This is a genomic window from Streptomyces sp. NPDC054047 (assembly GCF_055585065.1).
On record NZ_JBVJKV010000019.1, the window covers coordinates 1 to 110,926 of the forward strand.

Below are 110,926 nucleotides of genomic sequence, written 5' to 3' on the forward strand. Positions count from 1 at the left end.
CGGAGCCCATCAGGACAACGGCACCGACCTCGAAGGAGCACACCATGACCTGCCCCAACCCCCAGTGCGACAACGGCCTGGTCCCCAACCCGTACGCCGAAGACCCCGAGGACCTCACACTCTGCCCGGACGAGAACCCCGGCTACGACCCCCGCGACGGCTACGACTACGAGGCGACCCAAGGCTGACAGCCGCCCAGGACCCCGGCTCAGGTCGGGGTCCGAAGCCAAACCATCGACCGCCTGTCCCGACTCGCCGGAAGCTTACGGAGCCATGATCACTCGCCCCATGGCAGCTCCCGCCCAAAGCCGCTCCACCGACCTACATAGTCATCTGTGACGAAAGGGCGCATTCTGTACGTATGGCTCGGGTCTGCTTGGGACGGGAGACCACCATGAAGGTCAAGGTCGAGATGGAAGACGTCACGATCTCTCTGGGCAACAAGGGCATCCTGCTCAAGATCTCGGACAACAACGGCAAGCACGTCGGGGACCTCCGCATCGGCAGGGCGACCGTCGAGTGGATGCAGGGTAGAACGCGGGACGGCAACGGTAAGAAGGTCCGTGTCGATCGCTTGATCGAGCTGCTGAAAGAGCAGTAACTAGATCAGGCGTGCGTGCCAGGTTGGCAAAGGGCGCCCTGTTCCCTGACATCAGCGGCTGACACCACCGCGGGTGGAGTTGGGAGTTACACAGCTCTCAGACCTCGTGGCTCATACAAGTCGAGCCACTCGTGTGTGTAGAGGCCGACCATATCTGCGAGGTCAGACGGCGAGTACGCGTGGTCAACGTGGTGAACTCGAATGATCTCTTGGATCAAAGATGGATTCTCGTGAGGAATCTGAACTGGCTCATCTTTCGTCCATCCCTTCTGCGAAAGTTGCACACGAAGGGATGTGTGCTGCCGATCTGTGATGACTTCAAGATCACGGGCCCGCCGGATCAATGCTCCCATAGACGTGCGCCAAACGGGCTTCAGTCGTGCGGCGATGGTTAGATTCATCCCCCGCAACTGTGACTTGATTTCCCGAGATGGCATGAGAAACTCGGCGGCAAACCTGTCGGCTTCTTCCTCTTGGCCCGGTTCGGGAACATCGTGCATCACTAGATGCCCAAGTTCGTGAGCGAGGGAAAATCGAAGATTGCAGGCAGGTAGAAGCGTGTTTAGTACGAAGAATGGGCTTTCGCCAGGCGGCCAAACGCTGATTGCGTTGATCTTGGCCGAACTAAACTCCTTGGCCACAACGACACCGCCAGCGGCCTCGATCCACTCAGTCAGGTTCTGGACCGGTCCGATGGGAATTCTCCAGGCGGCACGGACCGCGCGTGCAATCTCTTCAGGGCTGCCGTAGTCCTCGACGAGCATCGAAGGAATGGTGAGAGCGAAATCCAGATCGAGAGCAGAGGCTAGGCGCTTCGCTCGAATTCGATGAAAGTTCACGAACGCCTGAATCTGCTTGAGTGTCTTCTGGGGAAGACTTTGTTGCTTGCGGTGGTAGAAGCTGGACGACCCGAATCCGTATACCGGCTCTCGCCACGTCAGTACGTCCACCGGGTAGTCCAGCGCCGAAGCGATACTCTTCGCCCGCTCCTCGCTCATCTCACGATTTGCTTGCTCAATCTTTGAGATGAGCGAGGAGGTAACCCCCACCTTCGTCGCCAGCTCACCCATAGTCATCCCACGAGATTCACGAGCTAGTGTCACCATGGCAGGGTTGTACGGCATTATTCCATCTCCGCCTGAGGTTCGGTTTTGGGCTTGCGTGAACGCACACCAGGCTTGGGCGCACCCGAATCGGGGGTAGGCAGCATGGTTACTCCTGCCAAGCCACCGGTGGCTTCGCCGTGCAGGTCAATCTCCCACACGTTTTCACCGTTCAAGGGACAGACTACAGCCAGCTTCTTGAGTTCGGTCCCAAGGGTGTCAAGGAGATATCCGGCGACCACGGTTGTCGCATTGAGGCCCAGGTCCAACTCCTGCTTCGCCAAGCGCCTTTGCTGCAATGTCATGATCTGACTGACCTTGAGGGTCTTGCTCCTGAACTTCTTGAAGCGGACAACCAGTCTGCCGCCAAAGGTCAGGGCCAAGAACCCAGGGTGGGAATTGAAGGTGACGCCCTGTATGTCTTCGAATTCCTTTTGGATTCGAGCCACAAGGAGGTCGTACATGACATTGGCGCGGGAAGTCGTGCGGTACTGAGGAGCCTTGCTTACGAGAGCGGGTTCCAGTTCCTGCCAGTCTTCCCACGCACCTTCGAAGCTCGCGCGGAGCGCGGGCAGATGCGGGTGGAGCAACGTCCGGGCCTCAGCCTCGGTGATCAGCTCAAGCGGCATGCAGGACAGCATGGCGGCTTAATTTTGATCTGTCAATCTGGACAGAGATGTGGACATGACCTTGATGGGGGCATGTTCCCACGGGGGTCTGACACCGGGCCGAGATGGCAGCAAGGCCAGCAGACTGCGATCGCCAAGAGGCGTCTCATGTCGAACGGTTTCACTGCTGTACAGCACGAAGTACCGCAACGTCAGTAACCGACCTCGCGCGTCATGGGCGTTCGTGGGCTGGACGACGACCGGAATGGCCTAAGTTGACCGCTCCACATAGAGCTACGGATCAGAAGGTTGCAGGTTCGAATCCTGCCGAGTGCACAGCAGTCCAGAGGCCCCGTGGAGAGATCCACGGGGCCTCTGGCGTATGCCTACGTGGTGGAAAAGGCGTGACTGGAGACGGCGGTGTACGCCGCTTCGGCTCGTCGGCCTGCGGGGGTCTGGGCGGGGGCATGGTCGAGGAAGTCCCCGGTGGTGCCGGTGAAGGTGATGACGCCTTCGGCGAGGACGGTGACATGGTCGGCCTCTTCGGCGAGGTCGGCGACGTCGTGGGTGGACATCAGTACCTGTACCTCGTCGGTGGCGAGGCGGAGGATCAGATCACGGAAGACGCGGCGCTGGGTGGGGTCCATACCGGCGGTGGGCTCGTCGAGGAGCAGAACGCGGGCGTCATGGACGAGGGCGGAGGCCACGCCGACACGCCGCAGCTGACCGCCGGAGAGCTGTTTGGTCTTCATGTCGGCGCGTTCCTTCATCTGTACCCGGTCCAGGGCGGTGGCTGCGGCATCCCAGGCAGCTGTGCGGTTCATGCCTTTGAGCCAGCCCGTGTAGGCGACTTGTTCGCGGGCAGTGAGGCCTGTCATCGCGGTGATGCTTTGGGGCATCCAGGCGACCTTGGTGCGGTACTCCCGGGTCGTCGAGGCCAGCCGACCCAGGCGTACCGCGCCGGTGGTGGGCTGGTTGACGCCGGCCGCGAGCTTGAGCAGCGTGGATTTTCCGGCGCCGTTGGGGCCGAGCAGGACGGTGAAGCCGTGCGGGGTCGTGTAGGTGAGCTCGTCGAGGATGCGGGGTTTGCTGCGGCCGTAGGAGTAGGACACGGCATGGAGTTCAACGGGCATGGGCGGGACGGCCTTTCATATGGTGCGGCGGATGCGGGCCTGGGCGATGAGGCCGCCGAGGAAGACGATCAGGCAGACGATGAGGGCGGGGAGATCCCCCGGGGCGTGCAGGGTCACGGCCCACGGCCAGGGGCGGTGGTAGTCGGAGTGGCCCAGGAACATGATGGTGAACACCCATCCGACCGGTGCCACTGCGGCGGCCTTGGGGTGTACGGCTTCGGCGAGCAGCATGAGGCCGGTGAGGAAGGCGGTGTTACGTCCGACCGTGGTGGCCTCGTCGGAACCTGCTGCGGCGCCAATGGCCAGTGCCGCCACTGCCACGACGGATACGCACGTCAGGACCGCGAGCATGTCCAGGCGGCGGAGGTTTCGGGTGGCCACCACTTCGGCCTCGTCCAGACGCTGGGCGAGGCAGTGGGCGAGAGTGGAGGTGACCAGGAGGGGGATGAGCTGCATGAGGAAGACCTGGTTGGCGCCGGCGGTCAGCATGCCGGGCAGCTCAATGGCCCGATCGTGCGCGAGGGCGACGATGAGGACGCACGCCGCAGTGCCGGGCAGAAGCACGGGGAGCAGGCGGCGGGCCTTGATCCACCAGATCACGACGTGGTCCCCGGGCCGGCGAGGCGGCAGGCCTTGGCCTGCTCTTTGTGGAACCAGGCGGCCTGCTGCTCGGCGGGCAGCTTCAGGGCGTCGTCGGCGCGTTGCGTGACCTTGTTCAGGACCTGGCGGGGGTTTTGGAACGTCCCGCCGTACTCGCCTCTGCGCCATGCCAGATAAGGCCGGTCCGCGTCGATGACCGCAGCGGCCCACAGCATGGCTGCGTCGTGGTTGACGACGTAGTCGGCCGAGGGCGCGGACTCGAAGGACGAGGGGAACGCACAGGGGAACGTGACGCTGTTGCGCAGGACGGCGTACCGGACGGCGGTCATGTCATCCCCGGCCTGCCCGGCCTGTCGGGAGAGCGGGAGCCACCAGGTGGTGCTCGACGAGGCCTTGCGGTCTCGGCCGTTGAGGAGGCTGTCGGACACGGTGGCGGGCATGCGAACGTCGACTCCTGCGGCACGGAGCTTGGCCGTCGACGTCACGATCTGCCGGCGTACCTGGCCGAGTTTCTCCACTGCGCCGCCGGTCTCGGCCATGCACACCCGCGGTGCGCTGCCGGTGCAGCGCGCTGCGGCGTGCTGGGAGGTCACGGGACCGTCCGCGATGGCCCAACCCCCGGCGGCATCGGCGCAAACGGCCATGAGCGCCGCGGCTGCCGCTGCGGCGCCGCCGCGTATCGCCCAGCGGCCTTGGCCTGCCGTGCGAATCCACCAGACGCCGACCGCCGCCGCCAGCGCGGCGATGAAGAGGAAGGGGACGAAGAGCGTGGCGGCACCGTATTCCTCGCCGAACCCGAGGGAGGTGTCCGGCTGGCCCGAGACGTGCCTGGGCCACGTCGGGGCGTCGTACTTCACGGTCTCGACGATCACGTAGAACACGGCGACGGCAGACAAGGGAGCACTGATCGTGCGGGGGGTGAGATGCCCGAGGGCACAGCCGATCACCGCGTACGCGCACACGATGCCCATGGCCATGAACAGCGGCGACAGAGCGGCCGGTGTCGGTATGAGCCGGGTTTCGACCAGGCGCATCACCACCGGCAGCAGGAGTACCAGCCAGCCGGCGGCGACCACGGGGGCCAGCGTGTGAGCGGCCACGCGATAGCGGGACCGGCCGGGGGCGAGTTGCCACACCCCGTCCCGCTTCAACCGCCCGCCTTCCCACACGGCGAGCCCGAGAGTGATGGCGTAGGCGAAGGCGTAGAAGTACGACAGCGCTACTTCGACCTGCTCGGGTGCCCAGAGCGGGCCGTCGATGACTTCCTGGTAGGAGTCTTCGAAGTGCAGGGCGTAGAAGTAGTAGAAGCCGATGATCCCGAGCCAGATCGGCGCGGTCCACACGGCTGGGGTGGTGCGCAGTCGGGTGCGAAGGTTCAAGGAAACGAGGCCGCTCTGTGAAGAAATGGGGGAAGCCGGGAAGCGCGTGGGCGCTTCCCGGCTCTGCTTCATGCCACTTCAGCCGTGACTAGTCTGCCTTCGAGGTGTCGACGTAGACCTTCGCCACCTTCAGGGAGGTCCGGCTGTGCTCGGAGTCGTTGTGCTTGGGGATGGTGAAGTAGCGGTTGTCGCCGTTGGAGACGTGCGTGTCCCATTCACCCCTTGAGGTCTTGCCCGAGCCCTCGAAGCAGTTCGTGAAGCGCTTCGAGCCCAGGCTCTTGTCCAGGCCGAACGGAATGGCCTGGTGCAGCTGGACGTGCAGGGACCTGCCCGCTGCGCCGCTCAGGGTGCAGGTGGTGAACTTGATCTCGGTGTAGTCGTTGTCAGACCAGTGACTGGATTCGTGGCTGCTGGGGAGCCAGCCCCCGATGCTGCTGGTGAAGTTCCGGGCTTGGACCTCACCGCTGTCGGAAGAGGGCAGTTCGAACAGGCCCTCCTCGTCGAGGCTGACGGTGCTCGCGTCGTCGGTGATGTCGACGCTGTCACCGGCAGGGACGGTGTCGTCGGCGGTGGCGGCCGAGGTGAGCAGCGTGGTCGCCGCGAGGGCGCTCACGAGAACCGCGGAGGTGCGGGCGAGCACACGGAGTCTGGGCATAGCGGTCGTCATGGTGTTGGAAGTCCCCCCAGGTGATGGCCTCGGGCACGGTGGAGCTCTCACTCGGCGTGGTGATGATCCTGTGCCCGTTCGGTGAAGATCACTCAACCAGGAGGTGCCATCACCCGCTGTGATGGAGGCCATACTTCCGCCTCAGCTGCGATCTATGGCTGATACAGGTTTGTAAAAACGACTCGAAATGCCTGGTCGTGGGCGGTGCGGGGGACAACGTCCGTGCCTGCCGCCCCGTTCCGGAGCCGCCGCGGTGCGTCTGCGCGGAGCTTCGAGACGGCACGGAGCCCGCAAGTGAACGCCCTCGTCGCCTCGCGGCGGCCGCCGGGTGAACGAGCCGAGCGGGAGAAGGCGATGGGGGAGGCTGCGCGAGACTGTCCCCATGGAGTGGCGTATCGCGGGGCTGAGCTGGGCGGACAGTGAGCGGCCCGGGCTCGTGTGGGAGCGGGGGGACGTCAGTTCGCTGGTTGTGGGGCGGCGGGTCGGGTTTCGGGCCGTGGGGCGGCGGGAGTGCGTGGGGGCGCGGGGGAATGCCTGTCCTGTGGGCGCCGTCGTGCCGGGGCGGGGGACTCAGGCCCGGTGTGCCGAGTGTGCGCGGCTCGACCGGGCGCATTCCGTGGCCGCCGACACCATCGCGGACGATCCCCGCACCTATCGCGTCTACCTCGCGTGGTTCGGCGTCGGGATGGTCAAGGTCGGGATCACCCGGGAGGAGCGGGGAGCCGCGCGGCTGCTGGAGCAGGGGGCCGTCGCCTTCGCCTGGCTGGGGCGCGGGCCCCTGATGGCCGCGCGGCGGGCCGAGGAGCTGCTGCGGGTCGCCCTCGGGGTGCCGGACCGGATCTCGTACGCGAAGAAGCGGGCCGTCCGGGCCACCTTGCCGGGGGTGGACGAGCGGCGGCGTGAGCTGGAGCGGATGCATGGTTTCGCCCTCGCGCTGGAGGGGTGGCCCGAGTCGCTGGAGCGGGTGGCCCTGGGGGTGCGCGGGGAGCCCGGGGAGCCCGGGGAGTGCGGTGTGGTGGATCACGGGGCGGCCTTCGGGGTGGAGCGGCTTGCGGGGCTCGGCGGGCTCGCCGTCACCGAGCTCGTCGACGGGGGAGTGGTGCTGGGGAGCCTCGTCGCCGTCGCCGGGCCCGATGTCTATCTCGATGACGGTGGGCGTCTCGTCGTGCTCGACAGCCGTCTGCTGCGGGGGTGGCGGCTCGAAGGGGCGCGGGGGGCGGAGCATACGAATGTTCCCGTGCGGGAGGTTCCCGCTGTTCAGGGCGGGCTTTTCTGAGCCCTGGGGCGCCGAAGCTGACCGGATGGTCAAGTCTGGCTGCCCGTACGGCAATGAAGGCGGGGAGAGGGTGGACAGGCGGGTGGGGCGCGGCCGAGTCTGGGGCCATGAGTGATCAGCCCGTCGCACCTGTACCTCCCTTCGAACCGCCCTACTACACCGTCGTGTTCACCTCCGTGCTGGCCGATACCGGTGGCGCATCCGGTGGCGCATCCGGTGGCGCGTCCGGTGCCGACTCCGATTCCGGTGGCGAGACCGGCGCCGACGCCGGATACGACGAGACCGGCGCCCGCATGGACGAGCTCGTCGCCTCCGTGCCCGGCTTCCTCGGCGTCGAATCCGCGCGGACGCCCGGCGGGCTCGGCATCACCGTCGGCTACTTCCGCGACGAGGAAGCGATCAAGCGGTGGCGCGCCGACGCCGAGCACCGCACGGCACAGAAGCGCGGGCGCGACGAGTGGTACGAGAAGTACGTCGTCCATGTCGCCAAGGTGGAGCGGAGCTACGGTTTTGAGCGGGCATGAGGGCGGCGGGGCCGCCGAGCACGATGGCGAGGCCACCGAGCACGATGGCGGGGCCGCCCAGCACGACGGCGAGGCCCAGGCCGTCCGCGACTTCTGGGAGCGGCTCGGGCTGCCCGGCCTCATCGACGTACACACGCACTTCATGCCCGAGCGCGTGCTGGCCAAGGTGTGGGACTACTTCGATGCCGCCGGACCGCTGACCGGCGTGCGGTGGCCCATCGTCTACCGGCACGAGGAGGAGCAACGCCTCGCCCTGCTCCGTGAGTTCGGGGTCCTCGCCTTCACGTCGATGATCTATCCGCACAAGGCCGGCATGGCGCAGTGGCTCAATGGGTGGGCCGTCGATTTCGCCCGCCGGACCGAAGACTGTCTGCAGACGGCCACCTTCTTTCCCGAGCCGGGAGCCGAGGCGTATGTGCGGGACGCCGTCGACGCCGGTGCGCGGATCTTCAAGTCCCATGTGCAGGTGGGGGGTTACGACCCGAACGACCCCGCGCTCGTCCCCGTCTGGGGGCTGCTCGCCGAGGCCGGTGTCCCCGTCGTCGTGCACTGCGGGTCGGGGCCCGCGCCGGGCAAGCACACCGGGCCCGAGCCGATCGGGCGGCTGCTCGCGCGCCATCCCCGGCTGCGGCTCGTCGTGGCGCACATGGGGATGCCGGAGTACGTCGACTTCCTCGACCTCGCCGAGCGGTACGGCGAGGTCAGGCTGGACACGACCCTGGCGTTCACCGACTTCTGCGAGCAGCTCTCGCCGTTCCCGCGCGCCGAGCTGCCGCGGCTCGCCGATCTGGGTGACCGGATTCTGCTGGGCTCGGACTTCCCCAACACCCCGCACACGTACGCTCATCAGCTGCACGCCCTGGAGCGGCTCGGTCTGGGGGACGACTGGCTGCGCGCGGTCTGTCACGGGAACGCGGCCCGGCTTTTTGGACTGCCGGGCGGCGGCAGCGCCTAGCGCGAGGGCGTTTCTCAGGGAATTCACAGGTTCTGGCAAGAGCACTCTCAGGGCCGCGGCGCAGGCTGTGTGCCATGACTACGACCTCGCCCCAGGGGCGTACAGAACTGCTCAGGGCGGACGGGAGCCCCGTCCGCGTGCTCGTCGTCGACGACGAGGTGTCGCTGACGGAGCTGCTCTCCATGGCCCTGCGCTACGAGGGCTGGCAGATCCGCAGCGCGGGCGACGGTGCCGGCGCGGTGCGCACCGCCCGCGCCTTCCGGCCCGACGCCGTGGTGCTCGACATGATGCTGCCGGACATGGACGGCCTCGCCGTGCTCGGCCGGCTGCGGCGCGAGCTGCCCGACGTGCCGGTGCTGTTCCTCACGGCCAAGGACGCCGTGGAGGACCGGATCGCCGGGCTCACCGCCGGGGGCGACGACTACGTCACCAAACCCTTCAGCCTGGAGGAGGTCGTGGCGCGGCTTCGCGGGCTCATCCGCCGGGCCGGGGCATCCGACCGGCGCAGCGAGTCCGTGCTCGCCGTCGGGGATCTCACCCTCGACGAGGACAGCCACGAGGTGACGCGGGGCGGGGACTCCATCCACCTCACCGCCACCGAGTTCGAGCTGCTTCGCTATCTGATGCGCAATCCGCGCCGCGTGCTCAGCAAGGCGCAGATTCTCGACCGCGTGTGGAACTACGACTTCGGGGGCCAGGCCAACGTCGTCGAGCTCTACATCTCGTATCTGCGCAGGAAGATAGACGCCGGCCGTGAGCCGATGATCCACACGCGGCGCGGTGCCGGGTATCTGATCAAGCCCGCGCCGTCGACCGAGGCGGCTGCGGCTTCATGAGGCTCGGGCGGCAGCCGCGGCAGCCGCGGTCGCCGCGGTCGCTGCGGACGCGGCTCGTCGTCTCGGCGGTGGCTTTGATCGCCGTCGTCTGCGCGGTGATCGGCACGGTGACGACCATCGCGCTGAGCTCGCACCTGTACGACCAGCTGGACACCTCGCTCGGCACGGTCGCGATGCGGGCGAAGGGTCCGCAGCCCAAGCCGGGGGACGAGGGTCCCGGCGTCCCGTCCGCGGATCAGGGCGATCCGCTGCGGTTCGTCTCCAAGGGTCCGCAGGAGGTCGGCACCATCGGTGCCGTCGTCGAGGACGACGGCTCGGTCGGCCAGGCCCTCGTCAGCAACGAGCCGGACAGCGGAACCTTCGAGCCCGGGACCGATCAGCTCGACGCGGCGCAGTCCGCCGCGCTCGCCTCCGTGCCGCGCGACGGGCATCCGCACGACGTCGACATCCCCGGCCTCGGCGGATACCGCGTGGAGTACGCGACCGGGCCGGCCGGCGACTTCCTCGTCGGCATCCCCACCGCCAAGGTGCGGAACACCCTGGAGACGTTGGTCATCGTCGAGGTCAGCGTCACCGCCGCGGGTCTGGTGGCCGCCTCGCTCGCCGGTGCGGCCATGGTCGGCGTCGCGCTGCGCCCGCTGCGCCGGGTCGCGGCGACCGCCACCCGCGTCTCCGAACTCCCCCTGCACAGCGGCGAGGTGACGCTGTACGAACGCGTCCCCGACACGGAGCCGAACACCGAGGTCGGGCAGGTGGGCGCCGCGCTCAACCGCATGCTCGACCACGTGCACTCCGCGCTGCACGCGCGCCAGGAGAGCGAGACGCGGGTACGCCAGTTCGTCGCGGACGCCAGCCACGAGCTGCGTACGCCGCTGGCCTCGATCCGCGGCTACGCCGAACTGACGCGCCGGGGGCGGGAGTCGACGGGTCCCGACACGCGGCACGCGCTCGGGCGGATCGAGTCCGAGGCTCAACGGATGACGGGCCTCGTGGAGGACCTGCTGCTGCTCGCCCGCCTGGACGAGGGGCGTGACGGCGGGCGTGCGGGAGGGGGTGGGCCCGGTGCCCGACAGGCGCTCTCGTATCAGAGCACTGATCTCTCACCGCTGGTCGTGGACACCGTGAGCGACGCGCGGGCCGCGGGCCCCGGGCACTTCTGGGCCCTGGAGCTGCCGGACGAGCCCGCGCTCGTCCTCGCCGACGCGGCCCGCCTCCAGCAGGTCGTCGTCAACCTCCTCGCCAACGCGCGCACGCACACGCCACCGGGCACGAAGGTCACCGCACGCGTGCGGCGGGCCGGGCCCGGCGTCCGCCTGGAGGTCGAGGACGACGGCCCCGGCATCGCCCCCGCCCTCCTCCCCCACGTCTTCGAACGGTTCGCCCGCGGCGACGCGTCCCGCTCCCGCAACGCCGGGTCCACCGGGCTCGGCCTCGCCCTCGTACAGGCCATAGTCGCGGCCCACGGCGGTCGTGTGACGGTGGACAGCGTGCCGGGACGGACGGTGTTCACGGTGCTGCTGCCCGCCGTGTCGGACGAGGTGTCTGACGCCGTGTCGGACGCGGTGTCGGACGCGGTGTCGGACGAGGTGTCGCCCCAGGTCAGCGGCGCCGGACGGGACTCACAGGCGGGCCACAGGCTCACCACACAGGCCTGACAGACCACTTGGCGAATGTCGGTGTCATGCAAACCGACTCTTCTCCGGGCGGCGCTTGCTCGGTCCCTCTGCCGGCGCGGGCCCACCTCCCCGCCGGATGGCGCGATGTGCCCGTCCTGGACATCGTGATCCCCGTCTACAACGAGGAGAAGGATCTGGGGCCGTGCGTGCTGCGCCTGCACGACCACCTCGTCCGCACCTTCCCCTATCCCTTCCGGATCACGATCGCGGACAACGCGTCCACGGACCGCACCCCCGAGGTGGCGGCGCGGCTCGCGGCGTCGAGCGAAGAGGTCCGCTACACGCGCCTGGAACAGAAGGGGCGCGGGCGTGCCCTGCGCGCCGTGTGGTCCGCGTCGGACGCCCCCGTCCTCGCCTACATGGACGTGGACCTGTCCACCGACCTCAACGCGCTGCTCCCGCTGGTCGCGCCGCTGATCTCCGGCCACTCGGACCTGGCGATCGGCTCCCGGCTCGCGCGCAGCTCGCGGGTGGTGCGCGGCCCCAAGCGTGAATTCATCTCGCGCGGCTACAACCTCATCCTGCGCAGCTCCCTGCACGCCCGCTTCTCCGACGCCCAGTGCGGGTTCAAGGCGATCAGGGGTGACGTGGCGGGGGTGCTGCTTCCGCTGGTCGAGGACACCGGGTGGTTCTTCGACACCGAGATGCTGGTGCTCGCCGAGCGCGCGGGCCTGCGCATCCACGAGGTGCCGGTCGACTGGGTCGACGACCCGAACTCCACGGTCCACCTGGTCAAGACGGCCACCGACGACCTCAAGGGGGTGTGGCGGGTCGGGCGCGCCCTCGCGGTCGGCGCGCTCCCGCTGGACCGCCTCGCGCGCCCCTTCGGGGATGACCCGCGCGACCGGCAGCTGACCGGAGTGCCGGGCGGTCTGGCCCGCCAGCTGGTCGGCTTCTGCGTGGTCGGCGCGCTCTCCACGCTCCTTTATCTGCTCCTGTACTCCGGCTTCCGTACGTTCTCGGGGTCGCAGGTGGCCAACGCGCTCGCCCTCCTGGTGTCGGCGGTCGCCAACACGGCCGCCAACCGCCGCCTCACCTTCGGGGTGCGCGGCCGCGACCGCGCGATGCGCCACCAGGCGCAGGGCCTGGTGGTCTTCGCCATCGGCCTCGCCCTGACCAGCGGCTCGCTGGCCGCCCTGGACGCGGCGTCGGGCGACGCATCGCACGGCACGGAAGTGGCGGTCCTGATAGCCGCCAACCTCGCGGCGACGGTGCTGCGGTTCCTGCTGCTGCGGGCCTGGGTCTTCCCGGACCGCCGCTCCGACGCGGCGCCGCAGCCCGGCGACGCCCCGTCCTCGTACGAGCTCACCTACGCACACGACCCGAGGAACGCACGATGACGACGACTTCCCATCCGCCCGCGCCCCTGCACGCGGCGCCGGGCGAGCGCGCCCACCGGGGCCCGCGCGCCCTGCCAGCGCGGCTCTGGCGCGGCCGTCCCGACGACCCGCGCTGGGCGCGCCCCGCCTTCCTGGGCCTGCTGCTCGCGACCGCGGTCCTCTACTTCTGGAACCTCAGCGCGTCCGGCTACGCCAACTCCTTCTACTCCGCGGCCGTCCAGGCGGGCAGCCAGAGCTGGAAGGCGATGTTCTTCGGCTCGCTCGACGCGGGCAACGCGATCACCGTCGACAAGCCCCCGGCCGCGCTCTGGCCTATGGCCCTGTCCGTACGCCTCTTCGGGCTCAACTCCTGGGCGGTCCTTGCCCCGCAGGTACTCATGGGCGTCGCGACGGTCGGTGTCCTGTACGCCGCCGTGCGCCGCCGCTTCAGCCCGGCGGCCGGGCTCATCGCGGGGGCGGTGCTCGCGCTCACGCCGGTCGCCGCGCTGATGTTCCGGTTCAACAACCCGGACGCGGTGCTCGCGCTCCTGATGACCGTCACCGTGTACTGCGTGCTGCGCGCCCTGGAGAAGGGCAGCACCAAGTGGCTGGTGTGGGCGGGCGTCGCGGTCGGCGTCGCCTTCCTGGCCAAGACGCTCCAGGCGTTCCTGATCCTGCCGCCGCTCGCGGTCCTGTACGCGGTGTGCGCACCCGTGCGGCTGCGCAGGCGCTTCGGCCAGCTCGCCCTCTCCGGGCTCGCGATGATCGTGGCCGGCGGCTGGTGGGTGGCGATCGTGGAGCTGTGGCCCGCGTCCTCGCGCCCGTACATCGGCGGATCGCAGAACAACTCCTTCCTGGAGCTGACCTTCGGCTACAACGGCCTCGGCCGCATCAACGGCGAGGAGACCGGCAGCGTCGGTGGCGGCGGTGGCGGCGGTGGCGGTGGCCAGTGGGGCGAGACCGGGCTCGGGCGGATGTTCAACTCCGAGGTCGGCGGCCAGATCTCCTGGCTGATCCCGGCCGCGCTGATCCTGCTCGTCGGCGGCATCGTCCTCACCTGGAAGGCCCGCAGGACCGACACCGTGCGCTCGGCGTTCGTGGCGTGGGGCAGTGCGCTCCTGATGACGGCGGCCGTCTTCAGCTTCATGGCGGGGATCTTCCACCAGTACTACACGATCGCCCTCGCCCCCTACATCGCGGCGCTGATCGGCATGGGCGCCACGGTCCTGTGGGAGGAGCGCGCCAAGTGGTGGGCGGGGGCCCTGCTCGGCGTGAGCGTCGCGGGCACGGCCTGGTGGGGGTACACCCTGCTCGGCCGGACCCCGGACTACGTGCCGTGGCTGCGCTGGGCGGTGCTGGTCGGCGGCCTCGTGGGCGCGGTGGGCCTGCTGCTCGCGGCCCGGCTCGGGCGCCAACTCGCCGTCGCGGCAGTGGGGCTGAGCTTCGCGGCGTCCCTGGCGGGCCCGGTCGCGTACACCCTCTCCACCGTGAACAGCGCGCACACCGGGTCGATCGTGACCGCGGGGCCCGCTTCCGCGGGCGGGATGGGCGGCGGCCCTGGCGGTGGCGGTCCCGGCGGGGGCGGCGGCCGTGGCGGGGGCGGCGGGATGCAGCCGCCCGGCCAGAACGGGCAGAACGGGCAGAACGGCCAGAACGGCCAGGCGCAGCAGGGTCAGAACGGCCAGCAGGGCGGCAACGCCATGCAGCCCCCGGCCGGCGGCCAGAACGGCGGCGGCACGGGCCGTCCTCCGGGCCAGAACGGCAAGCAGGGCACCAACTCCCAGGGCAAGCAGCAGGGCGCCATGCCCGGCGGCGGCACCGCCGAGCGCGGCGGCATGGGCGGAGGCGGCGGCATGGGCGGCCTCCTCGACGGCGCCCAGGTCAGCGCCAAGGCGAAGAAGCTCCTGGAGGCGAATGCCGGGGACTACACCTGGTCGGCGGCGGCCATCGGCTCGCAGAACGCGGCCAGCTACCAACTCGCGACCGGCGACCCGGTGATGGCCATCGGCGGCTTCAACGGCAGCGACCCGTCCCCGACCCTCGCCCAGTTCAAGCAGTACGTCGAGGACGGAAGGATCCACTACTTCATCTCGGGCGGTGGCATGGGAGGCGGCATGGGCGGCGACAGCGGCACCTCCTCCAAGATCACGTCCTGGGTGGAGGACACGTTCGAGAAGGTCACGGTCGGCAGCGCGACCTTCTACGACCTGACCCGGCCGAAGAGCTGACGTAACCCAAAAGCTCACAGCCCGTACGTCTTCGGGTTCGGGGCCGGCCGCAGCCTGCGGTCGGTCCCGTCGTGCTGTCCGCGGGGCAAATGTCCGCGGGGAAACCGTCTTGTACGCCGTACGGGACATGCCTTACGGTGTACGTCGCTGACCACACGTACACCGTATAAGCAGAAGGAGAGGGAGGCATGACGGCAACGACGACCGCCGAGACCCCCAGCACCCCCCAAGGGCACCCCCAGCGCTGGCTGATCCTGGGCGTCATCTGCCTCGCCCAGCTCACCGTCCTGTTGGACAACACCGTCCTGAACGTCGCCATCCCCTCCCTCACCGAGGAACTGGACGCGTCCACGGCCGACATCCAGTGGATGATCAACGCCTACTCGCTCGTCCAGTCCGGCCTCCTGCTCACCGCGGGCAGCGCGTCCGACCGCTACGGCCGCAAGAAGATGCTGACCGCGGGCCTCGCCCTCTTCGGCGTCGGTTCGCTGGTGGCGGGCCTTGCCCAGTCCTCCGCGCAGCTCATCGCGGCGCGCGCCGGCATGGGCATCGGCGGTGCGCTCCTGATCACCACCACGCTCGCCGTGGTCGTGCAGATCTTCGACGACAGCGAGCGGATGAAGGCGATCGGCCTCTGGTCGACCGTCAACTCCCTCGGCTTCGCGCTCGGCCCGCTGATGGGCGGGGTCATGCTCAACCACTTCTGGTGGGGCGCGATCTTCCTGATCAATATCCCCGTGGTGCTCGTCGCGCTCGCCGCGGTGATCAAGCTGGTCCCCGAGTCCAAGAACCCGCAGGGCGACCGCCCCGACCTGCTCGGCGCGCTGCTCTCCACCATCGGCATGGCCTCGGTCGTGTACGCGATCATCTCCGGCCCCGAACACGGCTGGACGTCGACGCAGGTCCTGGTGGCCGCCGCGGTGGGCGTGGCCGTCCTCGGCGTCTTCGTCGTCTGGGAGCTGCGCATCCCGTACCCCATGCTGGACATGCACTTCTTCCGCAACCAGCGCTTCATCGGCGCCGTCGCGGGCGCCATCCTGGTCGCCTTCGGCATGGGCGGTTCGCTGTTCCTGCTGACCCAGCACCTCCAATTCGTCCTCGGATACGAGCCGTTGGAGGCGGGCCTGCGCACGGCGCCGCTCGCGGTCACCGTCGTCGCGCTCAACCTCACCGGCCTGGGCGCACGCCTCCTGAAGAAGACCAGCACCCCCGCGACGATCGCGATCGGCATGACCCTGCTCTCCGCGGGCCTCGCCGCGATCGCCGTGCTCGGCGGCGACAACTACGCGGGGATGCTGACCGGCCTCATCGTGATGGGCGCGGGCATCGCGCTCGCCATGCCCGCCATGGCCAACGCGATCATGAGCGCGATCCCGCCGGAGAAGGCCGGTGTGGGCGCGGGCGTCAACGGCACGCTCGCTGAGTTCGGCAACGGTCTGGGCGTCGCCGTGCTCGGCGCTGTCCTGAACTCACGCTTCGCCTCGCTCGTGACCGTCTCCGCGGTCTCGCTGCCCGCGGCGCTTGCCGCGGCGGGGTCGGACGCCGAACGCACGAGGATCGCCGACGCGTTCTCCTCGGGTCTTCAGACCAGTCAGCTGGTGGGCGCGGTGGCCGTGCTCCTCGGTGGCCTGCTGGCGGCCGCGTTGCTGAAGCGGGCCGAGAGGGCAGACTCTGCGAAGGCGGGCGCGGCCACGGCGTCCGCATAGCATCGACGGGTGGGCGACGGACTGGCCGATTCCGGTCTGCCGTCCGCCTCGCAGGACTCGTAGGACCGGTACCGGTACCGGTACCGGTACAACAGCTCAGGACCAGGAAGGTGCGCCATGGCGAAGGCAGCCGACCGCGCGAAGCGCCCCGCGCGGACCAGCGTCTGGCTGGAGGGCAAGGCCCCCCGGAACGGCGCGGGCAGCCGCAGGAGTGACCAGCCTTCCGGCCTCGACCGGGACCGCATCACCGAGGCCACGGTCCGCCTCCTGGACGAGGAGGGCCTCGCCAAGTTCTCCATGCGGCGCCTGGCGGCGGACCTGAACGTCACGGCGATGTCCGTGTACTGGTACGTCGACACCAAGGACGACCTCCTCGAACTCGCCCTGGACGCGGCCGCCGGGGAGATGGTCCTGCCCGACCCGGAGTCGATCACGCCCGAGCGGTGGCGCGAGACGATGCGCGAACTGGCCGAGGAGTACCGGGGGTTGCTGGTCCGGCACGCCTGGGTGTCGCCGCTCGTCGGCAACTTCCTCAACATCGGCCCGAACTGGATCAAATTCGCGCTGACCGTGCAGGAAGTGGTGCGCAAGACCGGCCTGCCCACGGAGAAGCAGGCCGGCGCGATCGCCGCGGTCTTCCAGTTCGTGTACGGATTCGGCACGGTCCAGGGCCACTACATCGCGCGCTGTACGGCGGCGGGGCTCACTCCCGGGGAGTACTTCAAGGAGGCGATGGGCGCGGTCAGCGCGCATCCCGGCCTGGAGGAGACCCTGCACAGCTCCGCCGACATGATGGAGGCGCGGGGCGGGTCCACGGTCGAGGAGATGTGGGAGCTGGACTTCAAGGTGGCGCTGGACCTGCTGGTGGCGGGCATCGAGGCCACGCTGTGACGGGCCCCTGGGCCTTGGGCGCCGACTAGGCCTTCGCTGCCGGGAAACCTCCGGTGGCGACCGGGCCCCACCGCTCCGGGGTGATCCGGATGATGGACTTGCCCTGCTTCACCATCGCCTCGCGGTACTCGTCCCAGTCGGGGTGCTCACCGGAGATGTTCCGGAAGTACTCGACGAGGGGCTCGACCGACTCCGGGGAGTCGATGACCTCGGCCGTGCCGTCGATCTGGACCCAGGGACCGTTCCACTCGTCGCTGAGCACGATGACGCTGACCTTCGCGTTCCGCTTGGCGTTCCGCGTCTTGGCCCGCTCGGGGTAGGTGGACACCACGATCCGTCCGGCGTCGTCGACCCCGCAGGTCAGGGGGGACCCCTGCGGGGCGCCGTCCGCGCGGGCGGTGAGCAGGATCGCCCGATGCCGGGGGCGGACGAAGTCCAGCAACTCCGCGAGGGACACGGTGGTGTTGGTAGCGATGTTCGGAGCCATGCCCCGCACGATACGCCGGGGGCGGCGCGGGGGGCCGTGCCTCTCCCACCCACCCGCCCGTTCACCCGGCATCCGACCCTCGACGAACAAGCCTTTCCCACCCACCCGCCCGTTCACCCCGCATCCGACCCTGGACGAACAGGCCTTTCCCGCCCACCCGCCCGATTGCCCCGCAGTCTTGCCCCGCGACGAACAGGCCTTTCCCGCCCACCCGCCCGTTCACCCCGCATCCGACCCTGGACGAACAGGCCTTTCTCGCCCGCCCGTCCGATTGCCCCGCAGTCGGCGACGCGCGTGAGGGGGCGTGCCGGTTTGTCCGCCCGGAGCACGGCTCCCGGCGCTCCGGGGGCGAAGTAGCCCCGCGGCCACCGGACGACAGCGAGGACGGACATACCGGCGCGGCCCCGCCCCACCACGGAGCAGAACCGCTCCCGCCAGCCCCGCTAGACCTGCGGCAACGTTTCCCCCTGGACCGCCTGGATGTCCAGTTCCACCCGCAGCGTCGTGCCGATCGCCGAGATCCCCGCCTGCACCACCTGGTTGTAGTTCATCGCGAAGTCCTCGCGGCGCAGCTCCGCCGTCGCCCGGAACGCCGCACGCGTGCCGCCCCAGGGGTCCGCCCCCGTACCGAGGTAGCTCAGGTCCAGTTCCACCGGGCGTACGACGCCGTGCATCTGCAGATCGCCCTGAACCGTCCAGCGGTCCGGGCCCGCGGGCGTCAGGCCCGTGGACCGGTACGTCAGCTCCGGGTACCGCTCCACGTCCAGGAAGTCCGGCGACTTCAGGTGGCCGTCCCGCATGCCGTTGCCCGTGTCGATGGAGGCCGAGCTGATGACCGCCTCGACGCGCGACTTCTCCACGTCCTCGGCGATCTCCACGCGGCCCCCGAACTCCGTGAACCGGCCGTGCACGCTGGTGATCCCCAGGTGCTGGGCGACCGCGCCCACCGTCGAGTGCGCCGGGTCGATGGTCCAGGGGCCGGGCGGCGGCAGCTCCGTGCCGCCCTGCCGGGCCAGGACGATGTTGCCCACCTCGGCACGGCCGCTCGCCGTGACGAGCGCGGTCGAGGCCACGGGCGCGTAGCCGACCGCGGTGACGATCACGGTGTACGGGCCCGGCGGCAGCTCCGTGGCGTCGCGCACGGCACCCTCCGCGTCCGCCGCCGCCCGCAGCACCTGCGTACCGGTCATGTCCGTCAGGGTGACGACGGCGTGCGACACCGCCCACCCGTCACGCGTCCGAATCCGAGCGCTGAGTCCCATCCCGTTCCTTCTCCTTGCCGAGCTCACAAAAGAGTGTGGCCCCCGGTGGCGGTGACACGGCCGTCCCCTGCCGTGTGCGTCACCACCAACTCGGGGGCCCTTTCCCCAACCGGCCCGTGCGCGCGCATCCGCTCGAAGCGCGCGCACGGGCCGGGGTCAATTACTCGCCCGGGTGGGCGAGTTCGATGTCGTGGTCACCGACACCTTCACCGGAGACCGTCAGGCCCGTCGCCACCGGCGGGTAGCCGGTCGCGATGACCGTGTACTCGCCGCTGTCCAGGTCGGTGAAGGCGTACGCGCCGTCCGACCCGGTGGTGGCGGTGGCGACGACGTTGCCCGCCGCGTCCACCAGCGTGACCCGCGCGTCGTTCAGCGGTCCGCCCTTGGCGCGCACGGTGCCCAGCACCTGCGAACCGGCCCTGAGCTCGACCTCGACCCGGGTGACGCCGACCGCGCCCACCTCGACGGGCAGCGCCATCGGGCGGTGCCCCGCGGCGTTCACCGCGATGGTGACCTGTCCGGGCACCAGCTCGGCGAAGGTGAACTCGCCCTGCTCACCGGTGAGCCCGGTGGCCAGGACGTCGCCGCGCACGTCGGTCACGATGACCATCGCGCCGGAGACCGGCAGCTTGCCGTCGGAGGCCCGCACCACACCGCTGAGGCCGCTCGTGCCGCTCAGCAGGATGTCGTAGTTCAGGGCCTCGTCGGAGACGACGATCGTGGAGGCCTGCGGCTGGAAGCCGTCGGCCGACGCGATCAGTACGTACGAACCGGCGCCGGGGGCGTCGACCGCGTAGGACCCGTCGCCCTGCGCGACCGCACGGCCCAGCTGGCGTCCCCCGAGGGAGATCAGCGTGACCGCGGCCCGCGGGACCGGGGCGCTCTCCGCGCCGCGGACGAAGCCGTGGACCGGAGTGCCGCCGCCGGTGGTCTGCGGGAGCGCGTCACCGGTGGCCGACGAGGCCACGGCGGCGAGCTTCTGCGTGCCGTCCGGACCCGCTTCGGTGTGCGCGCCGACGGAGGCGAGGACCGGCTGCTCGTCGGCGACCGGGGCGGACGCCGCCGGAGTGGCGGGAGACGCGGCCGGAGCCTGGGACGCCTCAGCGGCCTGGGCGAGCCCACCCGACGTACGCAACGGGACCTCCTTGATGAAGAGCGTGATCAGGAGCGCGATGAGGGCCAGCGGCGCGGCGATCAGGAAGACGTCGGCGATGCCGTGCCCGTAGGCGCTCTCCATGACCGTGCGGAACGGCGCCGGAAGGGCGTCCAGGTCGGGGATGCCACCGCCGCCGGTGCCGCCGTGGCCCATGCCGGCGGCCTTGGGACCGAGGTCCTCCAGACCGTCCTTCACGTAGTGGGTGATGCGCGTCGACATCACGGCGCCGAGCGCCGAGACGCCCATGGCGCCACCGAGGGAACGGAAGAAGGTGACGACCGAGCTCGCGGAGCCGAGGTCCTCGGGAGCGACCTGGTTCTGCGTGGCGAGCACGAGGTTCTGCATCATCATGCCGATGCCGAGACCCATGAGGGCCATGAAGATCGCGATGTGCCAGTACTCGGTGTCGTAGCGGATCGTGCCGAGCAGGCCGAGGCCCGCGGTCAGGAGCACGCCGCCGGAGACCAGCCAGGCCTTCCACTTGCCGGTCTTGGTGATGACCTGGCCGGAGACCGTCGAGGAGACGAACAGACCGGCGATCATCGGGATCGTCATGACGCCGGACATCGTCGGCGACTTGTCGCGCGCCAGCTGGAAGTACTGGCTGAAGAACACGGTGCCCGCGAACATCCCGACACCCACGAAGAGCGAGGCGATGGAGGCGAGGGTGATCGTGCGGTTGCGGAAGAGCCGCAGCGGGATGATCGGCTCGCTCGCCTTGGACTCGACGAGCAGGAAGATCAGGCCGAGGACGATCGAACCGCCGACCATCGCGCCGGTCTGCCAGGACATCCAGTCGTACTTGTCGCCCGCGAAGGTCACCCAGACCAGGAGCAGGGAGACGGCCGCCGAGATGAAGAAGGCGCCGCTCCAGTCGACCTTGACGTCCCGCTTCACGACGGGGAGCTTCAGGGTCTTCTGGAGCACGATCAGGGCGATGATCGCGAAGGGCACGCCGACGTAGAAGCACCAGCGCCAGCCGAGCCAGTCGGTGTCGGTGATGACGCCGCCGAGCAGCGGGCCGCCGACGGTGGCGACGGCGAAGGTGGCACCGAGGTAGCCGGAGTAACGGCCGCGCTCGCGCGGGGCGATCATCGCGGCCATCACGATCTGCGCGAGGGCGGAGAGACCGCCCACGCCGATGCCCTGGACGACGCGGCAGGCGATCAGCATCCCGGCGTTCTGCGAGAGACCGGCGACGACCGAGCCGAGCACGTAGATGATCAGTGCTATCTGGACCAGGGCCTTCTTGCTGAAGAGGTCCGACAGCTTGCCCCACAGGGGCGTGGTCGCCGTCATCGCCAGGAGCGAGGCGGTGACGACCCAGGTGTAGGCGGACTGGCCGCCGCCCAGGTCGCCGATGATTTCAGGCAGGGCGTTGGAGACGATCGTCGACGACAGGATCGCGACGAACATGCCGAGCAGCAGGCCGGAAAGGGCCTCCATGATCTGGCGGTGCGTCATCGGGGCGTTCTCGTCGTGCGACGCTCCGTGCTTGGCGTGGCTGCCCCGCACACCGGATGGTGTGGTTGTTGCCATGGGCTTCCTCTTCGTTACGCGGGTGTACGGGTGGTCTCTTCGAAGGGGAGCCGGGCCGAAGCCGCACGGCAGTCCCCGAAGCTGTCGCGCAGTCGCGCGAGCAGCGTGCTGAGCTGGACGACCTCGTCGTCTGACCAGTCATGCAAGTAGTGGGTGAGCGTCCTGATGGACAGCTCGGACAGCTCATCGACCTTGGTCCTGCCCTCGGGGGTGAGGCGCAGGATGCGGGAGCGCTTGTCGGCGGGGTCGGGATCCCGGTGGATCCACTCCTTCTCGGCGACATGGGCCACGTGGCGACTCGTCACCGACATGTCCACGGCGAGCAGCTCGGCGAGTCTGCTCATCCGCATCTCTCCGTGCCGGTCGAGCAGGATGAGTACGGCGGCGGACCCGGCCGGGCAGTCGTGCGGCAGCCCTCTTCCGAGGCCACGCTTCACGGCACCGATGGCGCTGAGCTGTCGGGCCAGCTCCTCGTAATGACGCTGCGCGGCCACGGCACCTCCTATGTTGTTGCTTAGGGCAACGATAGAGACAGTTGGTTGCCGCAGGCAAACTAAAACTGGACCAACGCCCTAAAGAGTCGGCAAAGGTCTGCCGCCGCGCTCGTAAAGTCGGTGGTCAGCGGGGGTTGGGCCGACCCCCGATGGTTCGCTAGGGTCCTGCGCTATGGCACACAACCCCCAGGGCCCCCAGAACACCCCCGACCCCGCCGGCAGCACGCAGATGTTCCGCGCCTTCGTCGACGAGTCCCCGCAGGGCCGAGCGCAGCAGCCGGCGGCGGCGCCCGCGGGCCCGCGCATCGGCCTGATCATCGGCGTCGTACTCGCGATCGTGGTGGTGGCGGGAGTGGCGTGGCTGGCCCTCAAGTAGTTCAAGCAGGGAGAACGCCCCTCTAGGGGCGCGGGGAACTGCGCGCTCGGCCACGGCGGAGCCGCAGGCGGAGAAGAACCCCTACTTCCAGTCGACGGAGACGTCCCGCGTCTCCACATGCATCCCCAGCGGCACCCGCCAGGCCTCGACGCACACGGGCCAGGTCTTCTTCAAGGTCTCCCCCGCGCCGATGGGTGCGGGCAGCTTCTCGGTGGACTTGATCGTGGCCCAGTCCACGCCAAGGGCGCCGATCACGTGCGTACCGAAGGTGACCGTGCCCGACCGCACCGGCGATCCGCCGGTGTTCTTGAAGGCGACGGTCACTTTCTCGCACCAGCGGTCGTCCGCGGGCTTCCGCTGCGGTTCGCCGACGCTGAGCTTCGCGGGGCCGCTGGGAGGGGCGCTGGAGCCGCCGCCGGGGTTCGAGGGCGTCGTGTCCGGACTGGTGTCCGAACTCCCTTCCGAACTCCCTTCCGTACGACCGGGCTTGGCGCCGTCGGTCGAGCCGGTGGAGGATTCGCCGCCGTCCGGGGTGCCCGAGGGCCCCGAACCGGACTTGCCGTCAGGGGACTTGCCGTCAGGGGACTTACCGCCGGAGGCGTCCGGTCCGGGCTCCGATGAGGACCCGGGGCCACCGACCTCACGCTCGGAGCCCCCCTTGCCGCCAGGCGCCTTCTCGGCCTCGTCCAGCGGCACGAGCTCCACGTCACCGGTGGGGGCCACGCCGGCGCCAGGCGCCCGCTCAGGCCCCGCGGCAGCCGGACCCGTGGCCACATAGCCGTCGCCGTCCCCGCCGCCGCAAGCCGCGAGGAGACCGCCCAGGCACAGGACAGCCGTGGACGCACCCAGTACGTTCCGCATGCCACGTCGCATCGCGTCAGTGTGTCTGACGGGCCGTCAATTAGGAACCCCGTCAGCAACTTCCGTCCCCCTGCGGCTCGTTCGGCCACAGGGGGAGTGCCCTCAGTCCGCGATGAGCCCTTCCCGCAGCTGCGAGAGCGTGCGCGTGAGCAGGCGCGAGACGTGCATCTGCGAGATGCCGACCTCCTCGCCGATCTGCGACTGCGTCATGTTCGCGAAGAAGCGCAGCATGATGATGCGGCGCTCGCGCGGCGGCAGCTTGGCGAGCAGCGGCTTGAGCGACTCGCGGTACTCGACGCCTTCCAGGGCGCTGTCCTCGTACCCCAGACGGTCCGCGAGGGAGCCCTCGCCGCCGTCGTCCTCCAGGGCGGGCGAGTCGAGCGACGAGGCCGTGTACGCGTTCCCGACGGCCAGGCCGTCGACCACGTCCTCCTCGGACACCCCGAGCGCCTTGGCGAGTTCGGGCACGGTCGGCGAGCGGTCCAGCTTCTGGGCCAGTTCGTCGCTCGTCTTCGTCAGCGCGAGCCGCAGTTCCTGAAGGCGGCGCGGCACGCGCACCGACCAACTCGTGTCGCGGAAGAAGCGCTTGATCTCACCGACGACCGTCGGCATCGCGAACGTCGGGAATTCCACGCCCCGTTCGCAGTCGAATCGGTCGATCGCCTTGATCAGGCCGATCGTGCCGACCTGGACGATGTCCTCCATCGGTTCGTTGCGGCTGCGGAAACGTGCCGCCGCGTACCGGACGAGAGGGAGGTTGAGCTCGATCAGCGTGTCCCTTACGTAGACACGCTCCGGGCTGTCCTTGTCGAGTGCGGCGAGCCGCAGGAACAGGGAGCGGGACAGGGTGCGGGTGTCGATGGCTCCGGAAGCCCCGGAAACCACCGGGCTCGGAAGCGCGGCGGGCGCTGATTCGCTCTTCGTGAGCGTGAGCACCTTCGAGCTGCCCTGGTCTGCGGACATGCCACCCCCTTGAGGTCGCGGACGGTCACGGCGGACGCTCCCGTCGGAGGAACGCAGCCTCCACCTGAATACCGGACGTGGGGCTGCGGCAAACGCGGTTCCAGCAGAATGTCACATGTCGGCAACACGCTGTAGTTACATGTCGACAAAGAAGGGTGACATCGATGCAGGAAAGAGGGGGTCTGAGGCATTTCTGCTCACGAGAACGTCGGGAACCCTCGTGAGAGCAGTCCACTCGTTACGGTTACGCCTCGATCCGATTTGCGGATCGAAGTCGCGCGAAGCTTCTGGCCAGCAGTCTTGACACATGCATCTGAGAAACGCCCAATTCGGCGCTGATCTGTGATTGCGTCAGATTGCTGTAGTAGCGCAGCAGCAGGATGCGTTGTTCGCGCTCGGGCAGTTGGACGAGGAGATGGCGGACGAGGTCGCGGTGCTCGACGCCGTCGAGTGCGGGGTCCTCGTAGCCGAGCCGGTCGAGCAGACCGGGGAGCCCGTCGCCCTCCTGGGCCGCCTCCAACGACGTTGCGTGGTACGAACGTCCGGCCTCGATGCAGGCCAGGACCTCCTCCTCGGTGATCCGGAGGCGCTCGGCGATCTCCGCGGTCGTGGGCGAGCGCCCGAACGCCGTGGTGAGGTCCTCGGTCGCCCCGGTCACCTGCACCCACAGCTCGTGAAGACGGCGCGGCACATGGACCGTTCGTACGTTGTCGCGGAAGTACCGCTTGATCTCGCCGACCACGGTGGGCATCGCGAAGGTCGGGAACTGCACGCCGCGCTCGGGGTCGAAGCGGTCGATCGCGTTGATCAGACCGATCGTGCCGACCTGGACGACGTCCTCCATCGGCTCGTTGCGGCTGCGGAAGCGGGCGGCGGCGTACCGCACCAGCGGCAGATTGGCCTCGATGAGCGCACCGCGGACGCGGCCGTGCTCGGGGCTGCCCGGTTCGAGCTCCTTGAGCTCGCCGAAGAGGACCTGCGTCAGGGCCCGGGTGTCGGCTCCCCTGCTGCTGGGGGCCCTCTCGCTGATGGGGGCGCCCTGCGCGCCCTGCTGCACGCCCTGTGGGCCCGGCGCGCTCGATGTGCTCGGTGAGCTCGGTGAGCTCGGTGCGCTCTGCGTGGTGGGGCTGCTGCTCGCTTGCGGGGTCACGGGTGGTGCTTCGGGCGCAGTACTGGCCGGCACGGTCAACGCCACCCCTTCTCGGTCAAGCCCAGTCAAGTCCTGTCGAGCTCAGTCAAGATCAGCCGACCCTGGTCAACTCATCCGTCAAAAGCGGTCATAGCATCACAAGACATGTGCACTGTGTGCAAGCACCCGATAACTACGTGTTGAGGGGCAAGTTGAGCCGTAAAGACGCAGAAAAGCCCCTCACCGTTCCGGTGAGGGGCCGCTTCGCGCGGGGCCGCTGAGCCGCCCGGCTCAGAACTCGTAGTCCGCGATCACCCACGTGGCGAACTCACGCCACAGCGCGACACCGGCCTGGTGCGCGGGGTGCTCGATGTACCGCTTCAGCGCATCGGTGTCCTCGACCGCCGAGTTGATGGCGAAGTCGTACGCGATGGGCCGGTCGGTGATGTTCCAGTCGCACTCCCAGAACGAGAGCTCCGGGATCTGGTCGCCGAGCGCGCGGAAGGCCTTGACGCCCTCGACGACGCGCGGCTCGTCGCGCTCCACACCGTCGTTGAGCTTGAAGAGGACCAGATGGCGGATCATGCGCACTCCTGGGAAGGGCGGGGAGAGGAGGGGGGACGGCGGAACGAACCGCTCAGTCCTTGCCTCCGTTGGCGACCCACGTCATGAAGTCGCCGATGCTCTGAGCGGCGTCCGAAACCGCCTCGAAGCCTATCTGCACATAGTCCGCGGCCTTGGCGGGGTCAGTGATGATCACGTAGAGCATGAAGACGACGACCGCGAAGAGCCCGATTTTCTTCCACTGCACCGCCACGCTCCCGGCCTCCCCTTACCTGCTGCGCCTGTGACCCCTGTGACGGGCGTGAGTCTAACCCGGCACGTCCTCACGGGGCCTTTAAGGACCAACGGCCTGGCAGCAGGGGCCCTTTGCCGGGCCGTTCCCCGCGGCGCGGGACGCAGGATTGGTGTGTGCCCCGGCGGATCTGGCAGGAATCCGCAGGGCACGGGACTGGCCCCACTGCGGGGTCGCGCGCCGTCTGCTTCCCCCGAACGACGGCGCCGGCCAAGGGTTCCGGTCCTCATCGGGGGAAGCGGCTTGTCCCCCCGATGCCGCTTCCCCCGGCCTGTGCGGGAGAGAGCCCCGGCGCCGTGAAGGCACCGGGGCTCTCGTGCGTCCGCCGGTCCCGGGAAATGCGTCCGCCGGTCCCGGGAACGACGAAGGCCCCGTCCTCGCGGACGGGGCCTTCGTATCAAGAGCGGTAGCGGTGGGATTTGAACCCACGGTGAGTTTCCCCACACTCGCTTTCGAGGCGAGCTCCTTCGGCCGCTCGGACACGCTACCGAGAGGAACTCTAGCCCAAAGTGCCCCGTGGTCAGAAATCCGTTTGGCCGAAGCCGCCCGGCAGCGCCCCGGCAGCCGCTCAGCGCCCGCGGAAGAAGCGGGTGAGCAGGGCCGCGGCCTCCTGCGCGAGGACGCCCTCGATCACCTCGGGTCGGTGGTTGAGCCTTCTGTCGCGTACGACGTCCCAGACGGAGCCCGCGGCGCCCGCCTTCTCGTCACGCGCTCCGTAGACGACCCGGTCGACCCGGGACTGGACGAGGGCGCCCGCGCACATCGTGCAGGGCTCCAGGGTCACCACCAGCGTGCAGCCGGCCAGACGCCACTCGCCGAGCGCGGCGGCGGCCCGGCGGACGGCGAGCACCTCCGCGTGCGCGGTCGGGTCGCCGGTCGCCTCGCGTTCGTTGTGGCCCGCCGCGAGGACCGTCGTGCCGTCCGGGGACAGCACGACGGCGCCGACGGGCACATCGCCGCCCTGGACGGCCAGTTCGGCCTGGGCCAGGGCGAGCCGCATGGGGGCCCGCCAGCGGTCGCGTACGGGATCGGCTTCTCGGTCGGGTTCGGGTGGGGTGATGGGGGTGTTCCGGTCGGTCACACCGGGAACCTAGCGGACGGTCTCCAGCACCTCCGCCGCCCCGAGGATCTCGGCGATGTCGCTGAGCGCGTCACCGGGCTCCAGACCGAGCAGATCCTTCTCGGGCACGCCGAGATCGGTCAGGAGCTCCGAGTCGCCCAGCGGCCCCGCGGGCACCGCGTCGCCCGCGGTCTCCCCCGGTTCGTCGTCGGCGGCGGAATCGGGGGCGGCCCCGGACTCGGCGGGTTCGCCGTCCTCCGTGCCGTCCAGGTCCAGGGCGTCCAGGTCGACACCCGGGTCTTCGGTGCCCGGCTCACGGCCGAGCATCTCGTCGGTGAGCAGGATCTCGCCGTACGAACTCCGGGCGGCCGCGGCCGCGTCCGAGACGTAGATACGAGGGTCCTCCTCCCCGTCGACGCGGACGACGCCGAACCAGGCGTCCTCCTGTTCGATGAAGACGAGGACGGTGTCGTCCTCAGCGCTGCCGGCCGTGGCCTCGCGGGCCAGGTCGGTCAGATCCGACAGGGTCTCCACATCGTCGAGCTCCGTGTCGCTCGCTTCCCACCCGTCTTCGGTGCGCGCGAGCAGTGCGGCGAAGTACACCGTGACTCTCCCACTGGTCATAGACAGTGCCGGTTGACGGTTTGGGTGTCCCCCCGGCGAGTTCGGGGAGCGGGGGAGTTGCTGTTCCAAGCCCCGCCCACTCGGAATCGTGGCAGAAACCACGGCCCGAGGAGAGGTCTTCCGCCCGCTGTGTTCCGCGTCGCGTTTCCCGGACGCCTTCCCGATGCCTGTGTGAGAGGTGCCCGCTACCAGCGGAACGTGCGCATACGCATCTGCTGACGCATCCGTGCCGCCCGGGCGCGGCGCGGCTTCACGCGGTCGCGGAGCTCGATGGCCTCGGCCCGCTCGTGGAGGAACTGGGCGCGTCGGCGCCGGCGCTCGGCTTCGGTCTCGCGGTCCGGCTCTCGGCCGCCCGGCTCTCTGTCCGGCATGGGCATCACCACCCCAGGTCGTACGTCCACTTTCCCCCGTACGGCGGGTTTGATGCCAGCGCGCAGGGTTCCGGGTGGTCCGGGGCGTGAAAGGCACCGGTCGTCGCGGGGGAGCCCGGGTGGTCCGGGCGCGGTTACTGTTGACGGCATGCGGATCCACGTCGTCGACCACCCGCTGGTGGCGCACAAACTCACCACGCTGCGCGACAAGCGCACCGACTCCCCTACCTTCCGGCGCCTCGCCGACGAGCTGGTCACCCTGCTCGCGTACGAGGCCACCCGGGACGTGCGCACCGAGCAGGTCGACATCGAGACCCCGGTCACCCCGACCACGGGCGTCAAGCTGTCCTACCCGCGCCCCCTGGTCGTACCGATCCTGCGCGCCGGGCTCGGCATGCTGGACGGCATGGTGCGGCTCCTGCCGACCGCCGAGGTGGGCTTCCTCGGGATGATCCGCGACGAGGAGACGCTCCAGGCGTCGACGTACGCGACGCGCATGCCGGAGGACCTCTCCGGGCGCCAGGTGTACGTCCTGGACCCGATGCTGGCCACCGGCGGCACGCTCGTCGCGGCCATCCAGGAACTGATCAAGCGCGGCGCGGACGACGTCACCGCCGTGGTGCTCCTGGCCGCGCCCGAGGGCGTCGAGGTCATGGAGCGCGAGCTCGCCGGCACGCCGGTGACGGTCGTGACGGCCTCGGTCGACGAGCGGCTCAACGAGAGCGGCTACATCGTGCCGGGTCTGGGCGACGCGGGGGACCGGATGTACGGGACCGCGGAGTAGCGCTCAGCGCTCAGCGATCGTCGGGCGTAGCGCTCAGCAGTCTTTCTTGCCGCTGGACGTCGAGGGCGCCGGCTTGGGTTTGGCGAGTACCGCCAGAGCCTTGTCGGCGTCCTCTTTCTTTGCCAGATCCTTGAACTTCGAGCCCAGGATGAGGTCCACCTCGCCGCCCTTGCGGGCGTCCGTCCGGCTCTCGGCGCCCGCGAGCTGCGTGCCGAGCACCGGTACCGCGGTGTCCGTGGCGGACTTGGCGCCGAGCAGTATCCCGGTGCCCTTGACCTTCTTGTCGTACGCCTTCGGGGCGTTGTCGACCTTGCCGACGGTGAAGCCGCGCTTCTTGAGCTCGGCCGCGACGTCCTTGGCGAGGCCGCCGCGGGGCGTCGCGTTGAAGACGTTCACCTTGATCTGACCCGGCTTGGGCAGCGCCTTGGGGGCGGGCGGTTTTGCGGAGGGGCCCGGCTTGGCCGCGCAGTCGCTGCGCGAGCCCGCGGCCGTGGCCTTGCTGCCGCCCGTGAAGACGTCGATGAGCTGCAGGGTTCCCCAGCCGATCAGGCCGACCGCGACGACGGACGCGACCACCGCGAGCACGATCCTGCGGCGGCCACGGGTTCGGCGCATACGCGGATATTTGGCCCCCGTGATGCGGTACTTGCCGCCCATGCCGGGGGGAGTGAGCATGCTCATGGGCGCAGCGTAGTGCGACGACGCCGTGATGCCTACTAAATGATCATTGACTCGGGCTCAGTCCAACCCGAAAGGGCCAATGAGGGAGTGGGCGCCCGGTGCCGTGGCGGGCCGCTGCCGGGGCAGGCCGCTGCCGTCAGCCGCGTTCTGCCGCCGTCAGCCCAGTTCGAGGACGCGGGCGTGCAGCACCTGGCGCTGCTGGAGCGCGGCGCGGACCGCGCGGTGCAGCCCGTCTTCCAGGTAGAGGTCGCCCTGCCACTTCACCACGTGCGCGAAAAGGTCGCCGTAGAACGTCGAGTCCTCCGCGAGGAGCGTCTCTAGGTCCAGCTGGCCCTTGGTCGTCACGAGCTGATCGAGGCGGACCGGGCGCGGCGCGACGTCCGCCCACTGCCGGGTGCTTTCCCGGCCGTGGTCGGGGTACGGCCGGCCGTTTCCGATGCGCTTGAAGATCACACGGAAAGCCTACCGGGCAAGGCTCTCCGGGCGCAGCCATGGCGACGGAGTGCGACTCTGGGAAATGACGCCGGAAATCGGGGCAAAACGGGAACACTCAAGCCGGGAACAGGGGCAGAAGTGAGCGAGAGCCAGCCGATGCCGTCCACGACGGAAGGCGCGAACCCCTCTAACGAGTCTTCGCCGGTCGCGGGGGTGACGAGCGGAGGGGCGGGTTCCGGGGAGGGCGTCTCCGGTGAGGTCGGCAGCGGGGGCGGTGCGTTGCCTCAAGGAGCGATGGAGATCGTCGCCGGGTACGCCTTCGCCGGGCCCGCGCTGGATCTCGGGGCGCTCCTGTGGGACGGGCGGTGTCTGCCCGACGCCCAGATCCGCATTCCGCTGGCCATGCTCAACCGGCACGGGCTCGTCGCGGGCGCGACCGGCACCGGAAAGACGAAGACCCTCCAGCTCGTCGCCGAGCAACTGGCCGCGCAGGGCGTGGCGGTGTTCCTCGCGGACATCAAGGGGGACGTCTCCGGGATCTCGGTGCCGGGGGAGAGCGGCGAGAAGGTCGCCGAGCGGGCGCGGGAGGTCGGGCAGACGTGGGAGGCGCGGGGCTTCCCCAGCGAGTTCTACGCACTGGGCGGCATCGGGACCGGGATTCCCGTGCGGGCCACGATCACGAGCTTCGGCCCGGTGCTGCTCTCGAAGGTGCTGCAGCTGAACCAGACCCAGGAGCAGTCGCTCGGCCTGATCTTCCATTACGCCGACCAAAAAGGGCTGGAACTGGTCGATCTGAAGGATCTGCGGGCCGTGGTGACGTTCCTGACGTCGGACGAGGGAAAGTCCGAGCTGAAGGGGATCGGCGGTCTCTCCACGGTCACCGCGGGCGTCATCCTGCGGGCCCTTACCGCCTTCGAGGCGCAGGGCATGGGGGACTTCTTCGGGGAGCCGGAGTTCGACACGAGCGAGTTCATGCGGGCGGCGCCGGACGGGCGGGGGCTCGTGTCGGTGCTCGAACTGCCCGCCGTGCAGGACAAGCCACAGCTCTTCTCGACGTTTCTGATGTGGCTGCTGGCGGATCTCTACAACGACCTGCCCGAGGTGGGCGACCTGGAGAAGCCGAAGCTGGTCTTCTTCTTCGACGAGGCGCATCTGCTCTTCAACGGGGCGTCGAAGGCGTTCCTGGAGGCGATCACCCAGACCGTGCGGCTGATCCGCTCGAAGGGGGTCGGCGTCTTCTTCGTGACGCAGACGCCCAAGGACGTACCCGGCGATGTCCTGGCCCAGCTGGGCAACCGGGTCCAGCACGCGTTGCGCGCCTTCACGCCGGACGACCAGAAGGCGCTGAAGGCGACGGTCCGGACGTTCCCCAACTCGGCGTACGACCTCGAGGAGACGCTGACCGCGATCGGCACCGGCGAGGCGGTGATCACCGTACTGAGCGAGAAGGGCGCGCCCACGCCGGTGGCGGTGACGCGGTTGCGGGCGCCGGAGTCGTTGATGGGGCCGGTGGAGGCGGGGGCGCTGGAGGGGGCGGTGAAGGGGTCGTTGCTGTACGGGCGGTATGCGGAGGCGGTGGATCGGGAGTCGGCTTACGAGAAGTTGGCTGCGCGGCGGGTGGAGGTGGAGGCGGCTGCCGCTGAGGTGGAGAAGCCGGCGGCGAAGGGTCCTGGTTCTGCTTCCGTGGTGGACCAGGTGGTGGGGAGCGGGATCTTCAAGTCGCTTGCGCGGTCGCTGGGGACGCAGATCGGGCGGGAGATCTCGCGGTCGGTGTTCGGGACGGCTCGGCGCAGACGCTGAGGCCGGCGGCTGCGTAGCGTCTGCGTCTGCGTCTGCGCCGGCGGGGTCAGCGGTCGTTCGGCTCGGGACGCTCTTCCTGCTGGCCGTCTTCGTCGGTCTGGGCCTGGGCCTGAGGCGGGTTGGGGGCGGGGGGCGCGTTGCGTACGGCTTCGGCGCGGAGGAGGGCGTGCAGGGCCGCGTACGGGTCGATGGGCATGGGTGTCTGTCCTGTCCTCGGTTCGCTGGTGGTGGTGGGGGCCGCCGGGTGGGCGGGCCTGTCAGCAGCGGAGGACGACGGAGCGTGGGGCGGGGAGGTGCTTACGGGCGCGGGTGGGGAGGGGGTGGGGGCGGCTTCGGTGGGGGTTGCGGGGACTGCGGGGACTGCGGGGGCGCGCGGCGGGGGCGGGGCGTCTGGTGGTGACGCGGAGTGCGCTGTCGGCGGTGTCCTGGTGGGCCTCGCCAGTGGGCTCGGTGGAGACGGCCGCGGGTGGGGCGGGGGCGGCTTCGGTGGGGGACGCGGGGGCCAGGACGGTGCCGAGGAGGGCGAGGAGGACGAGGGCAGCGCGGAGCCACGCGGGGCGGGGTGGCGCGGCGCGGCTCATGAGGGGTGATGTCCCCCGGCGGGGCCCGCTTGCTGTTACCTGACGCCGAGATCCGCCCTCTTGGGCTACGGCGGACGCGGGGGCGGGGGCGGGGGCGGCTCTGCGGTGAGGGTCCGCCTCGGGTGCGGTGCCGTGCCGGTATGTCCGTCCTCGCTATCGTCCGGTGGCCGCTTGGGTGCTTCGGCGGGGGAGTGCCGGGAGTCGTGCTCCGGGCGGACATACCGGCCCGTCCCCTTGCGTCGCGCTGCCGTGTGCGGGGCGTGGGGGCGTGCTGCGGGGTCGGTCTGTTGGTGGGTGCGGGGCCGTGCCGGTATGTGCGTCCTCGTTATCGTCCGGTGGCCGTGGGGGTGCTTCGGCACCGGAGTGCTGGGAGCTGTGCTCCGGGCGGACATACCGGCCCGTCCCCTTGCGTCGCGCTGCCGGCTGCGGGGCGTGGGGCGTGCTGCCGGGGTTGTTCGGCGGGAGCGCCGCTAGGCCGCGCTGTGGGCGGGCGTACCGGCCCGTGTGGGGGCGAGCGGCCGTAGCTGGGGTGTGCAGGATCATGCAGCCTTGTTGTTGCGCGCGTTCCCCGCCAGCCCGGCGTGCTCTCCCCGCCCGCCGCGCAGCCCCCGACCCGCCACCCAACCCGTGCCAGCGAGCCATCCGCCCACACCCCGGGCAATCGGACGGGTGGGCGGGAGAGGTTGGGTGGTGGGGTTGTTACTTGGGGGTGGTCTTTGCTGCTGCCTTTAGTTGTTGCTTGTGGGTGCGGACCCTCTGGAGGGATTCCGGGCCCGTGATGTCCGCGACCGAGCGGTACGCGTCCGGCTCTCCGTACGCTCCCGCCGCCTCACGCCAGCCCGCGGGACGTACGCCCAGTTGTTTGCCGAGCAGGGCCAGGAAGATCTGGGACTTCTGCTTGCCGAAGCCGGGGAGGTCGTTCAGGCGCTTCAGGAGGTCCTTGCCGGAGGTGGCGCCCTCCCACAGGGCGGTGGGGTCGCCCTCGTAGTGCTCGACGAGGTACGCGCAGAGTTGCTGGATCCGCTTCGCCATCGATCCCGGATAGCGGTGCACCGCCGGTTTGGTGGAGAGCAGCGCGGCGAACTCGTCGGGGTCGTACGCCGCGATCTCGTGCGCGTCGAGATCGTCCGCGTTCAGCCGCCGCGCGATCGTGTGCGGGCCCGCGAACGCCCACTCCATCGGGACCTGCTGATCGAGCAGCATCCCGACGAGCGCGGCCAGCGGACTGCGGCCGAGCAGCTCATCGGCTTCCGGCTCCTGGGCCAGGTGCAGGGTGACGTCCATGGAGTCGATCATCCCCCGGGGGGTGGCGGTTCGCACGGTGCGCCGGAGGGAGGGGGTGGAAAACCGCGTGCGGCCGCAGGGCTGCTCCTACTACCCTCGCCGCATGTCTACGCCCCGCATCTCCTAGCCAGGACACCGGTCTCCACGTCACCCGTGTGTCCATTCGCTACTGCGGAGCGTTACCCCATGATCACCGCCCGACGCATCGACGTCCGCGTCGGCGCCCGGCTCCTGCTGGCCGGCGCCTCCTTCCACATCGCCCCCGGCGACCGCATCGGCCTCGTAGGCCGTAACGGCGCCGGCAAGACCACCCTGCTCAAGACCCTCGCGGGGCAGCTCGCCCCCGCAGCGGGGACCCTCGACCGCACCGGCTCCGTGGGCTACCTAGCCCAGGACCCCGCCGCCGCCGACCCGCACGGCACCGTCACGGCCCGCATCCTCTCCGCCCGCGGCCTCGACCGCGCGGCGCAGGCCCTGCGTACCGCCGAGAGCGCCATGGCCGCCGCCACAAGCGCCGGTGAGCAGCGGCGGGCCATGGCCGCCTACGCCCGCGCGGACGACGCGTTCCAGGCGCGGGGCGGGTACGCCGCCGAGGCGGAGGCCGCCCGCGTGGCCGCCGGGCTCGGGCTGCCCGCGCGCACCCTGGACGCGCCGGTGGGCCACCTCTCCGGCGGCCAGCGGCGCCGCGTCGAGCTCGCCCGGATTCTCTTCTCGCGCCACGACACCCTGCTGCTCGACGAGCCGACCAACCATCTGGATGCCGACTCCGTCGGCTGGTTGCGGGGGTATCTCGGGGGCTATCCCGGTGGGCTCGTTCTCGTCAGTCATGACGTCGAGCTTCTTGGGGACACCGTCAATCGTGTGTTCGAGGTCGATCCCGGTCGTGCCTCCCTCGACGTGCACAACACCGGCTGGCACACCTATCGCGAACAGCGCGCAGCGGACGAGCGGCGCCGCGGCCGCGAGCGGGCCAGCGCCGAGCGGAAGGCCGCCTCGCTGCGCAGCCAGGCGGAGAAGATGCGCTCGCACGTCGCCACCGCCACCGCCGCGAAGAACATGGCCCGCCGCGCCGACCGGATGCTCGCCGCCACCGAGCCCGTGCGCCGCGCCGAGCGCGTCGCACGCATCCGGCTGCCCGAGCCCGCCGCCTGCGGGCGGACGCCGCTCGGTGCGGTCGCTCTGGTGAAGGCGTACGGGGAGCGGAGGGTGCTGGACGGTATTGATCTCGCCGTCGACCGGGGGAGCCGGCTCGTCGTCCTCGGGCTCAACGGGGCCGGCAAGACCACCCTGCTCAGGGTCCTCGCCGGTGCCGAACTCCCGGACAGCGGACGCGTGGTGCACGGCCACGGTGCCCGGCTCGGCTACTTCGCGCAGGAGCACGACACCCTCGACGGCGGGATGACCGTGCGGGAGAACCTCGCCGCCGCCGCGCCCGGCCTCACGGACGGCGAGGCGCGGGGCGTCCTGGGGTCCTTCCTGTTCCGCGGGGACGACGCCGACAAGCCCGCCGCGGTGCTCTCCGGCGGCGAGAAGACCCGGCTCGCGCTCGCGGGGCTCGTGCACTCGGGGGCGAACGTCCTGCTCCTCGACGAGCCGACCAACAACCTCGACCCGGCATCGCGCGACGAGGTGCTCGGCGCGGTGGGCACGTATCCGGGGGCGATCGTGATGGTGACGCACGACGAAGGGGCCATCGACGCGCTGCGGCCCGATCGCGTGCTGCTTCTGCCGGACGGGACCGAGGATCTCTGGGGCCCGGACCATCGGGAGCTCGTCTCGCTCGCCTAGCTCGCCTCTGTGCTTGCATACGGCGATGAGTCACGCCCCGGCCCCCTGCGTCCGCCCCCGCCATGCCGCCGACCTCCCCGCCTGCGTGGAAGCCCTCGCTCAGGTGCACGTGGCCGACGGCTATCCCGCCAACTGGCCGGCGCGGCCCGCCGGTTGGCTGGCCGGGGGCTCCGTCGTCGGGGCCTGGGTCGCCGAGCTCGGCGGGCGCGTCGTGGGGCACGTCTCGCTCTGCCGGAGCGGGGAGGGCGACGTGGCGCCCGTTCTGTGGAGCGGGCGCACGGCCGTGGCGGTCGACGAGATCGCCGTGGTCAGCCGGCTGTTCGTCGCGCCGGGGGCCCGCGGGCACGGGCTCGGGGCGCTGCTGCTGGCGCGGGTCGTGGCGGAGGCGGGGGAGTTGGGGTTGTTCCCTGTGCTGGACGTCGTCGCGTCCGATGTCTCTGCGACCGCGCTCTACGAACGTACGGGATGGCGGTTCCTCGGGACCGGCGAGCAGCACTGGAGTCCGCGGCAGACCGTCACCGTGCGGTGTTACGCCGCGCCGGAGCTCCCGGCAGAGGTCTCCCCGAGCTGAGCCACCGCGTCCCGTAGCGCGTCGAGGAGTCCTTGCACCGCCGGGCGGTCCGGCGCCGGGCCCCGCACCGCCGCGTAGATCGAACGGACCGGCACCGGGTTGTGGACCTCGCGCACGACCACCCCGGAGTGGGGTGTGTCCAGGCCCAGTTCCGGGACCAGGCTGACGCCGAGACCCGCGGCGACGAAGCCCTGCGCCGTGGCGTAGTCCCCGCTCTCCACCACGAAGTCCGGACTGAAACCCGCCGCGCCGCACGCTTCGAGGATGGGGTCGAGGCAGGGCCCCGGCGACTCGCTGGCGACCCACGGCTCGTCGGCCAGGTCCGTCATGTCGATGAGCCGCTTCGCCGCGAGCGGGTGCCCGGCCGGGAGTACGGCGTGATAGCGGTCGTCCAGGAGGTGCTCGAACCGGACGCCGTCCACGCCCAGTTGGCCCTGCGGCCGGACCACCAGGGCCAGATCCGCGTGCCCGTCGCGCACCTCCGGCATCGGGTCGTCGGGATCGGCCAGCTTCAGCTCGACCCGCACATCCGGCTGCGCTCGCCGCAGCGAGGCCAGGGCCGGGGCGACGAGCGCCGCGCCCGCCGTCGTGAAGTACCGCATCGATACCCGGCCCGTGCGCCCCGACCGCAGCCCGGCGAGCGCGGTCTCCGCCTCGGCGAGCTGCTTGCCGATCGCCACCGCGTACTCGGTGAGGAGGCGCCCGGCGTCCGTGGGCCGCACCCCGCGCCCGGTGCGCTCCAGGAGGGCGATGCCCGCCTCCTTCTCCAGGGCGGCCATCTGCTGGCTCACCGCGGAGGGCGTGTACCCGAGGTTCCGTGCCGCCGCGGTCACCGAGCCGCTGGTGACCACCGCCCGGAGGACTTGCATGCGCCGCGTATCAAGCATGCAGTCCAGCTTAATGCTGCCCCGCAAGCCTTACGTACAACTAATGGGGAGGGTGGGGCCGCGATGGATAGGGTCGGCAGCCGGTGAGCGAGAAGTGGGCCACCCGCGATCGAGCAGTGAGCGTCAACTGAGCCTGTCAGCAACGGACCTGTCAGCAACGGATCTGTCAGCAACGGATCTGTCAGCAACGGATCTGTCAGTAACGGACCTGTCTGTAACGAAGGAGTGGAACATGTCCTATCCGGAGCCGCGCTATCTCGGCGAAGAAGGCGAGATCAACGCGGTGTTCAGGCCCGCCGACCAGGAGCCCGAGCTGGTCCGCCCCGGCGGCAACCGCACGCATTACCTCGCCACGCACGCCTCCACCGGCGGCGAATTCGGCCTCTACAAAGTGGATCTGGGGCCGAAGTCGCCGGGCCCGAGCACCCATTTCCACAAGTCCATATCGGAGTCCTTCTTCGTCCTGTCCGGCCAGGTCCAGCTCTACGACGGCGACCGCTGGATCACCGGCGGCCCCGGCGACTTCCTCTACGTCCCGGTCGGCGGCCTGCACGCCTTCAAGAACGACAGCGACGACCCCGCCTCCATGATCATGCTCTTCTCGCCGGGCGCCCCGCGCGAGGAGTACTTCGAGCAGGTGGCGGAGATGGCCCAGAAGGGCGGCAAGGAATTCGGCGAGTTCCTCGTCAAGCACGACAGCTTCTTCGTCGAGCGGTGAGGGACGACGCCCGGTCTCCGTGGACGCGCTCGCCGACGGCCTGCGGGGTGTGAGCACCCGCTGGCGGACGCGGGCGACGCCCTCCAGGCACTGGTGTCCCGGCTGCGCAAAGGCCCTGCGCGAGGCGGGGACGGTGGAGTCGGTCGCGGGGGCTACCGGATCGCGGTGGCCGCCGACGACGTGGACACCCACCGCTTCGAGGAGCTGGCCGGGCAGGGCAGGCGTGAACTGGCCGCGGGTCACGCCGACGAGGCCGCGGCGACGCTCGGCGAGGCCCTCGCGCTCTGGCGGGGCGCCGCCCTAGCGGACGTCCTGGAGGCACCCTTCGCGCGCGCTGCCGCCACGCGCCGGTAGGACCTGCGGGCCGCCGCCGTGGAGGACCGCTTCGACGCGGAACTGCGTCTGGGCCGGCGAGCAAGACGATGCCGGGGGCCGCTGTCAGCGCGCGGACCGCGCGCTGACAGCGGCGGAGGGAGGTTGTCAGGGCCTGTCAGGGCCTGTCAGGACCTCGCGGCCTGGGCGACGGCCGTTCCGAAGGCGGCCATGCCTTGGGCGTTGGGGTGGAGGGGAGCCGCGATGCTGGTGGGCACCAGGCCCTCGATGTAGCGCTCGGAGGGTGCGGCGCAGGTGTCGTGACCGGCGCTGACGGCGGCGGTGTCGACGTACGTGGCGCCGTGGGCCCTGGTCTGCTCCGCGAGCACGCCGTTGAGCTGGTTCACGCGGGCCTGGAGGTAGTTGGCGTCCTTGCCCCAGAGGGGCTGGGTGGGCCAGCAGCCGTCCTTGCGGACGTAGGTGGCGTAACCCGCCACGACGATGCGGGCGTTGGGGGCGCGCCGCCGCACCTCGTCGAGGGCCTTGCCGAAGGTGGCGCTCCAGGCGTCGATGGCCTTCGCGGTGGGGTCGCCCTCGGCCGCGGCGGTGTCGGCGCAGGAGATGCCGGTGGGCTCGGGCAGGAGGTTCACGCAGCCGAGCGCCTTGCTGACCAGGCTGACGTCGTTGCCGCCGATGGTCAGGGTCACCAGGTCGGTGCTCGGCTTGAGCGCGTCGTACTGGGGCGGCAGGAGCCCGAACTGGCGGCCGGAGAAGTCGCTCACCTTCGCGCCCGAGCAGCTGACGTCGGTGAGCCGCGCGCCCAGGGCCTTCGCGGCGACGGCCGGGTAGTTCCGGTCGGAGCGCAGACAGGACAGCTGGCTCTGGCCGGGGATGAGGGGCCCCGCGGCGAACGAGTCGCCGATGGCGACGTACTCCATGGGCTCCTCGGCCTGCGAGGACGCCGGTGAGGGCTCATGCGATGACACCTGCGATGACACCTGCGATGACACCGCACCGGCCGGAGCCGCTCCGAGGACGCAGACGGCGGACAGGGCGGCGGCCATGACCGCGGTGGTGCGGGCGCGTGTGGGGCGCACGGGCTCTCCTGGGTGGGGTGTACCGGGGGTAACGGACGCCCTTATGATCCGGGCCATCGCGGCCTCGCTGTTCTAGGCGCGCAACCAGACTTTCCGAGGGGTCAGTTGTGACCGGTGACAAGAGCGTGGGCCGCTTCCTGATCGCCGACGTACCGGGGCTGGCCGCGACGGTCACCCGGCGCATCGCCGACGACCTGCCGGTCTACGGCCGACTGCCCGCCGAGGAACTGCACGGGGACGTACGGGCCATCGTCGACATGACGATCCGCGCCTTCGCCGACGTACTGCGCACGGAGCGCATGCCGCCCCCGGAGTTCCTCGACACGGTGCGCCGCTCGGCGGCCAGGCGCGCGGAGGAACGCCTCCCCGTGGACGCGGTCGTCAGCGCCTACCACTACGGGGCCCGCATCTGCGTCGAGGCGGTGACGGCGACGGTCGAACCGCACGAACTGATCGAGGCCCACCGGCTGCTGCTCGACTGCCTGCGCGAGATCACGGCCGCCGTCACCTCGGGGTACGTGGAGGAGAGCCAGTCACTGATAGGGGAGCGCGACGCGGCCCGGCACACGGTCCTGTCCGCCCTGCTCGACGGCCGAGGCGCCCAACTGGCAACCGCCCACCTGGGGACGCGCCTGCCGCCGTGCTATCTGGTGCTCGCCTTCACCATCGGGCGCCACCCCGACGAGGACCGCGACGACGTCGACGCCACCGTGGCATCCCGGCGCAAGATCCGACGCCTGCGTACGGAGCTGGACCGCGCCCTCGGCCACCCCGTCCTCTCCCGCCTGTCCGCCGACGAGGGCCTCGCGCTCATCCCGTCCGACATGGCACCGGACCTGGCGGCCGACACCGACCGGGCGCGACTGTCGAAACTGACGGCGTCCCTCATGACGGTCAGCGGGGTGTCCCTGACCGCGGGTCTCGCCGCGAGCACCCCGGCCGACGTCCCGCACGCCGTCCGCCTGGCCACCGAGCTGCGCGACACGGCGACGGGCACGGGACGGCCGCCGGGCGTCTACCCCCTGACCGCGCTGCTCCTCGACTACCAGCTCACCCGCGCGAGCCCGGCCCGCGCCCACCTGGCCGCGCTGCTCGCCCCGCTGGCGGACGGCCCGGACCTGCCGGCCACCCTGCGGACGTACTTCGCGTCGAACCTGGACCGCCGCGAGACGGCGGCCCGCCTGCACGTGCACCCCAACACCGTCGACTACCGCCTGCGCCGCATCGCCGCCCTGACGGGTCTCGACCTCGCCGCACACACGGATCTCCTCACGCTGCGGGCGGCGCTGACGGCGTACGACGCGGCGGCGAAGCCCTGAGGCGGTGGCCCGGCCGCCCGCCGATTGCGGGCCGGGCCGACCGGCGGGATCCTGGAGAGGTCAGCCCTGTTGAGGCATCGGCTGACAGGGGGCGCCCGGACGCCGGCGCAGAACCGCTCACCGACGGCCCGACAGGGGAGAGGCCGGGCGGGACGAAGCGGTCCGCGTCTCGGCAAGGAGCCCGTCATGGACGGCACCACACTCGACGACATGAGAGCCGCGCTCCGCGGCCCGGTCATCGGCCCGAAGGACCCCGGGTACGACAGGGCCCGCACGATGTACAACGCGATGATCGACCGGCGCCCGGCCGCCCTCGTGCGGTGCTCGGACGCGGCGGACGTGATGGCCGCCGTCGACTTCATCCGCGACCGGGACCTGGAACTCGCCGTCCGGGGCGGCGGCCACAGCGGCGCCGGGCTCTGCGAGGTCGACGACGGCGTCACCATCGACCTGTCGCCCATGCGCTGGGTACGTGTCGACCCCGTGGCGAGGACGGCCCGGGTCGGCGGCGGCACCCTGCTCGGGGACCTCGACCACGCGGCCCACGCCTTCGGCCTGGCCACCCCCGCCGGAATCATGTCGACGACGGGCGTGGGAGGCCTCACCCTCGGCGGCGGCCACGGTCACCTCACCCGCAAGTACGGCCTGACGATCGACAACCTCGTCGCCGCGGACGTCGTTCTGGCCGACGGCAGCTTCGTCACCGCGAGCGAGTCCCAGCACCCGGACCTGTTCTGGGCGCTGCGCGGCGGCGGCGGGAACTTCGGCGTCGTCACCTCGTTCCGCTTCCGGCTGCACCCGGTGGGCGACGTGGTCGTCGCGGTCACCGTGTGGCCGGTGGACCTGACGCGCGACGTACTGCGCTGGTACCGCGACTTCCTCCCGCAGGCGCCCGACGACCTGAACGGCTTCTTCGCGGCGCTCACCGTCCCGCCGGGCCCGCCGTTCCCGGAGGAGATCCACGGCCAGCGGATGTGCGGCGTCGTGTGGTGCTGGACGGGCGACCCGGACGGAGCCGAGAAGGTCCTGGCCGCGGTGCGCGAACCGGGCCCGCCGGCCTTCCACTTCACGGCGCCGATGCCCTACCCGGCGCTGCAGAGCATGTTCGACGAGCTGATCCCCACCGGCCTCCAGTGGTACTGGCGCGGCGACTTCTTCGACGAGATCACCGACGACGCCATCGACGTGCACGCCAAGTACGCCGAGAACCTCCCCACCGACCTGTCGACCATGCACCTCTACCCCGTCGACGGGGCCGCCGCCCGCGTCGACCAGGAGGACACCGCGTGGGGCTACCGCGACGCGGTCTGGTCCGGGGTCATCGGCGGCATCGACCCGGACCCCGCCAACGCCGGGGCTATCAGACAGTGGTGCGTCGACTACTGGGAGGAGCTGCACCCGCACTCCATGGGCGGCGCCTACGTGAACTTCATCGGCGAGGACGAGAACCGGAGCCGCGTGCGGGCCACGTACCGCGACCACTATGCCCGGCTCACGCGCATCAAGAACGCGTACGACCCGGCCAATCTCTTCCACGCCAACCAGAACATCGCCCCGGGAACGTCGAAGGGCCCCACCGCGAACGGTGGGGCCCTGCAACGTTAGTGCCCGGTGAGGCACTGGCGGAGGATACGAGATTCGAACTCGTGAGGGGTTGCCCCCAACACGCTTTCCAACTGTGGTGGTGGCCCCGAAGGCTCTGAACGGGGCCGTTCACCTGCGTTCACGGGCGGCCGATCGTGAGAGCGCCTACCGGGTTCCGCCTCGCCTGAACGGCCGTGAACGGTACTGAATGAGACGGAGACTGAGACGGACGGCCTTAGAAGGTTGCCTGGCCACTGCGCGTCGGTTGCTCAGCCTCATGCTTGCCGCATCCGCCACTGCTCGACGTAATGACACCTCTCCCGCTGGGTGTAACCACCGGGGATGCCTACGCTGACAGAAACCCAGTCGACCTGGAACCACAGAAGCTGGCTGGAGTGCCCGGCTGGGCAGCTTCATGCCTCGCGTAGTGGGTACAGGGTCTTTAGGTACGCGAAGGCGACGCCCGAGACGCTCGGCGTCCAGCCCTGCTCCTTCTCGACTTCGAGGCAGCGCGATTCTGCATGGGCGCGAAGCCGGCCGTCGGGTCTGACGTTCAGCTGTTTGGCTTTTTCCGCCGTGCCCCTAGAAGCTCTTTTCGGTCGGTCTGGAATGAACTCGCCAGAGACGAAGCGGCGGAGTCCTTCATTTACTCGATCCGTGAGGCTATCGCCCGCGGCCTTAGCCATCATTTTGATGTGCTCGTACTGTTTAGGAGGCATCGGGATAGCCATGTTCCGCTCCCCTTGATTGGCATGGGGGTCAGACCGGCGAAGGCGGCTCCAAGCGCCAGGGGCCAAGACGTCTTCAACGGCCATGGCTAGCTCTGAAGCGCCAACCTCGTGAAGCTTTAACGCTGCCGCGCTCAGTCGATCTCGCAGGGATCCTGCTCCGTCTGAATGCCTCGCCATTAACACTGCCCCCAGATTCGCGACCGACAACTTCGGTTGCCAAGGGTGGCAGAGGTCCCGACGGTCAGCTATACCCCGGCTCCCATCCCGTCCGCCATGGGCCGCATCTGCTCGGCTTTGCCTGGGTCGACGGTGGACGGGATGGGAGCCCACCACGCTTACCACGACGTGCCCGCGGCTGGGGACGGCGTCCCTCCCACCCGGTGTCGGCCGGTCCTAGAAGGCAGATCGACTCCAGGAGCCGAGGCCAGAGCGGGTGGGGGCGGTTACGGGGGGTGCCGACTGTGGCCTTGGACGACCCAGGCGCTGCGCTATGAGGGCGCAACTGGTGCGCTGCAAATCGGAACCCGTGCATCTCGCACCTGCAATCAAGCCCCACAGAACAGACTCATTGGCTAGGATTGAGATGGCCTAGCAGTGGGGGAAACATGAGCGTTGGCAATACTCCGCCTTTCGCAGAACTGCACGCGGGTATCACCGCGAAAGACCTACGAGAAGTAATTGCGAAGTCCGGATACCCGTTCCAAGCCACAGTTGCAGACATTATTCGCTCTTCACCTTTGGGTAATGTGCGAGACTTCAAGATACAAGAGGAGTGGGCGTTCATTGATCGGGACTCTGGGCAAGCTAGATCGATTGACATCCTAGTCGACCTTGCTTTCGCCCATGACTATGATGAGCCTGACTCGAAACTCAGGACCCGGTTGAATCTTCTGGTTGAGTGCAAGCAAAGCGACTTGCCGTACATTTTCTTCCTGCGTAAATCCGCTCCCGTCCCACATAACGAGTTCCCCGAGATTTATGGTCTTGAGAAACAAGATATGCGGGTATTCACAAATGCGGCGAAGGAGGAAGGTTCCAAGAATGACAGCTTCTCATGGTGGGTAAATCTCCGAGATGCTTTGGAATTTGCTGAAGTGCCATTCTTTGGCGCACCTACGCTTTACGCGATTTCCTTCGCCAAGGCCGTCAGGCGTGGTTCCAAACTTGAGCTCACAGGTGAAGATGCATACAGGTCACTGACTCTCCCGCTTCTGAAGGCCGCTGATCACCTCAAGTCACTCAGCAGGCCTACCGAGGGCCATCCACTGCTCTTTCCGCGGATCGTCATCAACTTGGCCGTAGTCAGGGCTCCCATGATCTGCGCCTTTGAAAATAACGGAGAGAGTGAACTCATTGCACTCCCCTGGGTGAGGGTTGGCCACCTGGAACCTACAGAAGGTGGAGAAAATGAGAGAGATCTGAGTGGCGCAGTTCGCTACTTCGACGTCGTGCATGAATCATTCCTCCCGAGGTACCTGGAAGTCCTGTCTCGCGACTCCGATGAAGTCGCCCAGAGGATGCACCAACATTCAAAAGAGGTGGCTAACGGATTGGCCTTTTCCGACATGAGTGCAGGGCACGAATCATTTTCTCCACTCCCTGAGTATTATCACCAATTCCTCTCCAAGCCGTGCACTATAACTTTTCGCCATCACGTGCGGTCCCTAGGGTTGGCGGTTGATAACTCACATGGCGAAATATCGGATCCAAATAATCCCACCGTCATTGGCTGGGTAGACGGATACGACTGGCTATACCCATCAGGGCAGCAACGACCCCAGACCGAGGATCGCTAGAGCAGACGTCGGTGCGGCCTCAATGACCGAGTCAAGCAGGTGAGGTGCCAGCCATCGGTTGAGAACGGCGCCTTAAACCGGGGGCTTCAGCCTTGTTTGGATTGTTGTAGCAGGCCTGCGAAGGGCTGCTTGGCGTTCGGAGTGCCGATGACGTGCTGATGCTGCAGATGGCCATAGCAGTTGCCCAACGGCCCCCGGGGAGGGGGGCGCTGCGGGACGTGCATTATGACACCCAGTCCCTGCCGGTACCGGCAGGGACCTGTACCCGGAGCCAATCGGTGACCCCGCTAAGCATCAGGGCAACACCGTAGGTGATCACTCTTCTTGACTCTAGACGAAACTCCTTTCCTCCATCCTTCACCTCATTAATGGAATCAGTTATGGCGTACGAATCATTGTTCGCCGTGACCAAGCCGGTTAGCATCGGATGGGCGCCTGGTCGAAATATCGGGGCCCCGCTAAGGCCGCCCGGTGCAGGGATACTCATTTCTCCTGCTAGATAGCATCCTCCTTGAGGTATCTCATGATCGTAGAATCGCTGATAATGCCCCTTGAGGAGGCGAGGTACTGGGCCGTTCTCTGCTGTGAAACTAGGGCCTTCCGAGGGGAATCCATAAGTCATGAAGTCCTCACCCAGTGACCAATTCGATACGCGATCCCAGAAAGCATTCTGGGAACGTTCGGGGTATTCATCTGGCTGCTCCCCGAGGAACAACACGGCAATGTCGGCACTCGGATGACGGTGAACTTCGCTGACGCTATCAACGCGACCCAGGCGGGGGAGGTGTACTGCCATGCTCACTTGCCCTTGCGGAACACAATGAGCAGCAGTCAGGGCGATAGTGTCATGGCGAAAGAGGAAGCACGTACCGGTAATTTCAGCCGGTCCATCCTCTTGAGCTGTGAGTAGGCCCGTCGCGGCCAGGGGATCGAATGTCATAAGGTGATTCTGGCTAAGGGAACTTGATTCCGGCAAGCGCTACTGCCCCAGGCGTCGCAACGAGGTCGGTGGAGCGGCTTTGGGCTGGAGCTGCTTTGGGGCGAGTGATCATGGCCCCGTAAGCTCATCGCGAGTCGGGCAGTCTGTGGACCTGCCCGTTAAAGCACGACGTTGGGGCCATGATCTTAGAGGCTCGCCCCAAAGTGGCTGCCTAAAGCCGTGGAGCCGACCGCCCCAGCCGCGATGTACCCCTTCTCTGAGTTCAGTTGGCCGCCAGCTCTTGTCGCGCGGCCTGGTGGACCGGGCCGGAGCGGGGCGGAGACAGGAGCGACGGCCCGGGGAGCCGGGCCGCGCGCGGGGAGCGGAGCGAGCCGCCTTGAACCAGTAGAGAAAGTTGTAACTCAGTCCGTCTATTGGGGCTTGAAGTCGTGTGCGCACGCTGGAAGTTCGGCCGCCTGGCGGTCGGCGAGGGGCAGGAAGACAACCGGTCGTATCGTCCAGGTGATTCGGGTGTCGGCGTGCGTCACTGAGACCGTGCAGGGCTGCATGCCCAGGAGCGCTCTGCGGGTCTGGACCCGTCCCGCGCACAGCCACCCCCAAGCCTCGTCCGAAGCCTCGGCGTCGAGTGCCGGTGAGATGGTGCGGAGTGCGATCGCTACCCACCTGTCGGCCTGCGGTGCAGAGTAGGCGTCGAACGATGCTCGTAGCTGGCGCCCGCCCTGGTGCCCCGTGGTGGTCTCTGTCCAGCACTCGCACCAGTAGCCGCGTCGGGGCCCTCTCATCCGCATGGTTGGACTCCCCGGCCGGCATCGGTGAAGAGCTCCGCGGTGACCGTGTGGCCCTTGTCGCTGTCGTGGACGACGACCCGGTGTGCGATCGCGCTGACCATGCCCAGGCCTCTGCCGTGTTCCGCCTCGTCGTCCTGGCGCTCGACCTTCGGCGCGGTTCTCGTGCCCCCGTCGTCCGTGACCGACAGGGCGACCATCTGCGGTGATACCTCGACGGCCAGGGAGAAGCTGCCCGACTGGCGACCGCTCGCCGTATGCAGGATCGCGTTCGCGCTCAGCTCGCTCACGATCAGCTCGGCGTCCTCCGCCAAGGGCGAGTCACGAAGGATGTCCCGCGTCCAGCGTCGGGCCCGGCTGACCTCTTCTGGGAAACCTGGGCAAGTGAGGCCCCAGACTCGGATAGTGCTCGTATACTCGTGCATACAAGTTCCTTCGTGCTGGTAGGCCGCCATGTGCAGGGGGTTCGAGCTAGACGAGTTTCACGCCGTTGTGGGCGCGGATGGCCGGTGGGGAAGCCGCGTCGAGTGCGTCCAGGACACGGATCGCGTATGCCTCGTCGGCGAGTTCGGTGACTTCGTCGCGGGTGGCCCAGCGCAGAGCTCGGGTCTCGTCGCCGGTGGTGGGCGTGCCGTCGGCGGCCTCGCAGCGGAAGACCATGGAGACGATCAAGCCCGTCATGTTCTTGTAGATGCCGGTGAGGGTCGCGGGAAGTGCGATCTTGATGCCGGTTTCTTCGAGGACCTCGCGTTGCAAGGCCTCGGGGATGGTTTCCTCGCGTTCGAGGATGCCGCCCGGGGGCTCCCAATGGCCGTTGTCGCGGCGCTTGATCAGAAGGGCTCGACCCTGGTCGTCGACGATGACTCCGGCAACGCTCACGGAGTGCGGACGGTCAGTGCTCAAGGTCCTCGGCCCTCTCGGATGGCTAGGCTCTCCACCGTAGCAACAACACTCGCCCACTCGTCTAGATACCTAAAGGAGTACACGTGACGTCACTCCCGAGCCTGCTCGGCGATATCGACCCCACGAGTGATCGTGCGGTCTTTCGGCAGATCGCCGACCAGCTGCGCGAGGCCATCGACCGTGGGCGATTCAAGGAGGGCGAAAAGCTGCCCTCCGAAGCCGAACTCGTCGAGCACTACGGCGTCTCCCGGATGACCGTTCGGAACTCCTTCTCGGTTCTCACGGGTGAGGGCCTGGTCCATGCCGAGCACGGCAAGGGCGTCTTCGTGCGCCCCCGGCCGCCCGTCCGGCGTCTGGCCTCCGACCGCTTCGCCCGGCGCCACCGTGAGCAAGGCAAGTCCGCCTTCATCGTCGAGGCTGACGCTGCGGGCAGTCACCCCCAGGTCGACAGCTTGGAGGTCAAGGAAGAGAAGGCCAGCCAGGACATCTCCACCCGCCTCGGCTCCGTACGGCGCGTGCTCGCTCGTCGGCGCCGGTATCTGCTCGACGGTCGGCCGGTCGAGTTCGCCACCTCTTACCTCCCGCTCGACATCGCGCGCGGAACGCAGATCGCCGAACCCAACCCCGGCCCCGGCGGCATCTACGCCCGCCTCGAAGAGCTGGGGCATCGCCTCGACCACTTCGAGGAGGAGATCCGGGCCCGGATGCCCGCGCCGTCAGAAGTGCGGACGCTCCGGTTGGCCTCTGGCGTGCCCGTGATCCACCTGATTCGCACCGCGTATGACACCGAAGGGCGGGCCGTGGAGGTCTGCGACACCGTCATGGCGGCGGACGCTTACGTCCTGTCGTACCAGCTCCCGGCTACGTGAGGGCCTGACGGCCGTGGCGCGCGGTGGTCCGCTTCCCGAACTCGTACATCCCAACAGGCATACTCGTATAGACGAGTGGGCAAGTTGTGTGGCAACGTGGTCGTCGTTCCCGGAGATCGGGTTCGAAGGCTGCATCTTGTATAGACGAGTAGATGGGAAGAATCTTGCGAACCATCCGTGTGGAGACCTCCGCCGCCACGATCCTGCTGACTGAGGCGCCCGAGCCCAAGGTCCGCGACCGGCAGACGGGCGAGATCGCCAAGGACATCAACAGCGGTGAAGCCCTGATGACGATCGGCGTCGTCTACATCGAAGAGGGGGAGTCGTCCCTGATCAAGGTGACCATCCCGGAGAGCGGAGTGTCCGAGGGGCTGACGCTCGGTGCGCCGGTCTCGCTTCCGGGGCTCGTGGCCCGGCCGTGGGAGAGCGTGTTCAACGGCCAGCAGCGGCACGGCATCGCCTACCGCTGCGCCGCCGTCACTCCGGCAGCCTTCCCGGCGGCCATGGAGGCCTCGGCCTGATGACCGACCTGACGACGCTTCTGGAGGTGGGTGGTCCTGTCGCCGCACTCGGCGGCGGGGCTGCCTACACCCGGGCCAAGCACCCCGAGATCTACTGGTCTGCGGTCGGCCTGCCGATGTCCACGGCCCGGCTGCTCAGCTCGTACGGATCGGTCATGGAGGCCTGCGGCCTGACCGTGATGCCGTCACGAATGCGGGTCCTGGCGGTCAAGGCCACTACCCGTGGGGAGGTTCGGCCCGTACCGCCTCGTCGCGGGATCATCCGCCCGACCACAACCGGGTTACGACTCCGTCTGCGGCTCGCACCGGGCCAGGAGCCCGCCGACGTGGCCGCCTCCGCCGAACGGCTACGGCACGCCTGGGGAGTTCACGCCGTCTACGTGACCACGGTCAAGCCTGGCGTGGTCGACCTGCGACTCGTGGGCTACGACGTGCTGCGCAAGGTCCGTATGCCGCGCAAAGCGGTGGGCGGGGCCCTGCAAGTTCCCGTAGCGCTGCGGGAAGACGCGACTCCCTTCGTACGCGACTACCGCGTTGTGCCGCACGGCCTCTCCCTGGGCGCCACGCTGTCGGGCAAGTCGATGTACCTGCGGCACCTCGTTGCCGGACTCGCACCGCAGCCCGTCGCCTTGGTGGGCGTCGACTGCAAGCGCGGTGTGGAGCTGGCGCCCTTCGCCCCAAGACTGTCGGCGCTCGCCACCGACCCTGAGCAGGCTGCCGACTTGTTGCCCGTACTCATCAAGGAGATGGAGGACCGGTACGACCTGATCAAGGCACGCCAGAGGATCACCCCGGGCACCCCGAACGAGGAGATCACCTCCGACATCTGGGGGCTTCCCGAGCAGGAACGACCCGTGCCCGTAGTCCTGTTCGTCGACGAAGTGGCGGAACTCTTCCTCGTCGCCACGAAGAAGGAGGAAGAGCGGCGGGACGAGATGGTCACTCAGCTCATCCGGCTTGCTCAGCTCGGCCGCGCGGCCGGTATCTACCTGGAGGTGTGCGGGCAGCGATTCGGCGCCGAGCTCGGCAAGGGCGCCACGATGCTCCGAGCCCAGTTGACCGGCCGCGTCTGCCACCGAGTGAACGACGAAGCCTCCGCGAAAATGGCGCTCGGCGACATCGCCCCCGAAGCGGTCTCGGCCGCCTGCGCCATCCCTGCCGAACGGCCCGGCCTCGCCGTCGCCGGTGACACCTCGGGCGGCTGGTCCCGCATCCGTACCCCGTATCTCTCGCTGTCCGACGCCGCTGAGACCTGCCGCGCGTCAGCCCACATGGTCCCCGACCTGCCCGCACTGAAGCCCTTCCGGCCCTCCGTGCCCATGCAGCCGGTCGAGTCCTCGGCCTCGGTCGTGCAGCCGCGCCCGGTCACTGGCTGAGCCGCACCTTCCCACCCCGGTCGGCGTGACCGTCTCGCGCCACGTCCCTACCCCTGCCATGCCTGAATCCGGAAGGAGTCGCAGCATGCGCGCCCAACTGGCCCGTGTCGACGCGGTACTCGTCCAGGCCGTCATCGCCGCCGCCCTGTCCTTCGCCCACCTGCACGACGTCGCCTCGGCGGCCGGACAGGACGGGTGGAAAGCGTGGGCCTATCCGGTCTCGGTCGACCTGCTGCTCGTCGCTGCCTGGCGTCGACTGCGCACCGGTGAGGCCAAAGCCGCGGGCTGGTGCTGGTTCGTCATCGCGCTCGCGGCCTCGCTAGGCGCGAATGTCGCCACCGCTGGACTGCTCGACTTGAACCATGTCCCGGCCTGGCTCCGCATCCTCGTCGCGGGCTGGCCTGCTGTCGCCTTCCTCGGCGGAACGCTCCTCGCCCACTCGGCGCCGAACCGGCATGGCGTGACCGAGGAGTACGGCCGAGAGCCCGAGCGCATCGACGACCAGGAGGGCGACGACCAGGAGCACGCGCCCGATCCCGTGCCAGAGCTCCCGCCGCCACCGGCCACCGAACCTGCGCCCACTCCGACCCCTCCAACTCCCGTCTCCGTCCCGGCCGCCCTGGTCGACCACGCCCGCAAAGTCGCCACCGAGCACCACACCCGCACGGGGACGGCCATCGACTCCACGACCCTGCGCGCCCGCCTGGGCGTCCCGATGCCCATGGCCGACGCCATCGCCGCTCAGCTCTGAAAGCTCGGAACGTTCTGAAGGGAGATCCACATGAGCGCCAACCGCCGTTTCCGCTCCGTCGCCCGTATCGGTCCCGTCCAGGTCGGCACGTCGTACGACAGTCGGGGCCGCGAGAAGCACACCGCTGCCTGCACGGCCCCGCGCTGCGGCTTCTCCGCCGACTACGACAGCCGCGCCGCCGCCGAGCTGGCCGCCCGCACCCACCGCTGCCCCGTCCGCTGAAAGGACCCGCCTCCGTGACCGTCAGCCTGCCGCTCGTGTTCGTCCTCGGCCTCTTTGCCTGGGGAGCGGTCAAGTTCCTCGGCGTCCGCACGTGGATCGTCGTGGTGATCGCACTGTTCGGCTTCTGGCTCTCGCACACCTTCATGGCCCCGGCCATCGAATCCGGCACGCGCTCCGGCGTGGACGTCGTAAACGGCTCACATGACTAGACGAGTAGGTAAGGAGAACATCGCCGTGTTCCTGCCCAAGTACCCCGACAGCCCGACGCCGCCCGCGCACATCCACACCGTGGCCGATCCGGCCCTCGCGCCCCGGCCGACGCCCCAGATATCCGTCACCTCCGGGGCGGTCGTGGCCGTCCTCGTCGGCGGCGTCGTGCTGACCGCGCTCCTGGCCGCCGTCGCCGTCACGGCCATCTCCGTCGCCGTGTGCGCCGTGGTCATCCGCTCGATGCTCCGCGACCAGCGGCGGCGCTAGTCGCCAGCACTGACAGACCCCCGGGGCGGCCCTGATACCGCCAAGCATCCGCCGCCCCGGGGGCCCTGCCCCTCCTAGCCGAAGCCAGAAGGAGAACCGCCATCATCACCCGCGCCACCCCGCCCCCGCTCCGCGAACTGGGTCAACTGGCCGCACTCGGCACCATGCCCGCGCTCCTGCGCCAACTCTCCGGACTCGGCGGCTGCACGCACCCGATCCGCCTCGACGGCCACCGCACCGAGCACACCGTGAACACCCGTACCGGCGAGATCGGCGACGTGCTCCACCACCTCGACTCGACCGCCCTCCCGGCCGGTCACCTTCTCGTCCGCTGCAACAACCGCCGTACGACCCGCTGCGCGGCCTGCGCGGAGGTCTACCGCCGCGACACCTTCCACCTGATCACCTCCGGCCTCCGTGGCGGCAAGGGCGTCCCCGAACAGGTCGCCGCCCACCCCCGCGTCTTCGCCACCTTCACCGCCCCCGGCTTCGGCCCGGTCCACAACCGCCCCAAGGGCCCGGCCCGAACGGTCCACCCCTGCCGCTGCGGCGTCGTCCACGACCAGGAGGACGCCGCCCTCGGCACTCCGCTGGACCCCGACACCTACGACTACGAAGCGGCCGTGCTCTGGAACGCGCATGCCGGAGCGCTCTGGCGGCGCGTCTCCACCTACGTCCGCCGAGAGGTCGCCAAGCGCGCCGGACTCACTCAGCGAGCCTTCCGCGAGTACGCGCGGGTGTCCTTCGCCAAGGTCGCCGAGTACCAGAAGCGCGGTTCGGTCCACTTCCACGCGGTCATCCGTATCGACGGCCCGGGAGGCGGTGACACCCCGCCTCCCGCCTGGGCGACCGCCGAGCTACTCACCGACGCCATCCGAGCTGCCGCGACCGCCGCCAGCGTGGACGGCCCGGTCATCGACGGGCGCGCCCACGCCTTCGCCTTCGGCCGCCAACTCGACGTACGCACGATCCGCTCGGCCGACTTCGACGGTGGCCAGGACCTGACCGAACGGGCTGTCGCCGCGTACATCGCCAAGTACGCGACCAAGGGCGCGGAGACCGCCACGGGAGCTCTGGACCGTCCGCTCAAGTTCCTCGCCGAACTCGCCCAGCTCGACATCAGCGATCACGCCAAGCGCCTCATCAGGGGCGCCTGGGAGCTCGGTGCTCGCAAGGAACTCGAACACCTCCGCCTTCGCGCCTGGGCCCACATGCTCGGCTTCCGCGGCCACTTCTCGACGAAGTCCCGCCGCTACTCCACCACGCTCGGCGCGCTCCGCACGGCCCGCGCCGAATGGCGCGCAGCCCAGGCCGCATCGGCCACCGCTGACCCGACCACCTACGGAAATCCGGAGGTGGTGGTCGACACGACCCTCGTGCTCGCCCACTGGGTCTACGCCGGAACCGGCCTCACCGACACCGAAGCCTGGCTCGCCGAAACCATCGAACCCGCCCTGGGAACGGAAGGAGAACCGACCCGTGACTGAGTCCAGTTCCGCTGTCGCCGTCCTGGAGGCCGTCGATTCCGCCTTGGTGCTGCTGACCGTCGAGGAGGCGGCTCGGCGACTGCGTATCGGACGTACGACGGCCTTCCGGCTCGTCCTGGCCGGAGAGATCGAATCGGTGACCGTCGGGCGGCTGCGCAGGGTTCCCGCCGACGCTCTGCCCGCCTTCGTGGCGAAGCTGCGGCACCGCTCCGCAGAAGCGGCCTGAGGAGGGGCGACATGGCAGAGCAGAAGAAGCGCACTCGTCAGCCCAACGGGGCCTCGTCCATCTACCTCGGCAAGGACGGCAAATGGCACGGCCGAGTCACCGTCGGAGTGCGTGACGACGGCAAGCCGGATCGTCGACACGTCGAGCGGAAGACCCGCGCCGAAGTCACCAAAGCAGTAAGGCAGATGGAGCGGGACCGTGACGCCAAGAAGCTCCGGAAGCCGGGCCAGAGCTGGACCGTGCAGAGCTGGCTTGAGCACTGGGTCGAGAACATCGCCAAGCCGTACGTCTCCGAGAACACGTACGACGGGTACGAGGTCGACGTACGCGTGCACATCGTTCCCGGCCTGGGCGCCCACAAGCTCGACAAGGTGGAGCCCGAGCACCTGGAGCGCTTCTACCGGAAGATGCAGCAGTCCGGGAGCTCGGCCGGCACCGCCCACCACGTTCACCGGACCGTCCGGGTCGCCCTCGGCGAGGCCGTGAGGCGCGGGCATGTCGCTACGAACGTCGCCGAGATCGCCAAGGCCCCACGCCTCGAAGAGGAGGACATCGAACCGTTCACCATCGAGGAGGTTCAGAGCGTGCTGGTGGAGGCGGCCAAGCTGCGCAACAGTTCCCGCTGGGTGGTCGCCCTGGCGCTCGGCCTCCGGCAAGGAGAAGCGCTTGGGCTGCACTGGGAGGACGTCGACCTCGACGCGGGCTACGCCCGTATCCGTAAGAACCGGCTGCGGCCGAAGTACGCGCACGGCTGTGGCGCCAAGCCTTGCGGACGCAAGCCTGGCTACTGCCCGCACCGCGAGCAGATCCGGCGTGAGCACAAGAGCACCAAGTCTCGTGCCGGGCGGCGCACGATCGGACTGCCCGATCCGCTCATCAAGCTCTTGCGCCAGCACCAGGAGGAGCAGAGCAGGGAGCGGACCGCAGCTGGGGCCGACTGGGAGGGGAAGGGGTACGTCTTCGCGTCTCCGCTCGGTGGGCCGCTGAACCCCAACACCGACTTCCACGTGTGGAAGCGGCTGCTTCGGGACGCGGGCGTACGAGACGGCCGACTTCATGACGCACGCCACACTGCCGCGACCGTGCTCCTGCTCCTCGGCGTTCCGGACGTCGTCGTCGACTCGATCATGGGCTGGGAGCCCGGGGGAGCGGCCCGGATGCGCGCTCGGTACATGCACATCACCGGGCCGATGCTGCGGAAGGTCGCGCAGCAGGTTGGCGATGCACTCTGGGAGCCGCCTCCGGCAGCCCCAGAAGCCGACTGAGACGGAAACTGAGACGGACAACGGAGAAGGGCCCCGCTGCAAGCAGCGGGGCCCTTCAACATCGTGCCCGGTGAGGCACTGGCGGAGGATACGAGATTCGAACTCGTGAGGGGTTGCCCCCAACACGCTTTCCAAGCGTGCGCCCTAGGCCACTAGGCGAATCCTCCGCCGCAAACAATACAAGACGTTGAGGAGTGCTCGCGAACACGATCCGCCTCCGGTGCCGAGATCGCTCCCGAGATCGTTCCGTGGCGGCCGTCGGGGTGGGGTCCGGCGTCGCTTCCGGGCCCGGGGATCGGCTAGGGTGGGGCTCAGCCCCTCACGTGGCGCTATCTGACTGAACTCCCCCAGGGCCGGAAGGCAGCAAGGGTAGGTTGGCTCTGGCGGGTGCGTGGGGGGCGCTTTGCGTTCGCGGTACGTGTTGTCAGTGGGCGCCTATAACCTCGTATGTGTGTCGTCTCTCGCGTTGTACCGCCGCTATCGCCCGGAGTCGTTCGCCGAGGTCATCGGGCAGGAGCATGTAACCGACCCGTTGCAGCAGGCGCTGCGCAACAACCGGGTCAATCACGCCTACCTGTTCAGTGGTCCGCGCGGCTGCGGCAAGACGACCAGCGCGCGCATCCTGGCCCGCTGTCTCAACTGTGAGCAAGGTCCCACCCCGACGCCCTGCGGCGAGTGCCAGTCCTGCCGCGACCTGGCGAGGAACGGCCCGGGGTCGATCGACGTCATCGAGATCGACGCGGCTTCGCACGGTGGCGTGGACGACGCCCGTGACCTGCGCGAGAAGGCCTTCTTCGGCCCGGCGAGCAGTCGGTACAAGATCTACATCATCGACGAGGCGCACATGGTCACCCCGGCGGGCTTCAACGCCCTGCTGAAGGTGGTCGAGGAGCCGCCGGAGCACCTCAAGTTCATCTTCGCGACGACGGAGCCCGAGAAGGTCATCGGGACGATCCGCTCGCGCACGCACCACTATCCGTTCCGCCTCGTGCCGCCCGGGACGCTCCGGCAGTATCTGGCCGAGGTGTGCGGCCGGGAGCAGATGGCCGTCGAGGAGGGCGTGTTCCCGCTGGTCGTGCGGGCCGGTGCCGGGTCCGTGCGTGACTCGATGTCGGTCATGGACCAGCTGCTCGCGTCCGCGGCGGACGACGGTGTGACGTATGCCATGGCGACGTCCCTGCTCGGGTACACGGACGGGTCGTTGCTCGACGCCGTGGTGGAGGCCTTCGCGTCGGGGGACGGGGCGGCGGCCTTCGAGATCGTCGACAGCGTCATCGAGGGCGGGAACGACCCGCGGCGCTTCGTCGCCGATCTTCTGGAGCGGCTGCGGGATCTGGTGATCCTCGCGGCGGTTCCGGACGCGGCGGAGAAGGGGCTCATCGACGCCCCCTCGGACGTCGTGGAGCGGATGCAGGCGCAGGCGAGCGTCTTCGGCGGCGCGGAGCTCAGCCGCGCGGCCGACCTCGTGAACGAAGGCCTCACGGAGATGCGGGGGGCGACCTCGCCCCGGCTGCAGCTGGAGCTGATCTGCGCGCGCGTGCTGCTCCCGGCTGCGTACGACGACGAGCGCTCGCTCATGGCCCGGCTCGACCGGCTGGAGCGTGGCGGCAATTTCATGGCGGGGGCGCCGCAGGTGGGCGGGGCTCCTGGGTCCGCTCCTGGGTCCGTTCCTGGACCTGCGATGGCGTACGTTCCCGGGCCCGATGCCCATGCCGGGGCGCAGCAGCAGGGGGCCCCGGTCCCGCCGGGCGGTGGGCCTGCGGCGGCGCGGGCGGCTGTGCGGGGCGGGGGGCCTGAGCAGGAGGCGGCTCCTGCGGTTCCTGTGGCTCCTCCCGCTGCTCCTACTCCTCCGGCTCCTCCTGCTCCCGAGGTGGCGGCTGCCGCGCCGTCCGGTGAGCGTCGGCCCGGTGGGTGGCCCACGGCTTCGGCGCCGGGGAGCGGCCCCGCTGCGGCTCCGGCCCCGTCCGCGCCTCCGGAGGCGGCTGCCCCTCGCCCGGGCGGCTGGCCCACGGCCGCGTCCGCGGGAAGCGTCGCTCCGGCGCCGCAGCAGCCTGCTCCGGCGGCTTCGGCTCCGACGCCCGCTCCAACCCCGGCTGCGGCTGCGGCTCCGGTGGGCGGGCCCGACCCGCGCACCCTGTGGCCGAACATCCTGGACGCGGTGAAGGGGCGCCGCCGCTTCACCTGGATCCTGCTGAGCCAGAACGCCCAGGTGGCGGGCTTCGACGGGACGACACTGCAGATCGGCTTCGTCAACGCGGGTGCGCGGGACAACTTCGCCAGCAGCGGCAGTGAGGATGTGCTGCGGCAGGCGTTGTCGGAGCAGTTCGGGGTGCAGTGGAAGGTCGAGGCGATCGTCGACCCCTCCGGGGGCTCGGCGCCGCCGCCCGCGGCGGGCAACTTCGGCGGCAGCGCGCCGCCGCCGGCCCGCCCGGCCCCGCAACAGCAGCAGCAGCAGTCGCCGCCGCCCGCCGCGCACCGGGCACCGGCGCCGACTCCCACTCCGGCCCCCGCCCCGGCCCCGGAGCACGTCTCCGCGGAGGACGACGTCCCGGCGGACGACGACCCCGACCTGGTCGAGTCGGCCCTGTCGGGCCACGACCTGATCGTCCGCGAACTGGGCGCGACGATCGTCGAGGAATACAACAACGAACCCTGATGTCCTCTGGCCCCTGGGCCCTGGCCACCCCCGCGTGGTGAGGTAGGGGTAGGAGCAGCACAGGGGCCGCCGTCCCTGGCCGTCCCGCCGCTTCGCGGCGGATGTTCCCCGCCCACCCGCCCGTTCACCCCGCCGCGCGCCCCGCACGTAGGAGCAACGACGCCTGCCCAGCTCAGCTGCCGTTCCGCGACGCCGGGGATGGACGGCACCGCAGGGTAATCGGGTGGGTGGGCGGGAAAGATCCGCCGCGAAGCGGCGGGCCGGTCCGGACTCGGCCCACAGGCGAAAACGCGGTGCCCCCGGGGATAGGGCAGCGGATCGAGTGGGCCAGTTCGGGCTCAACCCGCCGGTGAAGGCGTCGCGCCCCCGGCTGCCCGCAGGCGAAGGCACGGCGCCCCCGGCGAAGGGCAGCGGATCGAGCGGGCCAGTTCGGGCTCAGCCCGCCGGTGAAGGTGTCGCGCCCCCGGCCCACGGCTCCGTGGACTGGAGGAACGTACAGGTGGCGGAGGGGTCCTCCGTGGGGCTCCCGTACGAACGCACCGGCCCGCGCCAGCTAGGCTGGCGCCCGTGAAGGTCCTCGTCATCGGCAGTGGTGCCCGCGAACACGCCCTGTGCCGCTCTCTGTCCCTCGACCCCGACGTCTCCGCCCTGTACTGCGCCCCCGGCAACGCCGGCATCGCGGACGTGGCCGAGCTGTACCCGGTCGACGCCCTCGACGGCAGCGCGGTGGCCGCCCTCGCCACCCGGCTCGGCGCCGAGCTGGTGATCGTGGGCCCGGAGGCACCCCTCGTCGCCGGAGTCGCCGACGCCGTACGCGCCGCCGGCATCCCCTGCTTCGGGCCCTCCGAGGAGGCCGCCCAGCTGGAGGGCTCCAAGGCCTTCGCCAAGGACGTGATGGCGGGCGCCCAGGTGCCCACCGCCCGGTCCTACGTCTGCACCACCCCCGAAGAGGTCGACGAAGCCCTCGACGCCTTCGGAGCGCCGTACGTCGTCAAGGACGACGGCCTCGCCGCCGGCAAGGGCGTCGTCGTCACGGACGACATCGAGGCCGCCCGCGCCCACGCCCTCGCCTGCGACCGCGTCGTCATCGAGGAGTTCCTCGACGGCCCCGAGGTCTCGCTCTTCGCCATCACGGACGGCATCACCGTCGTCCCGCTCCAGCCCGCGCAGGACTTCAAGCGCGCGCTGGACGGCGACGAAGGGCCGAACACCGGCGGCATGGGCGCGTACTCGCCCCTCCCGTGGGCCGACCCGAAGCTCGTCGACGAGGTCATGCAGAGCGTTCTGCAGCCCACCGTCGACGAGCTGCGCCGCCGCGGCACTCCCTTCTCCGGGCTGCTCTACGCGGGCCTCGCGATCACCAGCCGCGGCGTACGCGTCATCGAGTTCAACGCCCGCTTCGGCGACCCCGAGACGCAGGTCGTCCTCGCCCGCCTGAAGACCCCGCTCGCCGGAGTCCTGCTGGCCGCCGCGAACGGCACCCTCGTCGACCTGCCCCCGCTGCGCTGGAGCGACGACGCCGCGGTCACCGTGGTCATCGCCTCGCACAACTACCCGGAGACCCCGCGCACCGGCGACCCCATCGAGGGGCTCGGCGACGTCGCGGCACAGGATGCCCCGGATGCGTACGTCCTGCACGCGGGGACGAAGCGCGACGGCGACGCCGTGGTCAGCGCGGGCGGCCGTGTGCTCTCCGTGACCGCGACCGGCGCGGATCTGACCGCGGCGCGCGAGCGCGCGTACGCGGCGCTGTCCCGCATCCGCCTCGACGGCTCCCAGCACCGCACGGACATCGCGGCGAAGGCGGCGTCGGACGCGGCGGAGGCGTAACAGAGGTCGCCTCACCCGCTTCCCACGTGGCACCCACGCGGCACCCATGAACGGCTCACAGGCCCCGGATCCCACCCTGGATCCGGGGCCTGTCCGTCGTCCGCCAGTCGTCCGCCAGTCGTCCGCCCGTCACCCGCCCCGTCATCCACCTTTACCCAAAGCCATTCCATCGAGTGACCGCTGGCCCATCCGGCTGACGATGCCCTGTGCCCCAACTAGGGTGCGGCGCAAGCGGTTCAGGTGCCCAGAGCCAAACAGACCACCGGCATTGCGATGTCGGTGGCGGGTGCCACAGTGGGGGAGTGAGTAAATCCATCGGCGGCTGCCGTCCGCCCGCGGTCCCGGCCCATGGCCGGTCGGCGGGCGTCCCAGGCAGCAGGGGGTGACATCGGTCGTGTCAGGTACGGGTGTGGAGGTGGGCGTGCAGTCCGCGCGTTCCCAGGCGCTCGCCGTGCTGCGCATCCGCAGCAGGGCCCTTGCCGTCGCACTGCTGCCAGCGGCCGTCGCCGTCGTGCTGATCGCGGGCGGGGCCACGGGCCATGTCAGCGGCGGGAGTTGGGACGTCGTGCGCGGCGCCGTGACGGCCGTCGCCGCCCTGGTGCTGCTCGCCGCCGCGGCCGTCGCGCTCGTGGTCGCGCGGTCCAGGCCCGCCGTCAGCCCCACCGTCCCGATCGCCGAGAGCTCGGCCCCGGATCTGTACCGCCTGGTGCGGGACCTCGCCGACCGTCTGGACGTGCCCGCGCCGTCGGCGATAGCGCTCACCCCGGACTGCGACAGCTGGCTGGAGGACCGCACCCACCCGGCGCACGGCCCGCCCGCGGAGACCTCCGCCCAGGCATCGGCGGAGGGCGCGGAGGGCAATGGCGTACGAGACGGCCGCCCCGCCCCGCGCCGCCCGGCCCCCGTGGCTCCGGTGCTCGTCATCGGCTCCCCGTTCCTGTGGTGGATGCGGGTCGGCGAGCTCCGCGCGGTGCTCGCCCCGGTCGTGGCCGGCACCGGCCCCTCGGCGCATCCCGACATAGCCGCGGCCCGGCGCTTCATCCGCGGCCTCGACGCCGCGGTCGCGGTCACCTCCGCACCGGGGCGCGGTCCGCTGGTGCGCACGGTCCTCGGCGGCATCGGCTGGGTGACACGGCTGCTCCTGCGCAGCTGCCGGGGGCATGCCGGCGAGATGGAGCGCGGGGTGGCGGCAGCCGCCGCCGAGCGCGCCCAGGCCGTTGACTACGGAGTGCGGATCGTCGCCCAGGAGCAGGTGGGCCTGGCGTACGCCGGGTGGGACCGGCTCCTGACCAAGGTCGCGCTGCCCGCCTGGCGGATGGGCCGCTGGCCCTCGCGCCTGGACGCAGGCGTGGTCTCCGCCCTCACCGAGCTCTCCCGCAGGGACCGCCTGGCCGAGGGCTTCACGTCCCGCCTGGGCGAGCGCCCCGCCTGTGACCTCCTGGAGGAGCCGGGTTCGGTGGACGAGGCGGCTTCGCTGCTCGCCGCCCGCCTCTTCCACGGCGGCCCCGCCGAGCAGGGCCCGGACTGGGCGCCGGTGGCGTGGCAGGAGTATCCGGACGAGGTCGTCGACCGCAAGTGGCGCATGGACGCCGCCCGCCTCCACCGGGTCCTGGACTCCCTGGGCGTCGGCCACGCCGCCGACCCGACGGCCCCCGACTCCGAGGGGCCGACGCTGGGCCGCGTGCTGGACCACCTGACGGCGGAGGAGGCGGAAGAGGCGGAAGAGGCGCGGGAGGCAGGGGAGGGCAACAGGCCCGACGGGCCCGCCACCTTCACCACCGAACCTGGCGCCCTCACCCCCGGCGGCGAAGAGCCCCCGTACGGCGAAGAGCCCGCGTATGGCGCTGTGCCCGCACCCAGCGAGTCCAGCGAGTCCAGCGAGCTCAACGAAATGGTCGCGTACGGCGAAGGCTCCGAGGACTCCGCGGACCCCGAGGACCCGGAAGAGTCCACCGACGGCCCCGGCGGGCTCCTGGCCGCAGGCCTCAGCGCGGAGCTCGCCCGCGAGGAGGCCGCCGCGCCGCCCCGCCCGGCGCCCACGGGGCAGGGCCCGGACGACGCGCTCTGGGACGACGGCATGCTGCCGCTCTTCCCGCTCCAGCCGCCGCGCACGGGAAGGGAGTTGCTGGCCGATCACGTCACGGCGCTCGTCTGCTGCGCGGCCGTGGACACGGCGGGCGCCGCCCCCGGTCTCGACTGGCTGGACGGCCCGTCCCTCCTGATCGACGGCGAGCGCGCGGCGGACCTCACGCCGCATGTCCGGAGCCTCGTGGAGGACGGCGACTCCATCCCGCTGCGCGGCTGGCTCGCCCGCCTGGGCGTCCGCCCGGAGAAGCCGGTCCGGCTGGTCTGAGCCGGGCTTCTTCCACCGGTCCGGCTGGTCTGAGCCGGGCTCCTTCCACCGGTCCGGCCGGCCCGAGCCGAGCCCCGCAACGAGCCCTCGCGACGAGCCCCGCAACGACCCTCCACTCCCGCCAACACCCGGAACGTTCCCTTCCGTTCTCGACGATTAGCGACGAACGGTGACGGAGTGCGTGCGTAATGTGATGTGCTGGGATCGACCGCCGGTCCGAACGTGCCAGCAGTAGCGCCACACACCACAGAGCAATCTCGGGGGAGCAGCGAGGGAGGGGTACACACATGGGGTCGGAGCAGATCCGCAGGTGGGAATCGGGCGCCCTGGCGCACGCCGTGACCGACCCCTTCGGGCAGGGGCCCCTGCCCTGGCTCCGAGGCGCCGAGCACTACTTCGACGACACGGGCCAGGTCGTTCCCTGGTACGTCGACCACGCCCCGGCCCCCGGCGCGCAGAACATCCCCGCGCCCCGCGACCGCGTCCGGACGAACGGCCCCCGCACCGCCGACGACGTGCACGGCCAGATCAAGGGCTTCGCCTCCACCGGCGCCGCGGCCCCCGGCGAGGCGATCGACTTCCACGTGACGGTGGACCCGCCCCAGCAGTTCAGCGTCGACATCTACCGCATCGGGCACTACGGCGGCGACGGCGCCAGCAAGATCACCACGAGCCCGCGCCTCTCCGGCATCGTCCAGCCGCCCCCGCTCACCGCCGACCGCACGGTCTCCTGCCACCACTGGTGGCTCTCCTGGCGGCTGCAGATCCCGAGCTACTGGAGCGTCGGGGCGTACGTGGCGGTCCTCACCACCGTCGGCGGCTACCGCTCGCACGTCCCCTTCACGGTCCGCGACGACCACCGCGCCGATCTGCTCCTGCTGCTGCCGGACATCACCTGGCAGGCGTACAACCTCTACCCCGAGGACGGCCGCACGGGCGCGAGCCTCTACCACGCGTGGGACGAGAAGGGCCGTCTCCTGGGCGAGAGCCAGGCCGCGCACACGGTCTCCTTCGACCGTCCGTACGCGGGCGCGGGACTGCCCCTGCACGTGGGCCACGCCTACGACTTCATCCGCTGGGCCGAGCGGTACGGCTACGACCTCGCGTACGCCGACACCCGCGACCTGCATGCGGGACGCATCGATCCGACCCGTTACCGGGGCCTGGTCTTCCCGGGTCACGACGAGTACTGGTCGTCGAACATGCGCCGCACCACGGAGCGGGCCCGCGAGCACGGCACGTCGCTCGTCTTCCTATCCGCCAACACGATGTACTGGCAGGTGGAGTTGGGCCCTTCGCCGTCCGGCGTTGCGGACCGCCTGCTGACCTGCCGCAAGCGCCACGGCCCCGGCAGACCCGCCCTCTGGCGCGAGCAGGACAAGGCCGAGCAGCAGCTCCTGGGCATCCAGTACGCGGGCCGGGTCCCGGAGCCGGCTCCCCTCGTCGTGCGCAACGCCGACCACTGGCTGTGGGAGGCGACCGGCGCGCACGAGGGGGACGAGCTCGCCGGCCTGGTCGCGGGCGAGGCGGACCGCTATTTCCCGCGCACCGCGCTCCCGGAGCACCAGGGCCGCATCCTCCTCGCCCACTCTCCGTACGAGGACTCCGAGGGCGTCACGCGCCACCAGGAGTCGTCCCTCTACCGCGCCCCCTCCGGTGCCCTGGTCTTCGCCTCCGGCACCTTCGCCTGGTCCCCGGCGCTCGACCGCCCCGGCCATGTGGACACCCGCGTCCAGCGGGCCACCGCCAATCTCCTTGACCGCATCTGCAAACGGGACTGAGACCGGCCCCACGCACCCTCGGGACAACCCCTGGCCAAAAGCTGCCGCCCCATGCGGGAGAATCGGCAGCACTCAGTCAGAACCACGGGGAGGAACCGTGTCCGGATTCGTAGAAAAGCCCGAGCCGCTTCAGGTGCCGGGCCTGGTGCATGTGCACACCGGCAAGGTGCGCGACCTGTACCGGAACGAGGCGGGCGACCTCGTGATGGTCGCGAGCGACCGCATGTCCGCCTACGACTGGGTGCTGCCCACGGAGATCCCTGACAAGGGCAGGGTCCTCACGCAGCTCTCCCTGTGGTGGTTCGACCAGCTCGCCGACCTCGTCCCCAACCACGTCATCTCCACCGACGTACCGGCCGGCGCCCCCGCCGACTGGGAGGGCCGCACCACGGTCTGCAAGTCCCTGGAGATGGTCCCGGTCGAGTGCGTGGCCCGCGGCTATCTCACGGGCTCCGGCCTGGTCGAGTACAACGCGACGCGCACCGTCTGCGGCCTCGCGCTGCCCGACGGCCTGACCGACGGCTCGGAGCTGCCCGCACCGATCTTCACGCCCGCCACGAAGGCGGAGGTGGGCGAGCACGACGAGAACGTGAGCTACGAGGAAGTGGCCCGCCAGGTGGGCGCGGAGACGGCGGCGCAGCTGCGCCAGTCGACCCTGGCGGTCTACGGCCGGGCCCGTGACATCGCCCGCGACCGCGGTGTGATCCTCGCCGACACGAAGTTCGAGTTCGGCTTCGACGGCGAGGACCTCGTGATCGCCGACGAGGTCCTGACTCCGGACTCGTCGCGCTTCTGGCCCGCGGACAGCTGGGAGCCGGGCCGCGCCCAGCCGTCGTTCGACAAGCAGTTCGTCCGCGACTGGCTGACCTCGCCGGTCTCCGGCTGGGACCGCAAGAGCGAGCAGCCGCCGCCCCCGCTGCCGCAGGACGTGGTGGACGCCACGCGCGCCAAGTACATCGAGGCGTACGAGCGTCTGACGGGCACGGCCTGGTAGCGGCGGAACCCAGGAACGAGAAGAACCCCCGGGCCGAGAGGCACCGGGGGTTCTTCATGTGGAGCGGACGACCAGGTTCGAACTGGCGACCTCAACCTTGGCAAGGTTGCGCTCTACCAACTGAGCTACGTCCGCGCTGCGCCGAAGCGCGAGGACAACTATACCCAACCTCGCTCGCGTGCGAGACGCACCGCGGCATGACGGTTCTCCGCCCCGGTCTTGGTGACGGCCGACGAGAGGTAGTTGCGGACGGTCCCCTGGGACAGCGCGGCCCGCTCGGCGATCTCCGCGACGGGCGCACCGTGGGCGGCCAGTTCGAGCACTTCGGCCTCGCGGGCGGTCAGCGGAGAGTCCCCGGCGGAGATCGCGTCGGCGGCCAACTCCGGGTCCACATAGCGGTTACCGGCGTGAACGGTCCGGATGATCTCGGCGAGGCGCTGCGCGCTCACGGTCTTCGGGACGAAGCCCCGTACCCCCACCGCGAGTGCCCGCTTGAGATGCCCCGGTCTGCCATGACTCGTCACGATCATGGTGCGGCAGTGCGGCAGTTCGTCCCGCAGCGATGTGGCGACACTCACACCGTCGGCGCCCGGCATCTCCAGATCGAGCACGGCCACATCGGGCCGGTGTGCCCGAGCCATGGCCAGGGCCTCGGGCCCGGTGGCCGCCTCGGCGACCACGACCAGATCGTCCTCAAGGGCGAGGAGCGCGGCGAGGGCGCCGCGGATGAGGTGCTCGTCGTCGGCGAGCAGTACGCGCAGGCTCATGGCGCGACCCTTTCGGCTTCCTGGTGGCCGTCCTGTTTCTGGTTGCCGGCCCGTTCCTGATGGCCGTCCTGCTCCCGGCTGCCCCGCGGGCGGGTCAGCGGCACCTCGGCGGCAAGGCGGAACCGCCCGTCGCGGGACGCGAAGTCCAGCGTCCCGCCCACCGCGGAGAGCCGCTCCCGAAGCCCGGCGAGCCCGGACCCCGTACTGCCGTCGGATGTCACCTCGGGCGCCCCGTCGTTCTCGACGACCAGAGTCGTACGGTCCTCAGAGATCGCCAGAGCGATGTCGCACCGCTGCGCGTCCCCGTGCCGCAGCACATTGGTGGTCGCCTCCCGCACGACCCACCCCAGAGCGGACTGCACGGACAGCGAAAGCCCCGCCGACGAACCGCTCACCCGGCAGTCGATCCCCGCCGCCTCGAGGACGCCCTGCGCCCCGGCGAGTTCGACCGCGAGATCGGCCTCCCGGTACCCCCGCACCACTTCCCGCACCTCCCGCTGCGACTCCTGCGCGATCCGCTGCACCTCGACCATCTGGTCGACGGCCTCGGGCCGCCCCCGCTTGGCCAGTTGCACGGCCAACTCGCTCTTCAGCGCGATGACGGCGAGGTTGCGCCCCATCACGTCGTGCAGATCCCGCCCGAACCGCAGCCGCTCCTCGGCCACCGCGAGCCGTGCCTCGACCTCGCGGGCCCGGTCGGCCTCCCACATCACGGAGAGCGTCCAGGCGCCGCAGCGCGAGGAGAGCAGGGAGACCAGCGTGCCGAACGCGATCACCAGAGCCGTGCCCACGAGCTGCCCGCCGCGGACGCCGACCGCGGCGAACCCGGCCACTGTCGCGGCGTCGATCACGGCGAACCGGATCAAGAAGGCGCGGATCGGTACGGCGAAGGCCAGCGACTGTCCGTAGGGCATCACCGCGAACATCAAGGCGAGGGTGAGCATCTCCGCCTTGACCCCGCCCACGGTCTGTAGGGCGAGCACGAGGCCCAGCGTCATGACCAGGAGCGCGAGCGACACGGCGAGGTCGCGGCGCGGCGGCTCCGCGCGCTTCAGGAAGTGATCGAGGGAGCGGCGCAGCGTGCGGTTGACGTGCACGCACTGCACGAGGGCCACGCCGATCAGCGTGCAGCCGAGGACCATCGGGACGGTGTCGCGCCGCAGGGTCACGGCCAGCGGCACCGAGGCCCAGCTGAGGAAGAAGAGCCAGGGCATGGCGTGCCACATGGCCATGCTCTGGAACTCGACCTTCTCGATCTTGCTCCGCTCATGCCAGCCGCGCTGCAGCCCACGGAATCGGCCGACCACCACTTGACCCCTTCCTCACCGCCGCGGCTCCCAGCGGAACCACCGGCGTACAGCAAACACCGAGACCACGGTCCAGGCCACCGCGGTGGCGAGGGCGCCCAGGGTCTCCGTCCCGGAGAGCTCCCCGGTCCAGCCGCCGCGCACCAGCGTGATCACCGGGCTCAGCGGCAGCAACTCGCAGACCGAGGCGAGCTTGTCGGGCATGACCTCGAAGGGGACGAAGAGGCCCGAGCCGAACATCGACACGAACGTCAGAGGCATGGCCATGACCTGCGCGGACTCCACGGACCTGCTGAAGCTGCCGGTGACGGCGGCGATGGCGGTGCACATCACCAGGCCGAGCAGTACGCCGACCACGGCGAGATGGGGCGCGCTCGGCGCCCCGGCGTCCAGGAGCAGCCCGCAGCCGACCGCGAGGACGACGCACTGCGTGAGTCCGATGGCGACCGAGGGCAACGCGGCCCCGGCGAGGATCTCCGGGTCCCGCAGCTCGCCGGTGCGCAGCCGCTTCAGTACGAGCTCCTCGCGGCGGGCGGCGAAGACGGTCGTCAGTGCGGAGTAGACGGCGAAGAGCAGGGAGATGCCGATGGCGCCGGGCACCACCACGGCCCCGACCGAAAGGCCGTTGGCCTTCAGATCCATGCCGTCCGCGACCTGGCGCAGGCTGAACGGCATCACCAGCGGCACGAACAGCGCCGCGAACAACGTCCCCTTGGCGCGCCCGAGCAGCGTCAGCTCGGCCCGCGCGAGCGCCCCCATCCGCCCCGCGGGGGTCGTCGTCACGGACCTGGTCACCGTCGCCGTACTGACGCCACTCATGCCACTCATGCCACCGTCTCCTTCTCCGTCACACCAGCCGCACCCGCGACCCCCTCGGCGTCCCGCGCGATCCGCAGGAACGCCTCCTCCAGCGAAGCCGCCCGTACATCGAGCCGGCCCAGCGAGACGTCGGCGTCCCGCGCCCACAGCAGCAGCCCCGTGGCCGCCCGCTGCAGTTCGTGCGTACGCAGCCGGACCCGCTGCCCGTCCACCTCGTGCTCGCTCACGCCGAGCTCGCCCAGCGGCGGCAGATCCCCGACGAAGTACCCGGTGGGCAGTTCGAAGGAGACCTGCGAGGGCTGCTGGGCCACCACGTCGGCGACCCGTCCCTCGGTGGCGATCCGCCCCTCGTGCATGATCGCGAGCCGGTCGGCGAGGCTCTCGGCCTCTTCGAGGTAGTGCGTGGTGAGCAGCACGGTCGTGCCGCTGTCGCGCAGGGCCCGCACCAATTCCCAGGTCTCGCGGCGCCCTTCGGCGTCGAGCCCGGTCGTCGGCTCGTCGAGGAAGAGCACCTCGGGCTGCCCGATGAGGGCCGTGGCGAGGTCGAGCCGCCGCTTCTCGCCCCCGGACAGCTGCTTCACGCGGACGCCGGACCGCTTGCCGAGCCCCACGATCTCCAGGGCCTCTCCGGCCGGACGGGCGCCGCTGGTGCACCCCGCCCACATCCGCACGGTCTCCGCGACCGTCAGCTCGGAGGGGAAGCCGCCCTCCTGGAGCATCACACCGATCCGGTGGCGCACGGCGCCGCGCTCGGTGTACGGATCGTGCCCGAGCACCCGCACCCGCCCCCCGGCGGGTGCGGCGAGCCCTTCGAGGAGTTCGAGGGTGGAGGTCTTGCCCGCGCCGTTCGTTCCGAGCAGCGCGAAGAGTTCACCCCGTCCGACGGAGAACGAGACTCCCCGGACCGCCTCGAAACCGCCCCCGTACACGCGCCGCAGATCGGTCACGTCGATCACTTGGTCAGTCATGACCACAGCGTCCCCCGGCCCCGGGCGCCGGAGCAGTGCGCGCTGTCACCGGCTCGCATGACAAATGTCAGAAGGCGGCGGTCAGCAGGAGGCACATACGAGGCAGCAGCCACACACGAAGAAGGCCCCGGTCGCGATGACCGGGGCCTTCTTCTCTGGAGCGAACGACGAGGTTCGAACTCGCGACCTCAACCTTGGCAAGGTTGCGCTCTACCAACTGAGCTACGTTCGCATTGCCTCCGACCAGCTCTCACTGATCGGCGCGAGCACCAGCCTACCGCACTCGAAAGAGTGATCGGTGAGCGATGCAGAGCGGGTGACAGGAATTGCACACTGCGCCTTCCCCCTGGAAGGGGGATGTTCTACTACTGAACTACACCCGCAAGACTCCGTGAGGTTCGGGCCTTTCGGCCTTGCCCCTCGGCGTGCTCCAGACTTTAGCCGACCGTCGGGGGTGCAGGTCAAGTCGGTTGCCGAGGGGCCCTCCTGGCCGGGCGTCGGCCCAGGTCAGTTGGCCGCCTCGAAGGCCTCGTAGACCTTCTTCGGGATGCGGCCGCGCGGCGGCACGTCCATCTGGTGCGAGCGGGCCCATGCGCGTACGGCCGCCGGGTTCGCGGCCACCGTCGTGTGCCGGTAGGCCTTGCCGGACTTCGACTGCTTGCGGGCCGCGTCCAGGTACGGAGCAAGTGCCGTGCGCAGTTTCTTGGCATTGGTTTGGTTGAGGTCGATCTCGTAGGACTTGCCGTCCAGACCGAAGGCGATCGTCTCCGCCGCATCCCCGCCGTCGATGTCGTCAGAGAGAGTGACTACGACACGCTGCGCCACGAATATCGGTCCCTTCGTGCGGCTCTACCGCGTTGACGTGCGGTGATGCCGACTGTCCGGCTGTTATGGGCACTGTTATGTGCAAAGGATCGGCTAATGCCTTTTCCTTTGTACAGTGCCCGGCATTGCATTGTGAAGCCCGACTAAATCCCCCCGCGTGTCCGGACGCAATGGTGATGCGTGATCTTTTCCTGGATTTTTCGCGAAGGTGCCCTGTTCGATACGCGAGTAGGGGCAGGAACGTGACCGTCCTCACGTACGTTTCTACGAATCTACGCGAGTAGAATTTTTGTGCGGGTAGTCTGAAGGGACCGCTCAGCCAGCACCACACACCGGGAGTGCCAGTGGCACGCGTCGTAGTCGACGTCATGCTCAAGCCGGAGATCCTCGACCCCCAGGGCCAGGCGGTGCAGCGTGCACTGCCGCGCCTCGGATTCAAGGGGATCGCCGACGTACGTCAGGGAAAGCGCTTCGAACTCGAGGTGGACGGGCCGGTCGACGAGGCCGCCCTCGCCCGTATCCACGAGATGGCGGAAACCTTCCTCGCCAACACCGTGATCGAGGACTTCTTCGTAAAGGTGGAGGAAGAGAAGTGACTGCTCGAATCGGAGTCGTCACTTTCCCCGGAACGCTCGACGACCGCGACACCCAGCGCGCCGTGCGCGTCGCCGGTGCCGAAGCCGTGCCGCTCTGGCACCGGGACAAGGACCTGAAGCAGGTCGACGCCGTGGTGCTGCCCGGCGGATTCTCGTACGGCGACTATCTCCGGGCCGGGGCCATTTCGCGGTTTTCGCCCGTCATGGAGTCGGTCATCGAGCAGGCGAAGGCCGGGATGCCGGTTCTCGGTATCTGCAACGGCTTCCAGGTGCTGACCGAGTCGCACCTGCTGCCCGGCGCGATGCTGAAGAACAACCACCTGCACTTCATCTGCCGCGACCAGAAGCTGCGCGTGGAGACGTCCGACACCGCCTGGACCGCCGATTACACGGCCGGCCAGGAGATCTCCGTACCGCTGAAGAACATCGACGGCCGGTACGTCGCCGATGAGCGGACCCTCGACATGCTCGAGGCCGAGGGGCGGGTCGTCTTCCGCTACCTCGACGTGAATCCGAACGGGTCCCTGCGCGACATCGCCGGTGTCTCGAACGCCGCGGGCAACGTCGTGGGCCTCATGCCGCACCCCGAGCACGCCGTCGAGCCGCTGGTCGGGACCGGTGGCACGGACGGCCTGGGATTCTTCACCTCGATCCTGAAGAAGCTGGTCAACGTCTGATGACTCTGGACACCGTCAAGCACGCCGCCGAGACCCCCGAGGTCAAGCTGCCCTGGGCCGAACTGGGCCTGAAGGAAGACGAGTACGCCCGCGTACGCGAGATCCTGGGCCGCCGTCCCACCGGTGCCGAGCTCGCCATGTACTCCGTCATGTGGTCCGAGCACTGCTCGTACAAGAGCAGCAAGGTCCACCTGCGCCAGTTCGGCGAGAAGGCCCCCGCCAACGACGCGATGCTCGTCGGCATCGGCGAGAACGCCGGTGTCGTGGACGTCGGTCAGGGCTATGCCGTGACCTTCAAGGTCGAGTCGCACAACCACCCTTCGTACGTCGAGCCCTACCAGGGCGCGGCCACCGGTGTCGGCGGCATCGTCCGCGACATCATCGCGATGGGCGCGCGCCCGGTCGCCGTCGTCGACCCGCTGCGGATGGGCGCCGCCGACCACCCCGACACCAAGCGCGTCCTGCCGGGCGTCGTCGCGGGCATCGGCGGCTACGGCAACTGCCTTGGCCTGCCGAACATCGGCGGCGAGCTCGTCTTCGACGCCTGCTACCAGGGCAACCCGCTGGTCAACGCCGGTGCCATCGGCGTCATGCGGCACGAGGACATCCACCTCGCCAAGGCGTCCGGTCCCGGCAACAAGGTCATCCTCTACGGGGCCCGCACCGGCGGCGACGGCATCGGTGGCGCCTCGATCCTGGCCTCCGAGACCTTCGACGACACGAAGCCGTCGAAGCGTCCGGCCGTGCAGGTCGGTGACCCCTTCCAGGAGAAGCTCCTCATCGAGTGCACCCTGGAGGCCTTCGCCGAGAAGCTGGTCGTCGGCATCCAGGACCTGGGCGCCGCCGGACTCTCCTGCGCGACCTCCGAGCTGGCGTCCAACGGCTCCGGCGGCATGCGCGTCGAGCTGGACGACGTACCCCTTCGCGACTCCACGCTCACTCCCGAGGAGATCCTCATGAGTGAGTCGCAGGAGCGCATGTGCGCGGTCGTCGAGCCCGAGAAGGTCGAGCGTTTCCTCGCGATCTGCGAGAAGTGGGACGTCATCGCCACCGTCGTCGGCGAGGTCACCGACGGCGACCGGCTGGAGATCTTCTGGCACGGCGAGAAGATCGTCGACCTCGACCCGCGCACCGTCGCCCACGACGGCCCGGTCTACGAGCGCCCCTACGCCCGCCCGAAGTGGCAGGACGCCCTCCAGGCGGACGACGCGAACAAGCTCACCCGCCCGGCGACGTCGGACGAACTGCGCGAGCAGGTCCTCGCGGTCGTCGCGTCGCCGAACCAGGCCTCCAAGGCGTGGGTGACGGATCAGTACGACCGCTTCGTGCAGGGCAACACGGTGCTCGCGCAGCCCGAGGACTCCGGCATGGTCCGCATCGACGAGGAGTCCGGCCTCGGTGTCGCCCTCGCCAATGACGGCAACGGCCGCTACTCGAAGCTCGACCCGTACGCCGGCGCGCAGCTGGCCCTGTCGGAGGCGTACCGCAACGTCGCCGCGACCGGCGCCCGCCCGCTCGCCGTGTCGGACTGCCTGAACTTCGGTTCGCCCGAGGACCCGGACGTCATGTGGCAGTTCGCCGAGACCACCCGTGGCCTCGCCGACGCCTGCCAGATCCTGGGCACCCCGGTGACCGGCGGCAACGTATCGCTCTACAACCAGACCGGTGAGGCGGCGATCCACCCGACGCCCGTCGTCTCCGTCCTCGGTGTGATCGACGACGTCGCACGGCGCACGCCGATCGGCTTCGCCGAAGAGGGCCAGCTGCTCTACCTGCTCGGTGACACCACCGAGGAGTTCGGCGGCTCGGCCTGGTCGCAGGTCGTCCACGACCACCTCGGCGGGCTTCCCCCGAAGGTCGACCTGGAGCGCGAGCGGCTGCTCGCCGAGATCCTGATCTCGGGTTCGCGCGACGGCATGATCGACGCCGCGCACGACCTCTCGGACGGTGGCCTCGCGCAGGCCGTCGCCGAGTCCTGCCTCCGTGGCGGGAAGGGCGCGCGCCTGGTCGTCCCGGACGGCCTGGACGCGTTCACGCTCCTGTTCAGCGAGTCGGCGGGCCGGGCGGTCGTGTCCGTCCCCCGTTCCGAGGAGCTGCGCTTCACCGACATGTGCGGGGCGCGCGGTCTTCCCGCGACGCGCATCGGTGTGGTCGACGGTGACGCCGTGCAGCTGCAGGGCGAGTTCACGCTGACGCTCGGCGAGATCCGCGAGGCGCACGAGGGGACCCTTCCGGGGCTCTTCGCCTGACGATCGCTGCCGCGAGCCCCCGTTCGGACCTGGTCCGGGCGGGGGCTTCGTCGTTCCCTCCGCCTTTCCCTTGCAGGGGATTACGTAATTACGTAATACTGGTCCCATGGACTTGGAAGAGCGCGTCGCGGAGCTGGAGCGGCGCATGGCCGAGCTGGAGAGCGCGGGCGCCCCCGCGCCCGCCGCGGTCGAGGGTGACTTCTGGGCGCTGGACGCGCTGAAGGCGCGACTGCCCGAGGAGCGGGTCCCGGACGGCGCCGTCGTGTTCACCGGAGCGGTGCGCGTGCCGACGGGCGAGCGGTACGAGTGGCAGTACGGCCACACCACCGAGCAGCTCCTCGGCGACGACTGGTCCGAGGCCGCCGAGTCGTTCGCCGCGCTCGGGCACCCCGTGCGGCTGAGGCTCCTGCGGGAGATCCTCGGCGGCCGGCGCACCGCGGCCGAGCTCGCGGAACTGGCAGAGATCGGCACGACCGGCCAGATCTACCACCACCTGCGCCAGCTGACCGGCGCGGGCTGGCTGCACACCACGGGGCGCGGCCGCCACGAGGTCCCCGCGGGGCGGATCGTCCCGCTGCTCGTGGTGCTGTCCGCCGCGCGGCCCTGAACCGACCACTGGGGGAAACACCATGTCTGTCCGTCAGCGCAAGTTCGCGGTGCTGCTGCAGCGGCTGCTGATGCTCGTCGTCCTCGTCCACGTGATCACCGGGCTCTTCGTGGACCTGCCCTATCCCTCCTGGTGGGGCATCGTCCCCGCGGTCGGCTTCGTCGCCCTCGCCGTGGTGCTCGGCCAGGTCGCCCGCCGCCACCGGGCACGGGCCGAGCCCCCGGCCCCCGTGGAGATCGCCCCGCCCGTCACCGGCCGCTGGTCCGCGCTGAACAGCCCCGCCGACAAGGTGCCGAGCCACGGCACGCACGGTCTCGGGCAGACCTACGCGATCGACGTCGTGGCCGAGCCGGAGGACGGGGTGCGCCCCGCCTTCGCCTGGCTGTGGCCGATCGCCCGGCGCAACGACGCCTTCCCCGCCTTCGGGGCCCCGCTCCTCGCCGTCGCCGACGCGACCGTCGTGCACGCGGAGGACGGCCAGCGCGACCACCTGAGCCGCAACTCCCTCGTCGCGCTCGCCTACTTGATGATCGTCGAAGGCGTCGGCAGGACGGTGGGCGGCGCCCGCCGCGTCGTCGGCAACCACATCGTGCTCGACATCGGCGAGGGGACGTACGCCGTGTACGCGCACGTCCAGCGGGGTTCGCTCGCCGTGCGCACCGGGGACAGGGTCCGGGCCGGGCAGGTCATGGCCCGCTGCGGGAACTCCGGCAACTCGACCGAACCCCATGTGCACTTCCAGCTGATGGACGGCCCCGACCTGGCCACCGCGCGGGGCGTGCCGTTCCGCTGGCGGGGGGTCGGGGTGCCCGCCAACGGCGAGACGTTCACGGTGCGGGAAGAGGCCCTCCCGGTACCGTGACCTGCATGACAGAGGAGCTGGGGCTGCGTGCGCGCAAGAAGAAGCAGACCGCGTCGCGGATCTGGCGGGTAGCCGTGGACCTCTGCTCCGAGCGGGGCTTCGACCACGTATCCGTGGCGGAGATCGCCGAGGCCGCCGAGGTGTCGAAGATGACCGTCTTCAACTACTTCGGTACGAAGGAAAGCGTGATCGTCAGCCCCCTGGAGGAGCACGTCGGCGATCCCGCCCGCGCCGTGCGCGAGCGGGCGCCGGGACAGTCCGCGGTCGCCGCGATGCGCGGCCAGTTCCTGGAGCAGATCACCGCGCGCGACCCCTCGATCGGCCTCAGCGGCGACCCGCGCACCCTCAAGGTCCGCCAGCTCATCAGCGAGACGCCGACCCTCGCGCACCGCATGGTCATCTTCCACATGCGCAGCGTCCAGCTCCTCGCGGACGCCCTCGCCCAGGAGACGGGCGACATGCTCCTCGCACGCGTCGCCGCCTCCCAGCTGATCGGCGCCCGGAACGCGCTCATCGTGGAGAACCACCAGCGCACCCTCGCCGGCGACCCGCTCGACGAGATCGCGAAGGGCTGCGCCGCGTCCGCCGAGCGCGTCTTCGGCCAGGTGGAAAAGGGTCTCCAGGGGTACCCCGAGAAGAATTAGGCTCGGCCCATGCCACCGGCCAAGAAGCGCACGCGTTCGTACGACTCCGCCAAGATCCGCACCGCCGTGTTCGCCCAGTTCGGGAACGTACGGGAAGCGGTCGGCGCCCTGGAGCCCGAGCAGCTCGCCCTGCCGACCCGGCTCGGCAGCTGGACCGTGCGCGAGCTGGCCGCACACCTGACGATGGCGCTCATCGGCGCCACCCGCTTCCTCGCCATGCCCGAGCCCCCGGCCCGTGAAGTGGCGCTGCTGGACTGGCCGTTCGCGACCGCCTCGGCCGCCGCGCAGGTCGACGAGGCGTCGCGGGCCTTCGCCGCGCAGGAGGACCTCGGCGAGCTGTACACGCGCACGCTCGCCGGCTTCGAGGAGGCGCTGCCCGACGTCACGGCGGGCCGGCTCGTGCCCACCCGGTTCGGCGCGATGACCCTCGACGACTTCCTGGTCACCCGCACCGTCGAACTGGTCGTCCACACCGACGACCTGAACGACGCGGTGCCGGGTCTGGACGTCCCGTACGACCGCCAGGCCCTGGCCGCCTGCACCCGGCTGCTCGCCGACGCCCTCGCGGTGAAGGCCCCCGGCGGCGCCGTCGAGGTCCGGGTCCCGCCGTTCGCCGTGGTCCAGTGCGTGGAGGGACCCCGGCACACCCGCGGCACGCCGCCGAACGTCGTCGAGACCGACCCGCTGACCTGGATCCGCCTCGCGACCGGGCGTACGGACTGGAAGAGCGCCCGGGACGCGGCGAAGGTCAGCGCGAGCGGGGAGCGGGCGGATCTGGCGGAGCTGCTGCCGGTCATGAGCTGAGCCGATCCGTACCGACGATCCGCCCCGGCGGGCGACGGTCCTCTTCGGCTGGCGGAGGGGAACCAGAACCCCCACTTGCCCCGTCACACCGGCATGCAGAAGCAACGACTGACTCCGACCGTCATGGCCCTGGCCGCCGCGGGCATGCTCACCGCGTGCGGCACCGAGACCGGCTCAGGCAGTGGGTCCGTCGGGTCCGGACAGTCCCTCACCGGCGTGCACTGGAGCGTCGAGAGCGTCACGGTGGGCGGCAAGAAGCAGCAGGCCCCGGCCGACGCCTACGTCAAGATCGGCGACAAGGGCAGGGCCGAGGGCAACTACGGCTGCAACGGCTTCACCGCGGACGTCTCGACGGACGGCGACAAGGTCGACTTCGCCAACGCCATCTCCACCAAGAGGGGCTGCGCGAAACTGGACTTCGAGGACGCCTTCAAGGGCGCCATCGGCAAGGGCGAGCTGAAGGCCGCGGTCGACGGCGACCGGCTGACCCTCACCACCGACAAGGGAGACCGCGTGGCCCTCACCTCGGAGCCGGACGTCCCGCTGACGGGCACCAAGTGGAACGTGAACGCCATCGGCGACGGCAAGGTCACCGCCTCCCTGCCGAAGGAAGTGGACGGCAAGGCCCATCTGACCTTCGGCAAGGACGGCACCGTCCGCGGCAAGCTCGGCTGCAACAACGTCACCGCGAAGGCCGAGGTGGAGGGCGACAGCATCACCCTGGGCGCTCCCCGGAGCACCCGGATGATGTGCGAGGGAGCGGCTGCCGACACCGAGAAGAAGCTCCTCAAGCTCTTCGACGGCAAGGTGACCTACCAGCTGTCCCACCGGGGGCTCTCGCTCACCGCCGCCGACGGCACGGTCGTCAGCGCGAACGCCGACCTGAAGCAGACGAAGTAGCGACGCCCCGGCGGGAGCGGGACTTCAGCAGGAACGCGCCGCCGAAGGCGAGCATCAGGCCGCCGCCGATGGAGTAGGCGAGGCTGGTGTCGGAGTCGCCGCCGGTCTCGGCGAGTTCGGTGGAACCGCCTTCGGGGCGCGCGTCGTTGGAGGCTTCCACGGGAGCCTCTTCCTCTGCCGCGGGCTCGGCGGCAGCCGCGGGAGCCGCCACCCCGTCCAGGCTCACCTTCACCGTGGCCGTGTCCGCCCCCGCCTTGGTGACCTCGACCTCGACCTTCCGGGCCTCGTCCGTCAGCGTCGCGCCCGCCTTGAGCGCGTCCGCGTCGGCCGGTGCGTCGCCGCCGGTGGACTCGTCGGCGTCCGGCGTCGGGTCGACGAGGGCCGAATCGGCGTACTTCCCGTCCTGCACCCGGTAGGCGTGCACGCCCTGGATCTCGCCGTCGAGGGTGCCGGACTCGTGCCGCAGCTCCACGACCAGGCGGTCGTCGCCCAGCGGGATGTCGAGCGCACGGACCCCGCCGCCACTGCCGTACAGCGGACGCAGCGTGTACGTACCGGACTTGGCGACCTTCGCGACCTCGCCGCCCGTCAGCCACTTGTTGTGCAGGAGCTCGGGGGCGGTGAGCCCGGCCTCCCAACCGCCGCCGCCCATCGGGGTCTTGTGGCTGGTGCCGTCCTCCTCGCAGCCCGCCCCGAGGTCGCCCTCGGGGCAGCGGAGGCGCATGTGGTGGCTGTAGCCGAAGTTGTGGCCGAACTCGTGGACCAGGGCCGTCATCGACATCTTGCCGTCGGCGCCGACGGGCATCCAGGTGGTGCCGCCGCCGACGGTGCCGAGCGCGAGCCAGTCGCAGCCGGCCTTCTCCGAGGGGAAGACGAGCGACAGGTGGTCGTAGCCGTCCTCGGGCACGCCCTTCGCGGCGAGTGCCTCGCGCGTCAGGTCGTTGATCTTTCCGGTGTCGCAGCCGGTGGCCGCGAGGTCGATGTCGACGGGCCCGGTGACACCGTCGCCCTCGGCGGCCTGGAAGGTGGTCGCGCCGCCGGTGACCTCGTTGTAGTACGAGGTGAGGGAGCCGCTCGACCCGAAGTAGTTGTCCTTCAGGGCGGTTTCGAGCGTGCCCGCGTCCGGGATGCGGCTGTCCGTGAAGTTCACCATGGCGACCTGGACGCGCCGCTGCGGCCCGTCGGCGGCGGGAGCGGGCGCGGCGGCGGCAGCGGTCAGGGCGGCGGCCACGGCGGCCGGCAGGAGACAGAGGCGCGGGGACGGCTTCATGGGGGACCTTCCGAGTGGGGTTCGCGCGGACCTTGGAGATCAACTTGGGCGCGCGCGAGGCACGCTAGCGATCACATCGGCCCGCGCGAACCCCCGGGAAGGCTTCTTAGGCCGCGCTTAAGGCCCAGTTCAGGCAGCGGGGTAGGGCAGCAGCCCCTTCTCCGTCTTCTCCCAGGCCGCCTTCAGCTCCGCGAGGCGCTTCGGCTCGTCCGCGGCCCGGTCGGCCTGCTCCCGCAGGTCCGCCGCGAGGTCGAACAGCTGGTCCTTGCCGCCCTTGCCCCGGTAGTACTTCCACTGCCCGCGCCGCAGCGCCCGCTCCCCGCGCACCCGCCAGAACAGCTCCCGCTCCGCGAGCTCCTCGCCCTTGAGGAGGTAGGGCGCGAGGCTCGTCCCGTCCAGCTTGTAGGCGGGGTTCGGCCGGGCCCCGCCTATCTCCAGGAGCGTCGCCGTCCAGTCCGGGGTGAACACGGGCTCGTGGCTGACCTGCCCGCCGTCGAGCCGCGCGGGCCAGCGCACGATGGTCGGCACGCGGATGCCGCCCTCCTGGAGCGAGGCCTTGTTGCCCGACAGGGGCCAGTTGTACGAGAAGCGCTCGCCGCCGTTGTCGGAGGCGAAGAAGACCAGCGTGTCCCGCTCCTGACCCGACTTCTTCAGGGCCTTGAGGACCTCGCCGACCGAGCGGTCCAGGTCCTGCACCATCTCCGTGTACTTCTCGACGGAGCCGCCGTCCTGGTGCCAGAGCGCGCCCTTCTCGCCCGCCTTGATCCTCCGTACGATCTCCGCGCTCTCCTCCGTGTCGCCGTCCGCGATCCACGGCCAGTGCGGAGTGGTGAAGTTCAGGTTGAGCAGCCAGGGCTTGTCGCCGTGGTCCCGCCGGACGTACTCGCTCGCCCGCTCGGTCAGGATGCGCGTGTAGTAGCGCAGGTCCTTGTACTCGGCGTCGCCCTCCCGGACATCGCCCTCGTAGAGGTCGTACTCACCGCCGAGCCCCAGCTTCGAGTAGTACTCCAGGGCCCCGCCGAAGTTCCCGAAGAACTCGTCCCAGCCCGACTTCGTCGGCGAGTAGTCCGGCAGATAGCCGCAGTGCCACTTGCCGATCAGCGCGGTCGCGTACCCGGCGTCCCGCAGCAGCGAGGCCAGCGTGGGATGCGTCGGCTCCAGGCCAACGGACTTGTCCGCGATCGGCTCCGCCAGCCCGCCCTTCGTACGCCCCGGGAAGCGCCCCGTGTAGAGGCTGAAGCGGGTCGGGGAGCAGGTCGCGGAGCCGGAGTAGGCGTCGGTGAACCGCACGCCCTGGCGTGCGAGGCGGTCCAGGTTCGGGGTGCTGATGTGCGGCGACCCGTAGGAGGAGAGGTCGGCCCAGCCCAGGTCGTCGCCGAGGATGAACAGGATGTTCGGCCGCTTGGCGCCGCGGCGCGGGGCCGCGCGGAAGGGCCGCTCGTGGGCCTCGGCGGCGGCGGGCAGACCCACCGCGGCGGCGGCACCGGCTCCCACGGCGCCCCCGAAGGCGCGGCGGGACAGGGCGGACTGGTCGTACGAAGGCATGGCTGCGCTCCTGAACGGGGCACGGCGCGGCTGGGGCACGTACCCGGAGTCGACAAATAGTGAGACGGAGAGTGAGCTCAGAGCGCGCGGCGACAGATGGCGCTCGCGACACGGACCAGGTCGACGTGGCGGCGCTCCACAAGGGTGGCCGAGGGGTCACCGAGGGGCTGCAGGGGCATGGACCAGGAGCTTCACGGGACCCGCCCGCCCCTGTCAACGCTCTCGCTCACCTGTTCACAAGGGCTTCGTACTCCACGGACGCACCGGGAGCGTCATCACGCTCCGTGCGGGGGCCGTATCCCCAATTCGGACCAGTGGTCGATCTCGCCTACACTCGGTGTCGTGCCACGTGGTGACGGTCGACTCAATCATGATCTGCTCCCCGGCGAGAAAGGCCCCCAGGACGCTTGTGGCGTCTTCGGTGTCTGGGCTCCGGGTGAAGAGGTCGCCAAGCTCACTTACTTCGGGCTTTACGCCCTACAGCATCGAGGCCAGGAGTCCGCGGGAATCGCGGTCAGCAACGGCTCCCAGATCCTTGTCTTCAAGGACATGGGGCTGGTTTCCCAGGTCTTTGACGAAACCTCTCTCAGCTCGCTCCAGGGTCATATCGCGGTCGGTCACGCCCGCTACTCGACCACCGGGGCCTCCGTATGGGAGAACGCCCAGCCGACGTTCCGTGCCACCGCGCACGGCTCCATCGCGCTCGGGCACAACGGCAACCTCGTCAACACGGCCCAGCTCGCCGAGCTGGTCGCCGAGCTGCCCAAGGAGAACGGCCGCGCGACCCAGGTCGCGGCGACCAACGACACCGATCTGGTGACGGCTCTCCTCGCGGGCCAGACGGACGACGACGGCAAGCCGCTGACCATCGAAGAAGCCGCCATGAAGGTCCTCCCGGACGTCCGGGGCGCCTTCTCCCTGGTCTTCATGGACGAGGGCACGCTGTACGCGGCGCGCGACCCGCAGGGCATCCGCCCGCTGGTCCTCGGCCGCCTGGAGCGCGGCTGGGTCGTCGCGTCGGAGTCCGCGGCGCTCGACATCTGCGGCGCCAGCTACGTCCGCGAGGTCGAGCCCGGCGAGTTCATCGCGGTCGACGAGAACGGCCTGCGAACGGCCCGATTCGCGGAAGCGAAGCCCAAGGGCTGTGTCTTCGAGTACGTCTATCTGGCGCGCCCCGACACCGACATCGCGGGCCGGAACGTCTACCTCTCGCGCGTCGAGATGGGCCGGAAACTCGCCAAGGAAGCCCCGGCGGAAGCCGACCTCGTCATAGCGACCCCGGAGTCCGGAACGCCCGCCGCGATCGGTTACGCGGAAGCCTCCGGCATCCCCTTCGGCGCCGGCCTGGTCAAGAACGCCTACGTCGGCCGGACCTTCATCCAGCCCTCGCAGACGATCCGCCAGCTGGGCATCCGTCTGAAGCTGAACCCCCTCAAGGAAGTCATCAAGGGCAAGCGTCTTGTCGTCGTCGACGACTCGATCGTCCGCGGCAACACCCAGCGCGCCCTGGTCAAGATGCTCCGCGAGGCCGGCGCCGCCGAGATCCACATCCGGATCTCCTCGCCGCCCGTGAAGTGGCCCTGCTTCTTCGGCATCGACTTCGCGACCCGCGCCGAGCTCATCGCCAACGGCATGACGATCGACGAGATCGCCACGTCCATGGGCGCCGACTCGCTCTCGTACATCTCCATCGACGGCATGATCGAGGCCACGACCATCGACAAGCCGAACCTCTGCCGCGCCTGCTTCGACGGCGTGTACCCGATGGACCTCCCCGACCCCGAGCTGCTCGGCAAGCAGCTCCTGGAGACGGAGCTGGCCGCCGGTCCGGCGTCCACGGCAGCGGCCGACGCGATCCGTCGCCCGTAAGCCCCGTACGTAGTAACGACACGAAAGTTCTCACCCCACATGTCTGAGACCACTGGTGCCAGCTACGCCTCCGCAGGCGTCGACATCGAGGCGGGCGACCGCGCCGTCGAGCTGATGAAGGAGTGGGTGAAGAAGACGCAGCGCCCCGAGGTACTCGGCGGCATCGGCGGCTTCGCCGGACTCTTCGACGCCTCCGCCCTCAAGCGCTTCGAGCGCCCCCTGCTCGCCTCCGCCACCGACGGTGTCGGCACGAAGGTCGACATCGCCCGCCAGCTCGGCGTGTACGACACCATCGGGCACGACCTGGTCGCCATGGTCATGGACGACATCGTGGTGTGCGGCGCCGAGCCGCTCTTCATGACCGACTACATCTGCGTCGGCAAGGTCCACCCCGAGCGTGTCGCGGCCATCGTGAAGGGCATCGCCGAGGGCTGTGTGCTCGCCGGCTGCGCCCTCATCGGCGGCGAGACGGCCGAGCACCCGGGCCTGCTCGGCCCGGACGACTTCGACGTCGCGGGCGCCGGCACGGGCGCGGTCGAGGCCGACCGCGTGCTCGGCCCCGATCGCATCCGTAAGGGGGACGCGGTCATCGCGATGGCGTCCTCCGGTCTTCACTCGAACGGGTACTCGCTGGTGCGGCACGTGGTCTTCGACCGCGCCGGATGGTCCCTGGACCGCCAGGTCGAGGAGTTCGGCCGCACGCTCGGCGAGGAGCTCCTGGAGCCCACCAAGATCTACTCCCTGGACTGCCTGGCGCTCACCCGCACCACGGACGTCCACGCCTTCAGCCACATCACGGGCGGCGGCCTCGCGGCGAACCTGGGCCGGGTCGTCCCGGACGGTCTGCACGCGATCGTCGACCGCGAGACCTGGGCGCCCGGCGCGGTCTTCGACGTCGTCGGCAAGGTCGGCCAGGTCGAGCGCCTGGAGCTGGAGAAGACGCTGAACATGGGCGTCGGCATGATGGCGATCGTCCCCGAGGAGTCCGCCGACGCGGCCCTCGCGACCCTCGCGGACCGCGGCGTGGACGCCTGGATCGCCGGTGAGATCACCGAGCGCGGCGAGCACACCGATGGCGCGGCGCTGATCGGTGACTACTCCAAGTAAGCCCTGCGGGGCAGCACAAAACCCGGTCCGGTGTGGTGACCACCCCGGACCGGGTCAGGTGCAGTTGCTACGAGAACTGCGAATGCTGCAAGTGCTGCGAATGCAACGAGGTCAAGCGCCGCGGCGCTGCGACGAGGGGCCGGACTCTTCAGCAGAGTCGTCGTCCTCGTCGTCGTTATACAGATCCGCGTACTGGGCGTACGGGTCGTCTTCCTCGTCGTCGTCCTCGAACGGCTCGCCATTAGGCGGCTGTTGCGAAGTCGAAGCGCCCAGCTCATTGGCCAGACGCGACAGGTCAGTCCCGCCGCTGCTGTACTTCAGCTGGCGGGCGACCTTCGTCTGCTTGGCCTTTGCCCGGCCGCGCCCCATGGCTCGACCCCCTCGGATATGGGGCTTGGTGACCCCAGAGTCTTGACACGCGTTCATGATCAGGAACGGGCTCTCCGTGGAGAGGCCGGTCCGTAGGGCTTCCACGGTACCTGCTCCTGCGGCCATACGGTACGTCGCCCGCAGGACGCGCCTCGGCGCAGAACCCGCGAGGAGCCCTGTCCTCGCTGGTCAACTGCGATTTTAACCTCTTCTTGTCGGGCGACCCGCCGACGGGGGTGAGTCTTGTCTCTCGCGCACGTCGACGGGGCCCCTGCACGGCGCCTGCGGGGTCAGCTGCGGCGGGCCTCCGCCATGCGCTGCTCGGCGATCCTGTCGGCCGCCGCGGCCGGCGGAATACCGTCTTCCTTCGCACGAGCGAATATGGCAAGAGTAGTATCGAAGATCTTCGACGCCTTCGCCTTGCACCGGTCGAAGTCGAAGCCGTGCAGCTCGTCGGCGACCTGGATCACACCGCCGGCGTTCACCACGTAGTCGGGCGCGTAGAGGATTCCGCGGTCGGCGAGGTCCTTCTCCACACCGGGGTGCTCGAGCTGGTTGTTGGCGGCGCCGCAGACCACCTTGGCGGTGAGCACCGGCACGGAGTCGTCGTTCAGGGCGCCGCCCAGCGCGCAGGGGGCGTACACGTCGAGGTCCTCGACGCGGATCAGCGCCTCGGTGTCGGCGACGGCCGTCACGGACGGGTGCTTGTGCGTGACGCGGTTCACGGACTCCTCGCGCACGTCGGTGATCACCACCTCGGCGCCGTCCTCCAGGAGGTGCTCGACGAGGTGGTGGCCGACCTTGCCGACGCCCGCGACGCCGACCTTGCGGCCGCGCAGCGAGGGGTCGCCCCACAGGTGCTGGGCCGAGGCCCGCATGCCCTGGAAGACGCCGAAGGCGGTGAGCACGGAGGAGTCGCCCGCGCCGCCGTTCTCGGGGGAGCGGCCGGTCGTCCAGCGGCACTCACGTGCGACGACGTCCATGTCCGCCACGTACGTGCCGACGTCGCACGCCGTCACGTAGCGACCGCCGAGCGAGGCCACGAAGCGGCCGTAGGCGAGGAGGAGCTCCTCGCTCTTGATCTGCTCCGGGTCGCCGATGATCACGGCCTTGCCGCCGCCGTGGTCGAGACCGGCCATGGCGTTCTTGTACGACATCCCGCGCGCGAGGTTCAGCGCGTCGGCGACGGCGGCTTCCTCGCTCGCGTACGGGTAGAAGCGCGTGCCGCCGAGGGCCGGGCCCAGGGCGGTGGAGTGGATGGCGATGACGGCCTTGAGGCCGCTGGCACGGTCCTGGCAGAGCACTACTTGCTCATGGCCGCCCTGGTCCGAGTGGAACAGGGTGTGCAGGACGCCGTTGTCTGCTTCGGTCACTGTGGTGACTCCCGGTCAAGTGGCGGCGGTTGGGCGGGCGCCCGTGCGGGTGGCGGGGCCCGATGGGCATGAGACTAGAGCCTGTGAGAACCCGGTGGCCGCGCAGTGCCGAGGATCACCCTCTCCCGGCGCAGCGAGGAGTACGGCGGAGTTCGGCCATGGCACGATTTGCAGTGTTTTCCAGCCGGTACGCGGGGGAGGGAGCAGCCGTGCCCAAGGTGTCTTCGTTGGTCGTCCCGTACGCGTCCTACTTGCGCGTCTATGAGCCGCTCGCCGCTTTCCCGGAGCCCGAGCGTGATCACTGGGCGCGCTACGCGCGTCGCACCGACCGTCCCTCGTACCAGGACGAACTGAGGCGGTCGCTGGCCGATTTGCTGCCCACGCCGCCGGTGCCCGTGCCGGTGCACGAGAGCAGCGACGCGTTCGTGGTGGAGGCCGACGGGGTGGTGTGCGTCTGCCCCTGGCGGACCCGGCTGCGCGGCTGGCAGGCGCTGGGGGAGCTGCCGGGGCAGCTGCCGATGCCGGTCCTCGACGCGGTCCTGCCGCCGGTGGTGCGCCGCCAGACGACCGCGGACTACGAACAGTGGCTCGTGCGGAACCCGGACGCGCGCCCGTGGATCCGTACGTCGACGTGGCAGGTGCCGCTGAACTGGTTCGTGCTCGTCTCGGACGAGGAGCGTCAGTTCGAGAAGGGGTACGAGAAGAAGCGCGAGGAGGACGAGGGGGGCGAGGCGGCGGCCGGCGCGCCCGTCCTGCGCTACCGGACCCCGATGGTGCAGGCGCGGCGCCGGGTGGCACGCGGCCTCAGGACGCTGCGGGACACGATCGACGAAGGGCCGCTCGTCGACGGGCTCATGGACGTCGGCCGGTGGCTGGAGGAGTTCCATCCGCGCTCGCTGGTCGAGCTCGACTACGGCGGGCTCGTGCACGCCCTGTCCGAGGAGCAGCTCGACGAGGACCACTCGGCGGCGGACGTGGCGGAAGGAATCGAGGCGCTGCGCGACGGCGACGGCGAGGGGGCCGGCGAGGCGTATGCGAGGCTCATGGAGCGATGGAGGGCGGTCCGGGACCGTCAGTTCTCGAACTGAGCGTCAGCGGGCCGTTCGTGGGTCATCCCAACGAGTCATCCCTACCTGACGCCTACACGGGACGTAGGTCCCGATCCGGGCTTTTGTCTCAAGCGTGACGGACCGCACTTACTGGGCCCTTGCGCCCATCGCCCCCCCTCGTGCCAAAATAGGACAAGGAGTCCGGGGAGGGCTCCTTCCGTCCATGTGTGGGCGGAATGCTCAGCATTGCACGCTATGGGGGGTCTGTTGACTCCTGATCGCTCTGTGACTGATCGTCACTGTGGCGTGACTGTCCGCTATGGCATGGTCCATCGGCTTCCGTCGCTGATAGACACCTGGGAGGGCAATTCCATCGGTTTGGCCGACGTGGCTGGACGGATGGTGTAGTTGTAGTGCCGAGGACAAGCCGTTCGTCCTATAACCGACTCGACTCGCGTCCGCCATTTCGGGCAACGCGGGTCAAGGTGCAGAATTTAGAGGAATGAACCGAGAAGGTTCGGTTCTCCGAGGAGGCCGCTCATGACCGCTCGCACCCCTGATGCCGAGCCGCTGCTGACCCCGGCTGAGGTTGCCACGATGTTCCGCGTCGACCCCAAGACGGTGACGCGCTGGGCCAAGGCTGGCAAGCTCACGTCGATTCGCACGCTCGGCGGCCATCGCCGTTACCGCGAGGCTGAGGTCCGCGCACTGCTCGCGGGTATCCCGCAGCAGCGCAGCGAGGCCTGATCTACCGCATTACCGCAGTACCACGCAGTACCCGGACGAAACGTACGACCGCTGCTGGGTCCCCCAATCCAGCCGCAACGTCCGACTTCTAGCTACATGCGACGCGGGTCCCGCCCCAACGGGTCCCACGCCTGAGCCTCATGGGTGAGTCGTCTTCGATCGCGCTGGACTCCGCCGGGTCCAGCGCGATCTTTTTTGTGTGCCCGGGAGGTGCTGGTGAGCGCCGCTGTGAGCGGGCTTGTTGGTCTCTGAGGAGTGCTGGGGCCGCGCTGTGGAGCGGCTGTGGCGCCACCCTCCCCCCGCCCTTGTGCGGCCCGGACGGGCGCTGTGCGGGGTGGTGCAATTGCACATATTAAATTGACTGGTTGTAAGACGGGTGTAAGTTCAGGGGTTTTCAAAACGACTTCGGTGACACCCGTCACACGCCGTGAACCTTGTTGCCCGCGATACCTCTGAGCTAGAGGAGATCCCGGGGCGCACAGGGGAGTTGGCTCCCGCGCGCCCGAGGCGCCCGGGGGGTCCTCCCCCTCACCCTCCCACCACCGGGGTGGGTCGCGGGTCGGCTTTGGTCACGCATTCGGGGGACTTTCGTCCTCGCCCGGCTCGCCGCCGCTCTCACAGCCGTTCTGGGCGGCGGGTGAGGTCTCCAGGGCGAGGCGCTCCAGGCGGTGGCAGATCGGGCAGTGCCGGGTCAGGTGGCGATAGCTGGTCGCCGCCGAGAGGTGGGCGCGCAGCAGAGCGCGTGTCTCGTGCCGTGCGGACGCCGCAGATGCCGTCATGCGCCACCTCCTGATGAGGGACCGGTCCCGCCCCGCTCCCTGTTGTCTAGGTACCGGCGGAATGTGACGCAGTCAAGATGCGGGTACGACAACGGGCCGCGCCCGTTTGCGGGGTGCGGCCCGTGGGGTGGCGAGGCGATTGGGGTGCATGGGGTGGTACGCAAGAAGGGCCGCCCCCGTTTGCCGGGTGCGGCCCTTCCTTTACTGCGGTCCTGACGGGATTTGAACCCGCGGCCTCCACCTTGACAGGGTGGCGAGCACTCCAAACTGCTCCACAGGACCTTGCTTTGCGGCACTGATTGCTGCGTTGTGCTGCGAGACGAGACTCTACAGCAGGCCACGGGCGCTGGTCGAACTCGCTCTGCGTGAGCGGCTCGTCACGGTGCCACGGCGTCGATCGCCTTCACGATCCGCTTGTCCGAGACGGGGTACGCCGTGCCCAGCGCGTGCGCGAAGTAGCTGACGCGGAGCTCCTCCAGCATCCAGCGGATGTCCAGGACCTCCTGGGGCACGGGGCGGCCCTGCGGGAGCTGCTCCAGGAGCCAGGCGTACTCGTCCTGCATCTCGTGGACCTTCTCCATGCGCGAGGTGTCCCGCTGCACGTTCGTCGGCATCTGCTGGAGCCGGCGGTCGGCGGCCGTCATGTAGCGCATCAGGTCCGCCAGGCGGCGGATGCCGGTGGCCGTGACGAAGCCGGGGCCGACGAGGGCGTCCAACTGCGCCCGCACGTCCGCGAGGTTGGCCAGGAGCGTCGGGCTCTTCGTCGACTTCAGGCGGCGCTCACAGGCCTGCCAGGCGGCGAGGACCTGCTGGACCTGGCTCACCGTGCGGACCGTCGTGTCGACGATCTCCGCGCGCACCTTCTCGTACAGCTTGCGGTAGGACTCCTCGTCCCAGGCGGGACCGCCGAAGTCGCCGATCAGCTTGTCCGCCGCCGCCATCGCGCAGTCCGCGAAGAGCGCCTGGATGGAGCCGTGCGGGTTCGCGGACAGGGCGATCTTCTGGGCGTTGGTCAGCTTGTCCGAGGCGAACTTGGCCGGATTCACCGGGATGTTGCGCAGGATGAGGCGCCGCGTGCCCTTCCACATCGCCTGCTGCTGCTCGGCCTCGGTGTCGAAGAGGCGTACGGACACGGTGTCGCCGTCGTCCACGAGCGCCGGGTACGCCTTCACCGGCTGGCCCGCGCGACGCGTCTCGAAGACGCGGCTGAGGGAGCCGATGGACCAGTCCGTGAGGCCTGTCCGTTCGACTGCCGAGCCGCCCGTGCGCTCGGCCGTCGCGGCGGCGGCCTGGGAGAGCGCCTTGCGGGCCTTCGGGCGCAGCTGGAGCTTCAGCGCCTCCAGGTCCTTGTCCTCGGCGAGCTTCTTGCGTCGCTCGTCGGTGATCCGGAAGGTGATCTTCAGGTGGTCCGGTACGCGGGTGAGGTCGAAGTCGTCCGGGGAGACGGGGACGCCGACCATCCGCTGGAGCTCACGGGCCAGCGTCACGTGCAGCGGCTCCTGGAGGGGGACCGCCCGCTCCAGGAACGCCGTGGCGTAGTTGGGCGCCGGGACGTAGTGCCGGCGGATCGGCTTGGGCAGGGAGCGGATCAGCTCGATCACGACCTCCTCGCGCAGGCCCGGGATCTGCCAGTCGAAGCCGTCCGCCGTGACCTGGTTCAGGACCTGGAGCGGGACGTGGACGGTGACGCCGTCCGCGTCCGCGCCCGGCTCGAACTGGTACGTCACCCGGAACTTGAGCGGCCCCTGGAGCCACGTGTCGGGATAGTCGTCCTTCGACACGTCACCCGCGCGCTCGTTGATGAGCATCGACCGCTCGAAGTCGAGCAGCTCGGGCTCCTCGCGCTGCTTCTTCTTCCACCAGGAGTCGAAGTGCGCCCCCGACACCACGTCCGCGGGCACCCGCTGGTCGTAGAAGTCGAACAGCGTCTCGTCGTCCACGAGGATGTCGCGGCGCCTCGCGCGGTGCTCCAGCTCCTCCACCTCGGTCAGGAGGCGGCGGTTGGCGGCGAAGAACTTGTGGTGCGTGCGCCAGTCGCCCTCGACGAGCGCGTTGCGGATGAACAGGTCGCGGGAGACCTCGGGGTCGATGCGGCCGTAGTTCACCTTGCGGTCGGTGACGAGCGGGATGCCGTACAGCGTGACCTTCTCGACCGCCATCACCGCGGCCTGGTCCTTCTCCCAGTGCGGCTCGCTGTACGTGCGCTTCAGGAGGTGCTGGGCGAGCGGCTCGACCCACTCCGGCTCGATGCGCGCGTTGACCCGCGCCCAGAGCCGGGAGGTCTCGACGAGCTCGGCCGACATGATGAAGCGCGGGGGCTTCTTGAAGAGCGCGGAGCCCGGGAAGACCGCGAACTTGGCGTTGCGGGCGCCCAGATACTCGCCACGGCCGCCGCGCTGCTTGGGGTCGCTGTCCTTGGACTCCTTCACGTCCTTCATCCCGATGTGGGAGAGCAGTCCGGCGAGCAGGGAGATGTGCACCTGCTTCTCGGGGGCGTCGTCCTCGTTGAGGTTGATGCCCATCTGCTTGGCGACCGTGCGCAGCTGCGTGTAGATGTCCTGCCACTCGCGGATCCGCAGGAAGTTCAGGTACTCCGCCTTGCACATCCGGCGGAACGAGGACGAGCCGCGCTCCTTCTGCTGCTCGCGGACGTACCGCCACATGTTGAGGAAGGCCAGGAAGTCGGAGGTCTCGTCCTTGAAGCGGGCGTGCTGCTGGTCGGCCTGCGTCTGCTTCTCGGCGGGGCGCTCGCGCGGGTCCTGGATGGAGAGCGCGGCGGCGATCACCATGACCTCGCGTACGCAGCCGTTCTTGTCGGCCTCCAGGACCATGCGGGCCAGGCGCGGGTCCACCGGCAGCTGGGCCAGCTTGCGGCCCTCCGGGGTGAGGCGTTTCTTCGGGTCCTTCTGCGTCGGGTCGAGCGCGCCCAGTTCCTGGAGGAGCTGGACGCCGTCGCGGATGTTGCGGTGGTCCGGCGGGTCGATGAAGGGGAACTTCTCGATGTCGCCGAGGCCGGCGGCGGTCATCTGCAGGATGACGCTCGCCAGGTTCGTACGGAGGATCTCCGCGTCCGTGAACTCGGGGCGTGCGACGAAGTCGTCCTCCGAGTAGAGGCGGATGCAGATGCCGTCCGACGTACGGCCGCAGCGGCCCTTGCGCTGGTTGGCGCTGGCCTGGCTGATCGCCTCGATGGGCAGCCGCTGCACCTTCGTACGGTGGCTGTAGCGGGAGATGCGGGCCGTGCCCGGGTCGATGACGTACTTGATGCCCGGGACGGTCAGGGAGGTCTCGGCGACGTTCGTCGCGAGGACGACGCGTCTGCCCGTGTGCTGCTGGAAGACGCGGTGCTGCTCGGCGTGCGAGAGGCGGGCGTAGAGGGGGAGGACCTCGGTGAAGCGATAGTTCTTCTTGTTGAGCGCGTCCGCCGTGTCACGGATCTCGCGCTCGCCGGAGAGGAAGACCAGGATGTCGCCCTTGCCCTCGGCCTGGAGCTCCTCGACGGCGTCCGTGATCGCGGTGATCTGATCGCGGTCCGTGTCCTGCGAGTCGTCTTCGAGGAGGGGGCGATAGCGCACCTCGACGGGGTACGTACGGCCGCTGACCTCGACGATCGGGGCGTCACCGAAGTGCCGCGAGAACCGCTCGGGGTCGATGGTCGCCGAGGTGATGACGACCTTCAGGTCCGGGCGCTTGGGCAGCAGCTGGGCGAGATAGCCGAGCAGGAAGTCGATGTTGAGGGACCGCTCGTGGGCCTCGTCGATGATGATCGTGTCGTACGCGCGCAGCTCGCGGTCCGTCTGGATCTCGGCCAGCAGGATGCCGTCCGTCATCAGCTTCACGTACGTGTCGGCGCCCACCTGGTCCGTGAAGCGGACCTTCCAGCCGACGGCCTCGCCGAGCGGGGTGTTCAGCTCGTCCGCCACGCGCTCGGCGACCGTGCGGGCCGCGATGCGGCGGGGCTGCGTATGGCCGATCATGCCGCGCAGGCCGCGCCCGAGCTCCATGCAGATCTTGGGGATCTGCGTCGTCTTGCCGGAGCCCGTCTCGCCCGCGACGATCACGACCTGGTGGTCGCGGATCGCCGCCGCGATGTCGTCCTTCTTCTGGCTGACCGGCAGTTCCTGCGGATACGTGATCTTGGGCAGACGACTGCCCCGCTCGGCCATCCGCGCCGCGGCCTTGTCGACGTCCGCCGCGATCTCGGCGATGACGGCGGCCCGGGCGTCGGGCTTGCGGATCCGGCGTGCACCCTCCATCCGGCGGCCGATCCGGTGCTCGTCGCGCAGCGACAGCTCGGACAGGCGCGGGGCGAGGGTGTCGAGGGTGAGGGCAGGCTGCGTAGACATACGGCGTCCAGGATCTCACCCGCCGCTCGAAGGTGGCGAACCGATTTATCTGGCGGGGCGCCCGGGGACGTACGATTTTGGGCATGTCGTCCCGTGCGCGTCTGTCGTGGTGCCCCTTGCTGGGGGTGCTGCTCGTCGTGCTCGGGGCGTTCTGCGGGCCGGCGGCGGCCGCGGAACCGGCGGTGAACTCCGCGGTGTCGGCGCCGGTGTCGGTGCAGCTCGAGGCGTCCGCCGGGGTGCCCGGCTGCGGCAAGGGCGGCCAGCAGGACGCCGGTCAGGCCCCCGCGGCCCCGCCGCGCTCCAGTACGGCGTACGAGCTGCTGCCCGCCCTGCATCAGGCCCATTCCGCGTCCGGTGGGTGGGGCGTCGGACAGACGGTGCCGTCCCTGACGCCGGAGCGCGGTCCTCCGCCGCTGACGCCGCCTTCTCCCATAGATCTCTCGATCCTGCGCGTGTAGAGGCCCCCGTTCGGGGCCCCTTCAACGACGTACGGAACGAGAGAGAACTCCCTGATGCCCAAGAACAACAACAAAAAGAAGAACATCGCCATCGGAGCGGGCGTGGCCCTCGCCGCCCTGCTGCTCGGCGCCGCTTCCTACAGCGCCACCCGGCCCGACGAGTCCTCCTCGGTCACCGCGAAGGAGGAGTCCCCCGCGGACGTCTCCGCCGACCCGCAGGCCGGGGTCTACCCGGAGCTGGCCGAGCTCGCCCGGCGCGACGCCAAGGACCCGCTCGCGCAGGGGCGCAAGGACGCACCGGTCGTGCTCATCGAGTACGCCGACTTCAAGTGCGGCTACTGCGGCAAGTTCGCCCGCGACACCGAGCCGGACCTGGTGAAGAAGTACGTCGAGGACGGCACCCTGCGCATCGAGTGGCGCAACTTCCCCATCTTCGGCGCGGATTCCGAGTCCGCGGCGCGGGGCGCGTGGGCCGCCGGGCAGCAGGGGCGCTTCTGGCAGTTCCACGCGGCGGCGTACGCGGAGGGCTCCAAGGAGAAGGGGTTCGGCGGCGACCGGCTCAAGGAGCTCGCGAAGAAGGCCGGGGTCAAGGACGTCGGCCGCTTCTCGGACGACGTGGACAGCGCGGGCGCCAAGGCGGCCGTGAAGAAGGACCAGGAGGAGGCCTACGGCCTGGGGGCCACGTCGACCCCGTCCTTCCTGGTCAACGGGCGGCCCATCTCCGGGGCGCAGCCGGACGAGGTCTTCGACCAGGCGATCGAGCAGGCGGCGAAGGCGGCGAAGACGGCGAAGTCCTCCGGGGCGTCCGGGGCGTCCGGGGCGGGCGACAAGTGACCGCCGATGTCGGGTACTTCGCGGCGTTCCTCGGCGGTCTCCTCGCCCTGATCAGCCCGTGCAGCGCGCTGCTGCTTCCCGCCTTCTTCGCGTACTCGATCGACTCGACCTCGCGGCTGCTCGCCCGCACCGGCATCTTCTACGCCGGTCTCGCGACGACCCTCGTGCCGCTGGGCGCGGCGGGCTCGGTCGCCGGACGGTTCTTCTTCGGCCACCGGGACCAGCTGGTGCTCGTCGCCGGGTGGCTGATCATCGCGCTCGGCGTGCTCCAGGTCGTGGGCATGGGGTTCGCCTCGCGGAAGATGGCCGAGTTGTCGGGCCGCATCCGGCCGACGACGGCGGTGTCCGTGTACGCGCTGGGCGCGGTGTACGGGCTCGCGGGCTTCTGCGCGGGGCCGATCCTGGGCAGCGTCCTGACGGTGGCGGCGGTGAGCGGGAGCCCTGTCTACGGCGGACTGCTGCTCGCCGTGTACGCGCTGGGGATGGCGGTGCCGCTGTTCGTCCTCGCGCTGCTCTGGGAGCGGTTCGACCTGGGGCGGCGGCGTTGGCTGCGGGGGCGGACGTTCCGGGTCGGGCGCTTCGAGCTGCACACGACGTCGTTGCTGTCGGGGGCGTTCTTCGTCGTCCTGGGCGCGCTCTTCCTCGCGTACGACGGGACCACCGCGCTGCCGGGTCTGCTCGACGTGGACGACTCGTTCGCCGTGGAGCGGTGGGCCGGGGGCGTGGGCCGGGCCGTGCCGGACTCGGTGCTCCTGGTCGGGGTCGTGGCGCTGGTGGGCGTGGGGTTCGCGGTGCGGGCCTGGCGCCGGAGGGCCAGGGGGCCGGTCGAGGCCGAGCAGGGGTGAGTCCGTTTTAGGTGGTTTAGCGTATTCGTATGCCTGAACAGCCTGACCACCCTGGCCACGAAGAAGACCCTTCCGCAGCCCACGGCTCCCACAGCGCCCACAGTCCCCACGGCGCCCACGGAGCCCACGGGAGGGCCCCCACCCGGGGCGAGCGGTGGTCGGCGTTCAAGGACTCGCCCTTCCTGCCCGCGGTCGTGCTGGTGTTCATCCTGGCGGCCGCCGCGGGGCTCTTCGCGGGGTCGTACACGTACTCCATGGCGAAACCGACCCCGCACCACATCCCCACCGCGGTGGTCGGCGCGCAGGAGGCCACCCGGGGCAAGGCGTTCCTGGACGGCATGGAGAAGGCGCTGAACGCCTCGCTCGAAGTGCACGAGTACGACAGCGTGGGCGCGGCGCGGACCGCGGTGGAGGAGCAGAAGGTCTTCGCGATCCTCGCGGTGGCGTCCGGGGACAAGGTGACGTTCGACGTCTCGGGGGCTTCCGGTGCGTCGGTCGCACAGGTCCTCGCGGAGGCGGCCCCGAAGGTGGGGAAGGAAGTGGGGGTGCCGGTCACGGTGAAGGACATCAAGCCCCTCCAGGAAGGCGACCCGCGAGGGCTCGCGATCTTCTACATCTCGCTGGCCGCGGTGATCATCGGCTTCGTGGGGGCGATCCAGCTGAGCGTCCACGCGCGAGGACTCAACCCGGCGGAGCGGATCGCTTTCACGGTCCTCTACGCGCTGCTCGGCGGGTTCGTGATCGCGGCGGTGGTGGACTGGTGGCTGGGCGCGGTGGACCTGCCGTTCGTGGAGTCGTGGCTGATCCTGGCGCTGACGATGTTCGCTTCGGGGATGGTCTTCACGATGTTCAACACCCTGTTCGGGCGCTGGGCGATGATCCCGACCTGGGGCCTGATGGTGCTGCTGGGCAACCCGTCGTCGGGCGGCGCGGTCTCGTGGCCGCTGCTCCCCTCGGTCCTCGGCCACATCGGGCGCTGGCTGCCGCCCGGGGCATCGGTCAACGCCCAGCACACGGCGGTGTACTTCGGCGGCCACCAGCACGTGTTCCCGTTCCTGGTGCTCGCGGCGTGGGCGGTGCTCGCGTGCACGGTGTTCTGGGTCTGGCGCCACCGCCACCCGGGCGGCCGGGAGAGGCCGGCGGCGCACGCGGCGGCGCCGGCGGGGTGAGGCGGCCCTTGCCGTCCCCTGGCTTCCGGTCTCCGGTCTCCGGGAACGGCGAAGGCCCCGTCCATCGGACGGGGCCTTCGAAGAGGTGGCTGGGGCCGGGATCGAACCGGCGACCTATCGCTTTTCAGGCGATCGCTCGTACCAACTGAGCTACCCAGCCACGCGATTCAAGGAATCGCAAGCGGTCCTGACGGGATTTGAACCCGCGGCCTCCACCTTGACAGGGTGGCGAGCACTCCAAACTGCTCCACAGGACCAAGCGTTGTGCGAGCACTAGTCTCGCACAAGGTGTTGCGTGCCCCCAACGGGATTCGAACCCGTGCTACCGCCTTGAAAGGGCGGCGTCCTGGGCCACTAGACGATGAGGGCTAAGGGCCCACCTGGGCGCTTTGCAGCGCGTCGGGGACGTGAGAAGCATATGGGATGCGGGGAGCTATCGCCAAAACGGTTATCGGGGGGCCGGGGAGCCGGTGTCCGGGGAGCGGCCCGCGGGGGGCGGGGACGGCGTCGCGCCGGGCTGGTTCTCCTTCGGCAGATGGCGGCTGACTTCCGCCTTCGTCAGCCCGAGGCCGCCCAGTTTGATTTCGTCCCAGGCCTGGAGGCGCCGGGTGTCCCGGTCCAGGTAGAGGACCGACGTCTCGACCGGGTCGGGGTACTTCCCCTCCACCGCCCGCAGCCCGCTGCCGCCCGTGGAGCCCTCGATGCGCAGCCGCGTCCCGCCGTCCATGACCTCCATCTCCTGGTGGTGCACATGGCCCGCCAGGGCGAGCGGCACCTCGCCGTCCGTCTCGCGCGCGGCGTCGGGGTTGTGCGCGACGGCGATGTCGACGGGCGTGCCCGCGGCCTTCTGGTCCCGCAGGGCGGAGGCGAGGCCGATGCCCGCCATCTCCTCGACGGCCTCGCCCTCGGCCGGCTCCGAGCGGTCCGGGGTGTACTGCGGATCGCCCGTCCCGGCGAACCGCAGCCCCGCGACCGTCGCCGCCCTGCCCTCGTCCAGGACGTGGACGTTCTTCATGCGCTGGAGATAGCGCTGGGTCGTGTGGGAGTCGTGGTTGCCCCTGACCCACACGTACGGAGCCCCCAGGTCCTCGACCGGGTCCAGGAAGGTGTTCTCGGCGGCGCTTCCGTGGTCCATCGTGTCGCCGGAATCGACGATGACGTTGATGTCGTACTGCTCGACCAGCGAGGCGATGATCTTCCAGCTCGCCGGGTTGAGGTGGATGTCCGAGACGTGCAGGACACGGATCGTGGACGGGTCCGGCTGGTACGCGGGGAGCGTCGACGTCGCGTCGTACAGCTTCGTCACGTTGGTGACCAGGCGCGCCAGCTCCTGCTGATACACGTCGAACTCGCTCACGATGCTCCGGGCGTTGCCGACCACCGACGGCGCGCTGCTGAGCAGGCCCGAGAACTTCGGCTCCAGGACCGACTTCGGGTTCCACGTCGCGTACGCCGCCGCGCCCGACGCGGCGAGCAGGGCCAGGGCGAGGCCGCCCGCCGCCATGGCCCGGCGCGGGCGGCGGTAGACCGCGAGGCCCAGCGTCGTGGCGCCCGCGACGACGGCGGCGCAGGAGCGTACGGCCAGGTCGAGCGTGCCGTGGCCGACGTCCCTCGTCACCTCGTCCTGGAGGCCCGAGATCCGCTCGGGGTGGTCGACCAGGGCCTGGGAGCGGACCGGGTCCAGGCGGTCCACGTCCACGTCCAGGCGGATGGGCGCGAGGTGCGAGCGCAGTTCGAGGGCGCCCAGCGGGGAGACGTCGATCTTCGTGCCGCCGGTGAGCGAGGGGCGCAGCGTCATGCGCGTGTCCATCGGGCCGACCGGAGCGTGCACGCTGCCGACGATCAGCAGGCCGAGCCAGGCGCCGAACAGGACGACCGCGATCAGGCCCACCGCGCGGCCGTACGGGTGGGGAGGGCTGATGAGCTCGCTCACCGGGTGCGGGTGGCGGGACCGGTAGTGGCGTACGAGGGCGGCGGGCGCACGGAAGTCGCGGGCCATTGGGCCGGTATGCCCAAGGGGAGGGGCGGCTATGCGGGGCGGTGGCCGACAATGGGTGCGTGCTGGAGATGACGCGGGAAGAGTTCGAGGAACTGGTCGCCGAGGCGCTCGACCGGATTCCTCCCGAGTTGACGCGGTTGATGGACAACGTGGCGGTGTTCGTGGAGGACGAACCACCCGCCGAGGACCCCGAGCTGCTCGGGCTTTACGAGGGGACTCCGCTGACGGACCGGGGCGAGTGGTACGCGGGAGTGCTGCCCGACCGAATCACGATCTACCGGGGGCCGACGCTGCGCATGTGCGAGTCGCGCGAGGACGTCGTCGTGGAGACGGAGATCACAGTGGTGCACGAAGTCGCACATCACTTCGGGATCGACGACGAGCGCCTGCACGCCCTGGGATACGGCTGACGGCCGGGCGGCACCGGGCGGCGGCGGGGCTCGTCGTCCGTGTCCTCTTGCGGGGCAAGGGAGTTGGGTAGGACGTCCCCGCTTCTCAGCGCCTCGGAGGTGCTCGGCCGTGCGCCAGTTGTACGTTCCTGTCCGGTTGGCCGCGGCGGCGGTGGCCGTCATGGCGACCGCGGGCTGCATGAGCATCGGCGACGACGGCGGCGGTGAGCCCGGACCCGCGCGGTCCGCGGGCGAGCGCAGCGCGGCGGCCGCCCCGGACGGCGGCAGCGTCACGCCGGGCGCCGGTTCGGCCGGCGGTGATGCCGACCGCGGCGACGCGAAGGGCGGCAAGGGGAAGGGCAAGGGGAAGGGCAAAGGCAAGGGCAAGGGGGGATCGGGCAAGCGCGGCGAGTCCGGTTCCGACGCAGCCCAGGCCTCGGCGTCCGCGTCCGGCGGTGGCGACGCCCCCGCCCCGCCGGCGAAGGGCGGGGGTCCTGCGCCCACCCGTACGAAGCCCGACCCGCCGCGCCCCACGCCGACGCCCGATCCTCCGAAGCCGACCCCGACGCCGACTCCTGAGCCCACTCCGGAGCCCTCGTCGTCGGCGCACGAGCCCCCGAAGCAGGACACGCAGCTGGGGGAGCGCTCGGAGGGGCTCAGGTCGCGGGAGCCCTCGCCGGAGGCCGGGCCCGCCTAAGACGGCTTCGGGCGGCCTCGGGTCCGTCCGGGACGCCTCGGGGCGGGGTTCAGCCCCTGTCCGAAACCCGCTTCGTCGCAGGTGAGACGAGCTGTGGGGGGTGGAATCCAAGGTGCCCCGGAGGGTGCGGTTTGCCTTCTGGGGGGTTGGGTGCGTATGGTGGTAGATCGTTTGATCCCATTTGCCCGGCGCCGAAAAAGAAGAGCGCCGCGTGGCGCGTACTCTCCCTTGCCGTGGCTGACCGCATAGAGGCGGTCCATTGCGAAATCACGGAGTTGACGGGCGCGTGCCGAGACTCCGGAAGGTTTCGCATTTCGCATGTCCATTTCTCATTCTGACCACGCCGTCCTGCCCGAGAACGAGACGACCGACGAGCTGAAGGCCGAGGCGGCCGAGGCCGTCGTCGAGACCGCCGAGGCTGTCGAGACCGTCGAGAACGTCCAGGCCGCAGACGTCGTGGAGGCCGCCGAGCAGGTCGTCGCCGAGGCCGATGAGCCCGCGACCGACGCTGCCGACGAGGCCGTCAAGGCCGCCGACGAGGCCGTCAAGGCCGCCGACGAAGCTCCGGCCGGCCCCACCTTCGGTGACCTCGGTCTCCCCGAGGCCATCGTCCGCAAGCTCGCCCAGAACGGCGTGACCGCGCCCTTCCCGATCCAGGCCGCGACCATCCCGGACGCCCTGGCCCACAAGGACATCCTCGGCCGCGGCCGTACGGGCTCCGGCAAGACCCTCTCCTTCGGTCTGCCGATGCTCACCACGCTCGCCGGTGGCCACACCGAGAAGAAGAAGCCCCGCGGCGTCATCCTGACCCCGACCCGTGAGCTCGCGATGCAGGTCGCGGACGCGCTTCAGCCGTACGGCGACGTGCTCGGCCTGAAGATGAAGGTCGTCTGCGGCGGTACGTCCATGGGCAACCAGATCTACGCCCTCGAGCGCGGCGTCGACATCCTCGTCGCCACGCCGGGCCGTCTGCGCGACATCATCAGCCGTGGCGCCTGCTCGCTGGAGAACACCCAGATCGCGGTGCTCGACGAGGCCGACCAGATGTCCGACCTGGGCTTCCTGCCCGAGGTCACGGAGCTGCTCGACCAGGTTCCGTCCGGCGGTCAGCGGATGCTGTTCTCGGCCACGATGGAGAACGAGATCTCCACGCTGGTCAAGCGCTACCTGACCAACCCGGTCACGCACGAGGTCGACAGCGCCCAGGGCAACGTCACGACCATGACCCACCACATCCTGATCGTGAAGCCCCGCGACAAGGCGCCCGTCACGGCCGCCATCGCCGCGCGCAAGGGCCGCACGATCATCTTCGTCCGCACCCAGCTGGGCGCCGACCGCATCGCCGAGCAGCTCTGCGAGTCCGGCGTGAAGGCCGACGCGCTGCACGGCGGCATGACGCAGGGCGCTCGTACCCGCGTCCTCGAGGACTTCAAGAAGGGCTACGTCAACGCGCTCGTCGCGACCGACGTCGCCGCCCGAGGCATCCACGTCGACGGCATCGACCTGGTCCTGAACGTGGACCCGGCCGGCGACCACAAGGACTACCTGCACCGCTCCGGCCGTACCGCTCGCGCGGGCCGCTCTGGCACGGTCGTCTCGCTGTCCCTGCCGCACCAGCGTCGCCAGATCTTCCGTCTGATGGAGGACGCGGGCGTCGACGCCACGCGTCACATCATCAACGGCGGCGGCACCTTCGACCCGGAGGTCGCCGAGATCACCGGCGCCCGTTCGATGACCGAGGTGCAGGCCGACTCCGCGGGCAACGCCGCGACCCAGGCCGAGCGTGAGGTCAAGGACCTCACCAAGGAGCTGGAGCGCGCCACCCGCCGCGCCACGGAGCTGCGCGAGGAGGCCTCGCGCCTCACCGCGCGTGCCGCCCGTGAGCGTGGCGACGACCCGGAGACCGCGGTGGCCGAGGCCGCCGCAGCCGCCGAGGCCGTCGTCGAGGCCGCCGTCTCCGTCCCGGAGCAGTCGGCCGCGCCGGCCGCCCGTGACGACCGTCGTCCGCAGCGCGACGACCGCGGCAACTACGAGCGTGAGCGCCGTGACGACCGTGGCGGCCGCTCCTTCGAGCGTCGTGACGACCGTGGCGGCTCCGGCTTCCGCGGCGGCGACCGTCGTGAGGGTGGCGGCGGCTTCAACCGTGACCGCGGCAACGACCGTGGCGGCCGCTCCTTCGAGCGTCGTGACGACCGTGGCGGCTCCGGCTTCCGCGGCGGCGACCGTCCGTCGGGCGGCGACCGTGGCGGTTTCCGTGGCGGCGACCGTCGTGACGACAACCGTGGCGGTGGCTCCGGCTTCCGCGGCGGCGACCGTCCGTCGGGCGGCGACCGTGGCGGTTTCCGTGGCGGCGACCGTCGGGACGACAACCGTGGCGGTGGCTCCGGCTTCCGTCGTGACGACCGTCCCTCCGGTGGCGACCGTGGCGGTTTCCGTGGCGGCGACCGTCGGGACGACAACCGTGGCGGCGGCTCCAGCTTCCGTCGCGACGACCGCCCCTCCGGCGGCCACCGCGGCAGCGACCGTCCGTTCAACCGTGACCGCCGCGACGACCGCCCCGCGGGCGGTGCCCGCTCCGGCGGCCACGACCGCCCGGCGTTCAACCGCGACCGCTCCGGCACCGGCACGGGTTCCTTCGGACGCCGTGACGACAAGCCGCGCTGGAAGCGCAACGGCTGACCCACGGCCGGTCTGATCTGACCGAAGGGCCCGCACGACATACCTGTCGTGCGGGCCCTTCGTCGTATCCGTGCCGGTGCTCGCTGTTACCTTCAGGCCTGATCAGCTTCAGGCCTGATCAGAAGGACGGTCCGGTGGGGAGCCGGACCGCGAGGGAGGGGACCCGATCTGACCGGTGACGGCCGCGCCGACCTCGTCGCCCGCAAGGCTTCCACCGGCGACATCCTCGTCTTCGCGGCCAAGAGCGACGGGAAGCTGGCGGCCGGCAAGAAGATCCGCTCGGCCTGGACGACGTACACGCACGTCGTCGGGGCGGGTGACCTGAACGGTGACGGGATCGGGGACGTCCTGGCCCGGCGCGAGGACGGGACGCTGTTCCGGTACGAGGGCAAGGGCGACGGCACCCTCGCCGACCGGGCCACGGTCTTCACCGAGTGGGGCGCCTCGTACAACGCCGTGGTCGGTGCCGGCGACATCACCGGTGACGGCGAGGCCGACCTGGTCGTGCGCGACACGTCCGGGAACCTCTACCGCAACGACGGCAAGGGGAACGGTTCGTTCACCGCGCGGACGAAGGTCGCGACCGGCTGGAGCGGCTACAAGGGCCTCTACTAGCCCTTGAGTTGAGCGCTTTTTGGCCAGCGGTGGCGCATGTCGTGCCCCCGGCGAGGGAATCGCTGGGGGCATGACAAGTGACCCCAGAGAGCGGAAGCAGTCCCCACCACCCGGGCCCACGGCACCACCCGGGCCCACGGCCGCCGGCTCGGACGAGGAGCGCCTCGCCCAGCTCGGCTACACCCAGGTCCTGGCCCGGCGCATGTCCGCGTTCTCCAACTACGCGGTCTCCTTCACGATCATCTCGGTCCTGTCCGGCTGCCTCACGATGTATCTGTTCGGCATGAACACCGGCGGTCCCGCCCTGATCACCTGGGGGTGGGTCGGGGTCGGTCTGATGACGCTGTTCGTGGGTCTGGCCATGGCGGAGATCTGTTCCGCCTATCCGACCTCCGCCGGGCTCTACTTCTGGGCGCACCGGCTCGCGCCGTCGCGGACCGCGGCCGCCTGGGCGTGGTTCACGGGCTGGTTCAACGTCCTCGGGCAGGTCGCGGTCACCGCGGGGATCGACTTCGGGGCCGCCTCGTTCCTCGGCGCGTACCTCAATCTGCAGTTCGACTTCCAGGTTACCGAGGGGCGCACGATCCTGCTCTTCGCCGCGATCCTCGTGCTCCACGGCCTGCTCAACACCTTCGGGGTGCGCATCGTCGGGCTGCTGAACAGCGTCAGCGTGTGGTGGCACGTCTTCGGGGTCGCCGTCATCGTCGGCGCGCTCGCCTTCTCACCCGACTCGCATCAGTCGGCGTCCTTCGTCTTCACCGAGTTCGTCAACAACACCGGGTGGGGGAGCGGGTTGTACGTGGCGCTCATCGGGCTGCTCATGGCCCAGTACACCTTCACCGGCTACGACGCCTCCGCCCACATGACCGAGGAGACGCACGACGCGTCCACCGCCGGTCCCAAGGGCATCGTCCGGTCCATCTGGACGTCCTGGATCGCCGGGTTCGTGCTGCTGCTCGGCTTCACCTTCGCCATCCAGTCGTACGACGGCGCCCGCGAGTCGGCGACGGGGGCGCCGCCGGCCCAGATCCTCCTCGACGCGCTCGGGGCCACCACGGGCAAGCTGCTCCTCCTCGTCGTCATCGGCGCCCAGCTCTTCTGCGGCATGGCGTCCGTGACCGCCAACTCGCGGATGATCTACGCCTTCTCGCGGGACGGAGCGCTGCCGTTCTCGCACATCTGGCACTCGGTCAACCCGCGTACGCGCACGCCCGTCGCCGCGGTCTGGCTCGCGGCACTCGGCGCGCTCGTCCTCGGCCTGCCCTATCTGATCAATGTCACGGCGTACGCGGCGGTGACGTCCATCGCCGTCATCGGTCTCTACATCGCCTACGTCGTGCCCACCTTCCTGCGGCTGCGCAAGGGCGAGGAATTCGAGCGCGGGCCCTGGCACTTGGGCCGCTGGTCACGCCCGATCGGCATCGTGGCGGTGGCCTGGGTCGGCGTGATCACGGTCCTCTTCATGCTGCCGCAGGTCTCGCCGGTCACCTGGGAGACCTTCAACTACGCCCCGATCGCGGTCCTCGTCGTCCTCGGGTTCGCCGCCACGTGGTGGTTCGCCTCGGCCAGGCACTGGTTCCTCAACCCGGACCACGAGCGCACGGCGGCCCGCGAGGCGGCCAGGAACGGGGCGCCGGAACCGGCCGATCCCTGAGCCCGCCGCGGCCGTCCACGGCTCGCACCCGGCCCGCACCCGGCCCGTCGCGGAACGCGCGACGGGCCAAGGAGGCGATACCCGATCGGACGGCTTGCCCTGTCCGGCTATGCTCGGGGGGTGCGTCCGCACGGACCGTTAGCTCAATTGGCAGAGCAGTGGACTTTTAATCCATTGGTTGTGGGTTCGAGTCCCACACGGTCTACCGGAGAAGGCCCAGGTCAGACATCTTCTGACCTGGGCCTTCGGCGTGCCCCGGGGCGTCGCTCGCCCGAACGGACCCTCCTCGCCTGCGCCCCCGTGGCCCGCGAGTGACGCTGGGCCTGCCAGGTGGCCGATCCGGAGGTTCAGCATGGGTTCCGTACGACGGGTTCTCGTGATGGTGCTCGTGGCGTCGCTGATCGGCCTCTCGGCGGCCTGCGGTGGTTCCGGCAGCGGCTCCCAGGGGGCGGCCACCGAGCGCGCGCGCCCCGCCGAGCTGGCCTTCGAGCACCCCGGAGTGCTCGTCAGCAAGGCGCAGCTGGACCGCGTGCGCGCCCACGTCACGGCGCGCGAGCAGCCCTGGCTGACGGCGTTCGAGCAGATGCGGGACAGCAAGTACGGCGCGGGTGACTACACGGCCAAGCCGTACGCCGTCGTCGCGTGCCCGCCCGGCACCCGCCCCGGACAGGGCTGCGTCGAAGAGCGCGAGGACGCCATCGCCGCGTACACCCAGGCGCTGCTCTGGAACATCACCGGCGACCGCGCGCACGCCAAGAAGGCGGTGCAGATCATGGACGCCTGGGCGCGGGTGATCACCCGGCACACGGAGTCCAACGCGGGTCTCCAGACCGCCTGGGCCGCCTCCTCCTGGGCCCGCGCGGCCGAGGCCGTGCGCTACACCTACGACGGCTGGACCGACGGCGAACTCCTGCGCTTCGAGCGGATGCTGCGCAACGCCTATCTGCCCCAAGTGCGCGACGGAGCGGCCGACTTCAACGGCAACTGGGACCTGTTGATGGCCGACGCGACCATCAGCATGGCGGTCTTCCTCGACGACCACGAGTCCTTCGAGAAGGCGGTGACGCATTTCCGGACCCGCGTGCCCGCCTACTTCTATCTGGAGTCGGACGGCCCGCTGCCCGTATCGCCCGCGGGCAGCGACATCAACACCCCGGCGAAGCTCCAGAAGTACTGGTTCGGGCAGAAGACGTTCGCCGACGGGCTCTCCCAGGAGACCTGCCGGAACTTCAAGCACGCCAGCTACTCGCTCGCGGCCACCGCGCACATCGCCGAGACCGCCTGGCATCAGGGCGTCGACCTGTACGGCGAGGTCAAGGAGCGGCTGCGGGCCGCGCTCGAATTCCACTCCAAGTACCAGCGGGGCGCCAAGGCGCCGGACTGGCTGTGCGGCGGCAAGGTGCGGCGCGACATGGGGCCCGACACCGAGGTCGGTCTCAATCACCTGCGGGAACGGCTGAAGCTGGCTCTTCCGGAGACGGAGAGGTTCACGCACGAGCGGCGGCCCGAGGGGACGGACGATCTCTTCGTGGCCTGGGAAACGCTGACGCACGCCGAGAACGCGTGAACCGGTTCGCTTTCACTCCCCCTGATGGCGTAGAGTTGCATTCAACGGCGCGGGGTGGAGCAGCTCGGTAGCTCGCTGGGCTCATAACCCAGAGGTCGCAGGTTCAAATCCTGTCCCCGCTACTAAAGACCGAAGGCCCGGATCCAGAAATGGATCCGGGCCTTCGGTGTTTTCCGCCCCGGGGTGGTCCGGTCTCTCCATTAACCCGGTCGGCCCACACCGGTCGCCCCGTGCCGCCGCTCCGGGAACCCTGAATGAGCGTGGTCATGGATCTGGTCCTGGGCGCGGAATTCGGCAGGAGAAGACCGGTGGGGCAGCCAGGAGGAATCGGTGGCGGGGGCGGTGGCAAGAGTCCCGATGTCCGGCATGAGCGGGCGCTCGTGCGGGCCCTTCCGCTGCTGCTCATCGTCGCCGGGGTCGTCTACGACGTCTCGACCCCGCCCGCGTTCACCGCGGCGCCCCTCTTCACCGCCGCCCCGCTCATCGCCGCGCCCTTCTACTCGCTGATCAGCACCGCGCTCATCGGCTTCGGCTCCTGCGCCGCCGTGCTCGCCCTGCACTTCAAGACCAGCACCACCACCGACGTCGAGGCCGTCACCGAACTGATCACGGTGGTGACCGTCGCCGTGCTCGCCGTCCTCATCAACCGCGTCCAGCGCCGCAGCGACGAACAGTTGGCCTCCGCCCGCTCCATCTCCGAGGCCGCCCAGCGTGCCGTACTGCCGCAGCCGGACCCCCGGATCGGCGGTCTTGACATCGCGGCGCGGTACGAGGCCGCGGAGGCCGACGCGTTCATCGGGGGTGATCTGTACGCCGTGCAGGACACCCCGCACGGCGTACGCGTCATCGTCGGTGACGTACGCGGCAAGGGCATGGGCGCGGTGGCGGCCGTCGCCGTCGTCATCGGGGCGTTCCGGGAGGCCGCCGAGCAGGAGGCCACGCTGGAGGCGGTGGCCCAGCGCCTTGAGCGTGCGCTTGCTCGTGAGGGCACGCGGCGTGACGGGCTCGACGCCTTCGAGGGGTTCACCACCGCGGTCCTCGCGGAGATCCCGCACGGCGACGGTCTGGTGCGCCTCATCAACCGCGGGCACCCGGGACCGCTGCTCCTGCGCGGCGACGGACGGCTGTGCGTCCTGTCCGCCACCGAGCCCGCCCTTCCGCTGGGGATGGGGGATCTGGGCGCCTGGCCGGACCGTGCGGACGAGACGGAGTTCCCGCCGGGGGCGATGCTGCTGCTCTACACCGACGGGCTCTCCGAGGCGCGTGACGGCCGCGGCGAGTTCTACGACCCGGCCGTCCGGCTCGGCGGCCGCATCTTCCCCGGGCCCAATGGCCCGGACGCGCTCCTGGCCACGCTCACCGACGAGGTGCGGCGGCACACCGGGGGCGGCACGACCGACGACATGGCGCTGCTCGCGGTGCGGCGGCCGTTGGGGACGGGTGACGCCAGGGCCGGCGCGGAGGTCGACGCGGAGGCCGACGCGGGGGCCGAGGTCACGGGCCGTGACTGAAGGACACCACTCCGCATAACAACTGACGTACTGTCAAGGAAGTGTGAAGCTCCGGTGTGTGAAGAATCGGGGTCAACTCGCCCCGTTCCAGCCCTCCGTGTCCCATTAAGTACAGGCCAAAGCCGTTAACGATCAGTCGGAACGGCTTGGAATACGACCCCGCTGTCTATTAACGTTCGATAACGCAGCGCGGTCGTCCCAGCCGTCACTCGAGTCGGCTCCGCGCGCACGCGCCTAATCCCGAAAGGGAGCCGGGGAACCACTAATTGGGGTGAATCGGGCATCTGTGCATCCGTGCCAGATGTTCGTAGGAGACCTTCCTGCTCCGAACCCGTCAGCTAACCCGGTAGGCGAGAAGGAAGGAAAGGAGTGCGCCCCAGTGGCGTCCAACCGCCCTGCCCCCCAAGGCGCGTACGTACCGAATGACGACGACTTCGGTGGGTACGACGACAATTCCTGGGAGGAATGGAACCCCACCGAGGAGTCCATTCGTCCCGTCCGCGGCAGGCACCGCGTGCACAAGCGGGGCGGTGGCGGGCTCGCCCGCAGCTCCACGGTTCTCGGCGTAGGCGTCATCGCCGCCGTCGGCGCGGGCGGCATCGCCACCGCGCAGGGCGGCAAGCCCCCGGTGGCCATCGAGATGCCGGACCTCTCGGCCGTCACGGACTCGCTGCCGGAGGCCAAGTCGCTTCCGGGCGTGGGCTCCCTGATATCCGACGACTCGTCCGACGCGGCTTCCGCGGACGACGGCGTGACGGTCGCCGCAGCGCCCCTGAGCGCCGCCGGCATCAGCACCGCCGACGCCGAGCAGGGCACCACGGACGCCGGCGAGGCACTGCGGGCCCGCATCATGGAGCAGGCCGAGAACCAGCAGGACCAGGCGGACGACGCGGTCCAGAAGGCGGCCGAAGAGGCCGCCGTCAAGCAGGCCGCCGCACAGGCGGCGGCCGAGCAGACCGCGGCCGAGAAGAAGATCGCCGCCGAGAAGGCCGCCGCGAAGAAGAAGGCCGAGGCGGAGGCCAAGCGCAAGGCCGAGGCGGAGCGCCTGGCCAAGCTCGCCAAGAGCTACACCCTCCCCGTCGCCTCGTACACGCTCACCGGCACCTTCGGTCAGCCCGGCTCCATGTGGTCCTCCGGCTACCACACCGGCCTGGACTTCGCGGCGCCCACGGGCACGCCCATCAAGGCGATCCACTCGGGCACCATCAAGGAAGCCGGCTGGGCGGGGGCCTACGGCTACCGCACGGTCCTCGAACTCGACGACGGCACCGAGATCTGGTTCTGCCACCAGTCCTCGATGAGCGTCAGCGTCGGCCAGAAGGTCACCACCGGCGAGACCATCGGCCGCGTCGGCGCGACCGGCAACGTCACCGGTGCCCATCTCCACCTGGAGATCCACCCGGGCGGCGACTCCACCGGGGTCGACCCGGCGGCGTGGCTGCGCGGCAAGGGCCAGTCGATCTGATGTAGCCGCAGAACCCCGGCGGTCCTGGCGACAACCCCCCGACGCCAGGGCTGCCGGTTCGGCATGTCCGCGCTCCGCGCCCGCTCCCCGTTGCGCGTGTCCACCGAGTGGAACCGGCATCCCGTTGTACGGAATGCCGAGATCCGTAGGGGCGTTGAGCCCCGTATGACTTCTCTCCGCAAACTTGGCTCGTCCGACCTCGAGGTCTTCCCGCTGGCACTCGGCGGCAACGTCTTCGGCTGGACGGCCGACGAGGCGCAGTCCTTCTCCGTGCTGGACGCCTACACCGCCGCCGGCGGCAACTTCATCGACACCGCCGACGTCTACTCGGCCTGGGTGCCCGGCAACAAGGGCGGCGAGTCCGAGACCGTCATCGGCAGCTGGCTGGCCGCGCGCGGCAACCGCTCCGACGTCGTGCTCGCCACCAAGGTCGGCGCCCACCCCGACTACAAGGGCCTGTCCGCGAGCACCATCAAGTCCGGTGCCGAGGAGTCGCTGCGCCGCCTGGGCACCGACTACATCGACCTCTACTACACGCACTACGACGACCCGACCGTCCCGGTCGAGGAGATCATCGGCGCGCTCGACGAGCTGGTGACGTCCGGCAAGGTCCGCGCCATCGCCGCGTCGAACGTGACCGCCGACCGGCTCCAGGAGTTCCTGGACTTCTCCGACCGCGAGGGCCTCGCGCGCTACTCGGTGCTCCAGCCGCACTACAACCTCGTCTCGCGCGACACGTACGAGGGCACCCTGGAGCAGGTCGCATCGCGCTCCGGCCTGGCCGCCGTCCCGTACTACGCGCTCGCGTCCGGTTTCCTGACGGGCAAGTACCGCCCGGGTGCGAAGGTCGACAGCGCGCGGGCCGAGGGCGCTGGCAAGCACCTGGACACCGGCCGCGGGCGGCGCGTGCTCGCCGCCCTGGACGAGGTCGCCCAGGCGCGCGGCGCCGAGATCGCGACCGTGGCCCTGGCCTGGCTCGCGGCGCAGCCGACGGTGGCGGCGCCGCTCGCGTCGGCCCGTACGGTCGAGCAGCTGCCTGCGCTGCTCGCGGTGGGGGAGTTCGAGCTGACGGCCGCCGAGCTGTCGGCGCTGACGGTGGCCTCCGCCTGAGTCGAGCCCTTCTCAGCCGCGGTAGGGGTTGTACGCGGGATAGGGCATCGCGGGCTGGGCGTAGGGATATCCGTACGGGGGCTGCGGCGGCTGCTGGTGCTGCTGCTGTGGATAAGGCTGCTGGTATCCGTACGGCTGTTGGTACCCGCGCTGCTGCTGGTACCCGTACGGCGGCGGCATCGGCACCAGCACCGGTGCCGTCGCGCGCGCCGCGTACGCGAGGGCGGGCCGTGCCGCCTCGCGGCGCTCCCACAGCGCGTGCAGCAACTCCCGCTCCCGTACGACGAAGTCGGCGCCCGCGCGGCCCTTGCGCCCACGGTGGCGAAGAAGCGCGAGAGACGTCGCGTACGTCTCGTACTGGGCGACCGTGCGCGCCGCGGCCTTGCCCTGGGTGTACGAGGCGTAGTCGCGGGCCAGCGTGCGGGCGCGCATCGTGCCGAGCGCGTACGGCTCGGGCGCGGTGAGCCAGCCCGCGAGCGCGTACGCGGGCAGTTCGGCCCGCACGATGCGCAGGCCGCGCTGCCTGATCCAGATCACCAGCCAGGTGAGCAGGCCGAACGAGGGCAGCATGAAGAGCGCGTAGACGGTGAAGAAGCCGTAGCTCCCGAAGCTCGCCGAGCCGTTCCACAGGGCGTGCAGGCCCATCGCCAGGAGGAGCCCGCCCACCGGGAGCAGGACGCGGCGCCAGTGCTGGCGGTCGGCGCTGAGCGCGGCGATGCCGAAGCCGAAGCCGGTGAGCACGGTGAAGAGCGGGTGCGCGAAGGGCGACATGACGACGCGTACGAAGAAGGTCGCCGCCGTCACGGAGGCGAGTCCGGTGCCGCCGTTGATCTGGTCGGTGCCGAAGGCGCTGCCGAGATAGAGGATGTTCTCGGTGAACGCGAAGCCGGTCGCGGTCACGCCGGCGATCACCACGCCGTCGACGATGCCGGTGAACTCGCGTCTGCGGAAGAGGAAGACGAGCAGCACGGCCGCCGCCTTCGCGCTCTCCTCGACGATCGGGGCTATGACGGTCGCGCCGAGGGTGTCCGCGCTGTTGGGGTCGGCGGTGGCGGTGGCTATCCAGCGGGTCGCGAAGCTGTTCGCGACGATCGCTATGAGGGCGGCCGCGCAGGCGCCCCAGGCGAAGGCGAAGATCAGATTCCGCCAGGGGCCCGGCTGGACCCGTTGCAGCCAGCGGAAGGCGGCCACCAGGAGCGGCACGGGCAGCGTCGCGAGGCCGAGCCCGACGAGGAAGCCTTCGGTGCCCGTCTGCTCCCGGACCAGGGCCAGGATCACCAGGCCGGAGAGGGCGAGCAGCGTGACCAGGGCGGCCGCGCGTATCGCCCGCCGCTGCCACCAGCGCGCGTGCCGCAGCCCGGCGGGCCCTGCGGGGGGCATCGGGTACGGGTACGGAGAACGTGTGGCCACCCGTTGACCCTAACGAGGGACGGGGGCGGGCCGCGACGGTGTCTCAGGCCTCGTGGCTGGTTCCGTGGCTGGTTCCGTGGCCGATTCCGGGTTCGGTTCCGGTTTCGGCACCGTGCTCGGTCCCGTGCTCGGGTGTCCGCCGGAACAGCAGGTCATGGACCACGTGCCCCTTGTCCAGACCCTGGCCCTCGAAGCGGGTGAGGGGGCGGAAGGAGGGACGGGGCGCGTATCCGCCGTCGGCCCGGGTGTTCTCGAAGGCGGGGTGCGCGGTGAGGACTTCGAGCATCTGCTCGGCGTACGGCTCCCAGTCGGTCGCGCAGTGCAGCACGGCGCCGGACTTGAGGCGGGGCGCTGCGAGGTCGAGGAAGTCGGGCTGGATGATGCGGCGCTTGTGGTGGCGGGCCTTGGGCCAGGGGTCGGGGAAGTAGACGCGCAGGCCGTCGAGGGAGGCGGGCGGGAGCATTTCGCGGAGCAGGATGACGGCGTCGCCGTTGGCGACGCGGATGTTCTCCAGGCCGTTCCGCTCGGCGAGGCCGAGCAGGTTTCCCTGGCCGGGGGTGTGCACGTCGACCGCGAGGATGCCGGTGTCCGGGTCGTCGGCGGCCATCTGCGCGGTGGCCTCGCCCATGCCGAAGCCGATCTCGAGTACGACGGGACGCGGGCCGCCGAAGAGTTCGGCGAGGTCGAGCGTGCGCTGCCCGTCGATGTCCAGGCCCCACTTGGGCCACAGCCGCTGGAGCGAGTCCGCCTGGCCTGCGGTGACGCGGCTCCGCCGGGGCTGGAAGCTTCGGATCCGCCGCTCGAAGTGTGACCCGGCGGGGTCGGGTGCGGGGCCGTCGGGGAAACGGGGTTCGCCCTTCGGGCGTGCGGGGCGGGGGCTGCTGGGGGTGGCGGGTGAATCAGACACAGTGGGGGGATTTTAGTCCCCAACCACGCCCCTTCCCGAACCCCACCGGCGCGGGGCCTTGGCGGTCGTCCTCGCCCGGCGTACGGGCTGGAGGGCCGGCCTCTACAGCACCGCAAGCACCCGCCGGGCGACCTCGCGCCCGATCGGCAGCGAAGCCGTAGCCGCAGGCGACGGCGCGTTCAGTACGTGCACGGCCCGCGCCCCCTCCCGGATGAGGAAGTCGTCCACCAGCGTCCCGTCCCGCAGGACGGCCTGCGCCCGCACCCCCGCCGCCACCGGCACCAGGTCGTCCGGTGTCACCGCGGGCAGCAGCCGCCGCACCGCCGAGGTGAAGGCCGCCTTGGAGAGGGAGCGCCGAAATTCCCCCGCCCCGTACCGCCAGTGCCGCCCGGCCATGCGCCAGGCTCCCGGCCAGCTCAACGTCCCCGCGACCTCCAGCGGCCGCACCACACCCCATCCGTACCCCTCACGGGCCAGCGCCGGCACCGCGTTGGGCCCCACATGGACCCCGCCGCCGATGCCCCGCGTCAGATGCACCCCCAGGAAGGGGAAGGCGGGATCGGGCACCGGATACACCAGGCCCCGCACCAGCTCGGGCCGCGCCAGGTCGAAGTACTCACCCCGGAAGGGCACGATCCGCATCCCGGGGTCGTC

106 protein-coding genes, 11 tRNA genes, 1 other RNA gene and 1 riboswitch (1 of these 119 cut by a window edge) are annotated in these 110,926 nt (G+C 70.1%); of the genes, 64 read left to right on the forward strand and 54 right to left on the reverse strand.

Features of this window, described 5'->3' with window-relative positions; translation table 11 throughout:
• Positions 1–188 (forward strand): hypothetical protein (locus tag ACZ6ZP_RS41335; protein WP_469410447.1); only part of this gene is annotated, 188 nt, incomplete at its 5' end.
• A 206-nt stretch (positions 189–394) separates the two neighbouring features.
• Complete coding sequence (locus tag ACZ6ZP_RS41340; protein ID WP_469410448.1) at positions 395–601, forward strand: hypothetical protein; 207 nt, start codon at positions 395–397, stop codon at positions 599–601.
• A gap of 86 nt (positions 602–687) precedes the next feature.
• Here the strand turns inward: ACZ6ZP_RS41340 and ACZ6ZP_RS41345 are convergent, their stop codons facing one another.
• The 6 genes from ACZ6ZP_RS41345 to ACZ6ZP_RS41370 form a co-directional block, all read right to left on the reverse strand.
• On the reverse strand, positions 688–1,725 hold the full coding sequence (locus ACZ6ZP_RS41345; RefSeq protein ID WP_469410449.1) for an XRE family transcriptional regulator: 1,038 nt from the start codon (positions 1,723–1,725) through the stop codon (positions 688–690).
• Positions 1,725–2,333 (reverse strand): hypothetical protein, encoded by a 609-nt coding sequence (locus ACZ6ZP_RS41350; protein WP_469410450.1) that lies wholly within the window; start codon positions 2,331–2,333, stop codon positions 1,725–1,727. Before ACZ6ZP_RS41350 ends, ACZ6ZP_RS41345 begins: the two co-directional genes overlap by 1 nt.
• A 365-nt stretch (positions 2,334–2,698) precedes the next feature.
• The gene (locus ACZ6ZP_RS41355; protein WP_469410451.1) at positions 2,699–3,445 is read right to left on the reverse strand and encodes an ABC transporter ATP-binding protein; all 747 of its coding nucleotides are present in this window, start codon (positions 3,443–3,445) and stop codon (positions 2,699–2,701) included.
• A 15-nt stretch (positions 3,446–3,460) separates the two neighbouring features.
• Positions 3,461–4,045 carry a hypothetical protein gene (locus tag ACZ6ZP_RS41360; protein WP_469410452.1) on the reverse strand — a complete coding sequence of 195 codons (585 nt, stop codon included), beginning with the start codon at positions 4,043–4,045 and terminating at the stop codon, positions 3,461–3,463.
• Complete coding sequence (locus ACZ6ZP_RS41365; protein ID WP_469410453.1) at positions 4,042–5,424, reverse strand: hypothetical protein; 1,383 nt, start codon at positions 5,422–5,424, stop codon at positions 4,042–4,044. Before ACZ6ZP_RS41365 ends, ACZ6ZP_RS41360 begins: the two co-directional genes overlap by 4 nt.
• An 88-nt stretch (positions 5,425–5,512) precedes the next feature.
• The gene (locus ACZ6ZP_RS41370; protein WP_469410454.1) at positions 5,513–6,079 is read right to left on the reverse strand and encodes a hypothetical protein; all 567 of its coding nucleotides are present in this window, start codon (positions 6,077–6,079) and stop codon (positions 5,513–5,515) included.
• A 394-nt stretch (positions 6,080–6,473) separates the two neighbouring features.
• On the opposite strand from ACZ6ZP_RS41370, the gene ACZ6ZP_RS41375 reads away from it, so the two are divergent.
• From ACZ6ZP_RS41375 to ACZ6ZP_RS41415, 9 genes are all read left to right on the forward strand, one after another.
• Positions 6,474–7,367 carry a DUF2797 domain-containing protein gene (locus ACZ6ZP_RS41375; RefSeq protein WP_469410455.1) on the forward strand — a complete coding sequence of 298 codons (894 nt, stop codon included), beginning with the start codon at positions 6,474–6,476 and terminating at the stop codon, positions 7,365–7,367.
• 107 nt (positions 7,368–7,474) lie between these two features.
• Positions 7,475–7,891, forward strand: a complete 417-nt coding sequence (locus ACZ6ZP_RS41380) for an antibiotic biosynthesis monooxygenase family protein (protein ID WP_351167406.1) — start codon at positions 7,475–7,477, stop codon at positions 7,889–7,891.
• A gap of 109 nt (positions 7,892–8,000) precedes the next feature.
• Positions 8,001–8,846, forward strand: a complete 846-nt coding sequence (locus ACZ6ZP_RS41385) for an amidohydrolase family protein (protein WP_469410491.1) — start codon at positions 8,001–8,003, stop codon at positions 8,844–8,846.
• A 74-nt stretch (positions 8,847–8,920) separates the two neighbouring features.
• The gene (locus ACZ6ZP_RS41390) at positions 8,921–9,682 is read left to right on the forward strand and encodes a response regulator transcription factor (protein WP_351167408.1); all 762 of its coding nucleotides are present in this window, start codon (positions 8,921–8,923) and stop codon (positions 9,680–9,682) included.
• Entirely contained in the window at positions 9,679–11,337 is a 1,659-nt protein-coding gene (locus ACZ6ZP_RS41395) for a sensor histidine kinase (protein WP_469410456.1), read from the forward strand. The genes ACZ6ZP_RS41390 and ACZ6ZP_RS41395 overlap by 4 nt, the downstream gene beginning before the upstream one ends.
• A gap of 26 nt (positions 11,338–11,363) precedes the next feature.
• On the forward strand, positions 11,364–12,698 hold the full coding sequence (locus ACZ6ZP_RS41400) for a bifunctional glycosyltransferase family 2/GtrA family protein (protein ID WP_469410457.1): 1,335 nt from the start codon (positions 11,364–11,366) through the stop codon (positions 12,696–12,698).
• A complete protein-coding gene (locus ACZ6ZP_RS41405; RefSeq protein WP_469410458.1) occupies positions 12,695–14,905 on the forward strand; it encodes an ArnT family glycosyltransferase in 2,211 nt (736 codons plus the stop codon). The genes ACZ6ZP_RS41400 and ACZ6ZP_RS41405 overlap by 4 nt, the downstream gene beginning before the upstream one ends.
• Before the next feature lie 188 nt (positions 14,906–15,093).
• Positions 15,094–16,611 (forward strand): MFS transporter, encoded by a 1,518-nt coding sequence (locus ACZ6ZP_RS41410; RefSeq protein WP_351167417.1) that lies wholly within the window; start codon positions 15,094–15,096, stop codon positions 16,609–16,611.
• 117 nt (positions 16,612–16,728) lie between these two features.
• Positions 16,729–17,502: a TetR/AcrR family transcriptional regulator gene (locus ACZ6ZP_RS41415; RefSeq protein WP_469410459.1), complete on the forward strand. Its 774-nt coding sequence runs from the start codon at positions 16,729–16,731 to the stop codon at positions 17,500–17,502.
• Positions 17,503–17,527: 25 nt separating this feature from the next.
• On the opposite strand, the gene ACZ6ZP_RS41420 is transcribed toward ACZ6ZP_RS41415, so the two are convergent.
• The 4 genes from ACZ6ZP_RS41420 to ACZ6ZP_RS41435 form a co-directional block, all read right to left on the reverse strand.
• Positions 17,528–17,989 carry a PPOX class F420-dependent oxidoreductase gene (locus ACZ6ZP_RS41420; protein ID WP_351167421.1) on the reverse strand — a complete coding sequence of 154 codons (462 nt, stop codon included), beginning with the start codon at positions 17,987–17,989 and terminating at the stop codon, positions 17,528–17,530.
• Positions 17,990–18,432: 443 nt separating this feature from the next.
• Positions 18,433–19,251 (reverse strand): YceI family protein, encoded by an 819-nt coding sequence (locus ACZ6ZP_RS41425; protein WP_469410460.1) that lies wholly within the window; start codon positions 19,249–19,251, stop codon positions 18,433–18,435.
• 160 nt (positions 19,252–19,411) lie between these two features.
• Positions 19,412–21,871, reverse strand: a complete 2,460-nt coding sequence (locus ACZ6ZP_RS41430; protein ID WP_469410492.1) for an MFS transporter — start codon at positions 21,869–21,871, stop codon at positions 19,412–19,414.
• A gap of 89 nt (positions 21,872–21,960) precedes the next feature.
• Positions 21,961–22,440 (reverse strand): MarR family winged helix-turn-helix transcriptional regulator, encoded by a 480-nt coding sequence (locus ACZ6ZP_RS41435; protein ID WP_469410461.1) that lies wholly within the window; start codon positions 22,438–22,440, stop codon positions 21,961–21,963.
• A gap of 172 nt (positions 22,441–22,612) precedes the next feature.
• Between ACZ6ZP_RS41435 and ACZ6ZP_RS41440 the strand changes: the two genes are divergently transcribed.
• Positions 22,613–22,816, forward strand: a complete 204-nt coding sequence (locus ACZ6ZP_RS41440; protein WP_249589006.1) for a hypothetical protein — start codon at positions 22,613–22,615, stop codon at positions 22,814–22,816.
• An 81-nt stretch (positions 22,817–22,897) separates the two neighbouring features.
• Here the strand turns inward: ACZ6ZP_RS41440 and ACZ6ZP_RS41445 are convergent, their stop codons facing one another.
• The 9 genes from ACZ6ZP_RS41445 to ACZ6ZP_RS41485 all read right to left on the reverse strand — a co-directional run bounded on the left by ACZ6ZP_RS41445 (position 22,898) and on the right by ACZ6ZP_RS41485 (position 28,680).
• Positions 22,898–23,689, reverse strand: a complete 792-nt coding sequence (locus ACZ6ZP_RS41445; protein WP_469410462.1) for a hypothetical protein — start codon at positions 23,687–23,689, stop codon at positions 22,898–22,900.
• Positions 23,690–23,779: 90 nt separating this feature from the next.
• Positions 23,780–24,640, reverse strand: a complete 861-nt coding sequence (locus ACZ6ZP_RS41450) for an RNA polymerase sigma factor SigF (protein ID WP_351167432.1) — start codon at positions 24,638–24,640, stop codon at positions 23,780–23,782.
• Positions 24,641–24,884: 244 nt separating this feature from the next.
• Positions 24,885–25,823, reverse strand: a complete 939-nt coding sequence (locus ACZ6ZP_RS41455) for an RNA polymerase sigma factor SigF (RefSeq protein WP_469410463.1) — start codon at positions 25,821–25,823, stop codon at positions 24,885–24,887.
• 237 nt (positions 25,824–26,060) lie between these two features.
• Entirely contained in the window at positions 26,061–26,354 is a 294-nt protein-coding gene (locus ACZ6ZP_RS41460) for a Dabb family protein (RefSeq protein WP_351167436.1), read from the reverse strand.
• Between the two features lie 52 nt (positions 26,355–26,406).
• Positions 26,407–26,586, reverse strand: a complete 180-nt coding sequence (locus tag ACZ6ZP_RS41465) for a hypothetical protein (protein ID WP_351167438.1) — start codon at positions 26,584–26,586, stop codon at positions 26,407–26,409.
• A 443-nt stretch (positions 26,587–27,029) separates the two neighbouring features.
• Positions 27,030–27,114: transfer RNA gene (locus tag ACZ6ZP_RS41470), tRNA-Ser, on the reverse strand.
• Between the two features lie 79 nt (positions 27,115–27,193).
• A complete protein-coding gene (gene tadA, locus ACZ6ZP_RS41475) occupies positions 27,194–27,625 on the reverse strand; it encodes a tRNA adenosine(34) deaminase TadA (RefSeq protein ID WP_361469839.1) in 432 nt (143 codons plus the stop codon).
• 90 nt (positions 27,626–27,715) lie between these two features.
• Positions 27,716–28,288, reverse strand: a complete 573-nt coding sequence (locus ACZ6ZP_RS41480; protein WP_351167583.1) for a tRNA adenosine deaminase-associated protein — start codon at positions 28,286–28,288, stop codon at positions 27,716–27,718.
• Positions 28,289–28,494: 206 nt separating this feature from the next.
• The gene (locus tag ACZ6ZP_RS41485) at positions 28,495–28,680 is read right to left on the reverse strand and encodes a hypothetical protein (protein ID WP_160505980.1); all 186 of its coding nucleotides are present in this window, start codon (positions 28,678–28,680) and stop codon (positions 28,495–28,497) included.
• Positions 28,681–28,828: 148 nt separating this feature from the next.
• On the opposite strand from ACZ6ZP_RS41485, the gene upp reads away from it, so the two are divergent.
• Positions 28,829–29,464: a uracil phosphoribosyltransferase gene (gene upp / locus ACZ6ZP_RS41490; RefSeq protein WP_351167440.1), complete on the forward strand. Its 636-nt coding sequence runs from the start codon at positions 28,829–28,831 to the stop codon at positions 29,462–29,464.
• 33 nt (positions 29,465–29,497) lie between these two features.
• Here the strand turns inward: upp and ACZ6ZP_RS41495 are convergent, their stop codons facing one another.
• Together ACZ6ZP_RS41495 and ACZ6ZP_RS41500 are read right to left on the reverse strand one after the other, a co-directional pair.
• Positions 29,498–30,145, reverse strand: coding sequence for a LytR C-terminal domain-containing protein (locus ACZ6ZP_RS41495; protein ID WP_361469611.1), 648 nt, complete (start codon positions 30,143–30,145; stop codon positions 29,498–29,500).
• A 156-nt stretch (positions 30,146–30,301) separates the two neighbouring features.
• Complete coding sequence (locus ACZ6ZP_RS41500) at positions 30,302–30,598, reverse strand: type II toxin-antitoxin system VapB family antitoxin (RefSeq protein ID WP_003955420.1); 297 nt, start codon at positions 30,596–30,598, stop codon at positions 30,302–30,304.
• A gap of 276 nt (positions 30,599–30,874) precedes the next feature.
• Here ACZ6ZP_RS41500 and ACZ6ZP_RS41505 point away from each other — a divergent pair, with 276 nt between their 5' ends.
• Positions 30,875–32,380 (forward strand): helicase HerA-like domain-containing protein, encoded by a 1,506-nt coding sequence (locus ACZ6ZP_RS41505; RefSeq protein WP_469410464.1) that lies wholly within the window; start codon positions 30,875–30,877, stop codon positions 32,378–32,380.
• A gap of 46 nt (positions 32,381–32,426) precedes the next feature.
• Here ACZ6ZP_RS41505 and ACZ6ZP_RS41510 read toward each other — a convergent pair whose 3' ends face one another.
• Both ACZ6ZP_RS41510 and ACZ6ZP_RS41515 read right to left on the reverse strand, forming a co-directional pair.
• Positions 32,427–32,576: a hypothetical protein gene (locus ACZ6ZP_RS41510; RefSeq protein WP_351167446.1), complete on the reverse strand. Its 150-nt coding sequence runs from the start codon at positions 32,574–32,576 to the stop codon at positions 32,427–32,429.
• A 1,084-nt stretch (positions 32,577–33,660) separates the two neighbouring features.
• A complete protein-coding gene (locus tag ACZ6ZP_RS41515) occupies positions 33,661–34,245 on the reverse strand; it encodes an HhH-GPD-type base excision DNA repair protein (protein ID WP_351167450.1) in 585 nt (194 codons plus the stop codon).
• Positions 34,246–34,431: 186 nt separating this feature from the next.
• Between ACZ6ZP_RS41515 and ACZ6ZP_RS41520 the strand changes: the two genes are divergently transcribed.
• Entirely contained in the window at positions 34,432–36,033 is a 1,602-nt protein-coding gene (locus tag ACZ6ZP_RS41520) for an ABC-F family ATP-binding cassette domain-containing protein (protein ID WP_469410465.1), read from the forward strand.
• 25 nt (positions 36,034–36,058) lie between these two features.
• Positions 36,059–36,604 carry a GNAT family N-acetyltransferase gene (locus ACZ6ZP_RS41525; protein WP_469410466.1) on the forward strand — a complete coding sequence of 182 codons (546 nt, stop codon included), beginning with the start codon at positions 36,059–36,061 and terminating at the stop codon, positions 36,602–36,604.
• Here ACZ6ZP_RS41525 and ACZ6ZP_RS41530 read toward each other — a convergent pair.
• Positions 36,562–37,491 (reverse strand): LysR family transcriptional regulator, encoded by a 930-nt coding sequence (locus ACZ6ZP_RS41530; RefSeq protein ID WP_351167456.1) that lies wholly within the window; start codon positions 37,489–37,491, stop codon positions 36,562–36,564. The two genes, ACZ6ZP_RS41525 and ACZ6ZP_RS41530, sit on opposite strands and share 43 nt — an antisense overlap.
• A gap of 232 nt (positions 37,492–37,723) precedes the next feature.
• Between ACZ6ZP_RS41530 and ACZ6ZP_RS41535 the strand changes: the two genes are divergently transcribed.
• Together ACZ6ZP_RS41535 and ACZ6ZP_RS41540 are read left to right on the forward strand one after the other, a co-directional pair.
• Positions 37,724–38,209, forward strand: coding sequence for a cupin domain-containing protein (locus ACZ6ZP_RS41535; RefSeq protein WP_351167458.1), 486 nt, complete (start codon positions 37,724–37,726; stop codon positions 38,207–38,209).
• A gap of 165 nt (positions 38,210–38,374) precedes the next feature.
• On the forward strand, positions 38,375–38,563 hold the full coding sequence (locus ACZ6ZP_RS41540; RefSeq protein ID WP_469410467.1) for a BTAD domain-containing putative transcriptional regulator: 189 nt from the start codon (positions 38,375–38,377) through the stop codon (positions 38,561–38,563).
• Between the two features lie 146 nt (positions 38,564–38,709).
• Here ACZ6ZP_RS41540 and ACZ6ZP_RS41545 read toward each other — a convergent pair whose 3' ends face one another.
• Positions 38,710–39,618, reverse strand: a complete 909-nt coding sequence (locus tag ACZ6ZP_RS41545) for an SGNH/GDSL hydrolase family protein (RefSeq protein ID WP_469410468.1) — start codon at positions 39,616–39,618, stop codon at positions 38,710–38,712.
• Between the two features lie 107 nt (positions 39,619–39,725).
• Between ACZ6ZP_RS41545 and ACZ6ZP_RS41550 the strand changes: the two genes are divergently transcribed.
• Both ACZ6ZP_RS41550 and ACZ6ZP_RS41555 read left to right on the forward strand, forming a co-directional pair.
• Positions 39,726–40,937 carry a PucR family transcriptional regulator gene (locus ACZ6ZP_RS41550; protein WP_361469632.1) on the forward strand — a complete coding sequence of 404 codons (1,212 nt, stop codon included), beginning with the start codon at positions 39,726–39,728 and terminating at the stop codon, positions 40,935–40,937.
• A gap of 186 nt (positions 40,938–41,123) precedes the next feature.
• Positions 41,124–42,542 (forward strand): FAD-binding oxidoreductase, encoded by a 1,419-nt coding sequence (locus tag ACZ6ZP_RS41555; protein WP_469410469.1) that lies wholly within the window; start codon positions 41,124–41,126, stop codon positions 42,540–42,542.
• Between the two features lie 392 nt (positions 42,543–42,934).
• On the opposite strand, the gene ACZ6ZP_RS41560 is transcribed toward ACZ6ZP_RS41555, so the two are convergent.
• Entirely contained in the window at positions 42,935–43,252 is a 318-nt protein-coding gene (locus ACZ6ZP_RS41560; protein ID WP_469410470.1) for a hypothetical protein, read from the reverse strand.
• A 605-nt stretch (positions 43,253–43,857) separates the two neighbouring features.
• On the opposite strand from ACZ6ZP_RS41560, the gene ACZ6ZP_RS41565 reads away from it, so the two are divergent.
• Positions 43,858–45,048 carry a hypothetical protein gene (locus ACZ6ZP_RS41565; RefSeq protein WP_469410471.1) on the forward strand — a complete coding sequence of 397 codons (1,191 nt, stop codon included), beginning with the start codon at positions 43,858–43,860 and terminating at the stop codon, positions 45,046–45,048.
• A gap of 223 nt (positions 45,049–45,271) precedes the next feature.
• On the opposite strand, the gene ACZ6ZP_RS41570 is transcribed toward ACZ6ZP_RS41565, so the two are convergent.
• The 4 genes from ACZ6ZP_RS41570 to ACZ6ZP_RS41585 all read right to left on the reverse strand — a co-directional run bounded on the left by ACZ6ZP_RS41570 (position 45,272) and on the right by ACZ6ZP_RS41585 (position 47,652).
• Entirely contained in the window at positions 45,272–45,988 is a 717-nt protein-coding gene (locus ACZ6ZP_RS41570) for a S1 family peptidase (protein WP_469410472.1), read from the reverse strand.
• A 410-nt stretch (positions 45,989–46,398) separates the two neighbouring features.
• The gene (locus ACZ6ZP_RS41575; protein ID WP_469410473.1) at positions 46,399–46,776 is read right to left on the reverse strand and encodes a hypothetical protein; all 378 of its coding nucleotides are present in this window, start codon (positions 46,774–46,776) and stop codon (positions 46,399–46,401) included.
• Positions 46,767–47,198 (reverse strand): ATP-binding protein, encoded by a 432-nt coding sequence (locus tag ACZ6ZP_RS41580; RefSeq protein ID WP_469410474.1) that lies wholly within the window; start codon positions 47,196–47,198, stop codon positions 46,767–46,769. The genes ACZ6ZP_RS41575 and ACZ6ZP_RS41580 overlap by 10 nt, the downstream gene beginning before the upstream one ends.
• A gap of 46 nt (positions 47,199–47,244) precedes the next feature.
• Complete coding sequence (locus ACZ6ZP_RS41585; RefSeq protein WP_469410475.1) at positions 47,245–47,652, reverse strand: NUDIX hydrolase; 408 nt, start codon at positions 47,650–47,652, stop codon at positions 47,245–47,247.
• 107 nt (positions 47,653–47,759) lie between these two features.
• Between ACZ6ZP_RS41585 and ACZ6ZP_RS41590 the strand changes: the two genes are divergently transcribed.
• From ACZ6ZP_RS41590 to ACZ6ZP_RS41635, 10 genes are all read left to right on the forward strand, one after another.
• Positions 47,760–48,545, forward strand: coding sequence for a GntR family transcriptional regulator (locus tag ACZ6ZP_RS41590; RefSeq protein ID WP_469410476.1), 786 nt, complete (start codon positions 47,760–47,762; stop codon positions 48,543–48,545).
• Between the two features lie 164 nt (positions 48,546–48,709).
• Positions 48,710–49,066: an SCO3933 family regulatory protein gene (locus ACZ6ZP_RS41595; RefSeq protein ID WP_469410477.1), complete on the forward strand. Its 357-nt coding sequence runs from the start codon at positions 48,710–48,712 to the stop codon at positions 49,064–49,066.
• Entirely contained in the window at positions 49,066–50,442 is a 1,377-nt protein-coding gene (locus ACZ6ZP_RS41600; RefSeq protein WP_469410478.1) for an FtsK/SpoIIIE domain-containing protein, read from the forward strand. Before ACZ6ZP_RS41595 ends, ACZ6ZP_RS41600 begins: the two co-directional genes overlap by 1 nt.
• Positions 50,443–50,527: 85 nt before the next feature.
• Positions 50,528–51,193, forward strand: a complete 666-nt coding sequence (locus tag ACZ6ZP_RS41605; protein ID WP_469410479.1) for a DUF2637 domain-containing protein — start codon at positions 50,528–50,530, stop codon at positions 51,191–51,193.
• A gap of 30 nt (positions 51,194–51,223) precedes the next feature.
• Positions 51,224–51,415, forward strand: a complete 192-nt coding sequence (locus tag ACZ6ZP_RS41610) for a mobile element transfer protein (protein WP_365859152.1) — start codon at positions 51,224–51,226, stop codon at positions 51,413–51,415.
• A gap of 14 nt (positions 51,416–51,429) precedes the next feature.
• Complete coding sequence (locus ACZ6ZP_RS41615) at positions 51,430–51,624, forward strand: hypothetical protein (protein ID WP_205034603.1); 195 nt, start codon at positions 51,430–51,432, stop codon at positions 51,622–51,624.
• A 25-nt stretch (positions 51,625–51,649) separates the two neighbouring features.
• A complete protein-coding gene (locus ACZ6ZP_RS41620; protein WP_469410493.1) occupies positions 51,650–51,892 on the forward strand; it encodes a SpdD protein in 243 nt (80 codons plus the stop codon).
• 164 nt (positions 51,893–52,056) lie between these two features.
• Positions 52,057–53,379, forward strand: coding sequence for a replication initiator (locus ACZ6ZP_RS41625; protein ID WP_469410480.1), 1,323 nt, complete (start codon positions 52,057–52,059; stop codon positions 53,377–53,379).
• On the forward strand, positions 53,372–53,605 hold the full coding sequence (locus tag ACZ6ZP_RS41630) for an excisionase family DNA-binding protein (protein ID WP_383272017.1): 234 nt from the start codon (positions 53,372–53,374) through the stop codon (positions 53,603–53,605). The genes ACZ6ZP_RS41625 and ACZ6ZP_RS41630 overlap by 8 nt, the downstream gene beginning before the upstream one ends.
• A gap of 11 nt (positions 53,606–53,616) precedes the next feature.
• Positions 53,617–54,870, forward strand: coding sequence for a tyrosine-type recombinase/integrase (locus tag ACZ6ZP_RS41635; RefSeq protein WP_469410481.1), 1,254 nt, complete (start codon positions 53,617–53,619; stop codon positions 54,868–54,870).
• Between the two features lie 79 nt (positions 54,871–54,949).
• Here the strand turns inward: ACZ6ZP_RS41635 and ACZ6ZP_RS41640 are convergent.
• Positions 54,950–55,037: transfer RNA gene (locus tag ACZ6ZP_RS41640), tRNA-Ser, on the reverse strand.
• A gap of 143 nt (positions 55,038–55,180) precedes the next feature.
• On the opposite strand from ACZ6ZP_RS41640, the gene ffs reads away from it, so the two are divergent.
• The 6 genes from ffs (at position 55,181) to ACZ6ZP_RS41670 (ending at position 64,484) form a co-directional block, all read left to right on the forward strand.
• Positions 55,181–55,279, forward strand: an RNA gene (gene ffs / locus ACZ6ZP_RS41645) — signal recognition particle sRNA small type.
• Positions 55,280–55,321: 42 nt separating this feature from the next.
• Entirely contained in the window at positions 55,322–57,526 is a 2,205-nt protein-coding gene (locus ACZ6ZP_RS41650) for a DNA polymerase III subunit gamma and tau (RefSeq protein WP_469410482.1), read from the forward strand.
• A 567-nt stretch (positions 57,527–58,093) separates the two neighbouring features.
• The gene (gene purD / locus ACZ6ZP_RS41655) at positions 58,094–59,356 is read left to right on the forward strand and encodes a phosphoribosylamine--glycine ligase (protein ID WP_351167470.1); all 1,263 of its coding nucleotides are present in this window, start codon (positions 58,094–58,096) and stop codon (positions 59,354–59,356) included.
• A 394-nt stretch (positions 59,357–59,750) separates the two neighbouring features.
• Positions 59,751–61,709 (forward strand): hypothetical protein, encoded by a 1,959-nt coding sequence (locus ACZ6ZP_RS41660; RefSeq protein ID WP_469410483.1) that lies wholly within the window; start codon positions 59,751–59,753, stop codon positions 61,707–61,709.
• A gap of 287 nt (positions 61,710–61,996) precedes the next feature.
• Complete coding sequence (locus tag ACZ6ZP_RS41665) at positions 61,997–63,490, forward strand: N,N-dimethylformamidase beta subunit family domain-containing protein (protein ID WP_469410484.1); 1,494 nt, start codon at positions 61,997–61,999, stop codon at positions 63,488–63,490.
• 97 nt (positions 63,491–63,587) lie between these two features.
• Entirely contained in the window at positions 63,588–64,484 is an 897-nt protein-coding gene (locus ACZ6ZP_RS41670; RefSeq protein ID WP_351167476.1) for a phosphoribosylaminoimidazolesuccinocarboxamide synthase, read from the forward strand.
• A gap of 59 nt (positions 64,485–64,543) precedes the next feature.
• Here the strand turns inward: ACZ6ZP_RS41670 and ACZ6ZP_RS41675 are convergent.
• The 8 genes from ACZ6ZP_RS41675 to ACZ6ZP_RS41710 form a co-directional block, all read right to left on the reverse strand.
• Positions 64,544–64,619, reverse strand: a tRNA-Gly gene (locus ACZ6ZP_RS41675).
• Between the two features lie 23 nt (positions 64,620–64,642).
• Entirely contained in the window at positions 64,643–65,251 is a 609-nt protein-coding gene (locus ACZ6ZP_RS41680) for a response regulator transcription factor (protein ID WP_351167478.1), read from the reverse strand.
• The gene (locus tag ACZ6ZP_RS41685) at positions 65,248–66,561 is read right to left on the reverse strand and encodes a sensor histidine kinase (RefSeq protein WP_351167480.1); all 1,314 of its coding nucleotides are present in this window, start codon (positions 66,559–66,561) and stop codon (positions 65,248–65,250) included. The genes ACZ6ZP_RS41680 and ACZ6ZP_RS41685 overlap by 4 nt, the downstream gene beginning before the upstream one ends.
• A gap of 12 nt (positions 66,562–66,573) precedes the next feature.
• The gene (locus ACZ6ZP_RS41690; protein ID WP_383816225.1) at positions 66,574–67,377 is read right to left on the reverse strand and encodes an ABC transporter permease; all 804 of its coding nucleotides are present in this window, start codon (positions 67,375–67,377) and stop codon (positions 66,574–66,576) included.
• A gap of 5 nt (positions 67,378–67,382) precedes the next feature.
• Positions 67,383–68,345: an ATP-binding cassette domain-containing protein gene (locus ACZ6ZP_RS41695; RefSeq protein WP_469410485.1), complete on the reverse strand. Its 963-nt coding sequence runs from the start codon at positions 68,343–68,345 to the stop codon at positions 67,383–67,385.
• Between the two features lie 156 nt (positions 68,346–68,501).
• A tRNA-Gly gene (locus ACZ6ZP_RS41700) sits at positions 68,502–68,577 on the reverse strand.
• 79 nt (positions 68,578–68,656) lie between these two features.
• Positions 68,657–68,728 (reverse strand) — tRNA-Gly (locus tag ACZ6ZP_RS41705).
• 124 nt (positions 68,729–68,852) lie between these two features.
• On the reverse strand, positions 68,853–69,170 hold the full coding sequence (locus ACZ6ZP_RS41710; RefSeq protein ID WP_351167486.1) for a histone-like nucleoid-structuring protein Lsr2: 318 nt from the start codon (positions 69,168–69,170) through the stop codon (positions 68,853–68,855).
• Positions 69,171–69,514: 344 nt separating this feature from the next.
• Between ACZ6ZP_RS41710 and purS the strand changes: the two genes are divergently transcribed.
• The 8 genes from purS (at position 69,515) to ACZ6ZP_RS41750 (ending at position 76,509) form a co-directional block, all read left to right on the forward strand.
• Entirely contained in the window at positions 69,515–69,766 is a 252-nt protein-coding gene (gene purS, locus ACZ6ZP_RS41715; RefSeq protein WP_351167488.1) for a phosphoribosylformylglycinamidine synthase subunit PurS, read from the forward strand.
• On the forward strand, positions 69,763–70,443 hold the full coding sequence (gene purQ, locus ACZ6ZP_RS41720; protein WP_351167490.1) for a phosphoribosylformylglycinamidine synthase subunit PurQ: 681 nt from the start codon (positions 69,763–69,765) through the stop codon (positions 70,441–70,443). Before purS ends, purQ begins: the two co-directional genes overlap by 4 nt.
• On the forward strand, positions 70,443–72,692 hold the full coding sequence (gene purL / locus ACZ6ZP_RS41725) for a phosphoribosylformylglycinamidine synthase subunit PurL (RefSeq protein ID WP_469410486.1): 2,250 nt from the start codon (positions 70,443–70,445) through the stop codon (positions 72,690–72,692). The genes purQ and purL overlap by 1 nt, the downstream gene beginning before the upstream one ends.
• Before the next feature lie 106 nt (positions 72,693–72,798).
• A complete protein-coding gene (locus tag ACZ6ZP_RS41730; protein ID WP_351167494.1) occupies positions 72,799–73,299 on the forward strand; it encodes an ArsR/SmtB family transcription factor in 501 nt (166 codons plus the stop codon).
• Positions 73,300–73,321: 22 nt separating this feature from the next.
• A complete protein-coding gene (locus tag ACZ6ZP_RS41735; protein ID WP_366463065.1) occupies positions 73,322–74,161 on the forward strand; it encodes a M23 family metallopeptidase in 840 nt (279 codons plus the stop codon).
• A 5-nt stretch (positions 74,162–74,166) separates the two neighbouring features.
• The gene (locus ACZ6ZP_RS41740) at positions 74,167–74,805 is read left to right on the forward strand and encodes a TetR/AcrR family transcriptional regulator (protein WP_351167498.1); all 639 of its coding nucleotides are present in this window, start codon (positions 74,167–74,169) and stop codon (positions 74,803–74,805) included.
• Between the two features lie 9 nt (positions 74,806–74,814).
• A complete protein-coding gene (locus tag ACZ6ZP_RS41745) occupies positions 74,815–75,609 on the forward strand; it encodes a maleylpyruvate isomerase family mycothiol-dependent enzyme (RefSeq protein ID WP_366463064.1) in 795 nt (264 codons plus the stop codon).
• A 93-nt stretch (positions 75,610–75,702) separates the two neighbouring features.
• Positions 75,703–76,509, forward strand: a complete 807-nt coding sequence (locus ACZ6ZP_RS41750; protein WP_366463063.1) for an META domain-containing protein — start codon at positions 75,703–75,705, stop codon at positions 76,507–76,509.
• Here the strand turns inward: ACZ6ZP_RS41750 and ACZ6ZP_RS41755 are convergent.
• The 3 genes from ACZ6ZP_RS41755 to ACZ6ZP_RS41765 all read right to left on the reverse strand — a co-directional run bounded on the left by ACZ6ZP_RS41755 (position 76,475) and on the right by ACZ6ZP_RS41765 (position 79,503).
• Positions 76,475–77,779, reverse strand: coding sequence for an LPXTG cell wall anchor domain-containing protein (locus ACZ6ZP_RS41755; RefSeq protein WP_366463062.1), 1,305 nt, complete (start codon positions 77,777–77,779; stop codon positions 76,475–76,477). The two genes, ACZ6ZP_RS41750 and ACZ6ZP_RS41755, sit on opposite strands and share 35 nt — an antisense overlap.
• Before the next feature lie 129 nt (positions 77,780–77,908).
• A complete protein-coding gene (locus tag ACZ6ZP_RS41760; RefSeq protein ID WP_366463061.1) occupies positions 77,909–79,324 on the reverse strand; it encodes a sulfatase family protein in 1,416 nt (471 codons plus the stop codon).
• A 77-nt stretch (positions 79,325–79,401) separates the two neighbouring features.
• Positions 79,402–79,503, reverse strand: a complete 102-nt coding sequence (locus ACZ6ZP_RS41765) for a putative leader peptide (protein ID WP_351167507.1) — start codon at positions 79,501–79,503, stop codon at positions 79,402–79,404.
• A gap of 163 nt (positions 79,504–79,666) precedes the next feature.
• Here ACZ6ZP_RS41765 and purF point away from each other — a divergent pair, with 163 nt between their 5' ends.
• Entirely contained in the window at positions 79,667–81,193 is a 1,527-nt protein-coding gene (gene purF / locus ACZ6ZP_RS41770; RefSeq protein WP_351167508.1) for an amidophosphoribosyltransferase, read from the forward strand.
• A gap of 39 nt (positions 81,194–81,232) precedes the next feature.
• Positions 81,233–82,300 (forward strand): phosphoribosylformylglycinamidine cyclo-ligase, encoded by a 1,068-nt coding sequence (gene purM / locus ACZ6ZP_RS41775; RefSeq protein WP_351167510.1) that lies wholly within the window; start codon positions 81,233–81,235, stop codon positions 82,298–82,300.
• Between the two features lie 111 nt (positions 82,301–82,411).
• On the opposite strand, the gene ACZ6ZP_RS41780 is transcribed toward purM, so the two are convergent.
• Both ACZ6ZP_RS41780 and ACZ6ZP_RS41785 read right to left on the reverse strand, forming a co-directional pair.
• Complete coding sequence (locus ACZ6ZP_RS41780) at positions 82,412–82,669, reverse strand: DUF3073 domain-containing protein (protein ID WP_344522176.1); 258 nt, start codon at positions 82,667–82,669, stop codon at positions 82,412–82,414.
• 290 nt (positions 82,670–82,959) lie between these two features.
• The gene (locus ACZ6ZP_RS41785; protein ID WP_351167512.1) at positions 82,960–84,042 is read right to left on the reverse strand and encodes a Leu/Phe/Val dehydrogenase; all 1,083 of its coding nucleotides are present in this window, start codon (positions 84,040–84,042) and stop codon (positions 82,960–82,962) included.
• Positions 84,043–84,251: 209 nt separating this feature from the next.
• On the opposite strand from ACZ6ZP_RS41785, the gene ACZ6ZP_RS41790 reads away from it, so the two are divergent.
• Positions 84,252–85,130: a DUF8083 family protein gene (locus tag ACZ6ZP_RS41790; RefSeq protein WP_351167514.1), complete on the forward strand. Its 879-nt coding sequence runs from the start codon at positions 84,252–84,254 to the stop codon at positions 85,128–85,130.
• A gap of 501 nt (positions 85,131–85,631) precedes the next feature.
• Positions 85,632–85,838: a developmental transcriptional regulator BldC gene (gene bldC, locus ACZ6ZP_RS41795; RefSeq protein ID WP_003949541.1), complete on the forward strand. Its 207-nt coding sequence runs from the start codon at positions 85,632–85,634 to the stop codon at positions 85,836–85,838.
• A gap of 569 nt (positions 85,839–86,407) precedes the next feature.
• Here bldC and ACZ6ZP_RS41800 read toward each other — a convergent pair.
• The 3 genes from ACZ6ZP_RS41800 to hrpA all read right to left on the reverse strand — a co-directional run bounded on the left by ACZ6ZP_RS41800 (position 86,408) and on the right by hrpA (position 90,963).
• Positions 86,408–86,617 (reverse strand): DUF6274 family protein, encoded by a 210-nt coding sequence (locus ACZ6ZP_RS41800; RefSeq protein ID WP_351167516.1) that lies wholly within the window; start codon positions 86,615–86,617, stop codon positions 86,408–86,410.
• Between the two features lie 207 nt (positions 86,618–86,824).
• Positions 86,825–86,899: transfer RNA gene (locus tag ACZ6ZP_RS41805), tRNA-Asp, on the reverse strand.
• A 95-nt stretch (positions 86,900–86,994) separates the two neighbouring features.
• Positions 86,995–90,963, reverse strand: coding sequence for an ATP-dependent RNA helicase HrpA (gene hrpA / locus ACZ6ZP_RS41810; protein ID WP_351167517.1), 3,969 nt, complete (start codon positions 90,961–90,963; stop codon positions 86,995–86,997).
• Positions 90,964–91,046: 83 nt separating this feature from the next.
• Between hrpA and ACZ6ZP_RS41815 the strand changes: the two genes are divergently transcribed.
• From ACZ6ZP_RS41815 to ACZ6ZP_RS41830, 4 genes are read left to right on the forward strand one after another with little or no spacing between them, the layout of a single operon-like run.
• Positions 91,047–91,421 carry a hypothetical protein gene (locus tag ACZ6ZP_RS41815; RefSeq protein WP_366463057.1) on the forward strand — a complete coding sequence of 125 codons (375 nt, stop codon included), beginning with the start codon at positions 91,047–91,049 and terminating at the stop codon, positions 91,419–91,421.
• 54 nt (positions 91,422–91,475) lie between these two features.
• Positions 91,476–92,255 (forward strand): DsbA family protein, encoded by a 780-nt coding sequence (locus ACZ6ZP_RS41820; RefSeq protein WP_469410487.1) that lies wholly within the window; start codon positions 91,476–91,478, stop codon positions 92,253–92,255.
• Positions 92,252–93,100, forward strand: coding sequence for a cytochrome c biogenesis CcdA family protein (locus ACZ6ZP_RS41825; RefSeq protein ID WP_361469742.1), 849 nt, complete (start codon positions 92,252–92,254; stop codon positions 93,098–93,100). The genes ACZ6ZP_RS41820 and ACZ6ZP_RS41825 overlap by 4 nt, the downstream gene beginning before the upstream one ends.
• A 29-nt stretch (positions 93,101–93,129) precedes the next feature.
• Complete coding sequence (locus tag ACZ6ZP_RS41830) at positions 93,130–94,269, forward strand: ABC-2 transporter permease (protein WP_366463054.1); 1,140 nt, start codon at positions 93,130–93,132, stop codon at positions 94,267–94,269.
• An 86-nt stretch (positions 94,270–94,355) separates the two neighbouring features.
• Here the strand turns inward: ACZ6ZP_RS41830 and ACZ6ZP_RS41835 are convergent.
• From ACZ6ZP_RS41835 to ACZ6ZP_RS41850, 4 genes are all read right to left on the reverse strand, one after another.
• Positions 94,356–94,429: transfer RNA gene (locus tag ACZ6ZP_RS41835), tRNA-Phe, on the reverse strand.
• Positions 94,430–94,451: 22 nt separating this feature from the next.
• A tRNA-Asp gene (locus ACZ6ZP_RS41840) sits at positions 94,452–94,526 on the reverse strand.
• 39 nt (positions 94,527–94,565) lie between these two features.
• Positions 94,566–94,638 (reverse strand) — tRNA-Glu (locus tag ACZ6ZP_RS41845).
• Between the two features lie 79 nt (positions 94,639–94,717).
• Positions 94,718–96,268, reverse strand: coding sequence for a metallophosphoesterase family protein (locus ACZ6ZP_RS41850; protein ID WP_351167527.1), 1,551 nt, complete (start codon positions 96,266–96,268; stop codon positions 94,718–94,720).
• A gap of 59 nt (positions 96,269–96,327) precedes the next feature.
• Between ACZ6ZP_RS41850 and ACZ6ZP_RS41855 the strand changes: the two genes are divergently transcribed.
• From ACZ6ZP_RS41855 to ACZ6ZP_RS41905, 11 genes are all read left to right on the forward strand, one after another.
• Entirely contained in the window at positions 96,328–96,678 is a 351-nt protein-coding gene (locus ACZ6ZP_RS41855; RefSeq protein WP_351167529.1) for a metallopeptidase family protein, read from the forward strand.
• Positions 96,679–96,787: 109 nt separating this feature from the next.
• The gene (locus ACZ6ZP_RS41860) at positions 96,788–97,354 is read left to right on the forward strand and encodes a hypothetical protein (protein ID WP_351167531.1); all 567 of its coding nucleotides are present in this window, start codon (positions 96,788–96,790) and stop codon (positions 97,352–97,354) included.
• 318 nt (positions 97,355–97,672) lie between these two features.
• Positions 97,673–100,033, forward strand: coding sequence for a DEAD/DEAH box helicase (locus ACZ6ZP_RS41865; protein ID WP_469410488.1), 2,361 nt, complete (start codon positions 97,673–97,675; stop codon positions 100,031–100,033).
• A gap of 168 nt (positions 100,034–100,201) precedes the next feature.
• The gene (locus ACZ6ZP_RS41870) at positions 100,202–100,648 is read left to right on the forward strand and encodes an FG-GAP repeat domain-containing protein (protein ID WP_361469842.1); all 447 of its coding nucleotides are present in this window, start codon (positions 100,202–100,204) and stop codon (positions 100,646–100,648) included.
• A gap of 70 nt (positions 100,649–100,718) precedes the next feature.
• Positions 100,719–102,302, forward strand: a complete 1,584-nt coding sequence (locus ACZ6ZP_RS41875; protein WP_361469758.1) for an amino acid permease — start codon at positions 100,719–100,721, stop codon at positions 102,300–102,302.
• Between the two features lie 132 nt (positions 102,303–102,434).
• Positions 102,435–102,507 (forward strand) — tRNA-Lys (locus tag ACZ6ZP_RS41880).
• Positions 102,508–102,654: 147 nt separating this feature from the next.
• The gene (locus ACZ6ZP_RS41885; protein WP_383815202.1) at positions 102,655–103,869 is read left to right on the forward strand and encodes an alginate lyase family protein; all 1,215 of its coding nucleotides are present in this window, start codon (positions 102,655–102,657) and stop codon (positions 103,867–103,869) included.
• Positions 103,870–103,917: 48 nt separating this feature from the next.
• Positions 103,918–103,991, forward strand: a tRNA-Met gene (locus tag ACZ6ZP_RS41890).
• Positions 103,992–104,135: 144 nt separating this feature from the next.
• Positions 104,136–105,380, forward strand: a complete 1,245-nt coding sequence (locus ACZ6ZP_RS41895; protein ID WP_361469812.1) for a PP2C family protein-serine/threonine phosphatase — start codon at positions 104,136–104,138, stop codon at positions 105,378–105,380.
• Between the two features lie 221 nt (positions 105,381–105,601).
• Positions 105,602–105,748, forward strand: a riboswitch (cyclic di-AMP (ydaO/yuaA leader).
• An 11-nt stretch (positions 105,749–105,759) separates the two neighbouring features.
• The gene (locus tag ACZ6ZP_RS41900; RefSeq protein WP_351167543.1) at positions 105,760–106,845 is read left to right on the forward strand and encodes a M23 family metallopeptidase; all 1,086 of its coding nucleotides are present in this window, start codon (positions 105,760–105,762) and stop codon (positions 106,843–106,845) included.
• 165 nt (positions 106,846–107,010) lie between these two features.
• Positions 107,011–107,955: an aldo/keto reductase gene (locus tag ACZ6ZP_RS41905; RefSeq protein WP_351167545.1), complete on the forward strand. Its 945-nt coding sequence runs from the start codon at positions 107,011–107,013 to the stop codon at positions 107,953–107,955.
• Between the two features lie 12 nt (positions 107,956–107,967).
• Here the strand turns inward: ACZ6ZP_RS41905 and ACZ6ZP_RS41910 are convergent, their stop codons facing one another.
• The 3 genes from ACZ6ZP_RS41910 to lhgO form a co-directional block, all read right to left on the reverse strand.
• Positions 107,968–109,365 carry a PrsW family intramembrane metalloprotease gene (locus ACZ6ZP_RS41910; protein WP_366463050.1) on the reverse strand — a complete coding sequence of 466 codons (1,398 nt, stop codon included), beginning with the start codon at positions 109,363–109,365 and terminating at the stop codon, positions 107,968–107,970.
• A 43-nt stretch (positions 109,366–109,408) separates the two neighbouring features.
• Positions 109,409–110,272 carry a tRNA (guanosine(46)-N7)-methyltransferase TrmB gene (trmB, locus tag ACZ6ZP_RS41915; RefSeq protein WP_361469822.1) on the reverse strand — a complete coding sequence of 288 codons (864 nt, stop codon included), beginning with the start codon at positions 110,270–110,272 and terminating at the stop codon, positions 109,409–109,411.
• A gap of 102 nt (positions 110,273–110,374) precedes the next feature.
• A protein-coding gene (gene lhgO / locus ACZ6ZP_RS41920; RefSeq protein WP_351167551.1) for an L-2-hydroxyglutarate oxidase crosses the window boundary here: on the reverse strand, positions 110,375–110,926 show its 3' end. Its footprint extends 651 nt past the window's final position; 552 of the gene's 1,203 nt are visible here — the last part of the coding sequence; the start codon falls outside the window, past its right edge; the stop codon is at positions 110,375–110,377.

What these genes read in the sequence shown, in the direction of transcription:
- ACZ6ZP_RS41340 (WP_469410448.1), top strand. Translation starts at nt 395, where the DNA reads ATGAAGGTCAAGGTCGAGATGGAAGACGTCACGATCTCTCTGGGCAAC.
- ACZ6ZP_RS41345 (WP_469410449.1), bottom strand. Translation starts at nt 1,725, where the DNA reads ATGCCGTACAACCCTGCCATGGTGACACTAGCTCGTGAATCTCGTGGG.
- ACZ6ZP_RS41350 (WP_469410450.1), bottom strand. Translation starts at nt 2,333, where the DNA reads ATGCCGCTTGAGCTGATCACCGAGGCTGAGGCCCGGACGTTGCTCCAC.
- ACZ6ZP_RS41355 (WP_469410451.1), bottom strand. Translation starts at nt 3,445, where the DNA reads ATGCCCGTTGAACTCCATGCCGTGTCCTACTCCTACGGCCGCAGCAAA.
- ACZ6ZP_RS41370 (WP_469410454.1), bottom strand. Translation starts at nt 6,079, where the DNA reads ATGCCCAGACTCCGTGTGCTCGCCCGCACCTCCGCGGTTCTCGTGAGC.
- ACZ6ZP_RS41375 (WP_469410455.1), top strand. Translation starts at nt 6,474, where the DNA reads ATGGAGTGGCGTATCGCGGGGCTGAGCTGGGCGGACAGTGAGCGGCCC.
- ACZ6ZP_RS41380 (WP_351167406.1), top strand. Translation starts at nt 7,475, where the DNA reads ATGAGTGATCAGCCCGTCGCACCTGTACCTCCCTTCGAACCGCCCTAC.
- ACZ6ZP_RS41390 (WP_351167408.1), top strand. Translation starts at nt 8,921, where the DNA reads ATGACTACGACCTCGCCCCAGGGGCGTACAGAACTGCTCAGGGCGGAC.
- ACZ6ZP_RS41395 (WP_469410456.1), top strand. Translation starts at nt 9,679, where the DNA reads ATGAGGCTCGGGCGGCAGCCGCGGCAGCCGCGGTCGCCGCGGTCGCTG.
- ACZ6ZP_RS41400 (WP_469410457.1), top strand. Translation starts at nt 11,364, where the DNA reads ATGCAAACCGACTCTTCTCCGGGCGGCGCTTGCTCGGTCCCTCTGCCG.
- ACZ6ZP_RS41405 (WP_469410458.1), top strand. Translation starts at nt 12,695, where the DNA reads ATGACGACGACTTCCCATCCGCCCGCGCCCCTGCACGCGGCGCCGGGC.
- ACZ6ZP_RS41410 (WP_351167417.1), top strand. Translation starts at nt 15,094, where the DNA reads ATGACGGCAACGACGACCGCCGAGACCCCCAGCACCCCCCAAGGGCAC.
- ACZ6ZP_RS41415 (WP_469410459.1), top strand. Translation starts at nt 16,729, where the DNA reads ATGGCGAAGGCAGCCGACCGCGCGAAGCGCCCCGCGCGGACCAGCGTC.
- ACZ6ZP_RS41420 (WP_351167421.1), bottom strand. Translation starts at nt 17,989, where the DNA reads ATGGCTCCGAACATCGCTACCAACACCACCGTGTCCCTCGCGGAGTTG.
- ACZ6ZP_RS41425 (WP_469410460.1), bottom strand. Translation starts at nt 19,251, where the DNA reads ATGGGACTCAGCGCTCGGATTCGGACGCGTGACGGGTGGGCGGTGTCG.
- ACZ6ZP_RS41430 (WP_469410492.1), bottom strand. Translation starts at nt 21,871, where the DNA reads ATGACGCACCGCCAGATCATGGAGGCCCTTTCCGGCCTGCTGCTCGGC.
- ACZ6ZP_RS41440 (WP_249589006.1), top strand. Translation starts at nt 22,613, where the DNA reads ATGGCACACAACCCCCAGGGCCCCCAGAACACCCCCGACCCCGCCGGC.
- ACZ6ZP_RS41445 (WP_469410462.1), bottom strand. Translation starts at nt 23,689, where the DNA reads ATGCGACGTGGCATGCGGAACGTACTGGGTGCGTCCACGGCTGTCCTG.
- ACZ6ZP_RS41450 (WP_351167432.1), bottom strand. Translation starts at nt 24,640, where the DNA reads ATGTCCGCAGACCAGGGCAGCTCGAAGGTGCTCACGCTCACGAAGAGC.
- ACZ6ZP_RS41460 (WP_351167436.1), bottom strand. Translation starts at nt 26,354, where the DNA reads ATGATCCGCCATCTGGTCCTCTTCAAGCTCAACGACGGTGTGGAGCGC.
- tadA (WP_361469839.1), bottom strand. Translation starts at nt 27,625, where the DNA reads ATGCGGCTCGCCCTGGCCCAGGCCGAACTGGCCGTCCAGGGCGGCGAT.
- ACZ6ZP_RS41485 (WP_160505980.1), bottom strand. Translation starts at nt 28,680, where the DNA reads ATGCCGGACAGAGAGCCGGGCGGCCGAGAGCCGGACCGCGAGACCGAA.
- upp (WP_351167440.1), top strand. Translation starts at nt 28,829, where the DNA reads ATGCGGATCCACGTCGTCGACCACCCGCTGGTGGCGCACAAACTCACC.
- ACZ6ZP_RS41495 (WP_361469611.1), bottom strand. Translation starts at nt 30,145, where the DNA reads ATGAGCATGCTCACTCCCCCCGGCATGGGCGGCAAGTACCGCATCACG.
- ACZ6ZP_RS41505 (WP_469410464.1), top strand. Translation starts at nt 30,875, where the DNA reads ATGGAGATCGTCGCCGGGTACGCCTTCGCCGGGCCCGCGCTGGATCTC.
- ACZ6ZP_RS41510 (WP_351167446.1), bottom strand. Translation starts at nt 32,576, where the DNA reads ATGCCCATCGACCCGTACGCGGCCCTGCACGCCCTCCTCCGCGCCGAA.
- ACZ6ZP_RS41515 (WP_351167450.1), bottom strand. Translation starts at nt 34,245, where the DNA reads ATGGACGTCACCCTGCACCTGGCCCAGGAGCCGGAAGCCGATGAGCTG.
- ACZ6ZP_RS41520 (WP_469410465.1), top strand. Translation starts at nt 34,432, where the DNA reads ATGATCACCGCCCGACGCATCGACGTCCGCGTCGGCGCCCGGCTCCTG.
- ACZ6ZP_RS41525 (WP_469410466.1), top strand. Translation starts at nt 36,059, where the DNA reads ATGAGTCACGCCCCGGCCCCCTGCGTCCGCCCCCGCCATGCCGCCGAC.
- ACZ6ZP_RS41530 (WP_351167456.1), bottom strand. Translation starts at nt 37,491, where the DNA reads ATGCTTGATACGCGGCGCATGCAAGTCCTCCGGGCGGTGGTCACCAGC.
- ACZ6ZP_RS41535 (WP_351167458.1), top strand. Translation starts at nt 37,724, where the DNA reads ATGTCCTATCCGGAGCCGCGCTATCTCGGCGAAGAAGGCGAGATCAAC.
- ACZ6ZP_RS41555 (WP_469410469.1), top strand. Translation starts at nt 41,124, where the DNA reads ATGGACGGCACCACACTCGACGACATGAGAGCCGCGCTCCGCGGCCCG.
- ACZ6ZP_RS41560 (WP_469410470.1), bottom strand. Translation starts at nt 43,252, where the DNA reads ATGGCTATCCCGATGCCTCCTAAACAGTACGAGCACATCAAAATGATG.
- ACZ6ZP_RS41565 (WP_469410471.1), top strand. Translation starts at nt 43,858, where the DNA reads ATGAGCGTTGGCAATACTCCGCCTTTCGCAGAACTGCACGCGGGTATC.
- ACZ6ZP_RS41570 (WP_469410472.1), bottom strand. Translation starts at nt 45,988, where the DNA reads ATGACATTCGATCCCCTGGCCGCGACGGGCCTACTCACAGCTCAAGAG.
- ACZ6ZP_RS41575 (WP_469410473.1), bottom strand. Translation starts at nt 46,776, where the DNA reads ATGCGGATGAGAGGGCCCCGACGCGGCTACTGGTGCGAGTGCTGGACA.
- ACZ6ZP_RS41580 (WP_469410474.1), bottom strand. Translation starts at nt 47,198, where the DNA reads ATGCACGAGTATACGAGCACTATCCGAGTCTGGGGCCTCACTTGCCCA.
- ACZ6ZP_RS41600 (WP_469410478.1), top strand. Translation starts at nt 49,066, where the DNA reads ATGACCGACCTGACGACGCTTCTGGAGGTGGGTGGTCCTGTCGCCGCA.
- ACZ6ZP_RS41605 (WP_469410479.1), top strand. Translation starts at nt 50,528, where the DNA reads ATGCGCGCCCAACTGGCCCGTGTCGACGCGGTACTCGTCCAGGCCGTC.
- ACZ6ZP_RS41610 (WP_365859152.1), top strand. Translation starts at nt 51,224, where the DNA reads ATGAGCGCCAACCGCCGTTTCCGCTCCGTCGCCCGTATCGGTCCCGTC.
- ACZ6ZP_RS41625 (WP_469410480.1), top strand. Translation starts at nt 52,057, where the DNA reads ATGCCCGCGCTCCTGCGCCAACTCTCCGGACTCGGCGGCTGCACGCAC.
- ACZ6ZP_RS41635 (WP_469410481.1), top strand. Translation starts at nt 53,617, where the DNA reads ATGGCAGAGCAGAAGAAGCGCACTCGTCAGCCCAACGGGGCCTCGTCC.
- ACZ6ZP_RS41665 (WP_469410484.1), top strand. Translation starts at nt 61,997, where the DNA reads ATGGGGTCGGAGCAGATCCGCAGGTGGGAATCGGGCGCCCTGGCGCAC.
- ACZ6ZP_RS41680 (WP_351167478.1), bottom strand. Translation starts at nt 65,251, where the DNA reads ATGAGCCTGCGCGTACTGCTCGCCGACGACGAGCACCTCATCCGCGGC.
- ACZ6ZP_RS41690 (WP_383816225.1), bottom strand. Translation starts at nt 67,377, where the DNA reads ATGAGTGGCGTCAGTACGGCGACGGTGACCAGGTCCGTGACGACGACC.
- ACZ6ZP_RS41695 (WP_469410485.1), bottom strand. Translation starts at nt 68,345, where the DNA reads ATGACTGACCAAGTGATCGACGTGACCGATCTGCGGCGCGTGTACGGG.
- purL (WP_469410486.1), top strand. Translation starts at nt 70,443, where the DNA reads ATGACTCTGGACACCGTCAAGCACGCCGCCGAGACCCCCGAGGTCAAG.
- ACZ6ZP_RS41730 (WP_351167494.1), top strand. Translation starts at nt 72,799, where the DNA reads ATGGACTTGGAAGAGCGCGTCGCGGAGCTGGAGCGGCGCATGGCCGAG.
- ACZ6ZP_RS41735 (WP_366463065.1), top strand. Translation starts at nt 73,322, where the DNA reads ATGTCTGTCCGTCAGCGCAAGTTCGCGGTGCTGCTGCAGCGGCTGCTG.
- ACZ6ZP_RS41740 (WP_351167498.1), top strand. Translation starts at nt 74,167, where the DNA reads ATGACAGAGGAGCTGGGGCTGCGTGCGCGCAAGAAGAAGCAGACCGCG.
- ACZ6ZP_RS41745 (WP_366463064.1), top strand. Translation starts at nt 74,815, where the DNA reads ATGCCACCGGCCAAGAAGCGCACGCGTTCGTACGACTCCGCCAAGATC.
- ACZ6ZP_RS41750 (WP_366463063.1), top strand. Translation starts at nt 75,703, where the DNA reads ATGCAGAAGCAACGACTGACTCCGACCGTCATGGCCCTGGCCGCCGCG.
- ACZ6ZP_RS41755 (WP_366463062.1), bottom strand. Translation starts at nt 77,779, where the DNA reads ATGAAGCCGTCCCCGCGCCTCTGTCTCCTGCCGGCCGCCGTGGCCGCC.
- ACZ6ZP_RS41760 (WP_366463061.1), bottom strand. Translation starts at nt 79,324, where the DNA reads ATGCCTTCGTACGACCAGTCCGCCCTGTCCCGCCGCGCCTTCGGGGGC.
- ACZ6ZP_RS41765 (WP_351167507.1), bottom strand. Translation starts at nt 79,503, where the DNA reads ATGCCCCTGCAGCCCCTCGGTGACCCCTCGGCCACCCTTGTGGAGCGC.
- purM (WP_351167510.1), top strand. Translation starts at nt 81,233, where the DNA reads ATGTCTGAGACCACTGGTGCCAGCTACGCCTCCGCAGGCGTCGACATC.
- ACZ6ZP_RS41780 (WP_344522176.1), bottom strand. Translation starts at nt 82,669, where the DNA reads ATGGGGCGCGGCCGGGCAAAGGCCAAGCAGACGAAGGTCGCCCGCCAG.
- bldC (WP_003949541.1), top strand. Translation starts at nt 85,632, where the DNA reads ATGACCGCTCGCACCCCTGATGCCGAGCCGCTGCTGACCCCGGCTGAG.
- ACZ6ZP_RS41800 (WP_351167516.1), bottom strand. Translation starts at nt 86,617, where the DNA reads ATGACGGCATCTGCGGCGTCCGCACGGCACGAGACACGCGCTCTGCTG.
- hrpA (WP_351167517.1), bottom strand. Translation starts at nt 90,963, where the DNA reads ATGTCTACGCAGCCTGCCCTCACCCTCGACACCCTCGCCCCGCGCCTG.
- ACZ6ZP_RS41815 (WP_366463057.1), top strand. Translation starts at nt 91,047, where the DNA reads ATGTCGTCCCGTGCGCGTCTGTCGTGGTGCCCCTTGCTGGGGGTGCTG.
- ACZ6ZP_RS41820 (WP_469410487.1), top strand. Translation starts at nt 91,476, where the DNA reads ATGCCCAAGAACAACAACAAAAAGAAGAACATCGCCATCGGAGCGGGC.
- ACZ6ZP_RS41830 (WP_366463054.1), top strand. Translation starts at nt 93,130, where the DNA reads ATGCCTGAACAGCCTGACCACCCTGGCCACGAAGAAGACCCTTCCGCA.
- ACZ6ZP_RS41850 (WP_351167527.1), bottom strand. Translation starts at nt 96,268, where the DNA reads ATGGCCCGCGACTTCCGTGCGCCCGCCGCCCTCGTACGCCACTACCGG.
- ACZ6ZP_RS41865 (WP_469410488.1), top strand. Translation starts at nt 97,673, where the DNA reads ATGTCCATTTCTCATTCTGACCACGCCGTCCTGCCCGAGAACGAGACG.
- ACZ6ZP_RS41875 (WP_361469758.1), top strand. Translation starts at nt 100,719, where the DNA reads ATGACAAGTGACCCCAGAGAGCGGAAGCAGTCCCCACCACCCGGGCCC.
- ACZ6ZP_RS41885 (WP_383815202.1), top strand. Translation starts at nt 102,655, where the DNA reads ATGGGTTCCGTACGACGGGTTCTCGTGATGGTGCTCGTGGCGTCGCTG.
- ACZ6ZP_RS41895 (WP_361469812.1), top strand. Translation starts at nt 104,136, where the DNA reads ATGGATCTGGTCCTGGGCGCGGAATTCGGCAGGAGAAGACCGGTGGGG.
- ACZ6ZP_RS41905 (WP_351167545.1), top strand. Translation starts at nt 107,011, where the DNA reads ATGACTTCTCTCCGCAAACTTGGCTCGTCCGACCTCGAGGTCTTCCCG.